This window comes from Delftia lacustris, assembly GCF_040267515.1.
Classification (GTDB): Bacteria; Pseudomonadota; Gammaproteobacteria; order Burkholderiales; family Burkholderiaceae_C; genus Comamonas; species Comamonas tsuruhatensis.
The window spans coordinates 2,652,252-2,763,948 of the sequence record NZ_CP141274.1; the positions used below are offsets into that span (position 1 = coordinate 2,652,252).

Consider the following 111,697-nt stretch of genomic DNA (forward strand, 5'->3'; position numbering starts at 1 on the left):
CCCTTGCCGTAGCGCGAGTAGCTGGCCAGTCGGCCATGCTGGGCGTAGTAGGCACTGGCCTTGGCGTGGCTGGCCAGCATTTCGTCGGTGTGCTCGCAGGCGTAGGCGTCTTTGGTGAACTGGCCGCCATGCTGCGGCGCGCGCTGGAAGAAGCCTTCGTTGCCCAGGAAGTGGTAGCGGTTGTCGGGCGTCAGTTCCAGCGCAAACCAGTTGGGGGCGGTGAAGGCGTTGTGGTGGGCTTCGGTCTCATCGCCTATGCAGCCCTCGAAGGGCTCGACGGGGCACAGCATGTGGACCACGGTGCCGGCCAGTTCGGGCCGCACCGGGCCCAGGTCGATGGAGATCAGCGGCAGCAGGTGCTCGGCCAGCCAGGGCTGGTCGGCCACGAAGATGTCGGCGGCGGCGGGGAAGGGGGTGAGGCCCGGCTTCAGTTCGCGGACTTCGGTTGGCTGGGTCAAGAGGGACTCCTGGGTGAGGGGATGGTGGTGCCGGGGGTGATCTCGAAGATGTCCTGGTCCGATGCGGCTGCGCTCTCGTGATAGATGTCGTACAGGTACTGGGCCAGTTCGGCGTGGGTCACGTCGGCGGGGATGGCCAGCAGGGCAGGGGCACGCTTGCCGTCCTCGCCCACGTTGAAGCAGCGCCAGTGGGCGTCTGCCCGTTCGATGGCGATGATGCGGCCAAAGACATTGAAGCGGTATTTTTCCAAGCGGGTGTCTCCTGGTGAGCGGGCATCGTAACGGGAGCCGGTGGCATATCCGTGTTCTCCCCATGTCCGTGGTGGCGGTTTGTCCATATATTTCAAACCTAAACTATTCAGGCCTAAAGTGATTGGGCACTGTTGCTGAACCTGGGGCGCCTGCCGCCCGTCGAGAAAAGGGTTTGCGGTATGAAGATCGTCTGTATCGGTGGAGGTCCCGCCGGCCTGTACTTCGGCCTGCTGATGAAGCTGCAGGACCCCGCCAACGAGGTCACGGTGGTGGAGCGCAACCGGCCCTACGACACCTTTGGCTGGGGCGTGGTGTTCTCGGACGCCACCATGGACAACCTGCGCGAGGCCGATCCGGTGTCGGCCCGCACGATTGGTGACGCCTTCAACCACTGGGACGATATCGACATCCACTTCAAGGGACGGAGCCTGCGCAGCAGCGGCCATGGCTTCATCGGCATAGGCCGCAAGAAGCTGCTCAACATCCTGCAGGCGCGCTGCGAGGACGTGGGCGTGAAGCTGGTGTTCGAGAACTTCGTGCAGGACGACCAGGCGATGGCGCGCGAGTACGACGCCGACCTGGTCATCGCCTCGGACGGCATCAACAGCCAGGTGCGCACGCGCTATGCCGATACCTTTCGGCCCGATATCGACCAGCGCCGCTGCCGCTTCGTGTGGCTGGGCACGACCAAGGTGTTCGGTGCCTTCACCTTCGCCTTCGTGCAGACCGAGCACGGCTGGTTCCAGGCCCATGCCTACCGCTATGAAGACGGCATGTCCACCTTCATCGTGGAGACGCCCGAGGAGACCTGGCAGGCCGCCGGCATAGAGCAGATGAGCCAGGAAGAGGGCATTGCCTATTGCGAAAAACTGTTCGCCCCCTGGCTGGACGGCCATGCCCTGGTCAGCAATGCCACGCACCTGCGCGGCTCGGCCATCTGGATCCGCTTTCCGCGCGTGATCTGCAATACCTGGGTGCACTGGAATGCGCTGGACACGCTGCGCGGCCCGCGCAGCGTGCCCGTGGTGCTGATGGGCGATGCGGCGCACACGGCGCATTTCTCGATTGGCTCGGGCACCAAGCTGGCGCTGGAGGATGCGATCGAGCTGGCGCGCAGCCTGCGGTCTGCGGGGGGCATCGAGGCCGGCCTGCGCCACTACGAGGAGGTGCGCAGCGTGGAGGTGCTCAAGATCCAGAACGCGGCGCGCAATTCCACGGAATGGTTCGAGAACGTGGAGCGCTATGCGGGCCTGGAGCCGGAGCAGTTCGCCTATTCGCTGCTGACGCGCTCGCAGCGCATCTCGCACGAGAACCTGCGCCTGCGCGATGCCGCCTGGCTGCAGGGCTTCGAGCGCTGGATTGCCGAGCATGCGGGCGAGACCGTGCCCGAAGGCCGCCGCCCGCCCATGCCCATGCTCACGCCCTACCAGGCGCGCGGCCTGCGGCTGAAGAACCGCATCGTGGTCTCGCCCATGGCCATGTATTCCTGCACCGACGGCGTGCCTGGCGACTTCCACCTGGTGCACCTGGGCGCGCGCGCCATGGGCGGCGCGGGCCTGGTGATGGTGGAGATGACCTGCACCTCGCCTGATGCACGCATCACGCCCGGCTGCCCCGGGCTGTGGAACGACGAGCAGGCGCAGGCCTTTGCGCGCATCGTTGATTTTGTGCACGCGCAGGGCGGGGCGCACATTGGTATGCAGCTGGGGCATGCGGGCCGCAAGGGTTCCACCCAACTGGGCTGGCAGCAGATCGACCATCCGCTGGAGCAGGGCAACTGGCCGCTGCTGTCGGCGTCGGCACTGCCGTACTTGGAGGGGCTCTCGCAAGTGCCCCGCGCCATGACCCGCGCCGACATGGACCGCGTGCGCGAGGACTTCGTGGCCGCCACGCGGCGCGCTGCGGCAGCGGGCTTTGACTGGCTGGAGCTGCACTGCGCGCACGGCTATCTGCTGTCCAGCTTCATCTCGCCGCTGACCAACCGGCGCGATGACGAATATGGCGGCAGCCTGGACAACCGCCTGCGCTTTCCGCTGGAGGTGTTCAAGGCGGTGCGTGCAGCCTGGCCGCAGGACCGGCCCATGTCAGTGCGCATCTCGGCCCATGACTGGGTGGAGGGCGGCATCACGCCCGACGATGCGGTGGAGATCGCACGCCGCTTCAAGGCGGCGGGCGCCGACATGATCGACTGCTCCTCGGGCCAGGTCAGCCCCGACCAGAAGCCGGTGTACGGCCGCATGTACCAGACGCCGTTTGCCGACCGTGTCCGCAACGAGGCCGGCATACCGACCATTGCCGTGGGCGCCATCTTCGAGGCCGACCATGCCAACGCCATCATCGCCTCGGGCCGGGCCGACCTGTGCGCGCTGGCGCGTCCTCATCTGGCCGATGCCGCCTGGACGCTGCGCGAGGCCGCACGTCTGGGCGCCCACGATGTGGACTGGCCGAACCAGTACCAGCCCGGCAAGCGCCAGTTGGAAACCAACTTCGAACGCGCCGCCGCCATGGCGCAGTTGGACGCGAAATGAAACTACACCCCCTGAGTCGCTTCGCGCCTTCCCCCTCTCTCGCTTCGCGGGAGGGGGACGACACCGTCGGTGCGGGGCGGCCCTTCCTCGGCGTCCCTCGCTGTGTGGCGCGCCGGTTTCATAGGTTGCGGGTGGCTCGCATCGCCACGGGTGATTGAAATGACCATATCTTTGAATCTTCTTGAAGGGCGCCATGCCCTGGTGACGGGCGGGGCGCGCGGCATAGGCCTGGCCTGCGCGCGGGCGCTGCTGGCGCGCGGCGCGCGGGTCACGCTGCTGGGACGCGATGGTACTGCGCTGGAGGCTGCCGTGCGCGAGCTGGGCGGCACGGCACCGGCAGCACAGATGGTGCAGTCCGTGCAGGCGGATATTGCCGACGAGGCCTCGGTGCGACAGGCCTTCGCACAGGCCGAGGCGGCCTTCGGCTCCGTGCAGGTGCTGGTCAACAACGCAGGCCAGGCCAGCAGCCAGAAGTTCGAGCGCACCGATGCCGCACTGTGGCAGGCGATGCTGGCCGTCAACCTCACAGGCACCTTCCACTGCATGCAGGCCGCGCTGCCGGGCATGCTGGCTGCGCGCTGGGGCCGCATCATCAATGTGGCCAGCACGGCAGGGCTGATCGGCTATGCCTATGTCAGCGCCTATTGCGCGGCCAAGCATGGCGTGATCGGCCTCACGCGCTCGCTGGCGCTGGAGACCGCAGGCAAGGGCGTGACGGTGAACGCCGTCTGCCCCGGCTACACCGAGACCGACATCGTGCGCGGCGCCGTGGCCAACATCGTGGACAAGACCGGCATGACTGCGGATGAGGCCCGCGCCAGGCTGGCCGAACGCAACCCGCAGGGCCGCCTGGTCCAGCCCGAGGAAGTGGCCGAGACCGTGGCCTGGCTGGCCCTGCCGGCGTCCGCCTCGGTCAACGGCCAGTCCATTGCCGTCGATGGCGGCGAGGTGATGACCGGCTGAACCCGGTCCACCCCCGTTTTCTGAATTCTTGATGGAGACACCATGAGCACCCAGCCCGAAGAACACAGCATGAAGCACCACAAGCGCCCCCTGGCCGGCTACGAGGCCAGGACCTTTGTGTGGCAGGTATCGGCCGACGGCAAGATCGGCACCATCACCCTGAACCGGCCCGAGCGCAAGAACCCGCTGACCTTCGGCTCCTATGCCGAGCTGCGAGACCTGTTCCGCGCCCTGGTCTATGCTACCGACATCAAGGCCGTGGTGGTCACGGGCGCGGGCGGCAATTTCTGCTCGGGCGGCGATGTGCACGAGATCATCGGCCCGCTCACCAAGATGAGCATGCCCGAGCTGCTGGACTTCACGCGCATGACGGGCGACCTGATCAAGGCCATGCGCGCCTGCCCGCAGCCCATCGTGGCGGCCGTGGACGGCATCTGCGCGGGCGCGGGCGCCATGGTCGCGCTGGCGGCCGACATGCGCCTGGGCACGCCCGCGGCGCGCACGGCGTTTCTCTTCACCCGCGTAGGCCTGGCCGGTGCCGACATGGGCGCCTGCACGCTGCTGCCGCGCATGATCGGCCAGGGCCGCGCCTCCGAGCTGCTGTACACGGGCCGCGCCATGACGGCCGAGGAGGGCGCTGCCTGGGGCTTCTTCAATGCATTGCACAGCCCCGAGCAGATCGGCGAAGCCGCCCATGCGCTGGCCGCCCAGCTGGCCGCCGGCCCCACCTTTGCCCATGGCGTGACCAAGAAGCTGCTGCACCAGGAATGGAACATGGGTGTGGACGAGGCCATCGAGGCCGAAGCCGAGGCCCAGGCCATCTGCATGCAGACGCGCGATTTCCACCGCGCCTACGAGGCCTTCGTGGCCAAGCAAAAGCCCGTCTTCGAAGGAAACTGAAAATGCGTGATTCCTCCTGGCTGGACTGGCCTTTCTTCGATGACGACCACCGCACGCTGGCGCATGAGGCCGATGCCTGGTGCGCCCAATCCCTGGGCGATGTGGACCACCACGATGCCGATGCAGCCTGCCGCCAACTGGTGAAGGCCCTGGGCCAGGCCGGCTGGCTGCGCTATGCCGTGCCGTCCGGCCCCGGCGGCGCCTGGGGCGGGGCCTTGCCCGAGGTGGACTCGCGCGCGGTCTGCATCCTGCGCGAGACCCTGGCCCGCCATGAAGGCCTGGCCGACTTCGCCTTTGCCATGCAGGGGCTGGGCAGCGGTGCGATATCGCTCATGGGGTCGGAAGCGCTGCGCCAGCGCTACCTGCCGCGCGTGGCGCGTGGCGAAGCCATTGCGGCCTTTGCGCTGTCCGAGCCCGATGCGGGCTCCGACGTGGCCGCCATGGCCTGCGAGGCGCGGCTCGAAGGCGACCACTATGTGCTCAACGGTGCCAAGACCTGGATCTCCAACGGCGGCATCGCCGACTTCTACTGCGTGTTCGCCCGCACGGGCGAGGCGCCGGGGGCGCGCGGCATCAGCGCCTTCGTGGTCGATGCGGTCACGCCGGGCTTCTCCATTGGCGAGCGCATCGAGCTGATCGCGCCGCACCCGCTGGCCACCATCCGTTTCGACAACTGCCGCATACCCGTGTCGCAGCGCCTGGGCGAGCCGGGGCAGGGCTTCAAGCTGGCCATGATGACGCTGGACATCTTCCGCGCCTCGGTGGCCGCCGCCGCACTGGGCTTTGCGCGCCGCGCGCTGGACGAAGGCCTGGCACGCGCCAAGTCACGCCGCATGTTCGGCCAGACCCTGGGCGACCTGCAGCTGACCCAGGCCGCGCTGGGCGACATGGACACGGCCATCGACGCATCGGCCCTGCTGACCTACCGGGCCGCCTGGATGCGCGATGTGAAGAAGACGCGCACCACGCGCGAGGCGGCCATGGCCAAGATGACGGCCACTGAATCGGCCCAGGCCGTGATCGACCGTGCGCTGCAGATGTTCGGCGGGGCGGGCGTGGTCTCGGGCATGCCGGTGGAGACGCTGTACCGCGAAATCCGCGCGCTGCGCATCTACGAGGGCGCGACCGAGGTGCAGAAACTCATCATCGCGCGCGAGCTGCTCAAGGCCTGAGCGGCAGGCTGCCCATTCAACGCAAAGCCAGGGAACATCGCATGCAAGCCTCCGCCCACATCGATACTTTCGCCCGGGACAACCTGCCGCCGCCCGACCAATGGCCCGAGTTCCTGCTCGACGGGCCGGACGTGGCCTATCCCGAACGCCTGAACTGCGCGGCCGAACTGGTCGATGCCATGGTGGCACGCGGCCAGGGCGGGCGCGTTGCCCTGCGCTGGAGGCAGGGCGCGGACCAGGCCGCCATGACCTATGCCGAACTGCAGGCGCTGACCAACCGCATCGCCCATGTGCTGGTGGAAGACCTGCAACTGGTGCCCGGCAACCGGCTGCTGCTGCGCGGCCCCAACAACGCCATGATGGCCGCGTCCTGGCTGGCCGCCATCAAGGCCGGGCTGGTGACGGTGCCCACCATGCCGCTGCTGCGTGCCAAGGAGCTGCAGCAGATCATCGCCAAGGCCCAGGTGCAGGCCGTGCTGTGCGATGTACGCCTCAAGGACGAGGTGCAGCTGTGCCTGCAGCCCGGCCATGAACACCATTGCCCGGACCTTTCGCGCGTGCTGTATTTCAACGATGGCGCAGCCGATGCGCTGGACGCCCTGGCCGCAGCCAAGCCCGACACCTTCGACTGCTGCGACACGGCGGCAGACGATGTCTGCCTGATCGCCTTCACCAGCGGCACCACGGGCGCGCCCAAGGGCTGCATGCATTTCCACCGCGACGTGCTGGCCATGTGCGACCTGTTCCCGCGCCATGTGATCCGGCCGGGCCCGGACGACATCTTCTGCGGCACGCCGCCACTGGCCTTCACCTTTGGCCTGGGCGGGCTGCTGTGCTTTCCGCTGCGCGTGGGCGCCAGCACCGTGCTGGCCGAAAAGCTCACGCCCGAAGGGCTGCTGCAGCTGGTGCAGGATTTCCGCGCCACCATCGTCTTCACCGCACCCACCTTCTACCGGCAGATGGCGGCGCAGGCAGTGCGCTTCGACCTGTCGTCACTCAGGAAAAGCGTCTCGGCCGGCGAGGCCCTGCCCGACGCCACGCGCCAGCTGTGGAAGCAGGCCACGGGCATCGAGATGATCGACGGCATCGGCGGCACCGAGCTCATCCACGTCTTCGTGTCCAGCCCGCCCGAGGAGGTGCGTGCGGGCGCCATCGGCAAGGTCGTGCCCGGCTATGTGGCCCAGGTGGTGGATGACGACATGCAGCCCGTGCCCGACGGCACGCCCGGCCGCCTGGCCATCAAGGGACCGACCGGCTGCCGGTATCTTGCCGACGAGCGCCAGAAGCGCTTTGTGCAAAACGGCTGGAACCTGCCCGGCGACACCTTTGTGCGCGACGCCGACGGCTATCTGTTCTACCAGGCGCGCAATGACGACATGATCATCTCGGCCGGCTACAACATCGCCGGCCCCGAGGTGGAGGACGCACTGCTGCGCCACGAGGCCGTGGCCGAATGCGGCGTGATCGGCGCACCCGACGACGAGCGCGGCCAGGTGGTCAAGGCCTTTGTGGTGCTCAAGCCCGGCTTTGCGGCCGGCGACGATATGGCCGCCACGCTGCAGGCCTTCGTCAAGGCCAGCATTGCGCCCTACAAGTACCCGCGCGCCATTGTCTTCGTGCCGGCCCTGCCGCGCACCGAGACCGGCAAGCTGCAGCGCTTCGTGCTGCGCAAGATGCCGTGAGCGCGCGCCATGGCCTCCGCCTTCGTCAGCCAGGTGCAGGTGCTGTTTCGCCATTGCGATCCGGCCGGCATCGTCTTTTACCCGCGCTATTTCGAAATGGTCAACGACCTGGTCGAGGAATGGTTCGACAGGGGAATGGGCCTGCCATTCCACACCCTGCATGTACAGCGCCAGGTGGGCACGCCCACGGTGTCGGTGCAATGCGATTTCACGGCGCCCAGCCGCTGGCACGACACGCTGCGCCAGGTATTGGAGGTGCGCCGCATCGGCGGGGCGTCGTTCCAGTTCGATGTGCGTTTCGAGGGGCCGGACGGCCAGCGACGGCTGTCTGCGCGCATGACCATCGTCACCATGGATTTGCGCAGCATGAAGGCCACGCCACTGCCGGCCGATCTGCGCGAGCGCCTGCAGGCCTATCTGGTGCCGCAGGACGGTTTTACGGATTCAACGAGAACAGGATGAAGCAATGAAGACTCTGCAACCCCCGGACTGGCTGGCGCCACGAGGCTATGCCAATGGCATCCTCACCGAAATGACGGTCGGCTCCCGGCTGGTGTTTGTCGGCGGGCAGATTGGCTGGAACGGCCAGCAGCAATTCGAGACGGACGACTTTGCCGGACAGGTGCGGCAGGCGCTGGCCAATATCGTCGCCATCCTCGCCGAAGGCGGCGCCAGGCCCGAGCACATCGTGCGCATGACCTGGTATGTGACCGACAAGCAGGAATACGTGGCGGCCTATCCGGCCATTGGAAAGCACTACCGCGAACTGATCGGGCGGCATTTCCCCGCCATGACGGCGGTGGAGGTGGCGGATCTGGTGGAAGACCGGGCCAAGGTGGAGATCGAGGTCACGGCGGTGGTGCCTGCATGACGCACCTCTGAGCATGTGCCCGCGCATGTGCGCCGCCGTGCGGGCGGGCCCACGCGCGGCAGGGACTCACTTGATTTCGAACAGGGTGCGGTCCTTGCCCAGGATCCAGTTCGGCGGCTTGCCGCGGCCGGTCCAGGTCTTGCCGGACTCGGGGTCCTGGTACTTGGCGGGGGCGCTCTTCTTGCCATCGGGCTTCCAGGGGAAGACCTGCTGTGCCGTGAAGCCAAACTCCCGGACCAGTTCCTGCACCGATGCCAGAGCCGCTTTGGACTCCAGCTTGCGGGCCTCGTCGATTTGCTGGTCGAGCAGTTTTTTCTGGGCAATCAGCTCTTGGTATGTAGTCATCTTGATAGAAGAATTTCTAAGTGCGGCTATTTGTCGAAAACTGCGCAGCAAGAACAACGACCCGGAACTCTTTACGCAATGGTCAAGGTTGGTGCATGTGCAGTGGGGGATGAAGATATCACCGTAAGTATAAATACTGATGATGTGAGCGTTCTATGGGGTGTAGACAGCTTCTTCTCATGCCTGGGCATATTCCGAGGCGATCCGCATTATATCCAGCAGCATCTTGATAACCGCCACTTTACAAAAGCTGTTGCGTCTTTGTTACATTTGCAGAGCATTGTGGTTGGCGCTTCCTCCTCTGGAGAGGGCGTGCTGGCATGCTTTTCCTGGGCAGCCGCGACGAGGTGATCGTACAAGTTCCCATTTCAGAACCGGTTGCGGGTGTTGATTTTGTTTCATCAATCGATTTTATTTATCGATTTATAAAATAAATTACATGTGATTCGATTCTGCTATTTAATCTTGCGATTAACACGCGTTGTTTCATTTGTCTTGTCGATTGGCTGGATAGATTTTTTGTATTGCGAGGATTGAATTCCTGGCCGTGGTTTGAAATATCTTCCGCCGATATCGCGTAAATTCATGAGCCGTTGATTGCCAGGCCATTGCAGTCCCGGGAATGCCTTTGGGGCTGATTCTTCAGGCGCAGTTTCGCGGCCCGGCCATGCCCGCCAGGCAGCGGGCGCGTACCGAACGCTTGATTGGCGTGCCACCAACAGCCTGTTAGCATCGCCGCACTACAACGATCCACACCCTGGCAGACATGGCAAGAAGGCAGACCAGCGCCCACGACGGCAACGAGACCCGCGAGACCCTTCTCAAGCTGGCCGCCCGCACCTTCGGTGAGCAGGGCTACTCTGCCACCACCATGCGCAACATTGCCGAGCAGTCCGGGATCGAGGCCGCCAGCATCTACTACCACTTCGCCTCCAAGGAGGAGCTGGTGGACGAGGTCATGGAGCAGGGCGGCAACCGCATCATCAGCCAGCAGCAGGAGCGCCTTGCCGCGCTGGGCGCCGACGCCACGGCCGAGCAGCGTTTCCGCGCAGCCGTGCTGGGCCAGATGGCGGGCCTGATCAAGCATGGGGACTTCGCCCTGGCCCACGGCCGCCTGCTGGGCCAGTTGCCCGACAAGGTGCGCGAACGCCAGATCAAGCGCCGCGAGCGCCACCAGAAATTCTGGAGCGGCCTGCTCGAAGACCTGCGCGCCGAAGGCCGCCTGCGGGCCGATGCCGACATCCACCTGGCGCGCATCATGATCCTGGGCAGCATCAACTCCATACAGTCCTGGTTCAACCCCCGCAAGGGCTCGCTGGAGAAGGTGGCGGACCAGATCTGCGACATGTTCTTCCGGGGCGTGGGGCCCGCAGATCAATAGGCACAATGCGGGAAATCGCCAGTCGGCTGTCACATGCCTGTGCCATATTGCCGCGCTGTCTCCGGGGCCCGTGCTGAAAATGCCGGCGGATAGTTAACGATATTGAATTGTCAATAGTAAGATCGCCGTCTTATGCGTCTGCTTGTTTTGCGCCTGCTATTGCTGGCCGTGTTCTTCAACACGGCCATTGGCATGCCCCTGCATGGCGCAACGCATATCCGGCAGGCGGCGGCAGCGCCCGGCCAGGCGTTTGCCGGCCTGAACGGCTGCGAGGACAAGGCGCCGGCCGGTGAAAAGGCGGAAGCCGCGGAAGCCGTCTGCGTCTGGTGCATGGGCCATGCACCGCATGCGGCGGCTTGGCTGCCGCACTTCGGCCTGCCGCTGGCCGTGGCCGCGCCGCCTGAGAGGGTGCCGCCGCGCACCGTGGGCGGCGCCATCCCCTCGCAGAACCGCTGGGCCTTTGCATCGCGCGACCCGCCGCGCTGAATCCGCAAGCACTTTTCTCCTTCTCTGCCGCCAGCACCCGTTGGTGCTGGCGGCATGTCCGTGTTTGCGCGCGCCGGCTTCTGATGCCGGCGGCATGCGCCCGTGCCCGTTTTCATCATGACTGCCTTCTCCATCCTCGCGAAGCCGCTCCCCGGCCTTCGCCCGCTGCCGCTTGCCCTGAGCGCTGCCGCTTTCTTCTCCACGCCCGTGCTGGCCCAGGGCCAGGAACAAACTGCGGCATCCGTGCCGTCAGCGCCGTCGCCCCAGGAGCAGACCCTGCTGCCTGCCGTGGAAGTCGTGGGCCGCACGGCCTCGGGCGCCTATCACACCGATGAGGCGGCAGGCGCCAAGACCGACCTGCCGCTGCGCGAGCTGCCGCAGTCGGTGCGCGTGATCACGCGCCAGGCCATGGACGACCTGGGAGCCACCAAGCTCGACGATGTGCTGGACTATGTGGGCGGCGTCTCGCGCCAGAACAACTTTGGCGGCCTGTGGGACAACATCGTCATTCGCGGCCTGCCCGGCGATCAGAACGTGGGCATGGCCACCTTGTTCAACGGCTTTTCCTCGGGGCGCGGCTTCAACGCGCCGCGTGATCTGGCCGGCGTGGAGCGCATCGAGTTCCTCAAGGGCACGGCCGCTGCGCTCTACGGCAGCAGCGAGCCGGGCGGCACGCTGAACGTCGTCTCCAAGCGTCCGCTGTGGACGCCTTCGCATTCCGTGGAAGCCTATGCGGGCAGCTACGGGCTGCGGCGCGGCGCGCTCGACAGCACGGGGCCGATTGGCGAGAACTTTGCCTACCGGCTCAACATCGCCGTGGAGGACCGCGACAGCTTCCGCGACTTCGTGGGCGCCAGCCGCCAGGTGATTGCGCCGGCCTTCACCTGGAAGCTGGGGCGCGATACGGTGCTGGAGTACTCGGGCGAGCTGCTGCGCCACAAGACGCCGCTGGACCGTGGCGTGGTGGCCGTGGGCGACCGCCTGGGCGCCATCTCGCGCAGCCGCTTCCTGGGCGACCCGCGCGATGGCGATGTGACGGTGGAAAACCGCACGCACCAGTTCATCCTCTCGCATGAGTGGAGCGCGCAGTGGCGCAGCCGCCTGGGCCTGTCCTACCGCGAGACCTCGATCAACGGCTTTTCCACCGAACCCCATGCGCTGCTGGCCAATGGCGACCTGACGCGCCAGCGGCGTTTTCGCGACTACCAGTCCGACGATATCGCCGTGCAGGCCGAGCTGCAGGGCACGGTGAAAACGGGCACCGTCGAACACGAGCTGCTGCTGGGCCTGGAGAGCTTTCGCTTCGACATGGATACGGTGATGCTGCGCGCCAACCCCACGGCGGCCAATCCCTATGCCATCAATATCTACAACCCCGTCTACGGAGGCACGCAGCCCGTGCCCACGGCCAATACCGATACCTTCGAGCGCCAGCGCAACACGGCCTTCTACCTGCAGGACGCCATCAAGCTCTCTCCCCAGTGGCGCGTGGTGGCCGGCCTGCGCATGGACCGCTATGACCAGTCGCTGCACAACCGCCGCACGGGCGCGACCACGCAGCAGGACCCGACCTCGACCTCTCCGCGCCTGGGCCTGAGCTGGCTGCCGCTGCCGCAATGGACCTTCTATGCCAACGTGGGCCGCTCGTTCCGGCCCAACGTGGGCGTCGATGTGGCCGGCGCGGGCTTCAGTCCCGAATCCGGCCGCTCCATGGAGCTGGGCGCCAAGTGGGAAAGCGCCGACCGGCGCATGGGCGCCACGGCCGCGCTGTTCGACATCCGCAAGCGCAACGTGCTGACGGCCGACCCGGGCAACGCCGGCTACTCGGTCTCGGCCGGCGAGATCCGCAGCCGGGGGCTGGAGTTCGACTTTGCCGGCCAGGTCACGCAGCGTTGGCGCCTGAATGCGAGCCTGGTGCTCAACGACGTGGAGATCTCGCGCGACAACACGCTGGAAGTGGGCGGGCGCCTGCTCAACGTGCCCAAGGTCAACGGCAGCGTGCTGGCGGTCTACGAAAACGCCTTCTCCAACGGCCAGCGCTACGGCATTGGCGGCGGCGTCACCCGCGTGGGCAAGCGCCTGGGCCAGGCCCGCACGCAGGCCGAGGCCGACGCTGGCAAGGCGGCCTTCGATCTGCCCGGCTACACCACCGCCAAGCTGGTGGCCTACTGGCGCATCAGCCCCACGCTGCGCCTGACGCTGGACGTGGACAACCTCTTTGACAAGACCTACTACACCAGCTCGTACAGCCGGCTGTGGGTGACGCCGGGCACCGCCCGCACCGTCACCGTAGGCCTTCAAGCCAAGTTCTGAGCCCCGCCATGCATCCATCCCTTCCTGTTTCTTCCAACCCCACTTCTGCCTCCTCGCCCGTGCTCCAAGCACTGGGCGCCGTGGTGGACTATGGCGAGCGCACCATCCTCCAGGGCCTGGACCTGGCCGTGCATGCCGGCGAGATCTATGCGCTGCTGGGCGCCAACGGCGCGGGCAAGACCACCACGCTGAGCCTGTTCCTGGGCTTTGTGCGGCCGCGCAGCGGCCAGGTGCGCGTGCAGGGCGTGGACCCGGTGACGGCTGCCGCGCAGGCGCGCGGCCTGATCGCCTATATCCCCGAGAACGTGGCGCTGTACGAGCACCTGAGCGCGCGCGAGAACGTGGCCTATCTGCTGGACCTGGCGGGCCAGCCCGCCAGCAGGGATGCCATCGGCCAGGCCTTGTCCGCTGCAGGGCTGGATGCGGCCGCGCATGACCGGCGCGTCTCGGGCTTTTCCAAGGGCATGCGGCAGAAGGTGGCCATTGCGCTGGCGCTGGCACGCAAGGTGCCGGCACTGCTGCTGGACGAACCCACTTCGGGCCTGGACCCGCAGGCCACGGCCGAATTCAGCCGGCTGATCACGCAGCTGCGCGGCCAGGGCGTGGCCATTCTCATGGTCACGCACGACCTGCTGGGGGCGGCCGATGTGGCCGACCGCATGGGCTTCATCGCGGGCGGCAGGCTGGTGGAGGAGGTGGCGGCCCGTGGGGAAGAGCGCTTTGACGTGCGGGCACTGCACCGCCACTACGCGGGTACAGGTACGGGTGCGAGTGCAGACGCAAACGCACACGCACACGCACACGCAGACGCAGACGCAGGCGCAGGCGCAGGCGCAGGCGTGCAGGGGGCCGCGGCATGAGCACGGCCTGGACCATTGCACGCGAGGAATGGCGCCTGCTGCTGCGCGACCGCGTGGCCGTGCTGGGCATGGTGCTGTGGCTGCTGCTCGGTGCTACTGCCGCCTTCACCGCCTGGGACCAGCGCAGCGCGGCCCAGGCCCAGCGCGAACGCCACCAGTCGCAGGTGGACCACGAGTTCGAGGCCCAGCCCGACCGCCATCCGCACCGCATGGTGCACTACGGCCATTTCGTGTTCCGCCCGCTCAATCCGCTGGCGGCCTTCGATGCGGGCATAGACGCCTACACCGGCCACACGCTGTTTCTCGAAGGCCACCGCCAGAACAGCGCCAACTTCGGCGATGTGCGCCAGTCGTCGCTGCTGCTGCGCTTCGGCCAGCTCACGCCGGCCTTTGTGCTGCAGGTGCTGGCACCGCTGCTGCTGATCTTCGTGGGCCATGCCTGCATCGCGCGAGAGCGCGAGGCCGGCACCTTGCGCGTGCTGCTGGCCCAGGGCGTGGGCATGCGGCAGTTCGTGGCCGGCAAGCTGCTGGCGCTCACGGGCGTGGCGGCCCTGGTGCTGCTGCCCGCCTTGCTGGCCCTGGCCTGGATGGCGGTGGCCACGCCCGTGCCCATCAGCCTGGTGGCCGCGCTGGCGGCTGGCCATGTGCTGTGGCTGCTGCTGTGGGCCGTGGGCATCACCGCGGTCTCGGCCCTCATGCGGCGCGGGCGCGATGCCTTGCTGGCCCTGCTGGCCGCCTGGGCCATTGGCGTGGTGCTGGTGCCCCGGCTGGCGCCGGAGCTGGTGGGCGCGGCCCTGGCATTGCCCACGCGCTTCGAGACCGATATCGCCACGGCGCGCGAGCTGGCGGCGCTGGGCGACAGCCACAATCCCGACGATCCCTACTTCGCCGCCTTTCGCGCCAAAGTGCTTGCACAGTACGGCGTGTCGCGTGTGGAGGATCTGCCCGTCAACTACAAGGGCCTGGTCGGCATGGAGGGCGAGCGGCTGACCAGCGAGCTCTTCAGGCGCCATGCCGAGGCCAGCTTCGATCTGCAGGCCCGGCAACTGCGCAGCGCCGACGGCTTTGCCCTGGTCAGCCCCTTGATTGCGCTGCGCCGCCTGTCCATGGCCGTGGCCGGCACCGACCTGCAAGGCTATCGGCGCTTTCTGGAGCAGGCCGAGCAGCATCGCTACCGCATGGTGCAGGCGCTCAACCAGCTGCAGGTGGACAAGCTCAGCTACGCGGGTGACCGTTCCAGCCGAGACAACCGCATCAGCCACGAGCACTGGCGCGGCGTCTCCGACTTCCATCACGAGCCCGATCCGCCGCTGGCGGCCTTGCGCCGCGCGGCACCCGCAGCCTGCGTGCTGCTGGGATGGCTGGCGGCGCTGGCGGCCGCCTTGCTGGTGGCCACGCAACGTCTGGGGAGGGTGGTGCGATGAGCTGGCTACGACATGAATGGCGTCTTCTGACGCGCTCGCGCCTGGCGCTGTGCGCCCTGGCCCTGCTGCTGTTGCTGTCCACGCTGGCAGTGCTGTCGGGCCTGCGCGAGATCTCGTCGCAGCGCCAGACCCTGGACCGTCTGGCCCAAATGCAGCAGCAGGAAATGGCGGCCCAGGCAGGTCGGCATGCACAGCCCGGCGATGCGGGCTCGGTGGCCTACTACGGCTTTCACAGCACCTGGGATGCACCGTCGTCCACGGCCTTCCTCGCCCTGGGCCTGCGCGATGCCGCGCCCTATGTGCTGCGCGTGCGTGCCCTGGCGCTGCAGGCGCAGCTGCATGAAGGCGAGAGCTTCAACCCCGAACTGGCGCTGGCGGGCCGCTTCGACTTCGCCTTTGTGCTGGTCTACCTGGCGCCGCTGTTCCTGATTGCACTGCTCTACGACCTGGTCTCGGGCGAGCGCGAATCGGGACGCCTGGGCACGCTTCAGGCCATGCCCGGCAGCGGGCGCCGGCTGTGGCTGCGCCGTGCGGGCCTGCGTTCGGTGCTGTTGCTGGCATGCCTGGCGCTGCCGGCCCTGGCAGGGGCATTGGCCAGCGGTGCGCAGGCGGGTGCCATCGCCTCCGTGCTGCTGAGCGCCACGGCCTATGTGGCCTTCTGGAGCGGGCTGTGCCTGGTGGTCGCCACGCTGGGCGGCAGTTCGGTGGCCAACGCCATGGCCCTCATGGGCTGCTGGGCCGTGCTGACCCTGGTGCTGCCCACGCTGGCCAATGCCGCGCTGTCGCGCGCCGTGCCCGTGAGCCAGGGCGTGGAGCTGATGCTGGCCCAGCGCCAGACCGTGCATGGTGCCTGGGACCTGCCGCGCGAGCAGACCATGGAGCGCTTCTTCCGCAACCACCTCGAATGGCGCAACACCGCGCCGCTGCCTGCGGGCTTTCACTGGAAGTGGTACTACGCCTTCCAGCAGCTCGGTGATGAAAGCGTCGCCCCCCAGTTCGCCGCCTATCGGGAAGGCCTGCAGGCGCGCCAGGCCTGGACCGGGCGCCTGGGCTGGCTGCTGCCCGGCGTGGGCGTGCAGGCCGCATTGCACCGCCAGGCCGGCACCGACCTGCTGGCGCAGCTGGCCTACCAGGACGACATTGCCGCCTTCCATGCGCGGCTGCGGACTTTCTTCTATCCCTATCTGTTCGAGGACCGTCCATTCGGCGCGAAGGACTTTGCAGCGCAGCCGGTCTTCACGGCCAGTCCGCGCCATGCGCCGCAGACCTGGGGTCAGGTGGCGATGCTCTGGGCGGTGGCTGCGCTGGCCTTGCTGGCCGGGGGCGTTGCCGCAGGCCGCGTGCGGCCGGGCAGGCGCTGAGGCAGCGGACCGGGGAAAAAGAAACAGCCATGGCGCAGGGAAGGCCTGCGCCATGGCTGTCGGCTTGCCGATGCCCGGGCCTGAGGCCCGGGGCCCGCCGCTACTGCACGTTCTGGTGGCAGTCGCTGCAGATGCCGTACATCGTCATCTCATGGCGCTCCACCACAAAGCCTTCGGGCACGATGCGCTGCATGTCGCCAAGGCAACCGGGCACGTTGAACACGCGGTTGCAGCTCATGCAGCGGAAATGGTGGTGATGGGCGCGGCCGCTGAGTTCGTAGCGCGTGGCCTCGCCGGGCAGGTCCACGGCCTGCACCTCACCGGCTTCCATCAATTGCTTGATGTTGCGGTACACCGTGGCCAGACCGATGGCCGGCACCTCGCGCTGCGCTGCGCCCAGGATTTCAGCGGGGAGCAGGGGGCGCCCAGCCTCTTCCATGACCGTGCGTATCGAACTGCGCTGGCGGGTCGAGCGTTCCATTGGCCTGAACAAGCGCTCCACGATGGGCTGAGTGTGTCTAGTCATGGTAGTTCCGTTATTTACTATAACAATCTCGACGCGATTAATCAGTGTTCACGAACGCTCACAGCCGAAATGGAACTGTGCCTGCCTGTAGCTCCTGCAAGCATGGGGATGCAATCCCTGCAACGATTCTTTTCTTCAAAGAGAAAAAATCACATCGGACGGACAACAGGTATTCCATTCTTGCGGTTTTGCGCGAGTATATGTCGTGAGCATTCGATGGACCTTGTGCAAAGGTTAAATACCATAGCCGTCCACAATGCTGTAATGGGATGTAATTGATCTATTGTCTGAAGAATGCTTGAAACAAGGGTTGTGCGGGACTTCGCGCAGGTCCTGAATCCGACGGTAATTGCTGGAGACGCGATGCAATGGATTGCATGGGCAGTGTATTACCGATTCAAGCAGATTGCCTCAATGCACCTCGTTTGTCCATCATCCATTCCCTGGAAGAAAGGTGTGGCCATCCCGTAATGGTTCATGTCACCACATGTCGATTCAGCATCCGGGCACCATTTGCCGAGCAGTTGCTTCGTCGTGAATTGCGTGGTCAGAAAACATCAGCCAGCTCCTTGGCCACGATGCGGGAATGAACAGCGAAGGCACAAGCATCGTTTCCAGGGGAATTATTGGGGCAGGAATGCCACTTTCAAAACTCCCCTAATAACGCCGCCGCAGGCGACCGGAAGATCCGAGCGGGCCGCCATTGCCGCGACGGCTTTGGCGGGGCTCTGCTTCAAGTCCGTTGGATGGACACACCGCCATCGACCACCATGGCCGTTCCCGTGACGAAGCTGGATGCATCCGACGCCAGGAACAGCGCTGCCGCTGCAATCTCCGCCGGTGTAGCCAGGCGCTTGAGGGCGTGCAGGTTTTCGACAAAGGCGCGTGCCTCGGGCGTGGGGGTGCTGGCGCGGCCCATGGGCGTGTCGGTGCCGCCGGGCAGCAGGGCGTTGGCCCGCAGGCCGCGGGGGCCGTATTCAGCCGCGATGACCTGGGTGAGGCCGACGAGGCCGGCCTTGCTGGCGGCATAGGCACCCATGCCGGGCAGGCCCGCCGTGTAGCCCACGAAGGTGGAGGTGAAGATCAGCGAGCCGCCTCCGCGTGCCAGCAGGGCTGGTATCTGGTGCTTGGCGCCCAGAAAGGCGCTGGTGAGATTGGTGGCGATGGCCTCCTGCCAGGCCTGCAGCGACAGGTCGGGCAGGGCGCAGGGATCGCCCGTCATGCCGGCATTGTTGAAGGCGATGTCCAGGCCGCCAAAGCGCGCCGTGGCGGTTTCGACCAGGGCCCGGGCCAGCGGCTCGTCCCGCACGTCGCCGGCCAGCGCGATGGCCTGGCCGCCGTCCTGCTCTATCTCCGCCACCAGGGCCTGCAGTTCCGGCTGGCGGCGGGCCGTGAGCACCAGCCTGGCGCCGTGGCGTGCGAACAGCCTGGCGGCTTCGCGGCCTATGCCTGAGCTGGCGCCCGTGATGAGGGCGACTTTTCCGTGGAGTTGCTGTGACGATGGCTGCATCTGGCACCTTTTCTTTCCGTGAATGAGGGAAAGCGGTTTGTAGTGCGGCGCAGGCGCGGGCGCATCCCGTTTCTTGCACCGGTGCGGCGCCAATGCGGGCCGCACTCAGTCTTTGCCCAGGTCCAGGTGTGCGAACAGGTCGGCCAGCGTGGGCGTGGAGCGTGCGGGCCAGATGGCGCTGAGGTCCAGGCTGGGCAGGGACCGGCCATCGCGCACTTCGCAAAATCGCACGCCGCGAAAGTCCATGGAGCGTATCCAGCTGGGCAGCAGTGCCACGCCGCAGCCGCCGGCCACGCAGGCCAGCACGGTGAGGGTGCGGTTGGCCTCCTGCGCCACATGGGCTTCGTGGCCGGCCTTGCGCAGCGCGTCGAGGATGCCGGCATGCAGCACGGGCAGCTGGGCCTGTGGGTACATGACCAGCCCGGCCTCGGCGATCTGCGCCAGGCTGACCTGGCCGTCCTCGCCGATCTGGAATTCGTCGGGCACGGCGGCCACCAGGCGCTCGCGCAGCAGCTGGCGCTCGCGCATGCGCCCGCCCACGGCCACGGGTGTGTGCATGAGGCCGATGTCGATGGCGCCGGTCTGCAGGGCCTCGGCCTGCTCGGCATTGCTCATCTCGCGCAGGATGACGCGCACGCCGGGCGCCTGCTGCCGCAGCGCGCGCAGGGCGCGGGGCAGGGTGCCGAACAGCGCCGAAGACACCAGGCCCACGGTGAGCTGGCCTGCACTGCCCCTGGCGATCTCGCGCGCGCGGCTGGCGGCGGCATCTATGCGGGCCACGCTGGTGCGCACGTCATCCAGCATGGCCAGGGCGGCCGGCGTGGGCAGGGCTCCCTGGCGCGAGCGCTGGAACAGCTGCACGCCCAGGTCTTTCTCCATGCGGGCCAGGGTCTGGCTCAGCGCGGGCTGGGCAATGCCCAGCCAGTCGGCTGCGCGGCTGACGCTGCCCTGGTCCACCACCGCCAGAAAGTAGCGCAGATGCCGGGTTTCCATATCGATCCAGTATGAATAAATCCATTTTGAAGAATGGAAATATATATCCCCCCTTCCTAGAATCCGGCCGCATACCCCCTGCGCCGCATCCTGTGCCGCGCCACCCGCAAGGAGTTTTTCCCCGTGTCTGCCCTGCCCAGGTTCGCCATTGCGTCCAGCGTCGATACCCATGCCCATGTCTTCGAGCGCGGCCTGCCCATGCCCGATGTGCGCCGCTACGCGCCCGACGCAGATGCGGCCCTGGCCACGTATCTGCAGCACCTGGACACGCACGGCCTGGCCTATGGCGTGCTCGTGCAGCCCAGCTTCCTGGGCACGGACAACCGCTACATGCTCCAGGCCCTGCGCGCCGGGCCGCAGCGCCTGCGCGGCGTGGCCGTGGTCGATGACAACACGGGCGAGGACCACCTGCAGGCCCTGGCCGATGCCGGCGTGGTGGGCATGCGCCTGAACCTGATCGGCCTGCCTTTGCCTGATCTGAATGCGCCCGGTTGGCGCCGCGTGCTGGAGCAGGCCAACACCCTGGGCTGGCATGTGGAGCTGCACCTGCAGGCCGGGCGCTTGCCTGACCTGCTGCCCACCCTGCTGGCGGCCGGCTGCCGCGTGGTGGTCGATCACTTCGGGCGTCCTGACCCGGCCCTGGGCGTGCGCGACCCTGGCTTTGGCTATCTGCTGCAACAGGCCGGCAGCGGCCGTGTGTGGGTCAAGCTGTCCGCGCCCTACCGCATCTGGCCCGCCGCCGACTGCGCCGCCTCGGGGCGGCAGGCCACCGCGCAGTTGCTGCAGGCCTTTGCGGCCGAGCGATTGCTCTGGGGCAGCGACTGGCCGCACACCCAGCACGCGGGCCAGGCCAGCTATCCGGCGGCCGTGCGCTGGATGCACGACTGGCTGGACCCGCTGGACGATGCCGCCTCGCTGCAGGCCGTGCTGGGCCGCAGCGCCGTCGAGCTGTTCCGATTTCCGAGCCCGATTCAAACCCAAGGAGACACACCATGAAATCCCTGTCCAGACGCACCGCCGGCCTGTGGGCGGCCGCAGGCCTGATCTCGGCCGTTGCCGGCATGGCCGCGCCAGCCGCTGCGGCTGCAGCGGCCAACTACCCCGAGCGCCCCGTCACCCTGGTCGTGACCTATCCGCCGGGCGGCACCGTCGATGTGGTGGCGCGCCTGATCGGCCCCCGTCTGTCTGCCGAGCTGGGCCAGCCCGTGGTGATCGAGAACCGGGGCGGGGCAGGTGGCATGATCGGCGGCGCCCAGGTGGCCAAGGCCCAGCCCGACGGCTACACCCTGATGCTCGATGCCTCCAACCACGCGCAGAATCCCGCCATCCACGCGCGCATGCAGTTCGATACGCTCAAGGCCTTCGCGCCGGTCTCACTGCTGCTGCGCGTGCCCAATGTGCTGGTGGTGGCGCCTTCGTCGCCCATCAAGAGCGTGCAGGACCTGATCCAGGCCGGCCGCTCCGAAGCGGGCGGGCATCTGTACTTTGCGTCGGCAGGCCCGGGCTCGGCCCAGCACCTGGCGGGCGAGCTGTTCAACCTGCTGGCCAGGACGCAGCTGCACCATGTGGCCTACAAGGGCGGCGGCCCGGCCATGATGGACGTGATGTCGGGCCAGGTGCCGCTGATGTTTGCCAGCATGGGCTCGGCCTGGCAGCACGTGAAGACCGGCAAGCTGCGCGCGGTGGCCGTGGGCGGGCTGGAGCGCTCCAAGGCCGCGCCCGAGCTGCCGACCATTGCCGAGTCGGGCGTGCCCGGCTACGAGACCTACGAGTGGAACGCCATCTTTGCGCCGGCCGGCACGCCGCCCGCCATCGTGAACCGGCTGTCCACGGTGCTGGCCAAGGTGCTGCGCGAGCCTGCCATCGTGGAGCGGCTCGCTGGCATAGGTGCCGAGCCCATAGGCTCCACGCCGGCCGAGCTGGAGACATTCCGCCGCGCCGAGATCGCCAAATGGCAGAAGGTGGTGAAGGACTCGCGGCTCAAGCTGGACTGAGCGCGTGCAGGCCAGAAAGCGGACCATTGCGGTCTGCTGTACACCGCAGGCAGCCCTGGCGCGTTGAGCAGGAACGGGCGCTGGCTTGAACGGGTTCTTACACCTTTTCAGGCGCAACGGCCCATGCGGCCCCAGGCGCTTGGTAGAAACGGGGCCTTTCCTGTTTCACCCCTTCAAAAGAACATGGCCATGCTTACCTTGCGATCCACCTTGCGCGCCGCGGCCGCCTTTGCGCTGGCCTGCTCGGCCCTTGCGGCCCAGGCGCAGACCTATATCAGCGGCTCGGTCTCGGGCCAGCTGGCTCCGGGTGTCTACGGCACCGTGGACATAGGCAATGCCCCGCCTCCGCCGCTGCTGTACCAGCGGCCCGTCATCATCGCGCCGGCGCCCATGGCCCCGCCGCCGGTCTACATGTGGGTGCCGCCCGGCCATGCCAAGCACTGGGGCAAGCACTGCGCACGCTACGGTGCCTGCGGCCGCCCGGTGTACTTCCTGCGCAATCCGCCGCCGCACTGGCGCGCCGGGCCGCCGCGCCACGATCCTCGCTGGCGCGAGGAGCGCCGCCACCGCGAATGGGAGCACCGCCGCGATGACCGCCGCTGGGACCGCCACGACCGCCACGATCGGCATGACCGCCACGACGACCACCGCGGCCGCGGGCATGGCCATGATCGCGGCCGGGGCCATGACCGCGATTGAGCGTCACTGCGCCCCAATAAGTTGTATCAAGCAGTTGCGGCGCCTCGGCGTCGCAGCCTGCGGCCCAGGCTTGGCGTTGAGCTATGCCGGTTTGCTATAGCTGCTAGCGGGCTTGCCCAGTAGTGCCTGGCCCGCGCCATGCTCACAATAGCTGTCATACCCATACTGATAGAGACAGCCATGCAAACGGCCATTCCCTGCCTGCTGATGCGGGGCGGTACTTCCAAGGGCCCTTTCTTCCGGGCCAGCGATCTTCCCTCCGACCTGCCCACGCGCGACCGCGTGCTGCTCGCGGCCATGGGATCGCCCGACAGGCGCCAGATCGACGGCGTGGGTGGCGCGCATCCGCTGACCAGCAAGGTCGGCATCGTCAGCCTCTCCGACAAGGAGGGCATAGACCTCGAATTCCTCTTCGCCCAGCTGCAGCCCGACAAGGACACGGTGGACACCACGCCCAACTGCGGCAACATGCTGGCCGGCGTGGTTCCCTTTGCGCTGGAGACCGGCATGGTGCAGCCGCGTGGCCAGACCAGCACCTTCCGCGTGCTGACACTCAACACAGGCATGGCGGCCGACATCACGGTGCAGACGCCCGGCGGCCAGGTGGAGTACGAAGGCTCGGCCCGCATCGACGGCGCGCCCGGCAGCTCGGCACCCATCGAAATCAGTTTCCTGGACACGGCCGGCTCGGTCTGCTCTGGCCTGCTGCCCACGGGCAAGCCCCGGGACACGGTCACGGTGACAGGCGAGGGGTTCGAGCCCTTCACGCTTGACGTCACCTGCATAGACAACGGCATGCCGCTGGTGATCTTCAAGGCGTCCGATGTGGGCGCCACCGGGCAGGAGACCGTGGCCGAGCTCAACGCCGACACCGACCTCAAGCGCCGCATCGAGGCGCTGCGCCTGCAGATCTCGCAGGCCATGGGCCTGGGCGATGTCTCGGCCAAGAACTACCCCAAGATGACGCTGATCGCGCCGCCCCAGCATGGCGGCGCGCTGACCACGCGCAGCTTCATCCCCCATGTCTGCCATGACGCCATCGGCGTGCTGGCGGCCGTCACCGTGGGCACGGCGGTGAAGATGCCGGGCACCGTGTGCGAGGGCGTGGCACAGCTGCAGCAGGGCACGGGTCCGCTCACCGTCTCGGTGGAGCATCCCACGGGCGAGTTCAGCGTCACGCTGGACAGCGACCCGGCCCATCCCGACGTGGTGACCAAGGCGGCCCTGCTGCGCACGGCGCGCCTGCTGATGCGTGGCGAGGTCATGGTGCCGCGCTCGGTCTGGGACGGCCGCAGGCAGGACTGAAGAAACAGCGCAGGGGCTTGCCGGCCTCTGCGGTGCAAGGGGCGGGCCGCGCGCGCAGATGCGGTATCCGCCAGGCTGAGAGACAGTGGAAGAGACAAGTCATGACATCCGTCCAGAAGGACGCCGCAGCAACCGGCGTCAATGTGCAGACCCTGCTCAACGAGCACCCGTTTTCGGGATTCCAGTGGGTGATCTTTGCGCTGTGTTTCCTGATCGTTCTGCTCGATGGCTTTGATACGGCGGCCATCGGCTATATCGCGCCCTCGCTGATCACCGAATGGGGCGTGAGCAAGCCCGCGCTGGCGCCCGTGCTCAGCGCTGCGCTGTTCGGCCTGGCCGCAGGCGCGATCTTCTCGGGCCCGCTGGCCGACCGCCTGGGCCGCAAGACCGTGCTCGTGGGCTCGGTCGCGGTGTTTGCCGTGGCCTGCCTGGGTTCCGGCTTTTCCCCCGACATCTGGACCCTGGCCGTGCTGCGCTTCGTCACCGGCCTGGGCCTGGGCGCCGCCATGCCCAATGCCGTCACGCTGATGAGCGAGTACTGCCCTGATTCGCGCCGTGCCACGCTGACCAACGCCATGTTCTGCGGATTTCCGCTGGGCGCGGCCTTCGGCGGCTTTCTGGCGGCCTGGATGATCCCGCATTTCGGTTGGCGCAGCGTGCTCATCCTGGGCGGTGCCGCGCCGCTGCTGCTGCTGGTGGCCCTGGTCGTGCTGCTGCCTGAATCCGTGCGCCACATGGTGGCCAACAACTACCCGGCCGATCGCATCCGCAAGGTGCTGGCGCGCATTGCCGGTGATGCCGTGCAGGGCGTGCAGCGTTTCGTGCTGACCGAGGCCAGGCCCGAGGCCCAGGCCGGCAGCGGCATGGGCGTGGTGCTCTCGCGCCAGTACCGCGTGGGCTCGGTGATGCTGTGGATCGCCTACTTCATGGGCCTGGTCATCTTCTACGCTCTGATGAACTGGATGCCCGTGCTGTTCAAGGAAGCGGGCCTGGACCCCAAGACCGGCACCCTGGTGGCGGCGCTGTTCCCGCTGGGCGGCGTGGGCGCCGTGCTGTTCGGCTGGCTCATGGACCGCTTCAATGCCAACCGCATCATCGCCATCGGCTATGCGCTGACGGCGGCCTCCATCTGGTGGATAGGCCAGACGGCCGGCCACCTGGGCTGGCTGGTGGTGGCCGTTTTCCTGGCCGGCACCATCATGAACACCGCCCAGTCGTCCATGCCGGCGCTGGCCGCCGCCTTCTATCCGACACGCGGCCGCGCCACGGGCGTGGCCTGGATGCTGGGCATCGGGCGCTTCGGCGGCATCGCGGGCTCTTTCCTGGTGGCCGAGCTGTCGGCGCGCCACATGGCCTTCAGCGAGATCTTTGCCGTGGTGGCCATTCCTGGCGTGATCGCCATGGCCGCCCTCATCATCAAGCAGTACAGCAGTCCCGAGCCGCAGGGCGGCGCGGTGCCTGCCACGCCCCTTCATTGACACATTTCCACCTCATAAAGACGCAGGAGACCCTCCGATGATCATCGACGTACACGGCCACTACACCACCGCGCCCGCGGCCCTGGGCGCCTGGCGCGACCTGCAGATCGCGGGACTCAAGGACCCGTCCAAGGCCCCGCGGGCCAGCGAGCTGAAGATCAGCGACGACGAGATCCGCGAGACCATCGAGACCAACCAGCTCAAGCTGATGAAGCAGCGCGGCTCCGATCTCACCATCTTCAGCCCGCGCGCCAGCTTCATGGCGCACCACATCGGCGACTTCGAGACATCGAGCACCTGGGCCGCCATCTGCAACGAGCTGTGCTACCGCGTCAGCCAGCTGTTCCCCGATCACTTCATCCCGGCCGCCATGCTGCCGCAGTCGCCCGGGGTGGACCCCAAGACCTGCATTCCCGAGCTGGTCAAGTGCGTGGAGCAGTACGGCAACGTGGGCATCAACCTGAACCCCGATCCGTCAGGCGGCCACTGGACGTCGCCCCCGCTGTCGGACCGCTCCTGGTATCCCATCTACGAAAAGATGGTGGAGTACGACATCCCCGCGATGGTCCACGTCTCCACCAGCTGCAACGCGTGCTTCCACACCACGGGCGCCCACTACCTGAATGCCGACACCACGGCCTTCATGCAGTGCCTGACCAGCGACCTGTTCAAGGACTTCCCCACGCTCAAGTTCCTGATCCCCCATGGCGGCGGCGCCGTGCCCTACCACTGGGGCCGTTTCCGCGGCCTGGCGCAGGAACTCAAGAAGCCGCTGCTGGACGAGCACCTGCTCAACAACATCTTCTTCGACACCTGCGTCTACCACCAGCCGGGCATCGACCTGCTGACCAAGGTGATCCCGGTCAAGAACATCCTGTTCGCCAGCGAGATGATCGGTGCCGTGCGCGGCATCGATCCGACCACGGGCCACTACTACGACGACACCAAGCGCTACATCGAGGCCACGGCCAACCTCACCGAAGAGGAGCGCTACCAGGTCTACGAAGGCAACGCGCGCCGCGTGTTCCCGCGCCTGGACGCCGCCCTCAAGCAAAAGGGCCTGTAAGCAGGCCGCCACCACAGATCAAGGAGAACACCATGTACGAACTCGGTGTGGTTTACCGCAACATCCAGCGCGCCGACCGCGCGGCCGCCGACGGCCTGGCCGCCCTGGGCTCGGCCACCGTCCACGAGGCCATGGGCCGCGTGGGCCTGCTCAAGCCCTATATGCGTCCCATCTACGCGGGCCAGCAGGTCTCGGGCACGGCCGTCACCGTGCTGCTGCAGCCCGGCGACAACTGGATGATGCATGTGGCCGCAGAGCAGATCCAGCCCGGCGACATCGTGGTCGCGGCCGTGACCTCGGAATGCACGGACGGCTACTTCGGCGACCTGCTGGCCACCAGCTTCCAGGCGCGCGGCGCGCGTGCGCTGATCATCGACGCCGGCGTGCGCGACGTGAAGACGCTGCAGGAAATGAACTTCCCCGTGTGGAGCCGCGCCATCTCCTCCAAGGGCACGATCAAGGCCACGCTGGGCTCGGTCAACATCCCCGTGGTCTGCGCAGGCATGTGGGTCACGCCCGGCGATGTGATCGTGGCCGACGATGACGGCGTGGTCTGCGTGCCCGCCGCCAAGGCCGCCGAAACCCTGGCTGCCGCGCAAAAGCGCGAGAGCTTCGAGGGCGAGAAGCGCGCCAAGCTGGCTTCCGGCGTGCTGGGCCTGGACATGTACAAGATGCGCGAGCCGCTCGAAAAGGCCGGCCTTCGTTACATCGATTGAAGGAGGGAATATGAGCGCTTTTGAAAAGACCCCCGGCTGGCTGGACTGGTACGCCGGCCCCTCCAAGCCCAAGTTCCAGGTGCCCGCAGGCGCTGTCGATGCCCACTGCCACGTCTTCGGCCCTGGCGATGAATTCCCGTTCGCGCCCGAGCGCAAGTACACGCCCTGCGATGCCAGCAAGCAGCAGCTGTTCGCGCTGCGCGACCACCTGGGCTTTGCGCGCAACGTCATCGTGCAGGCCACCTGCCACGGCGCCGACAACCGCGCCATGGTCGATGCCTGCAAGGCCGCCGGCGGCAAGGCGCGCGGCGTGGCCACGGTGCGCCGCAGCGTGACCGACGAGGAACTGCAGGAACTGCACGCCGCCGGCGTGCGCGGCGTGCGCTTCAACTTCGTCAAGCGCCTGGTGGACTTCACGCCCAAGGACGAGCTGATGGAGATCGCGGGCCGCATCGCCAAGCTCGGCTGGCATGTGGTCATCTACTTCGAGGCCGTGGACCTGCCCGAGCTGTGGGATTTCTTCACCAGCCTGCCCACCACCGTGGTCGTGGACCACATGGGCCGCCCCGACGTGAGCAAGCCCGTGGACGGGCCCGAGTTCGAGCTGTTCCTCAAGTTCATGCGCGAGCACCAGAACGTCTGGAGCAAGGTCAGCTGCCCCGAGCGCCTGTCCGTCACCGGCCCCAAGGCGCTGGACGGCGAGCAAAATGCCTACCGTGACGTGGTGCCCTTCGCCCGCCGCGTGGTCGAGGAATTCCCCGACCGCGTGCTGTGGGGAACCGACTGGCCCCACCCCAATCTGAAGGACCACATGCCCGACGACGGCCTGCTGGTCGATTTCATCCCGCACATTGCACCGACTGCCGAGCTGCAGAAGAAGCTGCTGGTCGACAACCCCATGCGTCTGTACTGGCCCGAAGAAGCCTGAAGGCGACCATGTCCGGCCTGGGTGCCGGACATATTCAAGGAGATATCCATGGCATTGGACAAACCCTATCTGGACGTGCCCGGCACCATCATTTTCGATGCCGAGCAGTCCCGCAAAGGCTACTGGCTCAACCAGTTCTGCATGTCGCTGATGAAGGCCGAGAACCGCGAGCGCTTCAAGGCCGACGAGCGTGCCTACCTGGACGAATGGGCCATGAGCGAGGAGCAGAAGCAGGCCGTGCTGGCCCGCGATCTGAACTGGTGCATGCGCACGGGCGGCAACATCTACTTCCTGGCCAAGATCGGCGCCACGGATGGCAAGAGCTTCCAGCAAATGGCCGGCTCCATGACCGGCATGTCGGAAGAGGAATACCGCAACATGATGGTGAGCGGAGGCCGTTCGGCCGAAGGCAACCGCCGCGTGGGCGAGGAGGGCGATGCCCAGGCCCACCGCCAGCCGCAGGGCAAGGCCGGCAGCGTGGACAAGAACAACCAGGAAGGCAACTGAAATGGCGCGCATCACCGCATCCGTCTACACCTCGCATGTGCCCGCCATCGGCGCGGCCATGGACCTGGGCAAGGTGGGCGACCCCTATTGGCAGCCGCTGTTCAAGGGCTTCGAGCACTCGCGCCAATGGCTCAAGGACAACAAGCCCGACGTGATCTTCCTGGTCTACAACGACCACGCGACCGCGTTCAGCCTGGACTTCATCCCGACGTTTGCCATCGGCACGGCCGCGGAATACCAGCCCGCCGACGAAGGCTGGGGCCCGCGCCCCGTGCCCAAGGTCATCGGCCATCCGGAACTGGCCAGCCACATTGCGCAGTCGGTGATCCAGCAGGACTTCGACCTGACCATCGTCAACAAGATGGACGTGGACCACGGCCTGACCGTGCCGCTGTCGCTGATGTGCGGCGAGCAGGACGCGCGCACGGGCGCCTGGCCCTGCCCGGTGATTCCGTTTGCCGTCAACGTGGTGCAGTACCCCGTGCCGTCGGGCCAGCGCTGCTTCAACCTGGGCCGCGCCATCCGCCGCGCCGTGGAAAGCTTCGACGAAGACCTGAACGTGCAGATCTGGGGCACGGGCGGCATGAGCCACCAGCTGCAGGGCGCGCGTGCGGGCCTGATCAACAAGGAGTGGGACAACCGCTTCCTGGACCTGCTGATCGAGAACCCTGCCGGCCTGGCCAAGATGCCGCATATCGACTACGTGCGCGAGGCCGGCTCCGAAGGCATCGAGCTGGTGATGTGGCTGATCGCGCGCGGCGCCATGGCCGATGTGGACGGCCCCGCGCCGCTGCCCAAGGTCAACCACCGCTTCTACCATGTGCCGGCATCGAACACCGCTGTCGGACATCTCATCCTGGAGAACGGCTGAGGCCCCCACGTTCATCACTGCGTGTATTCACTGCCCCCCGAGGGGGCCTTCGCCTCCTTGAGGCGGCTCTACGGAGACTCATATGAGCAACAAGACCATCAAAGTCGCCCTGGCGGGCGCCGGTGCCTTCGGCATCAAGCATCTGGACGGCATCAAGAACATCGACGGCGTTGAAGTCGTCTCCCTGGTGGGCCGCGAGCTGGCCAAGACCCAGGAAGTGGCCGACAAGTACGGCATCCAACATGTGACCACCGAGCTGGCCGACAGCCTGGCCCTGCCCGAGGTGGACGCCGTCATCCTGTGCACGCCCACGCAGATGCATGCCGCCCAGGCCATCGAATGCCTGAAGGCCGGCAAGCATGTGCAGGTGGAGATCCCGCTGGCCGACAGCCTCAAGGACGCGCAGGCCGTGGCCGATCTGCAAAAGCAGACCGGCCTGGTGGCCATGTGTGGCCATACGCGCCGCTTCAACCCCAGCCACCAGTGGGTGCACAAGAAGATCGCGGCCGGCGAGTTCAACATCCAGCAGATGGATGTGCAGACCTACTTCTTCCGCCGCACCAACATGAACGCGCTGGGCCAGGCCCGCAGCTGGACCGACCACCTGCTGTGGCACCACGCCGCCCACACCGTGGACCTGTTCGCCTACCAGGCCGGCAGCCCCATCGTGAAGGCCAACGCCGTGCAAGGCCCCATCCACCCGGAACTGGGCATTGCCATGGACATGAGCATCCAGCTCAAGGCCGCCAATGGCGCCATCTGCACGCTGAGCCTGTCGTTCAACAACGACGGCCCGCTGGGCACCTTCTTCCGCTACATCGGTGACACCGGTACCTATATCGCGCGCTATGACGACCTCGTCAACGGCAAGGAAGAGAAGATCGACGTTTCCAAGGTCGACGTGTCCATGAACGGCATCGAGCTGCAGGACCGCGAGTTCTTCGCCGCCATCCGCGAAGGCCGCGAGCCCAATTCCAGCGTGGCCCAGGTGCTGCCCTGCTATCAGGTCCTGCACGATCTGGAAAAACAGCTCACCCCCTGAGCCGCTTCGCGTCTTCCCCCTGAAAGGGGGACGACACCCTCGGTGCGGGGCGGCCCTTCCTCGGTGTCTCTGAGTTGGGCCGCGCCAGTTTTACGCGTATTTGATCGTAGGAGAGCGATGCCACTTGGGCGTGGCACGACGATCATGTTTCCACCCGGAGTACCGCAATGACCGATTCCTCCTCCAGCAGCCGGGAAGACGTGCCCGAGGCGTCCAATCGCCTCGGGATCGACGGCATAGAGTTCATCGAGTACACGACCAGCCAGCCCCAGGCCCTGGGCCAGGTGCTGGAGGGGCTGGGTTTTCGCCCCGTGGCGCGGCACCGCTCGCGCGAGGTGACGCTGTACCGGCAGGGGGACATGAACCTGGTGGTCAATGCGGGCGCCGCCGATGTGCTGGCCCATGCCGCGTCCGACGGGCAGCCCGTCATCTCGGCCGTGGCGCTGCGCGTGCAGGATGCCCTGCAGGCGCATACGCGCTGCATCGAGCTGGGAGCCTGGGCGGCGCCCAGCCAGGCCCAGGCGATGGAGCTGCACATCCCGGCCATCCACGGCCCGGGTGGCAGCCGCTTCTACTTTGTTGATCGATGGCAGGAGTTCTCCATCTATGACATCGACTTCAAGCCCGTTGCCGGGGCCGATCCCCATCCGCCGGCGCTGGCCGGCCTGGGCTATTTCGGCGTGGTCCAGTACATAGGGCGTGGCCGCAGCGCCGACTGGATCACCTACTTCGAACGCATGTTCGACTTCCACCTGCTGCCCGATGCGCAGCGCTTCGGCATCCTGCCCAAGGGCAAGCTCATGCGCAGCCCCTGCAAGCGCTTCCTGTGGCAGCTCATCGAGCCCGATCCGGGCCTGGAGTGGGACGACATGCCCGAGCGCCTGCAGCGCATCGGCCTGGGCACCACCGACGTGCCTGCTGCCGTGCAGGCCTTGCGCCAGCGCGGCGTGGAGTTCGTGGAATCGAGCCGCCTGCACCCCGATGACCGCGGCGCACTCACGCGCAACGCCATGGGCACCGTGGTGTTCGAGCTGGTGCACCGCGACGCCTAGCGCAAAGCCTGGCGCGCCGCCGTCCGATTCAACCGCCGATACACACAACGATCCTGGAGGGCAACATGGGCTTGCTGGACAGCTATGGCATGGACACCATCACTCTGAATGGCTCGCTGGAGGCCAAGCTCGACGCCATTCGGCGCGCGGGCTTCACCCAGGTCATGCTCAGCGCGCGCGACCTGGCCGGCCACCCGGGCGGCGTCAAGGCGGCTGCGGCGGCGGTGCGCGCCAGCGGCCTGCGGCCCACGGGCTTTCAGGTGCTGCGCGACTTCGAGGGCCTGTCCGACCACCTGCACCACTACAAGGTGGACATCGCCAAATCCATGCTGGAGATGTGCGCCGAGATCGGCAGCCCCGTGCTGCTGGCCTGCTCGTCCACCTCGCGCCATGCCACGGGCGATCTCGACGTGATTGCGCGCGACCTGCGCAAGCTGGCCATGCTCGGCATTCCGCTGGGCGTGAAGATCGCCTACGAGGGCCTGTCCTGGGGCCGCAACGTCAACGAATTCACCACCAGCTGGGACGTGGTCTGCCGCGCCGACATGTCCAACCTGGGCATCGGCCTGGACTCCTTCCACATCCTGGCTGCCAAGACGCCGCTGGATGCGCTGGAGCTGATCGACCGCGACAAGATCTTCCTGGTGCAGCTGTCCGACTTCATGTGGCATGACGCGCCCACCTTCGAAGAGCGCATGGCCACGGCGCGCACCTTCCGCGTGTTTCCGGGCGAGGGCGTGCACAGCGAGCGCCTGGCCGACCTGGTGCTGCGCCTGGACCGCCTGGGCTACCGTGGCGACTACAGCTTCGAGGTCTTCAACGACGACTACCAGCAACTGCCGCTGGACACCGTGGCCGAGCGCGCGCGCCGCAGCGCGCAGTGGCTCAACGACGACGTGCTGCACCGGTCCGTGCCGCTGCCGGCCTGGGCGCGCACGGGCGTGCGGGGCGCTGCGGTTTGACGGCAAAATCGTTGTGCGAATGCACTGCAAGGGAGCGCCGGCCGCTCCCTTTCTTCTTTTCCCTGTGAGCCACCATGACCAACCTGTCCACACGAAACCTGGGTCCCTTCTCCGTCAGCGCCGTCGGCCTGGGCTGCATGAACCTCAGCCACGCCTATGGCCATCCGCCGTCGCCCGAGCAGGGCAAGGCCGTGCTGCATGCGGCGCTGGACGCCGGTGTCACGCTGTTCGACACGGCGGCGCTGTATGGCTTCGGCGCCAATGAATCCCTGGTCGGCCCCGTGCTCAAGTCCCACCGCAACCACATCACCCTGGCCAGCAAATGCGGCATGGCCGGCGTGCGCGGCGACGACGGCGTGGTGCGCCGCGTGATCGATGGCCACCCCAGGACCCTGCGCCGCAATTGCGAAGACAGCCTGCAGCGCCTGGGCACCGATGTCATCGACCTCTACTACCTGCACCGCTGGGACCGCCGCGTGCCCATCGAGGAATCGGTGGGCGAGATGTCGCGCCTGGTGGAAGAGGGCAAGGTGCGCGCCCTGGGCCTGTCCGAGATCGGCGCCGACGCGCTGCGCCGCGCCCATGCCACCTTCCCCATCGCCGCGCTGCAAAGCGAGTATTCGCTGTGGTCGCGCAATGCCGAGCTGGGCACGCTGCAGGCCTGCAAGGAACTGGGCATTGCCTACGTGGCCTTCAGCCCGCTGGGCCGCGCCTTCCTCACCGGCAAGCTCCAGGAGGTCCAGGGCCTGGTCAAGGGCGATATCCGCGCCGCCATGCCGCGCTTTGCGCCCGAGGCCTATGCGAAGAACCTGCAGCTGCTCGCGCCCATGCAGTCCATTGCCGAGCGCGCCGACTGCACGCTGGCCGAGCTGGCCATCGCCTGGGTGCTGCATCAGGGCGAGCATGTGATTGCCCTGCCGGGCACCACCAGCGTGGACCACCTGCACGAAGACCTGCGCGGCGGCGCCGTGCGCCTGGATGCGGCCCTGCTGGCCGAACTGGACGACCTCTTCAAGCCCGAGCGCATCCAGGGCGACCGCTATGCCGTGGCCTCGCAGCGCGAGGTGGATACGGAAAAGTACGCGTTCGAGACCGTCTGAACACGCCGCAGGCCGCTCATGGCATGGATGCGGCCAGGTCGAATGGCGCCGTGGGCGTGCCCTGGTGGAAGCGCATCTGCCAGCCCCGCGCCGTGCGCAGCCAGACCGAGGAGCGCAGCGTATGCCGGCCGGCCGTTCCATCCTCGGCCACGCTGGCCGAGCGGTAGGTCAGCAGCGCGCTGTCCGGTCCCAGGCGCGCCAGCGCAAAGCCGCCTGACACCAGCCGGGCAGGGGCCTGTGCTGGCAAGGCGGCCGCCAGGCTGTCCACGGTGGCGGCCCGGTCGTGCACTCCGCCTGATCGGCCGAATTCCAGGAAGTCTTCATGCAGCAGCGCCTGCAGCTGGCCTGCGTCCGATCGCACCTGCGGATCGTGCAGCCGCACTTCCAGTGCCTGCAGATGCTGCAGCAGATGGTCGTTACCGCCATGCATGTCCAGGTCAGGAAGTTGCGCCATGGCCATGTCGTTCACCATCAGATCAGATCCCGCATGGCCTGCGCCGTCTCGCGCAGCATGGGCAGCACGCGCGCCACGGCGTCCTTGCCGGTTTCGCGGCCCATGGGCATGGTGATGTTGAGGGCGCCGGCCAGCGCGCCGTGGCGGTCGCGTAGCGGCACGGCAATGCCGCGCGAGTCCAGGTTCAGCTGCTGCTCGCACAGGGCCCAGTCCTGGGTGCGGATCAAGGCCAGCTCGCGGCGCATTTCGGCGGGGCAGGTGATGGTGTGCGAGGTGAAGACCGTCAGCGCGCGGTTGTCCAGCCAGTGCTCCAGCTCGGCGTCGCTGCGCATGGACAGCATCAGCATGCCGGCCGCCGTGACCTGGGCCGGCACGCGCGCGCCCAGCACATAGCCGGTGTTCATGTTGCGGTTGGGTCCGTTGCGCGCGATGTAGACCACCTCGTCGTCGTCCAGCACAGCCAGGTAGGCGGTTTCATGGGTGCCGGCGGCCACGCGCTGCAGGAACGGCTGGACGATGCGCGGCAGCCGCGCCGACTCCAGGTACGACTGCCCCAGCCGCAGCACGCGCGGCGTGAGCCAGAACAGCTTGCCGTCCCCCGCCACGTAGCCCATGTGCTGCAGCGTCAGCAGGTAGCGCCGCGCGGCGGTGCGCGTCATGCCCGTGCGCTGGCCGGCCTCGGCGGCCGTCATGCGCGGGTGGGCGTCGTCAAAGGCTTCGATGATCGATACGCCGCGTTCCAGTCCGGCAATCCAGTCGCGCTGGGCGAGGGTGGAAGGTGTTGTCATGACGGTTTTGATTTTTCCGGATTAACCCTGGGTGCGTGCGATTATCGAACAGCGCCGTGCGATCAGCGCACATGCCTTTCGAAATTGGCTTGGGCGCATCCATAGGCGGGAACTACATTTTTTACATCCCGCCGGCCTGGCCGCAAGCATCGGGCAGGGGCCTTTTCTACATGGAGGAGACAACACATGAGCGCAACCCCGATACACACACAGCCCACCGGGCACCAGCCGCGCAAGGCCGCCACCAGCGGCTGGATAGGCTCGGCCCTGGAGTACTACGACTTCTTCATCTACGCCACGGCGGCTGCGCTGATCTTTCCGCAGATCTTCTTTCCGCAGGGTGATCCGGCGATTGCCATCATCGCCTCGCTGGCCACCTATGGCGTGGGCTATGTGGCGCGGCCCATCGGCGCCTTCGTGCTGGGCCACCTGGGCGACACGCACGGGCGCAAGCAGGTGCTGGTGTGGTGCATGTTCCTGATGGGCTTTTCCACCATCGCCGTGGGCCTGCTGCCCACCTATGACCAGGTCGGCCTGTGGGCGCCCGCGCTGCTGGTGCTGATGCGGCTGATCCAGGGCTTCGCGGTGGCCGGCGAGATCTCGGGCGCCAGCTCCATGATCCTGGAGCATGCCCCGTTCGGGCGGCGCGGCTTCTTCGCCAGCTTCACGCTGCAGGGCGTGCAGGCCGGCCAGATCCTGGCAGCGGCCGTGTTCCTGCCGCTGGCGCACTACATGCCTCCCGAGCAGTTCAACAGCTGGGGCTGGCGCATTCCCTTCATCCTGAGCTTCGTCGTCATCATCGCGGGCTGGATCATCCGCCGCGAGGTCAACGAGACCCCGGCCTTCACGGCAGCAGGCCGCAGCGAGGCGCGTCCGCGTTCGCCCGTGGTCGAGGCCTTCCGCCACCATTCGCCCGACATGCTGCGCGTGGTCTGCATGGCGCTGATGAACGTGATCCCGGTGGTGGCCACCATCTTCGGCGCGGCCTATGCGGTGCAGCCCGCCTACGGCATCGGCTTCGCCAAGGACATGTACCTGTGGATTCCCGTGGTGGGCAACATCGTCGCGGTGCTGGTGATCCCCATGGTGGGCAACCTGTCCGACCGCATCGGCCGGCGCCCGCCCATCATCTTCGGCGCGCTGCTGTCGGGCCTGCTGGCCATCGGCTACCTCTACGCCATCAGCGAACGCAACATGCCGCTGGCCTTCGCCATGTCCATCCTGATGTGGGGCGTGGTCTACCAGGGCTACAACGCGGTGTTCCCCAGCTTCTATCCCGAGCTGTTCCCCACCCGCACCCGCGTCTCGGCCATGGCCATCTCGCAGAACGTGGGCACGGCCATCACCGCCATGCTGCCCGCGCTGTTCACGGCCGTGGCGCCTCCGGGTGCGCACAACATCTGGCTGACCGTGGGCCTGATCGCCTTCGGCATCACCGTGGTGGCCGCCCTGGCCGCGTGGAGCGCCCGCGAGACCTACCGCGTGCGCATGGAAGACCTGGGCGAGGCCGGTGCGCAGCCCGTGGCAGCTGCCGAGTACGACCGCCTGCGCAACCAGGCCCTGGCCCAGTCCGGCCGCTGAATCCTGCAACCCAAGGCATCCGAAGGCCCCAGGAAATGATTTCCGGAAAAACCACCCTCATCGCCCACATCGGCGACCCGACCGAGACCTTCAAGTCGCCCATGATCTACAACCCGTGGTTCGACAGCCGGGGCATTGATGCCTGCGTCGTGCCCATGGGCGTGAAGGCGGCGCATTTCGCCGGCGACTTTGCCGCCATCATGCGTTTCACCAACCTGCGCGGCGCGCTGATCACCATGCCGCACAAGGTGTCCGTGGTGGACCTGGTGCACGAGGTCACGCCGGCCGTGCACATTGCAGGCGCCTGCAATGCCGTGCTGCGGCGCGAGGACGGCACGCTGCTGGGCGACCAGTTCGACGGCGCGGGCTTTGTGCGCGGCGTGCTGCGCAAGGGGCGGCAGTTGCAGGGCGCGCGGGTGCTGATCTCCGGGGCGGGTGGCGTAGGGTCGGCGATTGCCGCCTCGCTGGCGGCGGCCGGCGTGGGCGAGCTGATGCTGTTCGACACGCGGGACGAGAGCGCGCAGGCCCTGGCCGGGCGGCTCGCTGCCTACTACCCGAGGATGAAGGTGGGCACGGGCTCCAGGGACCCGCAGGGCTTTGACGTGGTCGTCAACGCCACGCCGCTGGGCATGAAGGACGATGACCCGCTGCCGTTCGATGTGCAGCGCATCGCGCCCACCACCTTTGTGGGCGAGGTGGTGATGAAGTCCGAGTTCACGCCGCTGCTGCGCGCCGTGCGCGACAAGGGCTGCGACTTCCAGGTAGGCACGGACATGCTGTTCGAGATGATTCCCGCCTACCTCGAATTCTTCGGCTTCGGCAGCGCCACGCCTGACCAGCTGCGCGCCACCGCCCACATCTCCTACTGATCCAGCCGACAGACAACCGGCCCTGGATGCGTCCGGGGCAGGGCGCAGCCACGCCCGAAAAAGCATTTTTCACAGAGAAGGAGACAAGACCATGCAACAGCAAATGCACCAGACACCGCGAGTGCCGCAGCGCGGGGCCCTTCGCATCCTGGCCCTGGCCACCGTGCTGGGCGCCTGGGGCGCGGGCGCCCAGGCCCAGTCCTCCGTCACCATCTACGGCAGCGTGGACCAGTACATCAACCACATGCGCAGCAGCTCGGGCGCATCCATGACCACGCTGGAGGACGGTGCCCTGCTGCGCAGCCGCCTGGGCTTTCGCGGTCAGGAAGACCTGGGTGGTGGCCTGTACGCGAAGTTCCAGCTGGAGATGGGCATCAACGCCGACAACGGCACGCAGGCCGACAGCACGCGCGGCTTCGACCGCCAAAGCTGGGTGGGCCTGGGCGGCGGCTGGGGCGAGGTGCGGCTGGGCCGGCAGAACACCGTGATCTTCGGGCGCGGCGACTACATCGACTTCACCTCGCGCACGTTGGGATCGATGGTCAACAACTTCGGTGTGCCCTCGCGCTTCGACAACGACATCTCCTACACCTCGCCGCGCATGGCCGGCTTCCTGTTCGAGGCCCACTACGCCATGGCCGAGACCGGTGCTCCAGCGCGCCAGGCCATCTACCAGCTGGGCCTGGACTACCTGAACGGCCCCTACCGCGTGGGATATGCCGGGCTGTATGCGCGTGCGCCGCAGAGCGCGGCCTATACCGACGCGGTCCGCTACGACAACCTCTACGCCAACTACGACTACGGCAAGGGCAAGGTCCAGCTGGCCTTTGTGCGGTCCAACAACAGCACGGCGGGCTCGGCGGGCAACAACACGGGCACGGTGCTGGGCAATGTGGGCGGGCTGGTGGCGGGCACGAATGCCGATGTGCGCCGCTTCTACCGCGTCTGGCAGCTGTCGGCCGACTACCGCGTGACGCCGCAGCTGCGCGTGGGCGCACTGTGGGGCCGCATACAGGATGGCTCGGACAGCGGGCGCGGCGCATCGGGCGGGGCCATCGCGGCCTACTACGATCTGTCCAGGCGCACCATGCTCTACGCGGTGGCCGAGCAGTTGAAGAACGACCGCAATGCGGGCTTTAGGCTGGCGGCCTCGGGCGGCATGAAGCCCAACTTCACATCGGCCGACGACGTCAACGGCCGCACCATCAAGGGCGTGCAGCTGGGCGTGCTGCACCGCTTCTGAGGGGGCATGCCATGGCACAGCTGCACCCGCTTCGCATTGCCGTGGCCGGCGCCGGCGCGATCGGCCAGGCCCATATCGCCGCCATCGGGGCCCAGGCGGATTGCCGCCTGTCCGCCATCGTGGACCCGGCGCCCGCAGCCCGGGAGCTTGCCCAAAGGGCCGGGGTGCCGCTGTGGCGCGACCTGGGCGAGCTGATCGCCCATGACAGGCCCGACGCCGTGGTGCTGGCCACGCCCAACCGCCTGCATGCCCCGCAGGCGGCCCAGTGCATGCATGCGCGCCTGCCCATACTGCTGGAAAAACCCGTGACCGCCACCGTGGCCGAGGCCCAGCGGCTGGCCGCGCTGGCCGATCGCTGCGGCGCCCGGCTGCTGGTGGGCCACCACCGCGCCCACAGCCCGATCATGGCGCGGGCCGCAGCCCTCATCGCCCAGGGGCGGCTGGGCCGCCTGGTGGCCGTGACCGGTGCGGCCCTGTTCTACAAGCCGGACGCCTACTTCGAGGAAGGCTCCTGGCGTCGCGAGGCCGGTGGCGGCCCCATCCTGCTCAACATGATCCACGAGGTCCACAACCTGCGCATGCTGTGCGGCGACATCGTGGCCGTGCAGGCCTTCGCCTCGCATGCCACGCGCGGTTTTGCCGTGGAAGACACGGTGGCCATCAACCTGCGCTTTGCCAGCGGTGCGCTGGGCAGCTTTGTGCTTTCGGACACGGCCGCCAGCGCGCGCAGCTGGGAGCAGACCTCGCAGGAGAACAAGGCCTATGCCAGCTATGAGGACGAAGACTGCTACCTGGTGGCGGGCACCTTCGGCTCGCTGGCCATACCGAGCATGCGGCTGAAGACCTATGCATCGGCCGGCCAGCGCTCCTGGAATGAGCCCTTCGACCTGGATGTGGCCGCCGTGGAGCGCGAAGACCCGCTGGTGCGCCAGATGGCGCATTTCGCGCAGGTGGCGCGCGGCCTGGCGCAGCCCCTGGTCAGCGTGCACGACGGCCTGCGCAACCTGCAGATCACCGAGGCCATTGCAGAGGCGGCGCGTACCGGTGCCGCCGTCGAGACCCCGGTGGCATGAACGAATCCCTGAATCGAGGACACCCCATGAAGACCATCCTGATGCTGCACGGCATCAACCACAACATGTTCGGCCAGCGCGACCCTGCCCAATACGGCACGGTCACGCTGGCCGAGATCGACGCCTCGCTGCGCAGCCTGGGCAGCCAGCTGGGCTGCGAGGTGGACAGCTTCCAGACCAATTGCGAAGGCGCCATGTGTGATCGCATCCACCAGGGCTTTCGGGACGGCGTCGATGGCGTGCTCATCAACGCCGGCGCCTGGACGCACTACAGCTACGGCATCCGCGACGCGCTGGCCATGCTCACCGTGCCCGTGGTGGAGATCCACATGAGCAACATCCATGCGCGCGAGCCCTTTCGCCACCACTCGGTGTTTGCCGACATCGTCCGGGGCCAGATCTGCGGCTTCGGCGCGGACAGCTACCTGCTGGGCCTGCGGGCCGTGCTGTCCGCCGTCGCATAGGATGCCTGGCGCGCAACTGGCCATGTATCTCCCTTGGAACTGCCTCGCTCGACGCGCGGCATGCCGTGACCAGGCTTCATTGAGATGAACTTCGCTGATCCCGGCCCGCGCCGCACCGCTTCCTTCCTCCTGCTGCTGCCGCTGCTGCTGGCCGCGCAGCCGGTCGCCACCGATGGCTATCTGCCGGCGTTGCCCGAGATCGCGCGCGACCTGGGCTCGGCCAGCAGCAGCCTGACCGTGTTCATGCTGGCCTTCGGTGTCGCCCAGCTGGTGTGCGGGCCGCTGGCAGACCGCTTCGGGCGCCGGCCCGTTCTGCTGACGGGGCTGGCCTGCTACACGGCGGCGGCGGCCGGCTGTGCGCTGGCGGGCAGCGCGGACGCACTGGTGGCCTGGCGCGCCGTGCAGGGCGCGGCCATGGCGGCCATCCTGGTGTGCGCCCGGGCTGCGGTGCGCGACCTGTATCCGGCCCACGAAGGGCCGCGCATCATGGCCCGCGGCCTGATGGGCCTGGGGCTGGTGGCCCTGGTGGCGCCGATTGCCGGTGCATGGGCAGTCCAGGCCGCCGGCTGGCGCTGGGTGCTGGGGGCGATGGGTGTCTACTCGCTGGCTTTGCTGGCACTGTGCTGGCGCACTTTCAGCGAGACGCGGCAAGCGCCGGCGGAGTCTGCCCCGGTCCTCGCATCCGTACCCGTATCCGTATCCGCTGGCGGTGTGCGCCAGGTGTTCGCCGACCCCGGCTTTTGCGCCTGGACGGCGCTGGCCGCAACCACCTACGGCGGCATCTTCTGCTTTTTGCTGCTGTCGCCGATGGTGTACGTCGACCTGTTCGGCCTGTCGCCCGTGCTCTACGGCTGGATTCCAGCAGGCGGCTCGCTGGTCTACATCTTCAGCATCACATGGTGCCGGCGCCTGCTGTCGCGCTACGGGCCGGTGCGCACGGTACAGCTGGGCGCTTCGCTCAGTCTGCTGGGGCCGTGCATCCAGATCGCCGGCTGCGTGCTGGCGCCGGCCTCGCCTTTTCCACTGCTGCTGGGGCACGCGGTGTATGCGCTGGGCCATGGCCTGCACCAGCCTTGCGGCCAGGCGGGCGCGGTGGGTGGCCTGCCGCCGCAGCTGGCCGGGCGGGCCGTGTCGTGTTCGGGCTTCGCGATCATGTGCGTGGCCTTCTGCGCCGGCCAGCTGGCGGCGCAATTTGTCGATCCGACCATGCGCCACGGTGCCTGGCCGATGGTGCTGCCCATGGCGCTGGCGGGCGTTGTGCTGGTCCTCATCGCCTTTGTCTGGCTGCCGCGGCTGTACCGGGTGCGGTCAGCGCAAAGGGTTCAGCCCCGGTCATGACACCGCTCATGCATCCGCGCGGTATTCACCCCGATGCTTCATGAACCGGTGGTAGGACATGCGCAGGTGCAGCTGCATCACCTGGCGTGCCAGCTCCCCATCCCTGGCACGTATGGCGATCACCAGGTCGCAGTGGTGGTGCAGGCTTTGCACCAGCTCTTCGGGCGTGTAGATGTAGAACGACCGCTTGATGATCGGCATGTCGATCATCGTCGCCAGCATGGTCTTGAGGCGCGGCGAGCCCGATGCCTCGATCAGCGCGTGGTGAAAATCCCGGTTGGCTGACTGCACCTCGCCAATGCCGTCGTGGCCAGCGGCAATGCCGGCCTCCATGCGCTGGTTGCTGGCCTCCAGCTCATCGGCCAGCCCCTCGCCGCCGCGCGTGGCCGCGAGGAACGAGGCGTACGGCTCCAGCAGCATGCGCAGCTGGAAGGTCTCCTCCACATCCCAGTCGCTCCACTCCGACACGCGGATACCCTGGCCCGCGCCATCGGTGGCCAGGCCATCTTCCACCAGGCGGTGCAGCGCATTGCGCACCGGCGTGCGGCTCAGTCCCAGGTCGCGGGCAATGGGTTCCTCCTTGAGCTGTTCGCCGGGTCGGTAGTGGCCGCCGATGAGCCGCTGCCGCAGAACCTCGTACGCCTTGTCTTTCACGTTTTGCACTGTGTTTGCACCAAGTGGATGGGAGTGGTGCGCCGATTCTAGGTGACGGCGGAAGGGCTCGCTGCGGTGCGCTTCATCCAGAAAAGTACAAAACAAGTACAAATATCCGCAGTTCTACGGGAAATCTCTATGAGTGGATCTGGGATGCACTCCATAGACTGCGCTCAATGTTTTAAATTTGTACTTTTATGAAGTTCGCAATACTGGGTGGTGGAATGGTCGGCGCCTGCTACATGCAGGCCTTTTTGGAGCAGGGGCACAGCCTGGTGGGCCTGTGCGAGCTGCAGCCCAACGCTGCGGTGGCCGACGCCGTGCAGGCCGCTGGCGCGCAGGTGCATGCCGCGCCCGGCGCCTGGCTGGCCGAGGCCGACGTGGTGGTGAGCGCCGTGTTCGGCACCGTGTCGCGCAGCCTGTTCGAGGCCTGCCTGCCCCATCTGCGCGATGGCGTGGTCTACGTGGACATGACCACGGCCGACCCGCAGGAGATGCGCGAATGCGGCGAGCTGGCCCGGCGCGTCGCCCAGGGCAGGGCGGTGCACTTCGTGGACGTGGCCATCACCGGCGCGGTCAACCTGGGCGGCAGCAAGACGCCGCTGCTCGTGGCCGGTGGCAAGGCCGGTTTTGTACAGGAATTGTTCTTGCCCCTTGGCGGCTCGGTTCGCGTGGTGGGCGGACAGCCGGGCGATGCCGCCGCGCTCAAGCTCCTGCGCAGCATCTACACCAAGGGGACCGAGGCGCTGGCCGTGGAGTGCCTGGTGACGGCCCAGCAGATGGGCCTGCGCGAGCAGCTGCATGTCGTGCTGCAGGACATCGACGAGACACCGCTGCGCACGCTGATGGAGTCCATGGTGCGCACGCACATCCCGCACTCCGCACGCCGCCGCAACGAGGTGGCCGAGGCCCGGCAGCAGATGGCCCGCAACGGCCTGGCGCCCATCGCCTCGCCCGCCGTCGAGGCGCTGTTCGCCGCCACGGCCCGGGCGCATGCGGCCCAACCGTTCACCGGCACCTCCACCGACGAGGCCATCGATTGGCTGGGCAGCCACGTGCTCGCCAGCCAAGCCTGATCAACGTACCCCTGCGCCAACCGACACCACCAAAGGAGACATCCGCAATGACGACCCCGACCCGACGCCGCCTGGCCCTCGCCGGCCTGCTGGCACTGACCGCTGCCGCCATGGCTCCGGCCCATGCCCAGGGCACCTATCCGCAGCGACCCATCAGGTTCATCGTGCCCTTTCCGGCCGGTGGCGGCACCGACAACCTCACGCGGCTGGTCGGCACCAAGCTCACCGAGGCCCATGGGTGGGCCATAGTGGTGGAGAACAAGCCCGGTGCCGGTGGCAACCTGGCTCTGGACCAGGTGGCCAAGGCCCCCGCCGACGGCCTGACCCTGGTGATGGCGCAGACCGACAACGTGGTGCTCAACCCGCTGCTGTACTCCAAGCTCACCTACAACCCCGACAAGGACCTGCGCGCCGTGGCCCTGGTCGCAGCCGGCCCGGCCGTGCTCGTGGTGAATGCCGATTCCCCGTACAAGTCCCTGGACGACATCATTCAGGCGGCGAAGAAGGAACCCGGGCGCCTGAGCTTTGCCACGCCGGGCACCGGCACCATTTCGCACCTCATCAGCGAGGCCTGGCAGAAAAGCTCGAATGTGAAGTTCACCCACGTGCCGTTTCGCGGCATGGCGCAGGCCATGCCCGACCTGCTGGGCGGGCGCATCGACATGTACATGGGCTCCATCCCCACGCTGCTGTCGCACATCCAGTCGGGCAAGGTGCGCGCCATCGGCGTGACCACCGCGAGCCGCTCCAAGCTGCTGCCCGACGTGCCGACCTACACCGAATCCGGCATCAAGGGCGTGGAGCTGGCCAGCGTGTGGGGCGTGATGGCCCCGGCCGGCACCTCCGACGCCATCGTCAGGCAGCTCAACGAAGCCATCAACAAGGTGGTGAACGCACCCGACACGGCCAGGAAGATCGCCGACTCCGGCGCCGAACTCATCACCGGCACACCGCAGGACATGGCCAGGCTCTACGCCAGCGACCGCGCACGCCTGGCACCCATCGTCAAGAGCTCTGGCACCACGCTCGATTGAGCGGCACGGCTTTCATTCCATCCACTCTGAGTACCACACCATGATCGGTCTTCAAATTCTGAAGCGGCAACGCGCTGTCAGCCTTGATATTGCCAGGCGCTATCTCGACGTGCCTGTTGCCAACGTCAGCGACTGCATGGCCCGCATGACGGCTGGCGGCGCGCGGCTGCGCCCCATGCACGGCGGCGGGCGCATGGCCGGCCCCGCGTTGACCATCAAGACCCGCCCGGGCGACAACCTCATGCTCCACAAGGCACTTCAACTGGCCAGCCCAGGTGACGTGATCGTGGTGGATGCCGGTGGCGACCTCACCAACGCACTCATCGGAGAAATCATGGTCGGAGACGCCATGCGTCGCCAGCTGGGCGGCATCGTGATCAACGGCGCGATCCGGGACGCGGCATGGATTCGTGCTGGCAGCTTCCCGGTATTCGCCGCGGGCGTCACGCACCGCGGACCCTACAAGGACGGCCCGGGCGAAATCAATGTGCCTATCGCCATCGATGGCATGGTGATCGAGCCCGGCGACCTCATGATTGGCGATGACGATGGCTTGCTGTGCGTACCCTATGCGCAGGCGCAGGCCTTGCTGGATGCAGCACATGGAAAGCAGATGGTTGAGGCCAAGATGGTGGCCGACATCGCTGCCGGTACCTACAGCGCGCCATGGATCGACGAGACGCTCAAGCGTCTGGGCTGCCCGATTCAGCCGTAGCGCCGGCGCTGCAGCATCCATCCTGCACCCATCCATCACCCATCGCCCGTCCGCCTCAGGCCTCGGCCAGCGCCTACAGATGGCTTTCCAGGCCACCGGTGCCGCTGGCCGCGTTCACATGGTCGAAGTAGCCGTACCAGCCGCTGGCCTTGATGCCCGCCAGCAGGGCATCGCGCGCGGCGGTATCGGGAAAGCGCCAGATGCCCAGGAAGCGGTGCGGGCTGGCCTGGTCCAGGCCGCGCTCGGTCTCGGCCAGGGCCAGCACCTGCACGCCCATGGCAGCCAGGCTGCCCATGGCGCTGGCAACCCCTTCCAGAAACTGCTGGCGCTGCGCGGCGGGCAGGGCCAGCCAGGCGGGGTTGGGGGAATAGAGCTCGACCAGATAGTGGGACATGGTGTTTCCGTGTTCAGGCTTTTCGCATATGTTGATTACGGCTTATTATATGGTGGCTAATCAGTTGAGTTTTTCTCTTTACTGAGACAGGCCAGGCGATCGCCGTCCGGAATTCCGCTCCAGGCTCCCGCCAGCCCCACACTGGCACATGCCGCAGTCCCTGGAGGCCCGGCTGCTGGTGCTGTGCCTGGGCACGCCGATGCGCGCCAGCGAGGGCGTTATCCGCTTCGAACTGCAGGCAGGGCTGCTGAGCGAGGTCTGGACCCGCCACTTTCCTGTGCAGACCATGCGCTTCAGCCTGCATCTGCAGGACGGGCAGATCATCGAATCCCTGGGTGCAGCGCAGTCGAGCTTCGGGCTGGAGGCCGACGGTGACCGGTTGGTGATGCTCCTGCGCAAGCTGCGCTTTTTGGGCATAGCCTGCCCGGCCTGGCTTGGGCAGCGCTTCGTGGCCGAGGAACGGGGCGAGGGCGGGCGCCTGCATTTCCGCATCGAGGCCGCCTGCGCTTTGCCTCCATACAGGGTGCGGCAGGCGCCTGAATGCTGGCCGATGCGGGTCTGTAGGTCCAGAGGGCTGGAGACCCTATGGCTGGTGGATGACGATTGCACCGGGCAGCCACGGATGCCATCCTGCGCGTGCTCCATGGCTCGGACTGGCCGAGGCGTCTGGCCTGGGTGGCGTGGCTGACCTCCGGCCCCTGCGCGATGGCCTGTACCGCTGGGTGGCGCGCAACCGCTACTGCTGGTTTGGCCGCAGCCAGCATTGCATTGTGCCCAACCCGCCGGTGGTGGCGCGCTTTCTGGATTGAGCGGCTGCGGCGCCATGCGGTGGTGATCTCCACCGTGACATTGACCGGCTTCTCTTGCACGCAGAGAAACTGCCTGCGTATCGTCTTAGAGTGGCTAACACCACCGATCCACGAAGCGTGCACAGATGATCGCCGCTGCCAGTTTTAGCAGCGCTTCGTGGATATCCAGCCGTCGTTCAAAGCGGATTCGCAACTTGCCAAAGCCTGCAAACCATCCATGGGTCCGCTCCACCACCCAGCGATGCCTGCCCAGTCGCTCGCTACTCTCAACGCCTCGCCTGGCAATTTGGCTGGCGATACCCCGTTGTCTCAAGTGCGCACGGCAACGCTTGTAGTCATAGCCCTTGTCGGCGTGCAACTTCGATGGTCTTTTGCGGGGGCGCCCTCCCAAGCCTGAAATCGCAGGAATCGCGTCCACGCACCTCTCGAACATCTTGGAGTCGTGCCGGTTCGCGCCGCTGACCAAGATCACCAGCGGGATGCCTCTGGCATCTACGACGATGTGCCGCTTGGAGCCGAGCTTGCCTCTGTCCGTGGGGTTTGGACCCGTTTCCTGCCCCCCCGGGGGCTTGGTACCGAGGAGCCATCAATGCTGGTCCGGCTCCAATCGATTTGGTCATGTTCACGCAAGCGAGTCCGCATGGCCTGGTGCAACTGTTCCCACACACCAGCGGCATTCCAGTCGCGCAGGCGCCGCCAGCAAGTCATGCCGCTGCCGTAGCCCAGGGATTGGGGAAGGTCTTCCCATGGAATGCCTGTTTGCAGCACGAACAGGATGCCGTTGAGAGCGGCTTCATCGCTGACTGCGAGTTTGCGCGCACCGCCTTTGGCAGAAGGCACGAAGGCTGGGATCAGGGGTTGTAGCTGTCGCCACAGTTCTTTGCTAACGGGTCGTCTTGCCATGAGGGCAGCGAGCATAACTGCTCTGCGGGGGCCTGTGACCAAGTGGTGTTAGCCACTCTTAGAAGGTGTGGATATAGTTTAAAATGGCTCGGATCTTTTCCATGTCTTGAAAATTCCTCGGGATGGTGTCTTCCATCTTGGCGCCTTCAAGTGCTTGGGAAGGGTTGCAAAACACTTGTTTTCAGGCGTGCCTGATGCCACTGCGAACATAGGTCAGCCAATTCCATCGCAAGCGGCACACCGCCACCTGTTGCACTTCGCCTGCTGGCCCGCATGCTTGCCTCTCGGACTTCTCCGGCAGTTTGTGAAGCTCTCGCTTTGGACCGAGCTTTGCGCTTGCCCGGGCGCATGCTACGTGCCACTTTGCTTTTCACCCTTGCATCTCCTGGTGCTGCTCGCGCCTTGGTAGCCTGCAAGCCTGCTGACTGCGTCACGCTATTGATGTTGGCTGCTGCACCGACGACCTTGTGCACCAGTCCCGACTAGGCATCCACTCCGATATGCGTCTTCATTCCGAGGGTCGTGACCTGCATGCCACGCGTTGACTGCTGCTCAGGCTGGGGAGCTTTTGCAGACCTTCCCTGGTTGAAGTTCTGCGCGGATACGCGGCGTCGTGCGAGCGCTGCCAGGCGGGCGAATTGTTATCGTGCTTTCTTCTGTTCCAAGCTGAAGAATGCACCATGACTTTCTGTGTCTATACACCGGTTGACCTCCACCGTGACGTGGACCAGTTCCTCGTGCACGCCAAGCAACCGGCGCACGGCATCGGGGTCCACGCCTGCGGGCGCGTCCAGTGCCTCGATGCAGGTGTAGCGCGCCTTGCCCACGCGCCAGACATGCAAGTTGGAGATCTGCGCGGCAAACGGCGCCCGGACAACGGCATGATCTTCGAGGTGCTCGAAGGCCATGTGCGCACCCATCTGGGTGAGGGCACGGCCGGCGGTCAGGCCCGTGAGGCCCGTGAGGCCCGTGAGGCCCATGAGACCCGGGACGCCGATGTGGACCTGGTGCTGTCGGTAATGCGCTCGTACATGAAGTGACGGCCGGCCCTGCCGCGGGGCCGCGCATTCATGAGCGCGATTGCGCAATCGCCGCACAGGTCTCAGCAATGCCTGCAGCCATCGCTCCTACGCTTGCACCCTTGTCAATGCAGGAGTGCAGGCGGATATGGACTGGATGGTGTTGGGGCTGCTGGCCGGCCTGGTGTTGGGGGCATATGACTTTCTGACCAAGCTGGCGCTGGGGGAAAAGTCCGTGCTGGAGGTGGTGTTCTGGTGCTCGGCGCTGGGCGCGCTGCTGTGGCTGCCTTTCGTGGCGATGGGCGATTCCTCGTCTGCCGCGCTGGACCTGCGCCAGTAGATGCTGCTGCTGCCCAAGTCGCTGATGATGGTGGCCACCTGGGTGCTGTCGTACTACTCGGTGAAGGCCTTGCCGCTGTCCATCTCTGCGGGCGTGCGTGCCAGCGGGCCGCTGTGGACGGCGCTGGGCGCGGTGCTCCTGCTGTCCGAGCACCTGGGCTGGTGGCAATGGCTGGGTCTGGCGGTGTCCATGGCCTCGTACTACCTGTTCTCCCTGGTCGGCCAGAAGGAGGGCATAGGCTTTGGCCGCAATCTCTGGGTGCTGTGCATGCTGGCGGCCACGCTGCTGTCCTCAGCCAATGCCCTGTACGACAAGCACATTCTGGCCACGCTGCGCATGGACCTGGTTGCCGTCCAGGCCTGGTCTGCGCTGCAGCGCGGCGCCCTGGCCTTGCTGCTGTTGCCCTGGATCTGGCGCGGGCTGGAGCTGCGCAGCCTGCTGGGGCGCAACTGTGCCGTGCCCGCCATTGCGCTGGCCTATGTGCTGGCCGAGTCCATCTACCTGGCCGCCGTGCAGATGGAGGGCGCGCAGATTGCCGTGATCTCGGTGCTGCGCCGCGCCAATCTGGTCATGGTGTTTGCGCTGTCGGCACGGTTCTTTGCCGAACGCCATCTGCGGCCCAAGGCGGCGGCCATGGCGGGCGTGCTGCTGGGTATTGCGCTGACCATGGCGCGCTGAGGATGTGAGGGCGTGAACGTGTGAGCGTGCGAAGCGTGAACGCAGGTGGCGGGTGGCGGGCGGCGGTGCCCGGCTATCCGGCCTCGGCCGCCACCGCACGAATCCAGTCCATGACGGCTGCGCCATGGCGCGAGACCATGGCGCGCTCGGAAGCCAGCAGGAAATAGCTCTGGCTGCAGGGGATGGCTGTGTCCGAGACGCGCACCAGGCTGCGCTCGGCCAGCAGGCGCTGGACCAGGGAGCGGCGGCCCAGCGCAATGCCTTGCAGGTTCAGCGCCGCGTCCAGCATGAAGCCCGTGTCCGAATAGCTGAGCTGGCGCTGGGCTGACGAGATGCGCAGGCCCGCGGCCTGCAGCCAGGGCTCCCAGGGTTGGCGGCTGTGCGAGAGCAGGTTGGCCCGCCGGAACAGCCCCGCCAGATCCAGGCCCTCGAACTGCTCCAGGTAGCGTGGCGCGGCCACGGCAAACCATTCGTCGTCCAGCAGGCGCTCGCAGTGGAATGCCAGAGGTGCCTGAGGCGCCTGGTGTGCAAAGCGGATGGCGATGTCCGCCTCGCCCTGCTGGAGATTGACGGTGCGCGTGGTCGGATCGATGGCGATGGAAACGTCCGGGTGGCTGCGCTGAAAGGCCGTGAGCGACGGCACCAGCCGCAGCCGTGCGAACGAGGGCAGGGCGCTGATGCGCACCACGTCGCGCCCCTGCACCAGGCTGCCGAAGGTGGTCTCCAGCGCCTGCAGCGGGGCGCGGGTCTGCTGGTGCAGCCAGGCCCCCTCGGCGCTGAGCGTGACCACGCGCGTGGTGCGGTGGAACAGCGGGGTGCCCAGCAGCTTTTCCAATTCGCGGATGCGGTGGCTGACGGCGCTGTCCGAAAGGTTCAGTTCTTCGGCCGCCTGCTTGAAGCTCTGGCTTCGCGCCACGGCATCGAAGGCGGCGATGAGGTGAAGGGGCGGGATGTTGCGCATGGCTGGCCGGCATCGTACTGGAGCCGGGCGCGCTGGTGGCCGGCGCCTTCATCCGTGCTCTCATTTTTTGCAAACAGTGACCCCTGAAAACCGCCCATCTCGGACACGGCGCCTCATTCGCAGCGGACAATCGTCGGGCCAGGAATATGACGGGATTTCGACAGTTCCCGCCGCCTGCTGGCCAGCCAAGGACTACCGCGCATGACAGAAGACCCCCGCCGAGATTCCCCCGCAGATGCCGCCCCCGCCGCCGCCCAGGCGCCGCAAACGGCCATACAGCTGCGCATCGGCACCGTCGCCAAGCTCAATCTCGCCGACTTCCAGAACGCCGTGCCCGCGCTGCTGGAGCTGGCCATCGTCAACGAGGGCGATCTGCCGCTGCAGGCGCTGAGCCTGCACCTGGCCTCGGAGCCTGCCTTCATCAAGCCGCGCACCTGGCGCCTGGAGTCGGTGGCCGCGCACAGCACCTATGCGCTGACCGACCTGGATGTGGCGCTGGACGGCGCCTTGCTCTCGCGCCTGACCGAGGCCGAGCCCGCCGTGCTGCGGCTGGAGCTGCGCAGCGGCCAGCCGGCACAGACGGTGCTGGCCCGGCACGAACACCCGCTGGAACTGCTGGCCCGCAACCAGTGGGGCGGCCTGGGGCATTTGCCCGAGATGGTGGCGGCCTTCGTGCAACCCAACGATCCGGCCGTGGACCGCATCCTCAAGGGCGCGGCGCAGGCGCTGGAGGCGGCGGGCAAGTCCGGCGCCATCAACGGCTATGAGCAGGGGCCGCAGCGCGCCTGGGAACTGGCCTCGGCCATCTGGACCTCCGTGCTCCAGAAGAAACTCAACTACGCGCTGCCGCCGGCCAGCTTCGAGCATGCGGGCCAGAAGATACGCGGCGCGACCCAGGTGCTGGATGCGGGCCTGGCCACCTGCCTGGACCTGACGCTGCTGTTCGCCTCCTGCCTGGAGCAGGCGCACCTGAACCCGCTGCTGGTCTTCACGCGCGGCCATGCCTTCGTGGGCCTGTGGCTGGGCAGGCAGGAATTCTCGACCGCCGTGGTCGATGACATCACGGCCGTGCGCAAGCGGCTCAAGCTGCAGGAGCTGGTGGTCTTCGAGACCACGCTGGCCGCGCAAGGCCAGGCCGTGGCCTTCAGCCAGGCCATTGCCCAGGGCGCGCGCCAGCTGGCCGAAGAGCATGAGGACCAGTTCGAGCTGCTGGTGGATGTGCGGCGCGCGCGCATGCAGCGCATCCGCCCGCTGGCGCTGGCCCAGCCGCAGGACGCCGCGCCCGAGGCCGGCGAAGGACAGGCCGAGCCACGGCTCACCGTGGAGCCGCCGCCCGAACTCCTGGCGCAGGCGCAGACACGCGAAGTGCCCACCTCCCAGCTCGATCCCAAGGACAGGCTGGCGCGCTGGCAGCGCCGGCTGCTGGACCTGTCGCTGCGCAATGCGCTGCTCAACTTCAAGCCTGGCAAGAAATCGCTGCTGCTGCAGGTGGCCGCGCCCGCGCTGGAGGACACGCTGGCCCGGGGCCAGGTGCTCAAGCTGCTGCCCAGCCCCGAGCTCATGCAGGGCAAGGACCCGCGCAGCCAGCCATTGCACGAGGCGCGCAGCCTGGAAGACCTGCGCGGCGCGCACGCCGAAGAGGCGCTGCAGCGCCGCGAGGTCTTCATCGACCTGGAGCCGCTGGAGCTGGACAGCCGCTTTGTGGAGCTGTTTCGCGGCGCGCGCAACGCGCTGCAGGAAGGCGGCGCCAACACCTTGTTCGTGGCCCTGGGCTTTCTGGTCTGGAGCCGGCCCGACAAGCCCGATGTGCGCGTGCGCGCGCCGCTGATCCTGCTGCCCGTCACGCTGGAGCGCAAGAGCGCGCGCTCGGGCTTCACGCTGCAGGCGCATGAGGACGAGCCGCGCTTCAACCCCACGCTGGTCGAGATGCTACGCCAGGACTTCCAGCTGGAGCTGGGCGTGCCCGCAGGCGACCTGCCGCGCGACGAGGCCGGGCTGGACATCACCGGCATCTGGGCCCGCGTGCGCGAGGCGATCAAGGACGTGCGCGGCTGGGAGGTCAGCGAGGACGTGGTGCTGTCCATGTTCTCCTTCGCCAAATACCTGATGTGGAAGGACCTGGCCGAGCGCGCCGACCAGCTGCGCAGCTCGCCCGTGGTCGCCCACCTGATCGACACGCCGCGCGAGCCCTATCGCTCGGAGATCGCCTTTCCCGACACGCGGCGGCTGGACCAGGAGTTCGCGCCGCAGCAGGTCTTCAGCCCGCTGCCGGCCGATTCATCGCAGCTGTCGGCCGTGATGGCCGCTGCGCGCGGCAAGGACTTCGTGCTCATCGGCCCGCCGGGCACGGGCAAGAGCCAGACCATTGCCAACCTGATCGCGCAGTGCCTGGCCGAGGACAAGCGCGTGCTCTTCGTGGCCGAGAAAATCGCCGCGCTGGACGTGGTCTACCGCCGCCTGCGCGAAGTGGGCCTGGGCGAGTTCTGCCTGGAGCTGCACTCCAACAAGAGCCGCAAGCTCGACGTGCTGGGCCAGCTGCAGAAATCCTGGGACTCGCATGGCCAGGTGGATGCCGAGGCCTGGGCCGCCAAGGCCAGCCAGCTCGGCCGCCTGCGCGAGCAGCTGTCGGCCTATGTGGAGCGCCTGCACCGGCGCCACGCCAACGGCTGGACCATCTACCGCGCCATTGGCGCCGTGGCCGGTGGCCAGGCGCTGCCGCGCCTGGGATTTCACTGGCCCACGCCCCAGGCCCATGACGAAGCGGGCCTGGCCCTTTTGCGCGAGACTGCGGGCCGCCTGCAGGCCAATGCCCAGGCCGTGGGCGCGCAGCATCTGAAGGACGGGCCGCTGGCCACGGTGCAGGCCAGCGACTGGTCCGTACGCTGGCAGCAGCAGATGGTGGATGCCGCCCAGGCCCTGCACGATGCAGGCCAGGGCTTTGCCGAGGCGGCGCAGCAACTGGGCCGGCTGCTGCGCATCGAGTGGCCTGCGCTGGGGCGCCAGGCGCGCTCGGCGCTGGGCGTGATCGCGCGCGCGCTGCCTGCGGCCGCAGGCCGCAACCTGGCTTTCTGCGTGCTGCCTGACGGCGCGCGCATTGGCGAATCCCTGCAATCGGGCCTGCAGCTGCTGGCGCAGCACGGTGATCTGTCCGCACAGATTCCGGCGCCCTGGCCGGCCGAGCTGCAGGCGCGCCTGGCCCAGGCGCTGGACCTGCTGGCGCAGCGCCGGCGCCTGCAGGCCGGGCTGGGCACGCCCTGGCCCGTGGCCCTGGGCGACGAGCTGGAGCGCGGCCTGCAGTGCATCGACGAGATCGCGGCGCTGCGCCAGGGCCTGTCCGTCAAGTACGGCGCGGGCGTGGGCCAGCTCAATGTCTCGCAGCTGCAGCGCGAATGGGCCAGGGCCGGCAAGTCCTTGTGGCCGCTGTCCTGGCTGGTCCGGCGCAAGGTGCGCGCGGCGCTGGAGGCCACCATCGAAGGCGCGGGCGAGCCGCGCGTGGCCGATGACCTGGCCGCCCTGGTGCGCATCCGGGGCCTGCGCGAGGAACTGGACCAGATCCAGCCCGGCGCCGCAGCCGACGGCCTGTGGGCCGGACACCGCACGCGCACCGACCATGCGCGCAGCGCCTTGAAAGCCAATGCGGCCCTGCTGGCCGCGCGTGCGCAGAAGTCCTTCTCGCTCGACGGCCTGGAGGCCGTGGCCGAAGGCCACGGCGGCGAGCGCTGGGCGGCCGAAGTGCAGCGCCTGCAGGCCCTGTACCAGATCGACCGCCAGCTCGATGGCTACCTGCCGCTGGCCGATGCCAGCCACGGCCTGTGGCGCGGCCTGGAAACCGATGCCCAGGCCTTGCAGGACGCGCTGGCCTTCGAGCGCGAGCGCCTGCAACTGACGCGGCGCGGCGGCCTGATGGCATCGCACGCCGCCGTGGCCCAGGGCCGCTGTGGCGCGGCGCTGCAGCAGGCCCATGCGCAGCTGGCGGCCCGCAGCGCCATCGAGGAACAGCTGCTGGCGCTGGACGAGCTGCGCTTGCGCTGCCCCGGCGTCTGGGACGGCCTGGACACGCGCCCGCAAGCCGTGGAGCATGCGCTGCGCCTGCAGGGATCGCTGCAGGCAGGGCTGACCGGGATGGGCTGGCAGGAGGCCGAGCTGGCCCAGGCACGCCAGGCGCTGCACCAGGTGCTGGCCTTGCGCAGCACCGAGCTGGGCGAGGGTGCCGCGGTCGGCATGGCCTGCCAGCAGTTGCTGGACAGCCTGGCCGGCCTGCACGCGGCCATAGACCCCTTCGGCGCGGCGGCAGCCCATGGCGAGCCGCAGCAGCGTGACCTGGCCCAGCGCACGGCCGAGCAGCTGGCGGCCACGGCGGGCGGCGTGCTGGCCGGGCAGGGCGGCCTGCATGCCTGGTGCGCCTGGCGCAATGCCCAGGCCGCGGCCCGCGCGGGCGGGCTGGGTGCGCTGGCCGACGCCATCGAGTCCGGCACCCTGGAGCCGGCCCAGGCACCCAAGGCCTTCGAGGTCAACTACGCGCGCTGGTGGCTGGCGCTGGCCGTGGACGAGGACGAGGTGCTCAAGCGCTTCGTCTCTGCCGAGCATGAGCGGCGCATTGCCGACTTCCGCGCGCTGGACGATGAATTCACCTCGGTCACGCGCCAGTGGATACGTGCGCGGCTGTGCGCGGGCCTGCCGTCGGCCGACAGCATCCAGCGCAACAGCGAGTGGGGCATCCTGCGGCGCGAGATCACCAAGAAGCGCCAGCACCTGCCGCTGCGCCAGCTGCTGGAGCAGATCCCCTCGGCCGTGCTGCGCCTGACGCCCTGCCTGCTGATGAGCCCGCTGTCCATTGCCCAGTACCTGAGCGCCGAGACCAGCAACTTCGACATCGTCATCTTCGACGAGGCCTCGCAGATCCCCGTCTGGGACGCCATCGGCGCCATGGCGCGTGCCAGGCAGGTGGTCATGGTGGGCGACCCCAAGCAACTGCCGCCCACCAGCTTCTTCGGCCGCGCCGACACCTCCGACACCTTCGACGACGACACGCAGGGCGTGGAAAGCGACATGGAAAGCATCCTGGACGAATGCCTGGGCGCCAGCCTGCCCACGCGCAACCTGTCGTGGCACTACCGCTCGCGCCATGAAAGCCTGATCGCCTTCAGCAACCACCGCTACTACGGCGGCGGGCTGGTGACCTTTCCCTCGCCCGTCACCGATGACCGCGCCGTCAGCTTCCACGCCGTGCAGGGCCGCTATGAAAAAGGTGGCGCCCGCATCAACCAGCCCGAGGCCAAGGCCCTGGTGGCCGACCTGGTGGCGCGGCTGAAGTCGCCGGGGTTTGCGCAGTCGGGTGCCACCATCGGCGTGGTCACCTTCAACTCCGAGCAGCAAAGCCTGATCGAGGACCTGCTGGACGAAGAGCGGCGCAAGGACCCGGGGCTGGAGCCGTTTTTCTCCGATGCGCTGCTGGAGCCCGTCTTCGTCAAGAACCTGGAAAGCGTGCAGGGCGACGAGCGGGACATCATGTACTTTTCCATCACCTACGGGCCCGATATCTCGGGCGCGGTGTCCATGAACTTCGGCCCGCTCAACCGCGACGGCGGCGAGCGGCGGCTGAACGTGGCGGTGACGCGCGCGCGGCAGGAGCTGCGCATCTTCTCCAGCCTGCGCGGCGAGCAGATGGACCTGTCGCGCACCCAGGCGGCGGGCGTGCGCGATCTCAAGCACTTCCTGGAATTTGCCGAGCGCGGCCCGCGCGCGCTGGCCGAGTCGCACCATGGCAGCCAGGGCGATTTCGACAGCCCCTTCGAGGCCAGCGTGGCCCAGGCGCTGGAGCGCAAGGGCTGGCGCGTGCACACGCAGATCGGCGCATCCTCGTTCCGCGTGGACCTGGGCGTGGTGCACCCGGACCATGCGGGCAGCTACCTGGCGGGCGTGGAGTGCGACGGCGCCACCTACCACCGCTCGGCCACGGCGCGCGACCGCGACAAGCTGCGCGAGCAGGTGTTGCGCGGCCTGGGCTGGCAGATTCTGCGCATCTGGTCCACGGACTGGTGGGTCAACCCGGGCGGAACGCTGGAGCGCATCCACGCGGCGCTGACCGCGCTGCTGGAGCAGGACCGGCGCAAGCGTGCGGCCGAGGTTGTAGAGGTTGCCGAGGTGCCGCAGGCGGCTGCAGTCGCCAAGGCAGAGCCAGCGCCAGAGACGCCTGAGTCGTCCGAGTCCTCCGAGCCCTCCGCGTCCTCTGAGTGGCCCGAGGCATCCGTGGAGGACGGCGAGGCACATAAGGTCTGAAAGTCGGCCGTGCGCATGAAATGGGCACTTGCTGAAGCCAGAGACACCAAGGAAGGGCCGCCCCCGCACCGAGGGTGTCGTCCCCCTCCCCCGCAAAGCGGGTAGAGAGGGGGAAGGCGCGAAGCGCCTCAGGGGGTGTCAGTACTTGTCCGGAACGTACATGTGCTGGGGAACCGGGTTGCGCGTGTACTCCGGGTTGCGCGTGCGCTCGGGCAGCACGATGGCCGGGTGCTCTATCTCCTCGTAGGGCAGCTGCGTCAGCAGGTGGGAGATGCAGTTGAGCCGGGCCTTCTTCTTGTCCACGGCCTGCACCAGCCACCAGGGCGCCTCGGCGATGTGGGTGCGCTCCAGCATGGCTTCCTTGGCCTTGGTGTAGTCCTCCCAGCGGCGGCGGCTCTCGAAGTCCATGGGACTGAGCTTCCACTGCTTGAGCGGGTCGTGCACGCGGCCCAGAAAGCGCAGGTGCTGCTCCTCGTCGGTGATGGAGAACCAGTACTTCACCAGCGTGATGCCCGAGCGCACCAGCATCTTCTCGAACTCGGGCACGGAGCGGAAGAACTCCTCGTACTCCTCGTCGGAGCAAAAGCCCATCACGCGCTCCACGCCGGCGCGGTTGTACCAGCTGCGGTCAAAGAGAACGATCTCGCCGCCCGCAGGCAGGTGGGAGACATAGCGCTGGAAGTACCACTGCGTGCGCTCGCGGTCGTTGGGCGCGGGCAGGGCGGCCACGCGGCACACGCGCGGATTCAGGCGCTGGGTGATGCGCTTGATCACGCCGCCCTTGCCGGCCGCATCGCGGCCCTCGAAGAGAATGACCACCTTCTTCTTGTGGTGCTGCACCCAGTCCTGCAGCTTGACCAGCTCGCCCTGCAGGCGCAGCAGCTCGCGGAAGTAGGTCTGGCGGCTCACGGTGTCGGCACCGTCCAGATCGTCGCCACCGCTGCCCAGGCGGGCGTCGTCTATCTCCATCTCCAGTTCTTCGTCGTAGCTGTCGAGCAGATCGCGTTCGATGCGCTGCATCAGCGAATCATGGTGGTCGGGCAGAAGTTCGTCGTACATGGTGGGGAATCCGGGCGTCCAGGAGTTGGCGCCTGGGATGGTGGCGTGGATGTGTGACGCGGCTGTGACGGTGCGGCTGGGTGAATACCCTGGCACCGCTCGCCTTCCCGCCGCCTACAGCCACCCCGCCTTGCGGAACTTGTAGTAGAGCAGGCCGCAAACACCCAGCACGAACAGCAGCGCGGCCGGATAGCCGTATTGCCACTTCAGTTCGGGCATGTTCTCGAAGTTCATGCCCCAGACGCCGAAGAAGGCCGTGCAGATGGCGAAGATACTGGCCCAGGCTGCCAGCCGCTTGGTGACTTCGTTTTCCTCGATGGACACCATGGACAGGTTCACCTGGATGGCCGTGCCCACGGTGTCGCGCATGGTGTCGATCTGGGCGTTGATGCGGCCCAGGTGATCCATCACATCGCGGAAGTAGTCCCTGGAGCCCACGCAGATCTGGGGGACGCGCCCGCCGTTGAGCTTGCCCACGGCTTCCAGCAGGGGGGCCACGGCGTGCTTGAGGTCCATGGCGCGGCCCTTGAGTTCATACAGCTGCTTGATGTTGTCGCGCGCCGCGCCCTTGGTGAAGATCTGCTGCTCGATCTGCTCCAGCTCCACCTCCAGCGCGTCGATGATGGGAAAGTAGCGGTCCACCACCGCATCCATCAGCGCATACAGCACAAAGCCCGAGCCATGGCGCAGCAGCTCGGGCTCGCTCTCGCAGCGCTCGCGCACGCCCAGGAAACCGCGCTTGCTGCGGTTGCGCACCGACAGCACGTAGTTGGAGCCTACGAAGACATCGACCTCGCCGTGGTTGAAGTGGCCGGGCCGCTCGGGCTCGGGCTCCAGCAGGTGCATCACGGCAAACAGCGAGCTGCCGTACTCCTCCAGCTTGGGCCGCTGGTGGCCGTGCAGCGCATCCTCCACGGCCAGGGCGTGCAGGCCGAACTCCTGGCGCATCTCCTCCAGTTCGGCCGGCGTGGCGTCCGCCAGCGCCACCCAGACGAAGCAGCCGGGCCGCTCTATGTAGTTGCTGATGTCGGCGACAGGAATGTCCGCCAGCTTGGCCCCGTTTTCGTAGGCAACGCAGTTGATCAGCATGGGAGTTCCCTCGGTAATTCTGGTGCTGGTGATCCTGCCATAACGGGGGAGGGGGAAAAGCCAGTGCCCAAGCTGCCACCGAAACCGCCAGCAGCCCAGGTTTGCGCACCTGGTAACAATACGTGTATAACCTGTCACAACCTGCTGGGCGCCGCCCGGCGCTTGCGAGTCAAGGACTCAGATGATCTTTCGCCAGTGGGGAATCGCGTTGGGTGCGTTGGGCCTGTGGGCCTTGAGCGGTGTATCTGCAGCCGGTGTGCTGGACAAGATCCAGGCCGGTGGCGCGCTGGTGATTGCGCACCGGGAATCGTCGGTCCCCTTCTCCTACATCGACACCCGCAGCGGCAAGCCCGTCGGTTATGCGCTGGATCTGTGCCTTCGCCTGGCCGAGGCGGTGCGCAAGCAGACAGGCAGGAAGGACATGAAGGTGGAGTTCCTGATGGTCACGCCCGCCAATCGCATGGCCGTGATCGAGCAGGGCAAGGCCGACATGGAGTGCGGCTCGACCACGAACAACGCGCAGCGGCGCCAGACCGTGGCGTTCACGGTTCCCCATTTCATCACCGGCGCCCGGATGCTAGTGAAGGCCGACAGCACCATCAACGCGATGGAGGATCTCAAGGGCAAAAAGCTGGTTTCCACCAAGGGCACCAGCCCGATGGCCCTGGTGACGCAGGCCAACAGGCAGCGCCTGATGGGCATCACCATTGTGGAGGCCCCCGATCACGCGAGGGCCCTGGAGATGGTGGAGAACGGCGAAGCCGACGCGTTCGTGATGGATGACGTGCTTCTCAACGGGCTGGCCGCTGCACGGCCCGATCCACGCGCCTTGAAGGTGGTGGGCAAGTTCCTGTCCACCGAACCCCTGGCGATCATGCTGCCGAAGGCCGATACCGCGTTCAAGAAACTGGTCGATGAAGAGATGAAGCGGATCATCACCAGCCGCGAAATCCACCCCATCTACGAGAAGTGGTTCCTGCAGCCGATTCCACCCAGCTCCACGAATCTGAACCTGCCGATCAGCTATTTGCTGCGCGACTTCTGGAAGTACCCCACGGCGGACATTCTGCTGTAGGCCCGTCTGTGCAGCCGCAGCGCCGCATCGGTCAAGCCGCCAGCGCTTGCTCCCTTGGGCGGGCGGCTGGGGCACCACCCGCCCCCGTCCCCGCCAGCTCCCCCAGCCCGAAATGCCCGCGCAGCGTGCGGCTTTCGTATTCCTCGCGGAACAGGCCGCGCTTGCGCAGCAGGGGGACGACTTCGCTGGTGAACAGCTCGAACTGCTGGTTGAGTATGGGCGGCATGACGTTGAAGCCATCGGCTGCGCCGTGCCTGAACCAGTCTTCGATGATGTCGGCCACCTGTTCGGGCGTGCCGGCCACGGCCAGGTGGCCGCGGGCGCCGGCCAGGCGCTTGAGCAGGCCGCGCAGGGTGAGGCCGTCGCGCAGGCTGGTTTCCACGTAGCCCACGGCGCGGCTGCGCGAGGCTTCGACCTTGTCGGGATCGGGGAAGTCGTCGCGCGTGAGCAGGCGGTCCAGCGGCACGGCCGAGAAGTCGTGGCCGCCAAAGCGTGCGGACAGGCGGGCCAGGCCGACCTCGATGCTGGTCAGGCTGTCGAGCTCTTCCCAGACCTGGCGCGCCTCGTATTCGGTGGAGCCGATGGCGGCGCTGATGCCGGGCAGGATCACGATGTCCTGCGGGCGGCGGCCCAGCCGCTGCGCCTGTCCCTTGATGTCGGCATAGAAGGCCTGGGCCGATTCCCGCGAGCCATGGGCCGTGAAGATGGCCTCGGCCCATTGCGCGGCAAAGGCACGGCCCGATTCGGACTGGCCGGCCTGCACGAAGACGGGCCGGCCCTGCGGGCTGCCGGGCACGTTGAGCGGGCCGCGCGTGCGGATGTATTTGCCCTCGAAGTGGATGGGCCGGATCTGCGATGCGTCGAGGAACTGGCCGGCCGCCGTGTCGTCCAGCAGGGCGCTGGCCGGAAAGCTGCGCCACAGCGCATCGACGGCGGACACGAATTCCTCGGCGATGCGGTAGCGGTCGCCGTGGTCCACGCTGTCGGCCAGGCCGTAGTTCAGGCCCGCATTGGGCGCCCAGGAGGTGACGATGTTCCAGCCCGCCCGCCCCTTGGACAGATGGTCCAGCGAGGCGAACTGGCGCGCCAGCGTGTAGGCATGGCTGTAGGTGGTGGAGGCGGTGCCGATCAGGCCGATGCGCTCGGTGCGCAGTGCCAGTGCCGTCAGCAGCACCAGCGGGTCCAGCAGGCCCGAGGTGATCTGCTGGCCGTTCTCGGGCCCGACCAGGCTGTCGGCCAGGAAGACGGCGTCGAATTTGGCGGCCTCGGCGATGCGTGCGGCATCGACGTACAGCTCCAGGTCGGTGAGCGCCTTGCGGTTGGCGCCGGGATGGCGCCAGGCGCCTTCGTGGTGGCCGCGCGTCATGAGGAACAGGTTCAGGTGCAGTTGCCGAGACATGGGAGCAGTCCTTTGTTGTGTGGGTTGTTTCGCGGGCGGAGCCGGCGTCAGGCGATCTCTGTCTCGACGCCCAGGCTGCGCAGCAAGGTGGCGCGCAGCTGCATGAAGGCAGGATGGTCGGGGCGGCGGGGATGGGGCAGGTCCACGGCGTGGTCCTCGGCGATGCGGCCGTCCCTGAGCACCAGGATGCGGTCGGCCAGCAGCAGGGATTCGTCCACGTCGTGCGTGACGAGGATGACCGTGGGCCGTATGCGCTCGACCAGGCGCAGCAGCAGGCCGTGCATGCGCATTCGCGTGAGCGCGTCCAGCGCGCCGAAGGGCTCGTCGGCCAGCAGCACGTGCGGGTCGCGCAGCAGGCTGCGGGCCAGCGAGGCGCGCTGCTTCTGGCCGCCCGACAGCGTGGCGGGCCAGGCGCCAGCCTTGTCCTGCAGGCCCACGTCGTGCAGGATTTGCCGTGCTGCGGGCAGCACGGCGCGGGCGTCCAGCCCCAGCGTGAGGTTGTCCAGCACCGACAGCCAGGGCAGCAGGCGCGCGTCCTGGAACAGCACGGAGACATTGCCCTGCGCACTGGCCGCGCCGCTGGACTGCGCATGGCCGTCCAGCCCGGCGAGCGCGCGCAGCAAGGTGGTCTTGCCCGAGCCGGACTCGCCCAGCAGGGCCACGAACTGGCCCGGGGCAATGTCCAGGTCGATGGCGTCCAGCACGTTCTTGCCGCCAAAGCTGCGCGTGAAGCGCTGCAGCCGCACGGCGCCCGGGGTGGGGTGATGGCTCATGATCCCAGCGACCTCCGGTAGGACAGCACATGCGCCTCGACGCGGCGCACCACGGCGTCGGACAGCAGGCCCAGCAGGGCGTAGATGAGGATGCCCACCACGATCACATCGGTCTGCCCCCAGTCGCGGGCGCGGTTCATGAGGTAGCCGATGCCGGTCTGCGTGTTGATCAGCTCCAGCACCACCAGCGCCGTCCAGCACAGCGACACGGCAATGCGCAAGCCCACGAAGAAGCCCGGCAGCGCGCCCGGCAGCGCCACCTTGCGGATGAATTCGGCGCGCGAAAGGCCCAGGGTCTGGGCCAGCTCCACATGGCCGATGTCGATGCCGCGCAGGGCCGCGTGGGTATTGATGTAGACGGGCACCAGCACGGCCGTGAAGATCAGAAAGATCTTCATGGACTCGCCAATGCCCAGCCAGATGATGGCCAGGGGAATCAGCGCCAGCGTGGGCACGGCGCGCTTGATCTGCACCAAGCCGTCGAGCAGGGCCTCGCCCGTGCGCGTCAGGCCCGAGGCCAGGGCCAGCAGCACGCCAGCCACCACGCCCAGCAGCAACCCGCTGTAGGCACGGCCTGCCGATGCCAGCAGGTGGGGCAGCAGGCTGCCGTCGGCCACCATGCCGTAGCCGGCGACCAGGGCCTGCGAGGGCGCGGTCAGTGTCTCGGGCGACAGCCAGCCCAGGCGCGAGGCCGCCTCCCACAGCACCAGCAGCAGGCCGGGGCCCACCAGCAGCGCGCCCTGCGACAGGCGCGCGGGCACCAGTTGCACGGCGGCCCGGGTGGCGGGCTCGGATTGAGCGGTGGCTGCGGTGGCCGGTGCCAGACCGGCCGCGTTGATATCCAGTTGCGCTTGCGTCATCGTGTGTTTTCTGGCCGGTTCATCGGTTGGCCACGATCACGCGGTCGTAGGTGGACACGAAGGAGCCGGCCGCATCCAGCCGCTGCGGCAGGCTGCCGGCGGCGTGCAGGATGTCGATCAGCTTCTGGTGGTGGGGTTGCGCCTCGGCGGCCGTCTGGAACAGCAGGTCGGACTGCGATGCCAGGATGGCCGCCGTGCTCTCCGCATCGATGCGCTGGAACTGCGTGTAGTAGTGGCGGCCCCATTCCTGCTCGTGGCCATTGCTCCACTTGCCTGCGCGCACGAAGGCGCCAAGGAAATCGACGATGGCCTGGGACTTGGCCGGGTCGGCCAGCACCTCGGGCCGGGCATAGAGGTACGAGGTGGCGGGCAGCAGCGTGCGCTCCTGCGGATCGGGCACGGGCCGCGCGCCGATCTGCTTGCCCAGGCGCGTGACATGGGGCTCCATGAGCACGGCCACGTCCACGGCCTTGGCGCGCAGCGCGTCGTTGAGTTCGGCCACGCGCAGGTTGACCAGCTTCACGTCGGCCAGCGTCAGGCCCGCGCGTGTCAATGCCTCGATCAGGAAGACCTGGCGGCCCGAGCCTTCCACATAGCTCAGGCGCTTGCCGCGCAGGTCGGCCAGGCGCTCTATGCCTGCATCGGCACGCTGCACCAGCCGGTACTGGGCGCGCTCGCGCGTGAAGGTGGCGATGATGGGCAGCTGCACACCGGCGGCGCGCGCCTGGATGGGCGGCGTGTCGCCCACATAGGCAATGTCCAGCGCGCCTGCGCGTATGGCCTCGAAGATGGCCGGGCCGCCCGCGAAGTTGGGCAGCTCCAGCTGAAAGCCCAGGCGCTTGCGCTCGCCGCTGGCATCCAGCAGGTGGCGCAGCAGCTCGCTCTGGTCGGCGACGACCAATCGGGTCCTGGGGTCGGCCGCAGCCCGCGCGGCGGTGGTGGAAGCCAGGGCGGCAGCGGCCAGCAGAGAAGGGCCGGCCAGCAGGAAACGACGCTTGTTCACGCGCTCCATCCTCAAAAGATTGCAATGGGATGGATGCTAGTTAGCGTGCTTCAGTTGTGAAAATACCGATTCCGTATTTGCAAACGCGCGCCACGCACATGGGCGTGGCGCGGGGGAGGTTCAGCCGAACACCGGGCGCATGAAGCTGCGCTCGTAGCTCAGGATGCAGCGCGTGTCCTCCGCGTAGCGGAAGGCGGCCTGGCACTCGGGGTCCTGCATGGACTTGATGCGGTACTCCTCGTACAGCGCCATGCTGGGGAAGCTGAACATGGCCAGCGCCACATTGTTGGCGCCTTCGGACGGCAGGAAGTAGCCGTGGTGCTTGCCGCCGAATTTCTCGACCAGAGGAATCCAGGTCTTGCCGTACTCCTCGAATTCCTTGGCCTTGAACGGGTCGATGATGTAGCGCAGGTAGCAGGTGATCATGGGGATGGAAGAAGGGGAGGAAAGGAAAGGGGAGGCAGGGAGGGCAGAGCCGGCTCTAGAGTTTGAACGAAGCCGTCAGGCGCGACAGCTTCTCCGATTCTTCCTGCAGCACCTGGGTGGCAGCCGAGGACTGCTCGACCAGGGCGGCGTTTTGCTGGGTCACGCGGTCCATGTCGGTCACGGCATGGCCCACCTGCTCGATGCCGCTGCTTTGCTCGCGGCTGGCCGAGGCGATTTCGGTCACGATGCCCGTGATGTTGCGCACCGTGGTGACCACCTCGCGCATGGTCTGGCCGGCCTGGTCCACCAGGGTGGCGCCGGCGTCCACGCTTTCCACCGAGGTCTGGATCAGCGTCTTGATCTCGCGCGCGGCCGAGGCGCTGCGCTGTGCCAGCGTGCGCACCTCGCCCGCCACCACGGCAAAGCCGCGCCCGTGCTCGCCCGCGCGCGCCGCTTCCACGGCCGCATTCAGCGCGAGGATATTGGTCTGGAAGGCAATGCCGTCGATCACGCCGATGATGTCCACCACGCGGCGCGAGGAGCTGTTGATCTCGCCCATGGTGGCCACCACCTGGTCCACCACGGAGCCGCCGCGCTCGGCCACGGAACAGGCGCCCGAGGCGATCTGGCTGGCGTGCTGGGCGTTCTCGGCGTTCTGGTGCACGGTGGCCGTGAGCTGCTCCATGGAGGCGGCGGTTTCTTCCAGCGAACTGGCCTGGCGCTCCGTGCGCTGCGACAGGTCCACGCTGCCCGTGGCGATCTCGCCGGCCGAGCGGTGGATGACGCCGGCCGTGTCATGGATGCGTGTCACCAGCTGGCGCAGCTGCTCGCTCATGCGCTGCACGGCGGCGATCACGCTGCCTTCGGGGGCCTGGGCTGCGCCCGCCAGCCCCGACTGCGACAGGTCGCCCGAGGCGATGCGGTTGGCAATCTCGGCCGCCACCGCCGGCTCGCCGCCAATGGCATTGAGCACGCTGCGCGTGGCCAGCCACGCAATCAGGGACAGCAGTGCGCCCAGCACGGCCAGCGCCGCCACCGACTTGGTGATGGTGGCGACAAAGGCCTGCTGGATGTCGTCCACATAGTCGCCAGCGATCAGGTCCCAGTTCCAGGCCGTGGAGCGCCTGGCATAGGCCAGCTTCTCGCTGGGCTCCTTGGCGCCGGGGCGGGGCCACCAGTACGTGAGGTAGCCGCTGCCCTGGGCCGACGCGCCCACGGCGGCAATGTTGCGGTACAGGTAGTTGCCCTTGGCATCCTGGAAGCCGCCCATGTTCTTGCCGTTGATGCCCGGGCTTGCGGGATTGTTCAGCACCACGGAATCCGTGGTGATGCTGGTGATGTAGCCTGCGCCGCCTGCATAGCGCAACTGGCCCACGCGGGCAATGGCGGTGGCCTTGGCTTCTTCCTCTGTCAGCTTGCCGGCCTTGGCCTCGGCGGCAATCGCCGCAATCAGGCTGTCGCCCGCATCGACGAAGTCGCGCAGCGCCTGCTGCCGGGCCTCGTAGGCCTTGTCGCGTGCCTGGTAGGCGTTGAAGAGGGTGAGCGCAAGCAGCGCGAGAAGGCAGAAAACCAGCGGTGCCAGCAGTTTCTGGCGAAGGGACAGGGCGGGCATGGTCGGGGAGCGCAGCAGAAGGCCAGGAACGCCACAATGCTACAGAAACTTACGGCATGGTTGCATGTAATTACAAATAAAGCTGCGGTCCGCAGCACTGCAAAGGCGGGCGAAAATCGCGCCATGCAAGAAACCCCGCCTCCCGCCGCCCAGCCCCGCAATCCGCTGCACGGCGTCACGCTCGAAGCCATCGTCCTTGCCCTGGAGGCCCGCTACGGCTGGGCCGGGCTTGCGCGGCAGGTTCCGGTGCGCTGCTTTGCGCTGGACCCCAGCGTCAGCTCCAGCCTGAAGTTCCTGCGCAAGACGCCCTGGGCGCGCGAGAAGGTGGAGGCGCTCTATCTGGAGATGCTGCGCAAGGACAGGCACAGGCCTGCTTTCCAAGACTGAAGGCGCAGCCGGTGGCCACCGGGCAGCCTGTCCGGTGCGCTGGCGCAGGTTCTGCCGATCATCGGCTCCCGCTGCATGCCTGCATGCCTGCATCCCTGCCGCCGTGATTGCCGCCGCCCTGGACAAGCTCGGCATCACGCAGGCTCCGCGCCCAGCGCCTGGGCCAGGAACTCGGCCGTGACGCGCACCCGGGCCGTGCGCTGCAGGTCGGGGTGCATGACCTGCCAGACCTCGTAGTCGTCCGAGCGCTGGCGCTGCGGCCAGATGCGCAGCAGGCCTTCGCGCTCGCCCATGCTCACGGGCATTTCGCCCAGGCCTATGCCGGCCGCCACGGCCTTGCGCACCAGCAGGCTGGAGTTGGCGGCCATGGCGATCCTGGCCTGGCGTGCGGGCACGTCCACCATGGTGGGAACGGGCCGCTGCTCCAGGAAGGGACCGTAGACCACGAGGTGGTGGCCGCGCAGTTCGTCCTCGGCCACGGGCTCGCCAAAGCGCGCCACATAGGCGGCACTCGCAAACAGTCCTACCGGCCATGCCGCCACGCGGCGCACCACCAGCTCGGGCGCCTCGGGGCGGACGTTGCGAAACGCGATGTCGGCCTGGCGGCGGCCCAGGTTGAGCATCTGGGTGGACACCTCCAGGTCCACGCGGATGCCGGGCCAGCGCTGCTGCAGGCGCTCGATGGCGGGCAGCAGGAATTCGGTGGCAATCGAGTCGGTGCTGGTCACGCGCACCAGGCCGGCCGGGCTGTCGTCCAGGCCTTCGATGCGCGTGCGCAGGTCCAGCGCCGCGCCCTCCATGCGTCGCGCCGCGCCCAGCGCTGCCTCGCCAGCGGCCGTGAGCAGGTAGCCATCCCTGGCGCGCAAAAACAGCTTGCTGCCCAGCTCGGCCTCCAGCGCGTTCAGGCGGCGGCCCACGGTGGCCTGGTCCACGCCCAGGATGCGTGCGGCCGCGCGCAGGGAAGGGGCGCGTGTCAGGGCGAGAAAGATGCGCGTGTCATCCCAGTTCATGGCGGTTGGCGTGATGCAGATTTGCAGCACTTTAGAGCGAAATCGCTGCGTTCGAGCGGCTGGCGGCAGTCGTAAGCTCGGGGCATTCGTTTCTTCAACCTGTTTTTGGACACTCTTTCGCCATGAATGACGACGCCCGCATGCAAGCCATTGTTTTCGACGATTTCGGCGGCCCCGAAGTGCTCGTGGCCCGCGACGTGGCCCGGCCCGAAGTCCGGCCCCATGACCTTCTGGTGCGCAATGCCTCCATCGGCGTGAACCGTGCCGATGTCTCGCACCGCAAGGGCGCCTATGGCCGCGCCCACTTTGGCGAATCCGACCTCATGGGCCTGGAGATCGCCGGCACGGTGGTGCAAGTGGGCGCCGAGGTGCAGGGCTTCGCCGTGGGCGACCGCGTCATGGGCATCGTGGGCGGCGGCGCCTATGCCGAGCTGTCGCGCATCGACCACCGCATGGCCATGCATGTGCCCGAGGGCCTTTCGCTGACGGATGCCGGCGCGGTGGCCGAAGTCTTCGTGACGGCGCATGAGGCGCTGTTCCACCTGGCCCAACTGCAGCCTGGCGAAGCCGTGCTCATCCACGCGGCCGGCAGCGGCGTGGGCTCGGCGGCGGTGCAACTGGCGCATGCGGCCGGGGCGCGCGTGTTCGCCACGGCCAGCGGCGACAAGCGGGCGGCTGTCTTGGGCCTTGGCGCCGACGTGTTCATCGACTACCGCAGCGAAGACTTCCAGGCCGTGGTGGCCGAGCAGACCGGCGGCCAGGGTGTGGATGTGGTGGTGGACTTCATCGGCGCCCCGTATCTGGAGCGCAACCTGCGCTCGATGGCCATGGGCGGGCGCATGGTCTGCGTGGGCCTGCTGGGCGGCGCGCTGGCGGCGGCCGTGCCCATGGACGTGCTGCTGTACAGGCACCTGAGGATCTTCGGCACGGTGATGAAGTCGCGCCCGCCCGAAGTCAAGCAGGCCATGGTCCGGCGCTTTGCCCAGCGCTGGCTGCCCGCACTGGCGGCCGGCACCATCCGCCCCGTGATCGACAGCACCTGGCCGCTGGCCGAGGCCGCGCAGGCGCACCGGCGCATGGAGTCGGGCCAGAGCGTGGGCAAGCTGCTGCTGATTCCCGGGCAGGGCGGTCAATAGGGCACTCAATAGGGCGTTCAATAGGGCGGCCAGGCCCCATCCCCCGCGTCCACGGTCGCGAACATGGTGCGCACGGTGTGCGTGAAATGCGGCCGCGTGATGTCGCTCCAGGCCGTGGCGCGCACCTGCAGCCAGGCCGGGCAGCCCAGCACGCCGGGGTTTTGCAGGTCATAGCAGGCCAGGGACAGCGGGCCGCCGTCGTGGTTCAGGTAGCGGCGTGAATGGATGTTGCCCTGCACGGCGGCCAGGCCCGGCATGTGTTCTTCGTCGTACCAGCGAAAGATCTCGGGCGCCCAGCCTTCGGCCGGGTCCATCTCCACCGTGTAGTGGGCATGGCGCTGCTGCCCGTGCGAGGCGCCGGGCCGGTCGAAGGCCAGCGTCAGCCTGGACGCCGCAAGGTTTGATGCGGCCGGCAGCATGGCCTGCGCCGCCGCCTGCACGGCAAGCACTGCGGGCCGCGAGACGCCGATGCGGCCCGGCAGCTCCACATAGACGTAGATGCGCCCCGTGCTGGCCGACCAGGCGAATCGCTGGACGGTCAGGCGCACGCCCAGGCCTGCCGCCTGGGTGAGGGCGTCGCCAAACGCAGGACCGTAGGCGCTTCTTGCGAGTGCCTTGGCGCTCGCCAGGCAGGGCGCTGCCATCGTCCATTGCAGCAGCAGGCAGTCGGCAGGTATGCGGGAATCAGCCATGCCTTCAGTGCCCGATATGGAATGCGGTGAGAAAGCGCGAGACCATGTTGTAGGCCGCGATGGTGGCCACCAGGTCCACCTGCTCCTGCGCGCTGAAGCGGGTCTGCACCTGGGCGAACAGCGCGTCGGCGACGGTGATGTCGCGCGTCATGGCATCGGTCAGGCGGATGGCAAGGTGCTCTTGCTCGGTCCACGGCGCATCCGCGGCGCAGGGGATGCTGCGGGTCGCCTCGATGGCCGCATCGCTCTTGCCCGCCTTGTGGGCATGGGGCACATGGGCATTGAATTCATAGGGCGCGCCGTTGAGCACGGCCACGCGCAGGATGACCAGCTCGCGCAGCCCTGCATCCAGGCTGCTGCGATTGCGCACGGCCGACAGCATCTGCTCCCATCCGTGGGCGATGGGTGGGCTGTTGAGCAGCACCTGGTAAAGCTCGGAAATGCGGCCGCGTTCGGCCAGGATGCGCGATTCCACAGCCGCCAGTTCGGGGCGGGTTCCGGGGAGTACGGGTTGGATTCTCATGGGGGCTCGCTTCAGTCGGGGGTGATGCCGTTGGCGCGTACCACGCGGCTCCATTTGAGGGTGTCGGCCTGCAGCGCCCTGGCCAGCTCGGCCGGCGTGCTGCCCACGACTTCGGTGCCAGAGGCTTCCAGGCGGCTTTTGACCGAGGGCGTGTTCAGCGCCCGCTGCACGGCCTGGCTCATTTTTTCGGTCTCGGCCGCTGGCGTGCCCTTGGGGGCGAACAGGGCGTACCAGTTGTCCGAATCCACGCCGGTGATGCCGATCTCGGCAAAGGTCCTGACCTCGGGAAAGCGCGGGTGGCGCCGGCTGGCGGCAATGGCAACGGGCTTGAGCTTGCCGGCGGAGATCTGTCCGATCAGCCCGGGAATGTCGCCAAAGAAACCATCGACATGGCCCGCCACCACATCCGTGATGGCGGGCGCGGCGCCCTTGTAGGGAATGTGGGCGAGCTGGATGCCCGCGTGCTCTTTGAGCAATTCCATGGCCAGGTGCGGCACGCTGCCCGTGCCGGACGAGGCCATGGTCAGCGGTGTACGGGCCTGGCGTGCGGCTGCCACGAACTGCGCGCCGTTGCCGTAGGGTGCCTTGGCGTTGACCACCAGCATCTCCACGTTGCTGACCACCAGCGACACCGGTGCGAGGTCGGTGGCCGGCTTGTAGCCGAGCTTGGGGTACAGCGCCGGGTTGATGGCCACGGCGCCCACGCTGGTGAGCCACAGCGTGCGCGTGTCCGGCTGTGCGCGCGATACGTATTCGGCCGCAATGGCGCCGTTGGCACCGGCCTTGTTCTCGACCACGACGATGCTGCCCAGCTCCTTGCCCAACTGCTCGGCCAGCGTGCGCGCCACGAAGTCCACCGGGCCGCCCGGCGGAAAGGCCACGACGATGCGCGTCATCTGCGGCTGCGCGGGCGCAAGCGCGGGCCATGCGGCGCAAACCAGGGCAGCGAGCGGCGCCAGGGCCGCCAGCGCCATGGACAGGCAGCGCCTGCGGCGGGTGGAAGGGATGCTTGTCATGGATGTCTCCTTTTATGGGTATCTGTGGGCAGGGCGACGGGCGATGAGCCACAGGCGACAGGCGCCGTCTGCGGTCCTCAGAACCGGTACAGCCGCTGCGGGTTGTCCACCAGCAGGGCCTGCCGCAGCGCTGGCGTGGGCGCGATGTCGGCCAGCGCATCGACCAGCAGGCCGTCGTCGGGCACGTGCGTGTGGTTGGGGTGGGGCCAGTCCGTGCCCCACAGGCACTGCGTGGGAAAGCGCTCCACCAGCAGGCGCGCCAGCGGCTTGCCCTGGGCATAGGGCGGCTGGCTGTCGATGCGGTCCACGCCGCTGACCTTGACGTGGAACTGCGGCTGGTCGGCCAGCAGCTGCATCAGCGCCTGGAAATCTGCATGCCCTGCGCCCAGGCGCGCATCCACGCGCCCCATGTGGTCGATCACCACGGGCACGGCACTGGCCTGCAACTGCCGGCCCACCGTATGCACCAGGCTGCTTTCGAAATGCACCTGCAGATGCAGGCCTGCCGCGGCCAGGCGCGGGGTCAGCGCCAGAACGTCTTCAATGCGGGCGCCGGCCAGGTGCCGCATGAAGTTGAAGCGCACGCCCCGGAACCCCGCACCCGCCAGCCGCGCCAGCTCGCCATCGGACACATCGGCGGCCACCAGCGCCACGCCCAGGTAGTTGCCGCCACCGGCGGCAATCGCGTCCTGCACCGCACTGTTGTCCAGGCCGTGGCAGGCGGACTGCACGATCACGCAGCGCGACACGCCCAGGTGGCGGTGCAGTGCAAACAGCGTGTGCTTGCCCGCGTCCGCCGGGGTGAAGCTGCGCCCGGCCGCATAGGGAAACTGGGTGCCGGGACCGAACACATGCACATGGGTATCGCAGGCGCCCGCAGGCAGCTGCAGCGCGGGCTTGGAGGGGGACAGGGCGTAGGTGAGTTCAGGCATGGGGCTTTGCAACAAGGCAGCGACAGCGAAGGCTTGTGGCGATTGTGGGCGGGCTTGCCGCGAATGAGGCATAGACTTGGCTGATACCTGCTATCAGCCAAAAGCATGCTGAAAGCCCTTGCCAAGGAGAACCATGGACCTGACGCGCCTGAGCTATTTCGCTGCGGTGGCCGAGGCCGGCAGCTTCAGCCGCGCCGCCGCCGCCCTGCATTTGTCGCAACCGGCCCTCAGCCGACAGGTGCTGTTGCTGGAGGGGGAGCTGGGACAGCGGCTGCTGGAGCGCACCGGGCGCGGCGTGGTGCTGACCGAGCCGGGCCAGGCGCTGCTGCAGCATGCGGCCGGCATCTTTGCGCTGGCCGCGCAGGCCGAATCGGACATGCAGGACCGGCTGCGCAGCCCGCGCGGGCGCATCAGCATCGGCCTGCCGCCCTGGGTGGCGCGCTCCATCGCCGCAGACCTGGTGCAGGGCTTTTTGCAGCAGTACCCCGACGTCACCATCTCCATCGAGGAGAACCTGAGCATCAGCCTGCGCGAATGGCTGATCGCCGGGCGCGTGGACATGGCCCTGCTGTTCGATCCCCCGCACTCGCCGCAGATCACCACGGAGACCCTGCTGCGCGAGCCACTGGTGCTGGTCAGCAGGCATGCGCTGCCCGCCAAGGTCCGCATGGCGGCGCTGTCCCAGCGCAAGCTCGTCATGGCGCGCGGTCCCAACGCGCTGCGCAAGCTGCTGGAGAGCTACACCGTGCCGCGCGGCGTGCCGCTGCACATGCTGGCCGAGGTCGATTCCGTGCACACCGTGCTCTCGCTGGTGGCCCGGGGCATGGGCGACTCCGTGCTGCCGCTGAGCGCCATCCAGGGCACGGCCTCGCCGTCGCAGCTGTCGATCGCGCAGATCATCTCGCCCGTCGTGCGCAACCGCCTGGTGCTGGCCATTCCGCGCGCACGCCCGTCCACCCGCGTCACGCGCTTTGCAGAGCAGCTGATCAAGCGGGTGGTGAGCGAGCGGCTGGGCTTGCCGGGTTGATCCGACAGCTGTTGAACGGCCAGTGCGAAGCCCTGGCCCGCACTCAGCCCAGCTTGTGCCGCGTCCTGAGCAATCCCAGGCCCAGCGCGATGAAGGTGCCGCCCACGATGCGGTTGAACAGCCTGGCGTGCGCCAGCACGTGGCCCTTGATCATGGAGATCAGCAGCACATAGCAGGCGTGCGAGATCAGGGCGCAGACCGCGAACGTGGTGGTCAGCACCAGGTACTGCGTGAGCAGCGGCTCGCCCGGGATGACGAATTGCGGGAACAGCGCGGAGAAGAACAGGATGGCCTTGGGATTGGTCAGCGACACGCCCAGGCCCTGCGCCACCAGCTGCCAGTTCCCGCGTTCACGCCGGTGGGCAGGCGCCAGGCCGGCGTCGCTGCCCAGCAGCGCGTCCTTGCTGCGCCAGCGCTTGACGCCCAGCCAGATCAGGTACATGGCGCCTGCCACCTTCATGACCAGAAATGCGTGGGCCGACATGCTGAGAATGGTGCCCATGCCGATCATGGCCAGCCCGGAGACCACGAAGATGCCCACCGAGCTGCCCAGCGAACTCAGGGCCGTTCGCCTGGCGCCCACGTCCACCGAGTTGGAGATGGCCAGCAGCACTGCCGGGCCGGGAGTGAAGCACATCAGCAGCGAGACGCCGCAGAAAACAAGCCAGTGGGCGATGGTCATGGTCGGTGCGAGGAGGCCGTGGGAAGACAGCCGGTATTCTCGTTCAATAACGCCCCCTGCGTGGCCCCGGGGTTGCCGGCCACCCCGGCCCGTGCAAACAGATGCATGGCCCAGCCCGCGCAGGCCGCCGCGCAGGCCCAGACCAGCCCCCAGCCCTGGGCCGACAGCAAGTGCGGAATGGCCAGCGGCACCAGGAAGCACACCGCGAACACCGAGGTATTGGCCATGCCCAGCGCCGTGCCCGCGCGGGCCGCGCCGGCCAGCCCGGCCAGCTGCGTGTAGGCAACGCCGTGCCAGGCGGACACGCAGATACCGCACACGCCCAGCATCACCATCAGCACCAGGCCCATGGCGGGCGACACTGCCGATGCGCCCGGATGGCTGCTCCAGCTCAGGGCCGCCATGCCTGCGAACAACGCCAGGGTGAGCTGGCAGCAGGCCCGCAGAAAGGCCGGGCGGTTCTGGCGCCTGTCGGTCCAGCGGCCGCTGCAGATGCGCAGGGCCATGGAGGCGAGCTGCACGGCCGACATGACAGCCGCCGCCACGCCCAGCCCCAGGTGGGCATGGTCATGCAGAAACACCGTTCCGAACGAGAGCACGGCGAACTGCGGGGCGCACAGGATGCCGATGCCGGCGGCCATGCGCCAGGCTTGCCGATCGCGCAGGGGCCCTGGCGCGGATGGCCCGGCCCGGCCTGGCGCAGCGGCCTTGCCTGAGGCCGGTGCATGCGCTGGCTCCTGAATCCACAGCGCTGCAAACACCGCCGCCGCCAGGCACAGCGCCGCCAGCACGCCATAGACGGCGGCAAAGCCTGCATGCGTGGCCAGGCCGGTCAGCAAGGGGGCGCCAATGGCGCCGCCCAAGGGCACGGCGGTCTGGCGGATGCTCATGGCCAGGCCGCGCTCGCCTTCGGCAAACCAGCCCATGACGGCCCGGCCACTGGCACCGTTGACGCTGCCGCCCAGCAGCCCCACCAGCACCAGCCCGCCGGCCAGCAGGCCGAACGAAGGGATATGGTCCGGCGATGGCGAGGCCCACAGCGCCATCGCCGCCAGGGCCAAAGCCGTGCCGCACAGGCCCAGCAGCAGCACCGGCCGGTCGCCCCAGCGGTCCGTCAGCAGGCCCCAGGGCAGTTCGCTGAGCGCAATGCCCAGGCCCATCAGCCCCAGCGCCAGGCCCAGCGTCTGCGTGTCCAGCTGGTAGCCCGAACGCATGAGGATGGCCGTCATGGGGATGCCGCTGAAAGCCACGGAAAACGCGGCGTTGGCGATGACGCCAGCGGCCAGCACCTTCCATCGGTGGCGGGGCGGGCGGGGGGAAGCCAAGGGGCTGGGATTGGCGCTGCGGCCGGCAGGAGAAGAGGTCATGGCCGGCAGTATGGTCAGCCCCAACCATCCTGAAAATCACATAATTTCGTATCTACAATCCAGTTTTTCAGCACGATGAAGGCTTGGCAATGACACGTGTGCTCTATGACCTGGATGTGCTGCGCACGTTTTGCACCGGCGTCGAACTGGGCAGTTTCGCCCGCGCCGCGGACAAGCTCGGCCGCTCCACCTCGGCCGTCAGCGCCCAGCTCAAGAAGCTGGAATCCCAATGCGGCACGCCCTTGCTGCGCAAGTCCGGCCGGGGGCTGGTGCTGACGGAGGCCGGAGAAACCCTGCGCGGCTACGCGCTGCGCCTGCTCGAACTCAACGACCGCGCCGTGGCGGCCGTGCGCGGCAGCGAACTGCGCGGCCTGGTGCGCCTGGGCCTGCAGGAAGACCTGGGCGAAAGCGTGCTGCCCCATGTGCTGGGGCAGTTCGCGCGCGCCCATCCCCATGTGCGCATCGAAGCCAGCGTGGCCCGCAGCGATGAACTGCGCGAGCGCATCGCCCTCGGGCAATTCGACCTGGCCCTGCTATGGGATGCGGGCGTGAACCACGCGTGCGTGCATGGGGAGCACATCATGCGGCTGCCGCTCCAGTGGATTGGCCCGGCATCCATGGACGCGGCCGACGCCGGCTGGGCACGCTGGCGCAGTGGTGCAGCGCAGGACGACGACGTGCTGCCCCTGGCCATGCTCGATGCGCCTTGCCCCTTGCGGGACATCGTGACGGCTGCGCTGGACAAGAAGGGCATGGCCTGGCGCCATGCCTTCAACAGTGCCAGCCTGTCCGCCGTCTGGGCCGCCACGGCTGCAGGCCTGGGCCTGTCCGTGCGCACGCCGTTCGGCCTGCCCGCGCACGTCAAGCCGCTGGATGCGCAGGCCCTGGGCCTGCCGGCCCTGCCGTCCATGGATCTGATCCTGGGCCGTGCCACGCTCGATGCGCCAGCGCCCGTGGACCGGCTGGCCAGCATCCTGGTCGATGCGGTGCGCGAGCATATGCGCGCGCAGAAACTCGATATATAGGGCTACTTCTTCGCAACCAGGCCACTGAACAGGTAGAGCTGCTTTCCATTGCTGTTGTCTGCAAGGCAGGGCAATGCCTGAATGCACAGCGATATTCCCAAGGATACGGCGACGATTGTTTTCATTGACTCGCGGATATTTTTTGGTATGAATCTGATCCGCCGCGATCATATGGTCCTGCACGGCCGCCCACGAAAAAGCCCTGCAACGCAGGGCTTGTCAAAGAAGCAGGGCGCGCGCCCGGCTTACTTCTTGGCGTACTCGAATTTGGGCAGCGCCTTCAGCGCGTCCTTGGTGGCGCCGGGCAGCGTGATCTTGTTGTTTTCCACGCGGAACTGGTTCACCGGAATGGCCACGTCATGCTTGCCCATGCCCAGGAAGCCGCCGGCGCCGACGATGGCGTAGGAGACCGCCTTGTCGGGTGCGACGATCACGTCGTCGATCTTGCCCACGGCCTTGCCTTCCTCGTTGTAGACGCTCTTGCCCAGCACGGACTTCTTCAGGCTCCAGCCCGTGGCCACGGCCTGGACTTCGGTGGCCGCCACGCCCAAGGTGGTGGTGCCCGCCACGGGCTGTGCCCAGCTGGTCGAGGCCGTGGCTGCGATCAGCGCGGTTGCGATCAAACCCATCTTCAGCGTCTTGAGACCTGTCATAGAGAACTCCTGGAAAACAAAATTTGAAGCCCTCATTAGGAGTGCAGCCCGGCAGCGGCGAGATCGGAAAACCAAGCAAAGCCATGTCAGCCGATCCAGCGCCACGGTGAGGAGACTGCCTACAGTCGTCCCGCCAATTGCCTGCGCCTGCGCCCGGCATGCCATGGGCAAGGCCCTTCATTTTCCCTGTGCGTATCGATTGCGCTCTTCGACGAATTTCCTGATTTCCGATGCCTCCATGGGCCTGCTGAAATAGTAGCCCTGTATCTCATCGAACCCCAGCGAAACCAGCAGATCGAAGACTTCGGCGCTGTCAACGCCTTCTGCCACAAGGCGGTAGCCAAGGTCCGAGGCCATGGTCATGATGGATTTGAGCACGGCCAGCGCCCGCTCATTGGTATCGACGTCGCAGACCATGGAGCGGTCTATCTTCAATATCTCGGCAGGCAGATTCTTGAGTGACGCAAGATTGGAGTAGGCGGCACCAAAATCATCCAGTGCGACCTGGATTCCGAGTTTTCTGATGTGCTGAAGCGCCTGGACCGTGCCATGGCCTGTCAGCACATCGCTTTCGGTGCACTCGATCACGATATTTTCCAGGGCAACGCCATATTGACTGCACATGGCGTTGAGGTAGTCCGGAAAATCGACCTCGTCCAGATTGCGCGGCGAGACATTGATGGAGACCTGGAGGTCGAGACTTTCCGCTTTCCAGGCCGCAACCTGCGCCAGCGCCGTTTTGATCACGAACCGCGTCAGGCCATGGATCAACGGCGTGGCTTCCACCAGGGGGATGAATTCGCTGGGCGGAATTTCCCCCATTTCCGGGTGCTTCCAGCGGATGAGCGCCTCCAGCCCCTTGCAGCTGAAACTGCGGTTGTCGAATTTGGGCTGGTACACCAGCCGCAGCTGCCCCTTGTCCAGCGCATGCCCAAAGTCCCGCAATAGCCGATAGGATCTTCGCTGGCGGCTGTCCTCGTTCTCCTCATAGCGGTGAAGTGACCGATGGTTGTGGCCAGCCTGCTGCACGGACACCATGGCCTTGCGAATGACATCATCGACCTCGGCCTGGGCCAGGCGGAACCGCACCACGCCTGCCCGGGGCTGAAGTTCGAACCGGAGATCGGCACTGGTGATGGGCTTTTGCAGGTGTTTCAGCAATTGCCTGACCAGGGCCTCTTCATCTTCTTGCCTGCCCGCGCTGATGATCCAGGCAAACCTGGCCAAGCCCACGTGGTACACGGTTGCGTGCGGCCCCGTCATGTCCGTGACGGCCTTCGCAATGTCACGCAGGAGCTGCTCGACATAGTTCAAGCCCAGCGCATTGCTCATTTCCAGCAGGCTGCAATGGTTGATCGCTTCCATCAATACCAGGCTGCGTGCCTCCTGCGGGGCCACAATGCAAAGGCTGTTCAGGTCGGACTGGAGCTGCGAGCGATTGTGCAAGCCCGTGACCTCGTCTACTTTTCCAATGCTGTGATGGTATTGGATCTGAGCCTGCACTATCGCAGCCATGGCGGCCAGTTGCCGGCCTTGCTCTTCAGAGAAGGTTCTGGGTCGGGTATCGATGATGCACAGGCTGCCGATGGCATGGCCGGAATTCATGATCAGGGGAACGCCGGCATAGAACCTGATGTTCGGTTGGCCGGTTACCAGCGCATTGCCTGAGAACCTGCGGTCAAGGTGCGTGTCAGGAATCACCATGATTCCTTCGTTTCTGATGGTGTGGTCGCAGAAGGCGTCCGTGCGCAGGCTGCCGTCCATGTCCACACCTACGGGCGCCTTGAACCATTGCCTGTGCTCGTCCAGAACCGTGATGATGGCAATCGGCACCATGAACATCTGGCTGGTCAGCTGGGTGATGCGCTGAAATTCCCGTCTGGCGGTCATGTCCAGGATTTCAGCGGTCTGAAGTCCGAGCAGTTGCTCTTTCTCGGATTCGGTAGTCCAACGGGTGAGCATCGATTTCCTGCCTCAGTGAACCCACATCATGAAAATCCCGCTCCGCTTTGGCCCAAGGAATTACTGAACATCCAGAAGCGGCAACAGCTCCTGCAATTTCGCCAGCGCACCAGGGCCTTCAAGCTTGGAAATCGTGCCCAGATGTTCTGTATCTTCCACAATCACATAGGCCATGGACCACTTGGCGAAACGTCTTTGATCAATGCGCGTTTGCGGGAACATCGGCGTGAAGTTGATATGTCTTTCGTCGCGCGAGATGGACTCCACCAGCAAACCCAATTGCCGTGCCGGCCCTTCGACATACTGAAAGAAACGTTCCCCGTCGAAAACCAGCATGCCCGTGATCCCGGCCGACCCGTTGAAGGAGCGTGCGGTCTTGATGATGCCCGCGATGCAGGTGGTGTCGGCCCCTGGTGCCAACTGACTGTGATAGAGGAAGCACTCCAGAGAACTCTCCTGCATAACCTCGCGCCTTTCTGTGTTGTAGGCCGGCGATGGTATGGCCTGCGCGGGACGGTTCACGTAGGTGTGCAACCCGTTGTTGCATATGTAACCATCCCGGCCTCCAGCGCCTGCTGCATCTGGCGCTGGTCAGCCTTGGTCTGCTGATGGGCTGGCCCATCTGCATGGGTATCTGCATGGGTGCATGGGTGCATGGGAGCGGCGATGGCAGCCCGCTGGCTGCGGGCGCTCATGGCGAATCAGCCTTTGCGCAAATCTCCCGTACGCACCCGCGCAGCCAGCGGTGCGCAGGATCGGCATGCAGCCTGGGATGCCAGAGCAATGAAACCGTGATCTGCGGCATGGAGACCGGAAGGGGGAAGCTGTGCATTTGCGCGCGCAGGTTGCCGGTGTGCCGTTCGGGAACGCTGGCGATCAGGTCGCTGGCGCGGGCCAGGGCCAGCGCGCTGGAAAAGCCGTTGACGGTCGCAACGATCTGCCGCTGCAGGCCGAGCGCATTCAAGGCTTCATCAATGGGCCCCTTTTCCTGCCCCCGCCGGGACACCAGGATATGCCTGCCGCTCGCATAGCGCGCGGGTGTGATCTCGCCCTGGCTCAGCGGATGGCCCTGGCGCACGACGCCGATGAAACGGTCTCGGAACAGCGCCTGCGCGCGCACCTCCGGACCTATCGTGCTTGCGACAACGCCGGTCTCCAGGTCGACCGTCCCGTCACGAAGCGGGCCGCTGTCCTTGTTGGTCTTTTGCACGAAGCAAAGCCGTACGCCGGGCGCTTGCTGGCCCACGCGGGCAATGAGGTCCGGTCCGAAATTCTCCACGAAGCCTTCGCTGGTGCGCAGCGTGAACGTGCGCACCAGTTGTCCGAGGTCGGGCTGCCCGGCAGGGCGCAGAACAGCTTCCGTGTCCTGCACCAGCTGGCTGACCCGCTCGCGCAGCTCAAGCGCTCGCGGTGTGGGAACGAGACCCCGCCCGGCCCTGACCAGCAGCGGATCGCCGGTGGTCTCACGCAGCCGCGCCAGCGCCCGGCTCATTGCCGACGGGCTCAGCCGCAACCGCTGGGCCGCGCGCGCAACGTTTCCCTCCGCAAGGAGCACATCCAGGGTGACAAGCAGGTTGAGATCGGGCTTCGGCATGGATTGACCGTAGCACAGCGGGTAGCGACATGGCGTCAAACGCATGAATAAAGTGAGAACAGTGCGCCTTCCGCCATGCCAGGCACGGCACTAGGCTCCTGAGAACTTGAATATGGGAGTCGCCAAAGATGAAGTCCACGTCGAAACCGATCGGTGCCGGAACAGGTGGGGCAGGGGCCGGCGGTGCGCAACAGGGGCCGCCGGTCCGGTGGGTGCTGGCCAGCCTTTCGCTGTCCATGCTGCTGTCCTCCCTGGGCACCAGCATCGCCAACGTGGGATTGCCCACCTTCGCGCAGGCGTTCAACGCGTCCTTCCAGCAGGTCCAGTGGATCGTCCTGGCCTATCTGCTGGCCATCACCGCCCTGACGGTCAGCGCCGGCCGGCTTGGCGATGTCCTGGGCCGCCGACGGCTGCTGCTGGCCGGCATCGTTCTGTTCACGCTGGCCTCGGTCCTTTGCGGCCTGGCCCCCAATCTCTGGCTGCTGATTGCCGCCCGGGCGGTGCAGGGCCTGGGCGCGGCCATCATGATGGCCCTCTCCATGGCGCTGGTCGCCGAGACGGTTCCGAAGGCAAGGACCGGTAGCGCGATGGGCCTGCTCGGAACGATGTCCGCGATGGGCACCACCCTCGGTCCAGCACTCGGCGGATATCTGATCGCCGGACCCGGCTGGCGGGCCAGCTTCCTCATCAACCTGCCGCTGGGCGTCCTGACATTCCTTCTCGCGCATCGATACCTGCCCGTGCATCGCCAAGGGGCGCAGGCGGATCGGGCGCGCTTCGACCACCTGGGCACCTTGCTGCTCGCTCTGACGCTTGTGGCCTATGCACTCGCCATGACGCTGGGGCGCGCAAGCTTCGGTTCGCTCAACGGGGCTTTGCTGTCGGCCGCGGCCTTCGGCGTCGTGCTCTTCGCGAGGGCCCAGGCGGCAGCCGCATCGCCATTGATCCGATTGGAGCGGTTCCGCGATCCGGGCTTCAGCGCGAGCCTGGCCATGAATGCGCTCGTCTCGACGGTGATGATGGCGACGCTGGTGGTCGGGCCGTTCTATCTGTCTCGCGGGCTCGGGCTTGACGAAACCACGGTAGGGTTCGTGATGTCGGTGGGCCCATTCATCGCCATCCTGAGCGGTGTCCCGGCCGGCCGTGTCGTCGATCGCCTGGGCGCTGCCCCCATGGTCATCGCCGGACTCATCGCCATGGCGGCGGGCGCATTCGCCCTGTCCGTGCTTGCGGCGATGTTCGGTGTTGCGGGCTACGTTGCCGCCATCGCCGTCCTGACCCCTGGCTACCAGCTGTTCCAGGCCGCCAACAACACGGCCGTCATGGCCGATGTCGCTGCGGACCAGCGTGGCGTGATGTCGGGCATGCTCGGGCTGTCGCGCAACCTCGGGCTCGTCACCGGGGCATCCGTGATGGGGATGGTGTTCGCGTTCGCGTCAGGGACGGCCGACATCGTCGCGGCGCATCCCGGGGCCATTGCCCACGCGATGCGGATCACGTTCGCAGTCGCGGCAGTGCTGGTCGTGGCTGCGCTCGTGATTGCGATTGCGGCTGCGGCTGCGGCTGCGGCCGCGGCCGCAAGCCGTGCTCCCGCGACCGGCGCGGCTACACCACGGCAGCGCTGAACGACTCCGGCAGCCGTGCAAGCAGATGGGACAGCCGTTGAAGACCGGCGTGCAGGCGTCCACGGTCCTTGATGCTGCCCAGGGAGATGCGGATGGCATTCACGGATTCGCTGCCGGTGGCGAATGCCTGCGCGGGCGTGACGGCGATGCCCTCGCTGTCGGCGGCACGTGCCAGCTGGGCGCTAGTCCAGTACCCCGGCAGCTCCAGCCATACATGCAGGCCGTCTCCGGCGCCGCTGTACCGCCCCGCCAGGATGTCCCTGGCCATCCGGTGGCGCAGGCGCGCCTCCTTGCGCACGCCGTCCATCAATTGCCCGGCCGAACCATCGAGGATCCACTGCGTGGCCAGCGCGGCCGTCACGGGGGTGGCCATCAGCGCAAAGGACCTGAGCGCCACCAGGAAGCGCTGGCGTTCATGCGGGTCGCGCATGAGCACGAAGGCCACGCGCAGGCCGGGCGTCAGGCATTTGGACAGGGTCGAGATGTAGTACACCTGCTGCGGGGCGAATGCGGCAATGGGCGGCGGCGGGACGTCGGCCAGCAGCCAGTAGGGGTCGTCCTCGACGATGCGCACCTGGCAGCGCCTGGCCACGCTGGCCAGCTGCTTGCGCCGGCCTTCCGACATGGTGATGGCGGTCGGGTTCTGCAGTGTCGGATTGAGGTAGACCAGCGCCGGCCTGTGCTCGCGGCAGGCCTGCTCCAGCATCTCCGGCACCATCCCCTGCCTGTCCGCCTGCACCGCCAGGATGCGCCGGCCGAACTGGGCCGCTGCGGCACGCAGGCCGGGATAGCTGGCGGGCTCCGCCAGGATCACGTCGCCCGGCGCGGTCAGCGCAAGAATCAGGGCGGCGATCGCCGCCTGCGCCCCGGGGCAGACAACGATCTGCCTGTCATCCAGACTTCCAAACATCGGCTCCAGCCATTGGGCTGCGGCCTTGCGGTCGGAGTCGCTGCCCCCGCCCAGGTGGTAGGTCATCAGCAGCTGGGCATCGGCCCTCATCAATACCTGCGACAAGCCCTGTTTGAGCATGTCGTCGAAGTCCACGCCCTCGGGCGGCGGCGGGGTGTTCATGCTCAGGTCGAGCACCGAGCTCCATTCGACCTTCGGCGCCGCGACATAGGTGCCTCGCGCGCCGCGTCCCTCCAGCAGGTGGCGCCGCCGGGCCTCGTCGTAGGCGCGGGTGATGGTCGTCAGGTCCACATCCAGCTGTGCTGCCAGCAGGCGCTGCGGAGGCAGGCGGTCACCCGGTTTCAGCGATCCGTCCGCCACCGCTGCCTGCAAGGCATCCGCAATCTGCAGAAAACGGGGGCCGCGCTGCACGGCGAGGCGCGGCAGCCAGCTTGGCAAAGAGTCATCTTGCATGGTTTTCAGCAGCGATGTTGGGGTCCATGTATGGAAATTGCTTTTGGGTAGTATGCGCCACAAGGTGTGGCAGCACCGTGCTTGCATGGCCGTCGCTGACGCTCTGCCTCTCATGTCCGGGAGGGGGGCTCCCCACCGTGGACAGTGCCAAGTCATTGGCTGGAAGTTCTCAAAATGATCGATTGGATCCCCGTAGTCTTCGTCACGTTCAAGGCGCTCGTGTTCGGCACGGCCATGTTCTTCGCCATCAAGTGGCATTACGACCAAGGCAAGAAGAAGGGGGCGGACAGGCGCGAGCTGCTCATTGCGGGCGGCAAGATCGCTGCCGTCTTCACGCTGCTGCTGCTGTGCGTGCTGGCCTTCACCTTCGGCCTTGCCAGGATGCTCGGCATGGATCTGAGCCTTCCCTGAAGGCAGGCACTGGCGGGCCTCAGTGCACGGGCCGGTTCAGCCGCCTGCTCGCCCTGGATATCGCGTAGTTCACAAGGCAGTAGAGCACCGCCACCACCAAGTACACGGGCACCAGCGCGTGGTAGTTGGCAATGAGCACCTTGGCGTTCTGCATGAGCTCGCCGTAGGTGACGATGTAGCCGAAGGTGGTGTCCTTGACCACGATGACCAGTTGCGCGACCAGCGCCGGCACGATGAAGCGCACCGCCTGGGGGAAGACGACGAGCCGGAAGACCTGTACCTCGGTCAGTCCCAGGCTTCGCGCGGCATCGGTCTGGCCGCGTGGCACGGCAAGCACGCCCGCGCGGTAGACCTCGGCCACCACGGCGGCGGTGCTCAGGCCTATGGGCAGGGTCAGCATCCAGTAGGTGCTCAGCTTGATGTCGGCGGCGGGCAGCACCAGAAAGCACACATAGATCAGCAGCAGCGTGGGCGTGCCGCGCAGGAATTCGATGACGGCGACGCTGGGCCAGCGCACGATGCGGGGCCGCGCAAGGCGCCCCGCCAGCAGCACCAGCCCCAGGGCCAGCGCAATCACGGCGGCCATGGCCGACGATGCCAGCGTGCCGAGCAGGCCCTTGGCCAGAAAGGCCCAGGTGGTGGGCCAGGCGAAGAATTCCCAGAACCGGGCCTCGAGCTGGCCTGCCGAATGAAAGCGCAGCGCGATGCCCGCGGCCAGCGCCAGCAGCAGGGCCGCCGCGATCAGGCTGGCCACCTGCGTGACCCGCCGGGCCTGCGGGCTGGGTGCGCCAAACAGAATGTCTTCCAGAGAACGGCTCATCGCAGTATCCGCAGCTTCTTTTCCAGGATGGAGCCCGCCCAGGCGATCAGCAATCCGGTGGCCACGTACATCGCGGCGGCCACGGCGAAGGCGGCCATGCCGGCAGCGGAGTCGTTGGCGATCTTGGACACAAGCGAGGTGAGTTCCCGGCCCGCCAGCGGCACCTGGGATGCCAGCGAGGTGGACAGCATCAGCGCAATGAGCAGCGACGTCATCGGCTGCACCACCGAGCGCAGCGCCTGCGGCAGCACCACGGCCGAGATGATCTGCATGGGCCGCATGCCCAGGCTGAGCGCGGCCTCGATCTGGCTGCCGGCAATGGTGTTGATGCCCGCGCGCAGATAGTCCGCCGTGAACGCGGAACACACCAGCGCCAGGGCCAGGACCACGCTGGGCTCATAGTCGATCACGACGTTGAGATCGGGCAGCGCGAACACGATGAAGATCAGCAGCGCCACGCTGGGGATGTTGCGGAAGATCTCGACGTAGCCCGTCAGCACGAAGCGCAGCGGCGGCAGCGGAAGCAGCCTGAGCACCGTGACGATCACGCCCAGCAGGAAGCCGGGCAGGAACGAGAACGCGGTGAGCTTCCAGGTCAGCAAGAGGGCCTGCCAGAAGGCAGGCCCGTGGTCGGCGAGGAGTCTGGAGACGTCACCCATCGCTCAGGGCAGGGCGGGTGGCGTGGGAACGGCCGTGCTGCCGGTGCGCTGGCCGATGGAGATGGTCCACAGCTTGGCCCAGGTGCCGTCGGCTTCGATTTTCTTCAGGAAGGCATTGATGAAGGCCACGCCGTCCGAGCCCTTGGGCAGGCCGATGCCATAGGAATCCTGCGTGCCGAAGGGCGCGCCCGCCAGCCGCGCGTCGCCGGTGCCCAGGCTCAGGGTGTTGAGCAGCAGGGTGTAGTCGGTCACATAGGCGTCCACGCGGCCCTGGCGCAGGGAGTCCAGCGCTTCCTGGTGCGTCTGGAACTCCTGCACGACCGCCTTGGGCGCGTGCTGCGCCAGGATGGCAGGCCCCGTGGAGCCGGCCTGCGTGGCGACCTTCTTGCCGCCCAGATCGCTGTACGACTGCACGGTCTTGTTGCTTGCCTTGACCAGCACCCCGGCCTGCGAGGTGTAGTAGGGGCCGGCAAACGAGATCTTCTCAGCACGGGCAGGGGTGATGGAGTAGGTGGCAATCACCATGTCCGCCTGGTTGTTGATCAGCACCTGCTCGCGCGTGGACGAGGTGACCTGCGCGAACTGGTACTTGGAGGCATCGCCCAGGATGTAGCGCGTGAGCAGCTGGGCCAGGCCTGCGTCGAAGCCGCGTATCTTGCCGTCCTTCTCGTTGAGCAGGGAAAACAGATTGGAGGTCTGGGTGCTGCCCAGGCGCAGCGTGCCGGCCTGCTTGATCTTGCTGGCCCAGGTGCTCGATGCGATGGTCGCGGCGTCGGCGACGGGGCCTTGCGCAATCAGGGCGTCGAACGCCGCTGTGTTCAGGGGCGCGCCCTGCGCAAAGAGCGAACCGCTGCCCACGATCGCCAGTGCCACCACGGTGGATTTCAGAATGGATTGGATCGGCATGGGGTCTTCCTGCTGGGTCTGTGATGTAAATCTGGGGATGGCTGCCAGGGGCAAGGGCCGATTATGGCGACTCGCGGCCCTTGCCGCCGCACAAGGGCTCAGGCCCCGGCCACGCGCTGCCCTGGCGCAATGGTGGGGGGCGCGGCGTTGAGCGTCTCGATCGCAAAGCCGGCAGCGGCCTTGTACCGGGCCATGAAGCCCTCGCGCTCCTCGCGTGGCAGCACCTCGTCGATGTCGTCGAAGACGCCGCCGCAGCGCTCGTCCACCAGCCCCAGCAGGCCGAAGGGGCCGGCCCCCCGGTTGCGCAGCACCAGCGCCGAGAGGTCCTTGCACAGCTTGTCGTCATAGGCGCGCAGCGCCTGCGGGCCCACGCCGTGGGCAAGGAACTGTGCACCCAGAACGCGCGCGTCCACGATGGCCTGGCTGGCGCCATTGGAGCCCACCGGGTACATCACATGCGCCGCATCGCCCAGCAAGGCCACGCGGCCGTCCACCCAGATGGGCACGGGGTCGCGGTCGATCATGGGGTACTCGAAGACATCCGTGGCGCCGCGCAGCATGGCCGGCACGTCCAGCCAGCCGTAGTCCCAGCCGTCGAAGTGGTGGATGAATTCCTCCAGCGCCACGCGCCGGTTCCAGTCGCCCTGCCGCCAGCCGCCCTGGTTGTCCACCGTGATCTCGGCGATCCAGTTGATGGTGGCCAGGCCCGTGACGGGGTCCGGCGGCGTGATGGGGTACAGCACCACGCGATGGCGCAGCGAGCCCACGCCCACGAAGGATGCGCCGGTGCGCACCGGCACCCCGGGCGTGGTGCCGCGCCACATGATGGCGCCGCCCCACTGTATGGGCGGCTGCGTGGGGTGCATCTGCGCGCGCACGGCCGAGTGCAGGCCATCGGCCGCCACCAGCAGCGAGCCCTGCACCTCCAGCCGCTGGCCATCGCGGGTGTCGATGAGGGCGGTCACGCCCTCGGCATCCTGCCGGTAGCCCACCACGCGCCGGCCCAGCTGCACGGCGTCGTCGCCCAGGCGCTGCCTGACGGCGTTGAACAGCATCATCTGCAGCTGCCCCCGGTGCACCGCGTACTGCGGCCAGCGGTAGCCGGCCTGCAGCCCGCGCGGCTCGGCATACACCTCGTTGCCGTTGCGGCCCACCAGCGCCCATTCCCGCGCCTGCAGGCCGATGGTGTCCAGCACATCGTTGCCGAAACCCAGGTCATGCAGTTCCCGCACGGCGTTCGGCTGCAGGTTGATGCCCACGCCCAGCGGCTGCAGCTGCGCCACCGACTCGAATACGATGCAGGGCACGCCGATCTGGTGCAGCGTGAGGGCAGTGGCCATGCCACCGATGCCGCCGCCGGCAATGAGCACGGGGCGGGATGGATTGTGGTGTGAAGCAGCAGCAGACATGCCGGGATTGTCCATGCAATGGCTGCGGGCGGATGTCCCATCTGCGGCGCGTGCATGGCGCAAACAATGTATGATGACCATCATGCGAAACACAAATTCCAGCGCCCGGGCTTCCGCCAAGGAGGCCACGCATGAGCGCATCGTCTCCGTGGCGGCGCGTGCCATCCGCCGCAGCGGCTATGGCGGCACCGGGGTGGCGGACATCATGAAGGAGGCGGGCCTGACGCATGGCGCCTTCTACGCCCATTTCGCCTCGCGCGATGCCATGCTGGCCGAAGCGGCGGGCAAGGCCTGCGCGGAGTCCTGCGCCGCCGTCGCCGACGTGGTGGCCAAGGCGCCGCCCGGCATGGCACTGCATGCCATGCTGGCCGCCTATCTTTCCAAGGAACATGTCCAGCGCGCCGAGGTGGGCTGCCCCCTGGCGGCCCTGGGTTCCGAGACCTCGCGCCAGGCGCCGGAGGTGCGCCGCGTGGCCACGGGCCACATCAAGGAAATGGTCGATCTCATCGCCCGCCAATCACCGGACTGGGGACTGCCCGGTGTCCACGAGCGCGCGCTCGTCACCTTGTCCACCATGGTCGGCAGCCTGCTGCTGGCACGGGCGGTGGACGATCCGGCCCTGTCCGACAGCCTGCGCGAGGCAGCACTCAAGCACCTGGCGCCGGCCAGCCAGTGATGGCGCATGCCCTGTGCATGTGCCTGGATTTTTTTCGTCTTTACATATGATGATCATCATATAAAGGAGAGCCATGAAGGCATTCATTCTGGAAAGCTATGGAGCGAACCGCGCCTTGCAGCTGGCAGACGTACCCGAGCCGCAGCTGCGTGACGACGAAGTCCTGGTCCAGGTCCATGCCGCAGGCGTGAACCAGCTGGACTCCAAGATCAAGGACGGGCAATTCAAGCTCATCCTGCCCTATCGCCTGCCCCTGATCCTGGGCCACGACGTGGCCGGCGTGGTGGTCAAGGCCGGCCCGCGCGTGCGGCAGTTCAAGCCCGGCGACGAGGTCTATGCACGCACGGACGATTTCCGGATCGGCACGTTCGCGGAGTTCGTGCCGGTCAGGGAATCATCGCTGGCGCCCAAGCCCAAGGGGCTCACGATGGAAGAGGCCGCCTCCATTCCCCTGGTGGGCCTGACGGCCTGGCAGGTCCTGGTCGAGACGGCCCGGCTGGCCAGGGGGCAGAAGGTCTTCATCCAGGCCGGCTCCGGCGGCGTGGGCACGTTCGCCATCCAGCTGGCCCGGCACCTGGGCGCCACTGTGGCCACCACGACGAGCGCGGCCAACTTCGATCTGGTCAGGGGCCTGGGCGCGGATGTCGTCATCGACTACCGCACGCAGGACTTCGAGGATGTCCTGCACGACTACGACGTGGTGCTCAACAGCCAGGACGGCAAGGCGCTTGGCAAATCCCTGCGCGTGCTCAAGGGCGGCGCCAAACTGGTCTCCATCTCCGGCCCGCCCGATCCCGCATTTGGCAGGGCAATCGCGGCGCCCGCATTCGTGCGCCTGGTGATGCGGCTGCTCAGCTCCGGCATCAGGCGCCGGGCGCGAAGCCGTGGCATCGACTACTCCTTTGTCTTCATGAAGGCCGACGGTGGCCAGCTGCGCGAGATCACCCGCCTCATCGAGGCGGGCGCCATCCGCCCGGTCGTGGACAAGGTCTTCGCATTCGAGTCCACCAACGAGGCCCTTGCCTATGCCGAAGCCGGCCACGCAAAGGGCAAGGTCGTCATCAAGATCCGTTGAATCTGTTTCCCCCCACCCCTGGAGTGCTCCATGAAAATTGAAAACGCTGTTGTTCTCGTCACCGGTGCCAATCGCGGCATCGGCCTGGCCTTCGCACGCGAGCTGCTTGCCCGTGGCGCCCGCAAGGTCTACGCCGGCGCGCGCGACCCCGCCACCGTCACCCAGCCCGGCGTGCATGCCCTGCAGCTGGACGTGAACCGCCCGCAGGACGTGGCCGCCGCCGCAGCGCAGGCGCCGGACGTCACGCTGGTGATCAACAACGCCGGCATCGCGCAGCCCGGCGGCTTTCTGGCGCCCGACAGCGAAGAGGTCGCCAGGCGCATCTTCGAGACCAACTTCTTCGCCGTGCTGCGCATGAGCCAGGCCTTTGCGCCGGTTCTCAAGGCCAACGGCGGCGGGGCCTTGCTCAATGTGTTGTCGGTGGCCTCCTGGGTCAATGGCGGCGAACTGGCCGCCTACTCGGCCAGCAAGTCGGCCGCCTGGTCGCTCACCAACGCCCTGCGCAGCGAGCTTGCAGGTCAGAAGACACAGGTGCTGGGCCTGCACATGGCCTATGTCGATACCGACCTCACGCGCGGGCTTGACGCACCGAAGTCCAGCCCCGAGGACATCGTCAGCCGCGCGCTGGACGGACTGGAGGCCGGGCTCGATGAAGTGCTGGCCGACGAGCTCACCCAGCAGGTCAAGCGCGGCATGACGGCGGCCCGGCCAAGCTATCTGCCGCAGGGCGCCTGAGCCTGGATGACCGCCGCAGCCCGTGGCCGGACCATCAACACAGGCCGGGCCATGAAGTGCGCGCCATGGCAGATCGCCGTGCTCTCCCCGGGCGTGTGCCTGGGAATCTGCGGCCAGTGCAACGCAGGGCTGACTGTGGCGCTGAGTGTGGGCTGAACGCAGGCTGACTGGCGCGCTGGCGCATCAGCTGCTGCCGTCCAGCCCGGGAACCGGCCGGCGCTCAAGCAGTTGCGCCATGGCCCGGGCAGCCGCCTCGGCCGCTTCGGCGCGGCGCATCTCGGCCGCGTCTTCGAACCCGCAGCCCATGGCCTGGGCCTCGGTGCCGGCGTAGTCGGCCAGCGTGTCGGCGCTGTCGCGGATGCTTTGCAGGGCACGGGCCACCACGTCCAGGTGGCGATGGCCCTTGGGGGTCTCCAGCCATGCCAGGGCGAGCTGGGCGATGGCGGAGATTTCTGCACAGCCTTGCTGCACGAGATGGTCCACCTGGGTGAGGGCGTTGGACAGCTGCCGGGTGCTGTGGCTGTCCGTGGTGGGGGAGGGCTGGGCGGGGTTCATGCCATGTCCCTCCGCAGTTGGCCAAGCACAAAGGCCTGGCATGAGGGAGGGGTTGCGCCAAAAGACGGCGCGCAGGCGAGAGAAACGGCGTTCATTGTTCCGTGCTCCATTGCGGATCGAATCCACAGGCCATCGCATCTGCGTTGACTGATGGATTCGGTGTACCAAGCCTCGCTTTCGGAGAGGCTGTGCCGCTATACGACGGATGTTTTGAAGCATCAGCCCCGGGACAGGGGGCCGGGGCGGATGATAGCGCGGGAGGGGAGGGGAACGCCCCTTTTTTTGGGGGGGTGAGGCTTGCGAAACGTCCAGTCAAGCGCGGCACGAACGCACAGTCAAGCCGCCAGGGCTGCGCGCCCGCAAGATGGCCGGCAGTGCGCATCCACCCGTGCCACACGCTTGCATCAACATGGCTTTCAGCGCTTGATACATAAGCGCTGAAAGCATTTTTCATGGCTGATCGCGGCTGGGTGGAACACCGCTCCACCCACCCACCCCATCGCCATGAAAACCCTTGCCCTTCGAATTGCCATGCTGCTGCTGACGGTGGCGGCTTCAGTGTCTGCTGGTGCAGTCACGGTATTCGACAACCTGGCAGCCGCCAATGACCCGTGGCTCATCCAGCACAACTCCAGCTACCACACCAAACTGTGGGTGGCCAACCGCATCCCGATTGGCAGCCAGTCGCTGCGCATCACGCAGGTGAAGATGAATCTCACCCAGATCGACCAGTTCGAGCTGCAAGTGTGCGCAACCGACGCCAGCGCCGCCACGCCGTTCGTGGACATGACGGCCTGTGCCCCCTTCACCGCCGATGCGGCCACGCCGGGCTTGCGCGTGTTCACGGGCGACCGCATCGTGGCGGCGGGCGACTTTGCCTGGGTGGTGGTGCGCAGCATCGGCCAGACCATGATCCGCCGCCAGATCACCACGGCCACCAACGACGGGCTGACCTGGTATTCAGGCGCGAGCCACAAGCCGGCCTGGGTGGCCGAGCCGCAGACCTCCATCGGGATGACGGTCGAGGCCGGCTCCGTGCAGCTCGATGGCGTGTGCGGCAGTGCCAGCAGCACCACGCCTCGCCGTTATCCGCCAGACGCCTTGCTGTGCAGCGTGGGCACGACCAGCGGCGTGATGGGTGAAACCTACTCCTTCTCCTGGGTGTGCCAGAGCAGCTACGGCGGCAACCCTTCGCCGCAATGCTCCGTGCCTCGCGCCTACCTCGTTACCTCCCAGGCCACGGGCGGCGGCAGCATCGAGGCGGGGCGCGATGTAGCGGCGGGGCAGCAGGCCAGCTTCACGCTCACCACGCCACCGGGCTATACGGTGCAGGTCAGCGGCTGCGGCGGATCGCTTGCGGGCAACACCTACACCACTGCGACCATTACCGGCAATTGCACCATCAGCGCCACCTTCGCCCCGCCGCCCACCAATGGCGCGTGTGGCAGCACTGCGCCTTCGCTCACCTTGCCAACCCTCTTGTGCAGCGCCGGTTCGGCCACCAACCAGTCTGCCGCGTCCGATGCCTTCCGCTGGAATTGCGCGGGCATCAGCGGCGGCACCACGGCCGCTTGCCTGGCACCGCGCCAGTACATGGTGACAGTCAACACGGATGCGGGCATCGCCAGCGCACAGTGCACCCCGAACCCCGTGACCCATGGCTCCAGCGCCACCTGCACGGCCACGGTGCACGACCCTGTCGCCCGCCCCTTCAGCGGTTGGGGCGGCGCCTGCAGCGGCACGGGGGCTTGCCAGCCCGTGGTTCTCGGGGCCACCACCGTCTCTGCCAACACGACGCTCATCACCTACGCCATCACTACCACTGCCACCACGGGCGGGAGCATGTCTTGCACGCCCAACCCCGTGCCCCACGGCCAGGCCGCTGGCTGCACTGCCACGCCGCAAATGGGCTTTCAGTTCACCGGCTGGACGGGCGATTGCGCGGGCACGGGTGCATGCCAGTTCACCAACGTGACCAGCGCGCACAGCGTGGGAGCCACCTTCGCGCCGATTACCTACGCCATCGCCACCCCTGCCGTCACCGGCGGCAGCGTGAACTGCACGGCCAACCCCGTGTCCCATGGGCAAGACACCATCTGCGTCGCCTCGCCCGCGATGGGCTACCACTTCACCCATTGGTCGGGCGATTGCGCGGGCACTGCCAGCGCGTGCATTCTCTACAACGTGACCAGCCCGCGCAGCGTGGGTGCCACATTTGTACTCAACACCTATTCCATCGGCATCGTCCCCGCCCCGGCCAACGGCACAGTCACCTGCACGCCCAACCCCGTCACCCACGGCCAGGATGCAAGCTGCACCGCCGCGCCCGATGCGGGCTACCACTTCACCAGTTGGTCGGGCGATTGCACGGGCACGGGTGCATGCCAGTTCACCAGCGTGACCGCGTCGCGCACCGTCTCGGCCACCTTCACGCCCAACACCCACTCCATCGCCACCCCCGCCGCCGTCAACGGCACGGTCACCTGCACGCCCAACCCCGTGACCCACGGCCAGGTCGCAAGCTGCACCGCCACGCCCGATACGGGCTATCACTTCACCAGTTGGTCAGGCGATTGCGCGGGGGCGGGTGCATGCCAGCTCACCAACGTGACCAGCCCGCGCAGCGTGAGTGCCACCTTCGCGCTCAACACCTATTCCATCGGCATCATCCCGGCCCCGGCCAACGGCACGGTCACCTGCACACCCAACCCCGTCACCCACGGCCAGGACGCAGGCTGCATTGCCACGCCTGGTACGGGCTATCACTTCACCAGTTGGTCGGGCGATTGCGCGGGCACGGGAGCATGCCAGCTCACCAACGTGACCAGTCCGCGCAGCGTTTCGGCCACGTTCACCCACGACCCGGTCGATGCGACCTGCGGCTCAGCGGCCAACGGCGCTGTGGCCTTCAAGCCCAGCGCGAATCTGTGCGCCACGGGTACGCCAGGGACCGTGCTATCCGCCGGCGGCCAACACAAATGGCAGTGCAGCGGTGAATATGGCGGCGCAGCGCAGCAGTGCAGCGCACCGTGGCAGGGTGCGGGCGGCAACGGCAATCTGGGGGCGGTGGAGGTGGATGGAGCGAACGGCTGGGAGATCAGCAGCGCCGCCTTTGCCTCCACCTTGCCCGCGCCCTTGCCGTCCCATGTGCGTGCGGTGCACGCGCCGCTGGGCCTGGTGCTGGGGCGTGTCGCTGGCAATGCAGATGCACAGGTGACCGTGCACTTCACCACACCAGTGCCGCAGGGGGCCGTTTATTACAAATACGGCCCCAGCCCCGATGGGCTGGGCTGCACCGGCGCTGCCTGCGCGCAGCCGCACTGGTATGCGCTGCCCGGCGCGCAGTTTGCGCCCGACGGCCTGAGCGTGACCTTCACCCTGGCCGATGGCGGCGTGGGTGACAGCGATTCCGTGCCCAACCAGATCACCGACCCCGGCCTGCCCGTGCTGCTGGCCCCGCAGGCCATACCCGCGCTCGGCCCCTGGGCGCTGGCGTTGCTTTCGCTGCTGGCAGCGGGTCTGGTGGCGGTGCGTTGCCGAGCGTCGAGCAGTGGTTGCGCACCGCCGATCAGAAAGTGAAGCCTTGGCTTGCAGCGGCAGCAACCCCGCACTGTGGACTGCTGCCCCTTGGTTGACGCTCAAATAGACGGTCGGCAACCACCGTTTTGGTAGGCTTTGAATTTGATGGATAGACAACCAGATACAGGCATGAATTTGAAATTTAAGCGGCTCACTGAAGTTGATCCGGCTCACATTGTTTCGCTGAACAACAATCCAGATGTGCTGCGACAAATGCCGCTTGGAAGTGCGAATTTCGACCTGGCGAAAGCAAATGAATGGGCTCGGCAAAAGGATGCCCAGTGGCAGCAATACGGCTATGGGCCATGGGCGTTTGAAATTGACCAGCAATTTGCCGGCTGGGGCGGTTTGCAGTACGAGGAAGGTGATGCCGACCTCGCTTTGGTGCTTCACCCCAAATTCTGGGGAAGTGGCAAAGCCATCTATCAAGAGATAGTGAAACGTGCATTCACTGGCTTGGGGCTGAGCTCCATCACGATTTTGCTGCCACCTTCAAGAACCAGAATAAAAGGGATTCTCAAGCTGGGATTTCGGCCAGATGGCGCATTGGATATTCAGGGGACTCGCTTTTTGCGCTATCGCCTGCATGCACCCGGCAAACCCGCTTGACCAGATCTTTGGGCAGCGCGTCTTGATCCCGCGCGTTCATACCTTGGCGAGGAAGGCCGCCGCATCACCCGCTTCACACTTCCAGTCTGCGAAGACCCCAACCAGATTGCATTCCACGCAGCGGCAAGCGATGTAGTACCAGCGCACGTCGTGTGTGCCTTCGTACACGGAGACGCCGGACATCAGTTCGAACGTCTCGTTCTCGCACACGCACTCGTGTGCCTCGGGGGTGGCCTCTTCAACATATTCCGCGCTGTCGCCCATCAGGTGTTCCTGCCCGCAGTCGGTGCAGGTGCGGATGGCCACGCCGGCTTCTTCATCCGTCTGCAGCGCAAAAGTCCGGCACCCGCAATCGCATTTGGACGAGGCAAACCGGACGGCCTCATGGCGATTCGCAACGCTGTAGCTGCGCAGCTCGGCTTGGGTGTCGCCGGACGTTGTCCCGTACCAGAACTCGCCCTTCTTCGTCAGTGCCATTGATACTGTTCCATTCTTCAAGTTGGGCTTCCCGGCAGACCTGACGCCAAGCTTTCCCGATCGTCTGGATTTTGCCTGAAGGCACGGAGAATCTTCGTCAAGGGGCCGGGCAGCTCTCAGCCTCAAGCAGCCGCACCGAATACCGGCTCTACAGCGATGGCAGATCCTGACCGGGCGCACCGCAATCCGTGCGGGGATGTGCGTGTCAGCGTTCCCTGCGCAGCTGTCTGGCACTGGCCAACAGGAATGCGCGCGTGCCCGGCGCGCCCAGCCCATCGAGTGCGCCACCATCTTGCGCGCCCATGGCCAGCCAGGCTTGCATTGCGGCCTGCGCCACCTCCAGATGAAATTCTTTCAGCAGCAGGCGGACAAGCGGTGCCCCCGCCGCAGGGTCTGCGATCTGCCCCAGCGCCATGGCCGCTGCCTGGCGGCGGCGCGCGTTGGGGCTGCTCAGTTGATCGATCAGTGCAGGCACAACCGCCTGGTCGCCCAGACTGCCCAGACGGCCCAAGGCTTCCAATATCTCTTCGGTGGCGAGGTCGGCCTGCAGCGCCCGTATCAGGTCGGGAATCGCCTCGCGCGTGGCTGCCTTCGCCAGCGTTTCGGTGATCAGCCGGGCATCAGCCGGCGATTCGGCTTGCAGCAATGCCGCAGCCAGCGCCGCGCTGGCCTCGGCGCTGGGCGTGGCTGACAGCGACAGCATGGCGGCGTCCCGCAACGGGTTGCGGCGGACCATCAGAGGCGCCAGCAAACCGGCCCCCTGGGGGTCGCGGAATTCGGCAAGCGCCATCACGTAGCGGTATCGCAAGCTGTCGCCGGCTGCCTGGGCTGCAGCGATCAGCGCAGGCAATACGTCAGCCCCTTGCGCTGCCAGCGCTTTGCAGACGTGGTGGACGTATTCGTTGCGGATGCCGGGCATCAGCCCCAGGAGCAGGGCCTGCACCTGGGGGCCGCGAAGATTCTGGCAGGCGTACGCCACGGCGCTGGCATTCCAGTGGTGGGGGTCGTCCGCCAATGCCTTCGCGAAGCCTTCGAAACCCTCTGCTGAGCCCATCAAGGCCAGCGCTTCGGCCACGCCCACGGCGTCGCCGCCGCACAGCTGGGGCAGCATGGCGCGCAGATGCTGGGCCGCTTCCTGGGGCGCGGTGCGCGCCAGCTGCAGTGCGGCGGCTCGCCGTACCTGCAGCGACGCCGTGCGCAACCCTGCGCGGGGCCACTGCGACTCGCCGGGCCCTTGCAGCTGGGCCAACACCTCGGCCAGCTCGTCGGCATCGCGCGGTGTCCTTGCCTGTTCCAGCGCGGCCATCAGTTCAGGCACGGCTTCCTGCGCCTTCAGCGGGCCCAGCGCCGGTGCTGCAACGGTCACTCCGGCACGCAGCAGTGGCGCGATCGCACGCGCGTCGCCCAACTCGCCAAGCACCTTGACCAGTGCCGTCCTCAGCTCCCGCGGCATCCCGCGGCGCGGGTGTTCAAGCGTCTCGATCAGCGGGACCACGGCTGCCGTATCGCCCAGGCGCCCCAGTGCGCTGATGCAGGTCCCGCGGACTCTGGCGTCCGCATCGTGGAGTCCTTCCATCAGCAGGTCCAGGCAGGCGTGTGTGGATTTCTGGACCACCGCGCTGCACAGCGTGCTGATCACCTCGCCAAAGTCTTTCTTTTTGTCGGTCTCCTCACGCCGCAGCGTGCGGATGGCCTCCAGCAGGTCGGCGATCCAGTGTTCGTCGGCGTGGCTGTGAATGGATGTCGCCGCATACTCGCGCACCGCTGCGCTGCGGTGACCCAAGGCCTTGAACAAAGGCGCCCGGGCCTGTGGCGAGGAGATACGGCCCAGGTACATGCAGCCCGAGCAGGCTTCGTCAACGCTCTTGGACTTGGCCATGCGCAGGTACAGGGGCAGTGCCTCATTGGAGGGACGGATCAACAAGGCCTGCCTGGCCGCGTCAGCCACCTTTGCGTCTTCGTCCAGCGTCGCGCTCACCAGGAGCGCGGGAGCGCGGTCCACCAGCTCCAGCAGTGCATTTCGGGCCAGGGGCAGCTGATTTGCCGGCGCGGACCTCATGAATGTCGTGATGGCCTCGAAAGCCACTGCGGGGGCAGCGCAGGACAGCGCTTGCAGCGCCAAGAACACATCGACGTTTTTTGTGGAGCTCTGCAGCTGCTCTGCGAGTGCCTGGCTTGGGTTGTCGTTCATAAGTACTGGAAGGGCCGGTCCGGATTGCCCTGGTTCTGCTTGTCCGAGAAGACCACCAGCACAGGCTCGTCTGGCGCGCCCTGCATCATAGGTGCCGCCCCAGGGCCGCCACTGGACAAGTCGTCCACCGGTCGACCGGCCGGGCAGGCCTTGGCATCCGGCCGCTTTTGGCCGACCCCATCCGCCCGATCACCTTGTCCCACCATCCACCCACGCCATCCCCGCCCCCCGGTTCACATGCCGCTGCCTACCCACGACAAACTCCGAATCCAGCGTGGCCAGTGCGACGGAGATCCATGCGCCTTCTTCGTAATGCTGGCTGTGCCATGACAGCGATGAGCCGCATTGCTGGCAAAAGCAGCGCGTGATGCCGGGCGATGAGGCAAAGGAGCGCAATTGCTCCTGGCCCCGGGTGAAGACAAGGTCCTTTGCCGGCACGCTGCCGTAGGTGGCGAATGCGGCACCGTGGGCCTTCTGGCAGATGCGGCAGTGGCAGTGCGAGACGGCCTGGGGCGTGGAGCGCAGTGCATAGGCGATGGCGCCGCACAGGCAGCTGCCGGTCAGGGCAAGAGGGGGGCTATCCGGGGCGTTGCTCATGGTCGGGCGGGCACGAAAAAAGGCGCATGCCATTGTGCATGCGCCCCAATGCCGCGACAGGGATGCGCGGCAACCCCAGGAGTCATCCGTTTCGTCAGTCGCCGATGACCTGCAGCCCGCTGCCGTCCCCATGCGCCTGCAGGCACATTCTTCCGAGGTCGTTGAGAAAACGCAGCACCGGCATCTCGCCCACGCAGGCGGGGATGGCGGCCATGATGTCGTTGTGCAGTTCCAGCAGCTGGTCCGAGGCCACGAACATGGCGGCGGATTCGCCGTAGTAGTGCCGCCAGAAGTCCTGCAGCAGGCCGTGGCGGGCCTTGCCGACGACCAGGGGATAGCCGTTTTCCCAGACCTGTGCGTCCATGGAAAGGCTGGCCAGGCCAGGGTCAACGGGCCGCGCGCTGGCGGGGATCAACAGTACACGTCGCATGTCCATGCTCATTTGCGGTTTCCAGGTGCGCCAGTGGACTCGGGCAACCCGGTCCGGGAGGAGGGTGAGAGGTCCTTGCCGCAGGCGGCAGGAACCGGTTCCCACTTTATTGACGTGTGCACAACAAGAAAATTACACCTGATTACATACGGCGAGTGATGCGCCGTGTGCCTGCCGTTCTCCGTTGCAGTTCGCCGTTCAGGCGCTGCGCGCGCCGCCCTCGATCTCGAACGCAAAGTCCCCGAAGCGCAGGCTGCCGCGCCGCCGCTCCACCAGGGCCGGCAAGGCCGCGCATTCGGGCAGGGCGCTGAGGATCTGGTGCTTGGCGCGGAAGATCTGGATGTTCACGTACGACGAATCCACGCCCAGCATGCGCGAGAGCGCATCGAGCTCTATCCAGCCCTGGCTTGCGGGGGCCAGGCCCTTGTGGGCGTCCTGCTGGCGCACGCGGGCCAGGGTGACCAGGGTGTAGTGGTGTATGCGTTCACCCAGCGCGATGGGCTTGCCGTCGCTCATGACGGTCAGGCTGGCGTGCTCCTCGTTCTGGCTGACGTGGAAGCGAAAGGACACGTCCGGCGGCTTGGGCGCATGCGGGTCGAAGCTGCTTTCCCGCGTGGATTCCAGGTCGTCGCATTGCACGAATTCCCAGCTGCCTGCCGAGGTGTGGACCATGGCGCCGTCCACCAGGGGCTCGGTGCCGTCGCCGGACTCCAGCAGCCAGCGGCCGTCTTCGAAGAAGACGTTGGCTTCGGGCTCCTGGGCGTCGGGCAGCAGGGTGCCGCGCGGGTTCAGGGCCAGGGGGGCGTCCTGGGGCAGGCCCGGGCCGGGGCTCAGGCAGGTGACGGGCGGCCCCAGGTCTTGCACGGTCCAGGCCGCTTCTGCGCCTTCGCCCATGCTGAGCCTGGCGCCCACGGTCAGTACGGTCCAGCGGCCGGCGACCAGGCGCACGCCGTTGAGCATGGTGCCGTTGCGGCTCTGGTCCACGATTTCCCAGGTCTGCCGGTTCCAGCGGAACAGGGCGTGGACCTGGGAGACGTCGGGCGCCTTCATGACGGTCTGGCAGACCGAGGGGTGGCGGCCGAAGGTATGCAGGGGCCGCAGCACGACGATGCTGCCGTCGAGTTGGTTACGAAAGAGGGCCATCGCCTCGAATTCTCCTTGGGGCTTGTGTGAACAGGGGGTGGGCTGGGGGCGCATTGGCCCGGAGCCGGCAGCCTGTTGCCAAGCCGAGAGAGTACATGCCCGCTGCGCGTTTCAGTTTGTCAAACGTACAGCGCCTGCGGATTGAACTCGGATTCCTGCAGCGGCCGGCTGCGCCAGCCCAGGGCCACGGGCACGTCGCGCAGCCGTGGATTGCCCAGTTCCGGCCAGATATGGCACAGGCCCGGAACCACGACCTTGACGGTGTACAGAGGGATGTCGGGGCGCGAGTGGTCGTAGACGATGGTTTCCAGGCCCAGGCCCCGTGCGATGTCCACGCAGTGCGCAATGGCCCGGGCAATGTCCGGCGGCGCGGTGTCCGCCTGCTGCGCAGGCTGTTGCGGCGGCGCATCGGTGCCGTCCAGCGGATGCAGAAAGGCCTGCACCTGCTGCGGCACGGCAAAGCCCTTGCCCGCCGCGATCAGCTGGCTGATTTCGGTGAGGGCGCGTTCGCAGGCCAGGGCGCGGTCCAGGCTGCAGCCAAAGCCCACGGCCCAATGGCCGGTATCCGCGTGGCGGCCCACGCAGACCACGACCGGTATGCCGAAGTCATGGGTGATGTCCAGCAGCCAGTACGACCATTGCGGGCCGCAGCTGCGCGCCAGGCGCTGGCGCGTGGCTGCGGCGATGCCGTCCAGCGCGATGGCGGGCCTGCGGATCTGGCCGTACCACCAGATGGCCGCGGCGTCGCGCTCCACCAGTTCCATGAAGCCTTGGAGGATGGCTTCTTCCCGCGTGTTGCCGGCCGCGCAGCCGTTGGAGGTCCAGCCCACGTGGTGCTGGCTTTGCGCGGGCGCATGGGCCAGGCAAAAGCCCAGCGGCAGGTAGCGGCGCGCATCGGCGGTCAGGGACCAGGCGGGCGCCCACCACAGGGGTTCGCCCTGGCCGGCGCCGGGGGCCACGGCATGCGGCGGCCTGTCGGTGGCAAAGCGGGCGGTCTGCCGGTCGCTGAAGCGGGCCAGCGCTGTGGGAGGAATGCAGGGCGCATCCAGCTGCGCGGCGGGGGCGACGACCACGGCTTCATCGCCCTGGTGGAAGGCGGCGTAGCGCTCCACGGCTTCGCACATGGCGCTGGCGCGGGCCTGCATGGCCGACAGGCCCTTGCCCAGGCACAGCTGTGTCGGGGGGCCTGCCAGGAAGCCGCTGCCAGGCGCGGGCGTTCTGAAGATTTCGCTGCGGTAGACGGTGAGCGCTTCGTCGGTCTCGGCCGTCAGCGGCGTGACCCGGGCAATCACGCCGGTCAGCGGGCTGACGTGCCGGGACAGGCGCTGCACCGTGGTCTCGGCCGGCACGCTGCGCCAGCCGCCGTCGGCGCGCGCGGCATGCGTGCCGGGAACTGGCGCAATGGGTTCGCGTTGGCGCAGTGCCATCAGCCCCGGTGTGCCGCAGTGCGGGCATTGCGGGTGGGCGGCCACGGGGTGGGCCTGGGAGGGCTCCAGCGTCCACACGGTTTGCGCTGCATCGGTGTGCGCCAGCAGGCGCTGCACCGTGGGCAGCAGGGCCTGCAGCCGCGTGGCGATGAGGTCGGCGCCGGCGCGCACGGGCGGGCAGCGGCCGCTGTCGTGCGGCGGGCCGCCTTGCGCGGCGCGTGCGGGATGGTTGCGTTGCCAGCGGTGCGCCAGGCAATGCCAGCAGGCCGATGCGGTGCCGGCATGGGGCGTGAACAAGGGCCCGGCCATGGCCTGCTCGCCCGCGGGCCGGACCGGCAGCCAGGGCCGGCCTGCGGCACGCTGGCCGGCGTCGATGGCGCCCAGGCGCGGGTCCAGGTAGTCGTCGCAGAAAACGATGGTGAGCGGGGTGGGGGCTGGTGCCTGCGTGGCCACGGCCGCAGCCCAGTGGCAGGCGGCTGTGCTGTCCAGCGCTGCAGTCAGCAGGACGATGTCGATCTGCTCCGATGCCTGCAGGCGCACGGGCGGGGCCGAGAAATCCGGTTGCAGATAACCGTGGCCGTTCAAGCCGCTGTGCAGCACCGGCTGGACCAGGCCTTGGCGCAGCAGGGCGCCCAGGGCGTGCAGCATCTGCGCAAGCGGCGCATCGGGCGCTGTGGCGCAGTGCTGCATGAGGCTGGTGCCGGCCTGCAGCGGGGCGTTGAGCGCCAGCACGGCGGCGGAGCCCAGGGCCAGGGTGTCGCGTTCGCTGGCCAGCAAAAGGCGGTCGCCCTGCTGCACGGGAGGCAGGAATTTCTCGTGCCAGCGGAAGGCGTCGGCAAACAGGTCCGGGGCCGCAGGCTCAGGCAAGGGACGGGGCTCCCAGTTCAAGGCGGACGACGGCATACGGGTGCTGGCCGGTGGTGGCGTGGAAGGCGGTCTCGAACAGTTGGTGCTGCTGCGAGAACCGGGCATACAGGTGCTCCTGCAGGCTGATGCGGATGGCGGGGTGGATGCGCTCCATCTGGGCGCCGTCCGCAAAGCCGGAGACGACGGGCAGCCGCATGCCGCCCACCTGCATGGGCAGCCGTGCAAGGGCCGGGTGCACATGGTCGAGCACCACGGTGCACGGCGGGCTGCCGGGCGCGGCAAAACGCTGGGCCAGCTGCTGCAGCATGGCCTCCAGCGGCGCCTGGGGAAGGTAGGGGCAGACGCCTTCGAGCAGCACCAGAACGGGCTGGCTGCCGGGCAGGGCGGCGGCGTCCAGCCAGGAGGTGTCGAGGATGGAGCAGGCAAGGCGGGTTTCGTCGCCGTCCATGTATTGATCGCGCAGCGCAATGGCGTCGGGCAGGTCCACGTTCAGCCAGCGTGCGGTGCCGGCCAGGGCCGCCAGGCGGCTGCGCCGCGTGCACAGGCCCGCGCCCAGCGCAATGCACAGGCCGGACGGATGCGCGCTCAGGAATTGCGTGGTGAGCCGGTCGAACAGCTGCGTGCGCAGCACCACGCTGCGCACAAAGGCGGGGTCGGCGGCGTGCGCCTCGCTGGCCTGGGGCAGCGCCGCCACGATGCGGCACGCCTCGGGGTCGGCAAAGGGCGGCAGGTCGTGCAGCTCCGGGGGAGCTGCCGCACCTGCAGCGCGGGCACGTGCCGCCAGCGTCAGCAGCAAGGTGGCCGTGGCCCCTTGCAGCTGCGCCGGTGCCGTATCAGCAGGTGAAGGGATAGGCGTCACCGGTGTTGTTGTAGGAGGTGAGGGCGATGGCCCACAGGTCCTGCTCGGCGGGTGCCACCGGGTAGTTCAGCACGATGCCGTTCTTGATGGCCGTGCCGTCTGCGCGCTGCAGGTTCCACTCGCCGCGCGCGGCGTCCCAGGTGAAGGCCTGTTCGGTCTCGAAGCGGACCTGGAAGTTGAACGGGTTGTTGTAGCCCAGCCATTGGCTCAGCACGGGGGCCTTGTCCTTGCCGTCGTCGCGCGTCAGCTCCGCGTGGAACTCGGGCGACTGCCAGGCCAGGGCGATGGCGCGCAGCACCACGCCGCCGAAGGCCAGCAGCGAGTCCGGGCCGCCGCCGGGGATGCCCAGGCCCGTGGGCAGGGCAGCCCTGAGCATGCCGTTGTTCGGCTCCTCGAACGAGGTGCTCACGCCCATGAAGTTGGGGAACAGCTGGTAGTAGGCGGCCAGGGCCTCGGAGGCATGGGTCTGGGGCGCCTGGGGCAGGACGATGACGAATTCATCGTCGGGACCGATCCAGCCGGCCGTGAGCACGGGCTTCCATTCGGCGCGCTGGGTGGGGTCGTCGCTCAGGCGCAGCGACACATCGACCTGGGGCCACTGGGTCGGCAGGTTGAAGTCGCGGTGCAGCATGGGCTGGATGTCGCGCTGCCCCAGCAGGTCACGGCGGTAGGCGTCATCCTGCCAGGAGCGGGCGATGGCCCGCAGGTAGGCAAGGCGGAATGCGAGCAACGGTTCAGTATTCTGCAGCTGGGTGGTCATGTGACTTCATCCTCGGTTCAAGAAAAATGCACCTGGCCGGGCAGGGGCCCGGACAGGTGCACGGACAGTTCAGGCCGCAGCGCGGCCAGCTCACTCAGGCGCGCGGCCACGTCCGGCCTGGCGGGTGCCAGGGCCTGTGACAGGGCCAGTGCCTCGGTTTCGGTGCGGTACTTGCCGGCAGTGCGCGCAGTCCCGGCCGCCTGGGCCAGGCTGTCCTGCACGGCCGCGTGGTCGGCGCCCATGGCCAGCAGGAAGCGGGCCTTCTTCAGGTGCAGCTCGCTGCTGTGCAGCCGTTCGTCCAGCACGTCGGCCAGGCGCAGGCATTCGTCGATCTTGTCCAGGGCCTCGGTCCAGCGCCCGCTGGCCGCCAGCATTTCGGCGACGAAGGAGCGGTAGTAGGTCTGGCAGTAGCGGCAGCCCATGTCCCAGAGCAGCTGCGCCGTGCCGCTGGCGCGCTCAATGCCCTCGGCGCTGGCGCTGCCTGCGCCGTCACCCAGCGCCCAGCAGCGGATGATGTCCGCATAGCCCGAGAACGCGGGCAGGCCGTAGCGGGCCGTGATGTCCAGCAGCTCGCCCGTGGTGGCCAAGGCGCTTTCCTTGTCGCCACGCGCCTGGTGGACCAGGGCCTGGTAGAGCAGGGCCATGCTCAGGGAGGGAATGTGCGAGACCTCGTGCGCCAGGCGCACGGCGTCGTTCGCATCGGCCAGCGCGGCCTGCCCGAAGCCTGCGAACCAGCGCACCAGGGCGCGCCCGCAGGTGGCCCAGACACGGGTGTCGAAGCCGAACTCGGCCGCATGGTGGGCATGGGCCACGGGGTCGTAGCGGGTGATGGCGTCGGTCAGCGCTTCTTCGGCCTGCTCGAATCGGCCGTCGGAGTAGTGGGCCAGTCCCAGGTAGGTTTGGGCGGCCACCAGCACGCCCGTGTCCTGCTGGCGCACGGCCTGCTCCAGCAGCCGGTGGCTGAGCTGGCGCACTTCCTCGCGGTTGCTGGCCACGTGGTGGTAGGTGATCAGCATCCACAGGTGCTGCACCTGCTTGTAGTCGGCCACGGCGTTGGCGCCCGGGCCGGCCAGCAGCTCCTGCGACAGCGCGATGCTTTCCACCACCTGGGCATGGGCCCAGCCGTGCTTGTTCATCAGCGCCTGGGTCACGTAGCTGTTGACGTCCAGCCGCGCCTCGCGCTGGGCCACGCCCTGGAGCTGTTGCAGCCAGTCGTCGATGTGGCGCGCGTAGGCAATGGTTTCATCGTTGAGCGAGCGCAGCTGGGTGATGCGCAACTGCCGCACCGCAAGCGCCACGGCCTGGGCGTAGTCTCCGGCGTCCGCCCAGTGCTGGGCCACGCCTGCGGGTTCCGCCGCAACGCGCTGCGGCTGGTGCTGCATCAGGGCCAGGGCCACGTCGCGGTGCAGCAGCCGGCGCTGCGATACCAGCATGCATTCGTAGGCCGTGTCCCGGATCAGCGCGTGGCGGAACATGTAGGCGCCCGGGCCCGCGCGTTCGTCGGCAATCACCAGGCCGGCCTGGCCCAGGGCGGCCAGTTCCTGCCCGACTTCGCCCTGCGGGCGTTCCAGGCAGGCGCACAGCAGGTCGAAGTCGAAGTGCCGGCCCATGGTGGCGGCCAGCTGCAGCAGGGGCTTGAGCGGGCCGATGCGGTCAAAGCGGCTGACCAGCGAGTCGCGCAGCGTGAGCGGAATGGCGGCCGGCAGCTCGGCATGGCGAAAGTCCCAGACGCCGTCCTGCTCCACCAGGTGGGCATCCAGCAGCATGCGCGCCATTTCCTGGATGAACAGCGGCACGCCGTCCGTGCGTTCCACCACGTGGCGGATCACGGCAGGGCTGAGCCGGCGCGGTGCCAGCGTCTGGCGGGCCAGTTCGGTGGCCTGGGCGTCTTCCAGGCGCCGCACGTCCACGCAGTCGGCCTGCAGGCCTTCGGGCGGTTGCCACTGCGGACGCGCCGTGAGCACCAGCAGCACGCGCCGCCCGGGCAGGCGCGCTACCAGTTGCTCCAGCAGTTCGATGCTGGTGGGGTCGGCCCAGTGCACGTCCTCGACGACCAGCAGCAAGGGCTCGGCTTCGGACATGTGCAGCAGCCATTGCGCGGTGGACTGCAGCAGCAGCGCCCTTTGCATGACGGCCGAGATGCGGCTGGGCTCGCAGTCGCCCAGGGGCAGCGAGAGCCAGGCGCACAGAATGGGCAGGGCGGCCTCGGCATCGCAGCCTGCGGCGCGCAGGGCTTCGCGCATCTGCTCGCGGTGGTCCTGCGGGGGATCGGCCGTCTCCAGCCGCTGCCGTATCAGGCCCAGGAAAGGGGTCAGCGCGGTGTTGCGATGCTCGGGCTGGCATTGCAGCACCACGGTGTTCGCGCCCTGTGTCCTGGCGTGGACGAGCAGCATGTCGGCCAGGCAGGATTTGCCGATGCCCGGCTCGCCGCGAATCCACAGCGCATTGCCCCCGGCTTCGCGGGCCCGCGCCCATGCGTCGTGCAGGCGCTGCAGTTCGGGTTCGCGGCCTATGCACTGCAAGGCTGCATCGGACACAGGTCCCTGCAGTAGCTCGGCTGGCTGCTCCAGCTCCAGGCGATAGGTCTGCATGCCCGTGGGCTGGCCGGGCAGGCGCAGGCTGCCGGCCTTCTCGAAGCGCGCATGACGCGACAGCAGGCGGTGGCTGCTTTCGCTGGCCAGCAGGGTGCCCGCATCGGCGATGGCCTCCAGCCGCATGGCCACGTTGACGGCATGGCCCGAGGGCGCTTCGCCGCCGACCACCACGGCCATGCCGGTGTGCAGGCCCATGCGGATTCCCAGGTGCAGTCCGTGGACCTGCTCGATGGCGGCTGCGCGGCTGCGGCTGAGCGTCAGCAGCTCCTGGGCCGTCATGCCGGCCTGGCGGGCATCGGTGTCGCTGGTGTGCGGGTAGCCGAAGAGCACCAGCATGCGGTCGCCCAGCGTGCCCGCCAGCATGCCTCCGCGCCGGGTGGCAACGTCGGAGAACAGCGTGAGTTCCTCGCGCTGCAGCAGTTCGATGTCCTCGATGTTCAGCCCCTGCGAGGGCTGGCCTGCGGTGCGTGCCGCGCTGTCCATGCCGTGGATGTCGCTGCCCGGCCACAGGGAGACGCTGCAGCACAGCACGGTGAGCTGGCGCACTTCGGAGAACACGCGTGTGGTGGCCACGGTGCGTGTCAGGTCCGCCTGCTGCACCTGGGCGGCGGCGGGCAACTGGCCCACCAGATCGTCCAGCCGCACGCGCATGAGGTCCCTGAGCAGGGCCGCCGCCGAGTCGCTGCGCTCCGCAGGCCGCTTCTTGAGCGCCTTGCGCAGCAGGGCGGCGATGGGGTGGGTGGAGATGGCCGGCGGCAGCTGCACTTCCTGCGGGCTGAGCTGGCGGTGCACGATCTCGGCCACCGAGGCGCCCTGCACGGCGGGCGTGCCCGTCAGGCATTCGAGGAACATCAGCCCCCAGGCATACAGGTCGGTGCGGGCGCTGGGCGGCTCGCCGCGCAGCTGCTCGGGCGCGCTGTAGGCCGGCGTGCCCAGGCACTCGTCGCCCATGGTGAGCTGCGAGACCTGCGGGCCGGCAAACTGCGGGATCACGGTGCCAATGCCGAAGTCCAGCACCATGGCGTGGCGCACCGCGCCCGTGGAGGTGACCATCACGTTGTCGGGCTTGAGGTCGCGGTGCACGATGCCGGCGGCATGCGCGCAGTCCAGCGCATCGAGCACCTCGGCCATGAGGCGGCCGGCCTCGGCGGCAGTCAGCACGCCCTGGCGGCGGATCAGGCTCTTGAGGGTCTCGCCGGGCACATATTCGAAGACGCCGTAGACGCAGTCGCCTTGCTCGCCCTTGTCCAGCAACTGGACGATGTGCGGATGGTGCAGGGACGCGCACAGCATGGTCTCGCGGTGGAAGCGCTCCACCTGGCGGCCGCCTTCCTGCAGCCTGACGACCTTGATGGCCACCGATGCACCCGTGCGCCGGTGTCGCGCACGGTAGACGGTGCCGTAGCCACCCGATCCCAAGGTTTCCAGCAGTTCGTAATCGGGTATTTCCAGGGGGGCTGGCGCCACCGGGGTCACCGCAGCTTGCGTGGGGTTGGTGATGGCATCGTGCATTTCAGCCTCGGTTGGGTATCCTCCTGGAGGGTATCCAGTCGTCCATTTGTCATACGGCAGACCGTGCTTTTGATACCGTTCGTTACTATAGCGTACGTCCGAATGCAATTGCCTGTTTTTGCCTACGTGCTTGCCCATGGTTGCCGTCGCCGCCGCCATCGCTGTGGCGTCCGGTGCTCAGGCCCAGCTGGCCGCATTGCGCAGCCGTATGCCGCTGGCATGCAGCGAGCTGTCCCAGACGCCGCGCAGCGGCTGCAGGGAATCGACGATGCGCAGCTCGGTGCCGCATTCCGCTATTGCTTGCGGCAGATCGACCAGCAGGTCCCGGCGCAGGGGCTGCACGGTCTGCCGGCTCACGTACATGCCGGCATCCTCCAGGCTTTCGAACGGCTCGACTGGAAGCTCATACCGGTGTATCCGGGCTGCATGCAGGCGCGCGGCCCAGGCGGTCTCCACATAGGCCACGGCCTGTGCTGCGGCGGGCAGGTCGTTCAGCCATTGCGCCCTGTCTTCGCTCGTGCTGTGCTCGTGCGGCCATATGACGATGCGCGGGCATTCGCGCGGAAACAGGTACAGCCGCTGATGCGTCTGTGCGATGGCCCACACCAGGGGGCCGTTGAGCCACTCCTGTCCCTGGCGGCGGGGGGCCGCCTTCAGGACCGGGCGGGGTTGGAACTGCCGGATGTCCCCGTCTTCGCTGAAATGAAAAAGTCGCATGGCGCGCAGTGTAGGGCGCGGCGATTTGCAGGCGGCCCGCCATCCCCTATGATGCGCGACACCTGTGAATAATCCCAGGTACTCGCAACCCACGGAAAGGTCCATGCACCATGAACGGTCACTGTCTCTGCGGCGCTGTCAGCTTTGTCTCTCCCCAGGCCCGGGAAATCGGGGCCTGCCACTGTGGGTACTGCCGGCGCTGGGGCGGTGGCCCCATGCTGGCGGTGCATTGCGGGCCCGATGTGAAGTTCGAGGGCGGCGAGCACATAGGCACCTATGCCTCCTCCGAATGGGCCGAGCGCGCCTTCTGCAGGCAGTGCGGCACGCACCTGTACTACCGGCTGCACGCCACGGGCGAGTACTTCGTGCCGGCCGGCGCCTTCGAGTCGCAGGACTTCGAGCTGGCCACGCAGATCTACATCGACAGAAAGCCCGGCTACTACGACTTCGCCAACCAGACGCCGACCATGACCGAGGCCGAGGTCATCGCCCAGTACGCGCCCCCGCAGGAATGAGGCACAGCACCATGCCCTTGCACGATGACGCCAGCGGCCTGGCAATGGAGCCTGCCGCACGGCCCGGCGATCCGCTCGATCGCATCGACACACCCAGCCTGGCGCTGGACCTGACGGCCTTCGATGCCAACCTGCGCGCCATGCAGGACTGGGCCGACCGCCATGGCGTGGCGCTGCGCCCGCATGCCAAGGCGCACAAGTGCCCCCAGATCGCGCTGCGCCAGCTGGCGCTGGGCGCGCGTGGCATCTGCTGCCAGAAGGTGAGCGAGGCCGTGCCCTTTGTGGCGGCCGGCGTGCGCGACATCCTGATCAGCAACGAGGTCGTGGGGCCGGCCAAGCACGCGCTGCTGGCCCGGCTGGCGCGCACGGCGCGCATGGCCGTGTGCGTGGACAACGCGGCCAACCTGGTGCAGCTGTCCGAGGCCATGTCGCAGGCGGGCGTGGAGATCGACGTGCTGGTCGAGGTGGACGTGGGCCAGGGCCGCTGCGGCGTCACGGGCCCCGAGGCCGTGCTGGCCCTGGCGCGGCAGGCGCGTGACCTGCCGGGCCTGAATTTCGCGGGCCTGCAGGCCTACCACGGCGCGGCGCAGCACCGGCGCAGCCGCGAAGAGCGTGCGCAGGCCTGCCAGGAGGCTGCGAGCCGGGCGGCGGCCTGCGCGCAGCTGCTGCGCGACAACGGCCTGGCCTGCCACACCATCACGGGCGGCGGCACGGGCAGCGTGGAGTTCGATGCGGCCAGCGGCGTCTACACCGAGCTGCAGCCGGGCTCCTATGCCTTCATGGATGGCGACTACGGCGCCAACGAATGGGGCGGGGCGCTGGCCTTTCGCCGCAGCCTGTTCCTGCTGTCCACGGTGATGAGCACGCCCGCGCCGGACCGCGTCATCCTCGATGCGGGCCTGAAATCCACCTCGGCCGAATGCGGCCCGCCCGCCGTCTACGGCACGCCGGGCCTGCGCTGCGTGGCCATCAATGACGAGCACAGCGTGGTATGCGTGGAGCCTGGCGCCCAGGCGCCCGCCCTGGGCAGCGTGCTGCAGCTGCTGCCCTCGCACGTGGACCCGACATTCAACCTGCACGACGAGCTGGTGCTGCTGCAGGGCGGCACGGTGCACGCGCTGTGGCCGATTGCGGCGCGCGGGCTGTCGCGCTGAAGACGGCATGAAAGAAGCCGCCGGCCTTGCGGCGCGGCGGCTTTTTTGCGTCTGCGCCTGCTGTGGCCTGTGGCTTACAGCTCGATCTTGGCGCGGCGGATCACGTCGCCAAAGCGCTTGTTCTCTTCGACGATGAAGGCCTTGAACTCTTCGGGCGTGGGGAAGTAGTTCTCGTAGCCGAAGGTCTGGAACTTGGGCTGGATGTCGGGCTCGCGCAGGGCCTTCATGGTGTCCTGGCGGATCTTCTCGACCACGGCCGGCGGCGTGGACTTGGAGACGGCAAAGGCATTCCAGCCGGTGACCACGGCATCGGCCGGGCCGCCGGACTCGGCCACGGTGGGCACGTCTTCATAGCCCTTGAGGCGGTGGGGCGCCAGCACGGCCAGAAAGCGCAGCTTGCCCGAGCGCATCAGCGGGCCGGCCGTGCCCGAGGAGCCCAGCGCAAAGGCCAGCTCGCCCGTGGCCACGCTGGTGTACAGCTGGCTGGTTTCCTTGTAGATGACGTGTTCCATCTTGGTGCCCGTCAGCGACTCCAGCAGGGCCGAGCCCAGGTGCACCGGGTTGCCCACGGACCACGAGCCGTAGTTGAGCTTGCCGGGGCGCGCCTTGGCGTCGGCAATCAGGTCGGCCACGGTCTTGTAGGGGCTGTTGACCGGCACGCAGACGAAGAAGAAGGTGCGAAACAGCGGCAGGACGACTTCGAAGTCCTTGTCGATGCTGTAGGGCAGCTTCTTGAACAGGTGGGGATAGGCGGCCAGGTGGACGTTGTCCAGCTGGATGATGTCCGTGCCGTCGGTGGCGCCGCGCTTGAAGGCCTCGATGGCGATGAAGCCGTTGCCGCCGGGGCGGTTTTCCACGATGACGGGCTGGTTCCACAGGCGCGCCAGCTTGTCGGCCACCAGGCGCGAGGTGCCGTCCGGCCCGCCGCCCACGGGGAAGGGGTTGATGATGCGCACCTGCTTGGTGGGCCAGTTGGCGGCGGCACCCGACTGGGCACGCGCGGGTGCCAGGGCGCCCATGGCCAGGGCGCCAAGGGCGAGGCCCGCCTGGCGGCGATTGATGCGGAAGGCGCTGTCTTTCATGGTTTGTCTCCGAGTCGCTGTTGGGCTTGCTGGGTGGCTTGGTCCTATGCCGGCAAGGCACAGGCTGCTCTTGTTTTTACGCTCTCTTGCGGGAGCGGCTGGATCATCCAGTCGCCGCATTGTGTCAGTTCGTTGCAAAGCACCTAGCCGTGGCTGGCGCTAGCAGCTATAGCAAAATGGCATAAGTGAGGAGGCGAGAGAACATGAATTTGCAGCAGATAGAGACGTTCGTGCATGTGGCCGAGACCGGCAGCTTCAGCAAGGCGGCCGTGCTGCTGGAGACGGCCCAGCCCGCACTGAGCCGCCAGGTGCGGGCGCTGGAGACCGAGCTGCGCGAAACCCTGCTGATCCGCACCGGCCGCGGCGTGACCCTGACCGACGCCGGCCGCCGCCTGCTGGAGCACGGCCACGCCATCATGCAGCGCGTGGCGCTGGCCAAGGAGGATCTGGGCAGCCAGCGCGACGAGCCCGTGGGCCGCATCGTGGTGGGCCTGCCGCCCAGCCTGGCGCGGCGCCTGACGCTGCCGCTGATCGATCTGTTCAGCAAGGACATGCCCAAGGCCCGGCTGGCCGTGGTCGAGGGCTTTTCCATGAATATCGCCGAATGGCTGACCTCGGGCCGCATGGACCTGGGCCTGGTCTATACGCCCGAGCCGCATCCGCACATCGAGGTCACGCCCGTGCTGGAAGAGCGCCTGTGCCTGATCGGCCCGGCGCGCACGCTGGGCGGGCGCAGCAGCGTGCGCTTTGACGAGCTGTCGCAGTTTCCGTTGATCATGCCGCAGCACGGCCAGATCTTCCGCAAGCTGATGGAGGCCCAGGCCACGCTGTCCCAGGTCAAGCTCAACGTGGTCTGGGAAGTGTCCAGCGTGCCGGCCATCCTGGACCTGGTGCGCGGCGGCTACGGCTACGCCGCGCTGACCGACAGCGCCATGCGCAGCCACCTGACCGATGCCGAGCTGGTGGGCATTCCCATCGAATCGCCCCACGTGGTGAGCACGCTGTGCCTGGCGCAGTCGGCCAAGAAAAAGGCCACGCCGCTGATCCGCAAGACTTCTCTGGCCCTGCGCGAACTGAGCCGGCTGGTGTGCGCGCCGCTCTGAGCGGTTGCAGCGACGGCGGCAGTTCAGCCAGGCTTCAGAGCAACGGCCGCAGCTCCCGCGCCGCCTCCTGCAGCAGCGGCAGCAGCTCCGCCACCATGTCGGCCGGCGCCATGCGCTGGGGCGAGGTC

The 111,697-nt window shown here is 67.5% G+C and carries 107 protein-coding genes (2 of these 107 only partly in view); 57 read left to right on the forward strand and 50 right to left on the reverse strand.

Going from position 1 to position 111,697, the window contains the following annotated elements; genetic code table 11:
• On the reverse strand, positions 1–458 hold the 5' portion of the coding sequence (locus tag U6958_RS13475) for an enolase (RefSeq protein WP_074924118.1). The gene continues 289 nt to the left of window position 1, outside the view; 458 of the gene's 747 nt are visible here — the first part of the coding sequence; the start codon lies at positions 456–458; its stop codon lies off the left edge, out of view.
• A complete protein-coding gene (locus tag U6958_RS13480) occupies positions 455–709 on the reverse strand; it encodes a hypothetical protein (protein ID WP_074924115.1) in 255 nt (84 codons plus the stop codon). The genes U6958_RS13475 and U6958_RS13480 overlap by 4 nt, the downstream gene beginning before the upstream one ends.
• A gap of 180 nt (positions 710–889) precedes the next feature.
• On the opposite strand from U6958_RS13480, the gene U6958_RS13485 reads away from it, so the two are divergent.
• From U6958_RS13485 to U6958_RS13515, 7 genes are all read left to right on the forward strand, one after another.
• On the forward strand, positions 890–3,238 hold the full coding sequence (locus tag U6958_RS13485; protein ID WP_074924113.1) for a bifunctional salicylyl-CoA 5-hydroxylase/oxidoreductase: 2,349 nt from the start codon (positions 890–892) through the stop codon (positions 3,236–3,238).
• A 159-nt stretch (positions 3,239–3,397) separates the two neighbouring features.
• On the forward strand, positions 3,398–4,201 hold the full coding sequence (locus U6958_RS13490) for an SDR family NAD(P)-dependent oxidoreductase (protein ID WP_074924111.1): 804 nt from the start codon (positions 3,398–3,400) through the stop codon (positions 4,199–4,201).
• 42 nt (positions 4,202–4,243) lie between these two features.
• Positions 4,244–5,101 carry an enoyl-CoA hydratase family protein gene (locus U6958_RS13495; RefSeq protein WP_016450632.1) on the forward strand — a complete coding sequence of 286 codons (858 nt, stop codon included), beginning with the start codon at positions 4,244–4,246 and terminating at the stop codon, positions 5,099–5,101.
• A 2-nt stretch (positions 5,102–5,103) separates the two neighbouring features.
• Positions 5,104–6,273, forward strand: a complete 1,170-nt coding sequence (locus tag U6958_RS13500) for an acyl-CoA dehydrogenase family protein (RefSeq protein WP_074924108.1) — start codon at positions 5,104–5,106, stop codon at positions 6,271–6,273.
• A gap of 41 nt (positions 6,274–6,314) precedes the next feature.
• The gene (locus U6958_RS13505) at positions 6,315–7,955 is read left to right on the forward strand and encodes an AMP-binding protein (RefSeq protein ID WP_074924106.1); all 1,641 of its coding nucleotides are present in this window, start codon (positions 6,315–6,317) and stop codon (positions 7,953–7,955) included.
• Between the two features lie 9 nt (positions 7,956–7,964).
• Positions 7,965–8,417, forward strand: a complete 453-nt coding sequence (locus tag U6958_RS13510) for a thioesterase family protein (RefSeq protein WP_016450635.1) — start codon at positions 7,965–7,967, stop codon at positions 8,415–8,417.
• Between the two features lie 4 nt (positions 8,418–8,421).
• Positions 8,422–8,826, forward strand: a complete 405-nt coding sequence (locus U6958_RS13515; protein WP_016450636.1) for a RidA family protein — start codon at positions 8,422–8,424, stop codon at positions 8,824–8,826.
• 66 nt (positions 8,827–8,892) lie between these two features.
• On the opposite strand, the gene U6958_RS13520 is transcribed toward U6958_RS13515, so the two are convergent.
• A complete protein-coding gene (locus U6958_RS13520) occupies positions 8,893–9,171 on the reverse strand; it encodes an H-NS family nucleoid-associated regulatory protein (protein WP_016450637.1) in 279 nt (92 codons plus the stop codon).
• A 766-nt stretch (positions 9,172–9,937) separates the two neighbouring features.
• On the opposite strand from U6958_RS13520, the gene U6958_RS13525 reads away from it, so the two are divergent.
• The 6 genes from U6958_RS13525 (at position 9,938) to U6958_RS13550 (ending at position 16,996) form a co-directional block, all read left to right on the forward strand.
• Positions 9,938–10,552, forward strand: coding sequence for a TetR/AcrR family transcriptional regulator (locus U6958_RS13525; RefSeq protein ID WP_016450638.1), 615 nt, complete (start codon positions 9,938–9,940; stop codon positions 10,550–10,552).
• 132 nt (positions 10,553–10,684) lie between these two features.
• A complete protein-coding gene (locus tag U6958_RS13530; protein WP_016450639.1) occupies positions 10,685–11,038 on the forward strand; it encodes a hypothetical protein in 354 nt (117 codons plus the stop codon).
• A 117-nt stretch (positions 11,039–11,155) separates the two neighbouring features.
• A complete protein-coding gene (locus U6958_RS13535; RefSeq protein ID WP_043792450.1) occupies positions 11,156–13,351 on the forward strand; it encodes a TonB-dependent siderophore receptor in 2,196 nt (731 codons plus the stop codon).
• 8 nt (positions 13,352–13,359) lie between these two features.
• Positions 13,360–14,211 carry an ABC transporter ATP-binding protein gene (locus U6958_RS13540; protein ID WP_074924103.1) on the forward strand — a complete coding sequence of 284 codons (852 nt, stop codon included), beginning with the start codon at positions 13,360–13,362 and terminating at the stop codon, positions 14,209–14,211.
• Complete coding sequence (locus tag U6958_RS13545; RefSeq protein WP_016454676.1) at positions 14,208–15,635, forward strand: DUF3526 domain-containing protein; 1,428 nt, start codon at positions 14,208–14,210, stop codon at positions 15,633–15,635. The genes U6958_RS13540 and U6958_RS13545 overlap by 4 nt, the downstream gene beginning before the upstream one ends.
• Positions 15,632–16,996, forward strand: a complete 1,365-nt coding sequence (locus U6958_RS13550; protein WP_074924100.1) for a DUF3526 domain-containing protein — start codon at positions 15,632–15,634, stop codon at positions 16,994–16,996. Before U6958_RS13545 ends, U6958_RS13550 begins: the two co-directional genes overlap by 4 nt.
• Before the next feature lie 100 nt (positions 16,997–17,096).
• Here U6958_RS13550 and U6958_RS13555 read toward each other — a convergent pair whose 3' ends face one another.
• The 3 genes from U6958_RS13555 to U6958_RS13565 all read right to left on the reverse strand — a co-directional run bounded on the left by U6958_RS13555 (position 17,097) and on the right by U6958_RS13565 (position 20,025).
• A complete protein-coding gene (locus U6958_RS13555) occupies positions 17,097–17,522 on the reverse strand; it encodes a transcriptional repressor (RefSeq protein WP_016450441.1) in 426 nt (141 codons plus the stop codon).
• 733 nt (positions 17,523–18,255) lie between these two features.
• A complete protein-coding gene (locus U6958_RS13560) occupies positions 18,256–19,032 on the reverse strand; it encodes an SDR family oxidoreductase (protein WP_016454678.1) in 777 nt (258 codons plus the stop codon).
• Positions 19,033–19,137: 105 nt separating this feature from the next.
• The gene (locus U6958_RS13565; protein WP_016450439.1) at positions 19,138–20,025 is read right to left on the reverse strand and encodes a LysR family transcriptional regulator; all 888 of its coding nucleotides are present in this window, start codon (positions 20,023–20,025) and stop codon (positions 19,138–19,140) included.
• Positions 20,026–20,148: 123 nt separating this feature from the next.
• Between U6958_RS13565 and U6958_RS13570 the strand changes: the two genes are divergently transcribed.
• The 14 genes from U6958_RS13570 to U6958_RS13635 all read left to right on the forward strand — a co-directional run bounded on the left by U6958_RS13570 (position 20,149) and on the right by U6958_RS13635 (position 33,745).
• On the forward strand, positions 20,149–21,021 hold the full coding sequence (locus U6958_RS13570) for an amidohydrolase (protein ID WP_074924098.1): 873 nt from the start codon (positions 20,149–20,151) through the stop codon (positions 21,019–21,021).
• Entirely contained in the window at positions 21,018–22,019 is a 1,002-nt protein-coding gene (locus U6958_RS13575; RefSeq protein WP_016450437.1) for a tripartite tricarboxylate transporter substrate binding protein, read from the forward strand. The genes U6958_RS13570 and U6958_RS13575 overlap by 4 nt, the downstream gene beginning before the upstream one ends.
• Before the next feature lie 183 nt (positions 22,020–22,202).
• Positions 22,203–22,718, forward strand: coding sequence for a hypothetical protein (locus tag U6958_RS13580; protein WP_074924096.1), 516 nt, complete (start codon positions 22,203–22,205; stop codon positions 22,716–22,718).
• 180 nt (positions 22,719–22,898) lie between these two features.
• Entirely contained in the window at positions 22,899–24,023 is a 1,125-nt protein-coding gene (locus U6958_RS13585) for a 4-oxalomesaconate tautomerase (protein ID WP_074924093.1), read from the forward strand.
• Between the two features lie 101 nt (positions 24,024–24,124).
• Positions 24,125–25,501 carry an aromatic acid/H+ symport family MFS transporter gene (locus U6958_RS13590; protein ID WP_016454680.1) on the forward strand — a complete coding sequence of 459 codons (1,377 nt, stop codon included), beginning with the start codon at positions 24,125–24,127 and terminating at the stop codon, positions 25,499–25,501.
• Positions 25,502–25,538: 37 nt separating this feature from the next.
• The gene (locus U6958_RS13595) at positions 25,539–26,567 is read left to right on the forward strand and encodes an amidohydrolase family protein (protein ID WP_016454681.1); all 1,029 of its coding nucleotides are present in this window, start codon (positions 25,539–25,541) and stop codon (positions 26,565–26,567) included.
• Positions 26,568–26,599: 32 nt separating this feature from the next.
• Entirely contained in the window at positions 26,600–27,283 is a 684-nt protein-coding gene (ligK, locus tag U6958_RS13600) for a 4-carboxy-4-hydroxy-2-oxoadipate aldolase/oxaloacetate decarboxylase (RefSeq protein WP_012206250.1), read from the forward strand.
• Between the two features lie 10 nt (positions 27,284–27,293).
• Entirely contained in the window at positions 27,294–28,211 is a 918-nt protein-coding gene (locus tag U6958_RS13605; protein WP_016454682.1) for an amidohydrolase family protein, read from the forward strand.
• 48 nt (positions 28,212–28,259) lie between these two features.
• The gene (gene ligA / locus U6958_RS13610; protein WP_074924091.1) at positions 28,260–28,718 is read left to right on the forward strand and encodes a protocatechuate 4,5-dioxygenase subunit alpha; all 459 of its coding nucleotides are present in this window, start codon (positions 28,260–28,262) and stop codon (positions 28,716–28,718) included.
• Position 28,719: 1 nt separating this feature from the next.
• Positions 28,720–29,589, forward strand: a complete 870-nt coding sequence (locus tag U6958_RS13615; RefSeq protein WP_047472058.1) for a class III extradiol dioxygenase subunit beta — start codon at positions 28,720–28,722, stop codon at positions 29,587–29,589.
• A gap of 82 nt (positions 29,590–29,671) precedes the next feature.
• Positions 29,672–30,631: a Gfo/Idh/MocA family oxidoreductase gene (locus U6958_RS13620; protein WP_016450429.1), complete on the forward strand. Its 960-nt coding sequence runs from the start codon at positions 29,672–29,674 to the stop codon at positions 30,629–30,631.
• A gap of 167 nt (positions 30,632–30,798) precedes the next feature.
• Positions 30,799–31,683, forward strand: a complete 885-nt coding sequence (locus U6958_RS13625) for a hypothetical protein (RefSeq protein ID WP_016451438.1) — start codon at positions 30,799–30,801, stop codon at positions 31,681–31,683.
• A gap of 65 nt (positions 31,684–31,748) precedes the next feature.
• Positions 31,749–32,645, forward strand: coding sequence for a sugar phosphate isomerase/epimerase (locus U6958_RS13630; protein ID WP_074924089.1), 897 nt, complete (start codon positions 31,749–31,751; stop codon positions 32,643–32,645).
• Positions 32,646–32,719: 74 nt separating this feature from the next.
• Entirely contained in the window at positions 32,720–33,745 is a 1,026-nt protein-coding gene (locus U6958_RS13635) for an aldo/keto reductase (protein ID WP_074924087.1), read from the forward strand.
• A 16-nt stretch (positions 33,746–33,761) separates the two neighbouring features.
• On the opposite strand, the gene U6958_RS13640 is transcribed toward U6958_RS13635, so the two are convergent.
• Complete coding sequence (locus U6958_RS13640; protein WP_244160584.1) at positions 33,762–34,199, reverse strand: DUF4440 domain-containing protein; 438 nt, start codon at positions 34,197–34,199, stop codon at positions 33,762–33,764.
• Between the two features lie 17 nt (positions 34,200–34,216).
• Positions 34,217–34,987, reverse strand: a complete 771-nt coding sequence (locus U6958_RS13645; protein WP_012206241.1) for an IclR family transcriptional regulator C-terminal domain-containing protein — start codon at positions 34,985–34,987, stop codon at positions 34,217–34,219.
• A 186-nt stretch (positions 34,988–35,173) separates the two neighbouring features.
• Between U6958_RS13645 and U6958_RS13650 the strand changes: the two genes are divergently transcribed.
• From U6958_RS13650 to U6958_RS13675, 6 genes are all read left to right on the forward strand, one after another.
• A complete protein-coding gene (locus tag U6958_RS13650; protein WP_016450424.1) occupies positions 35,174–36,568 on the forward strand; it encodes an MFS transporter in 1,395 nt (464 codons plus the stop codon).
• Between the two features lie 35 nt (positions 36,569–36,603).
• Positions 36,604–37,437 (forward strand): shikimate dehydrogenase, encoded by an 834-nt coding sequence (locus U6958_RS13655; RefSeq protein ID WP_074924083.1) that lies wholly within the window; start codon positions 36,604–36,606, stop codon positions 37,435–37,437.
• Between the two features lie 91 nt (positions 37,438–37,528).
• Complete coding sequence (locus U6958_RS13660) at positions 37,529–38,680, forward strand: porin (protein WP_074924080.1); 1,152 nt, start codon at positions 37,529–37,531, stop codon at positions 38,678–38,680.
• A gap of 11 nt (positions 38,681–38,691) precedes the next feature.
• The gene (locus U6958_RS13665; RefSeq protein WP_074924077.1) at positions 38,692–39,753 is read left to right on the forward strand and encodes a Gfo/Idh/MocA family protein; all 1,062 of its coding nucleotides are present in this window, start codon (positions 38,692–38,694) and stop codon (positions 39,751–39,753) included.
• A gap of 26 nt (positions 39,754–39,779) precedes the next feature.
• On the forward strand, positions 39,780–40,217 hold the full coding sequence (aroQ, locus tag U6958_RS13670; protein WP_074924075.1) for a type II 3-dehydroquinate dehydratase: 438 nt from the start codon (positions 39,780–39,782) through the stop codon (positions 40,215–40,217).
• An 84-nt stretch (positions 40,218–40,301) separates the two neighbouring features.
• The gene (locus U6958_RS13675) at positions 40,302–41,555 is read left to right on the forward strand and encodes an MFS transporter (RefSeq protein WP_074924072.1); all 1,254 of its coding nucleotides are present in this window, start codon (positions 40,302–40,304) and stop codon (positions 41,553–41,555) included.
• 6 nt (positions 41,556–41,561) lie between these two features.
• Here the strand turns inward: U6958_RS13675 and U6958_RS13680 are convergent, their stop codons facing one another.
• Positions 41,562–42,218, reverse strand: coding sequence for a GntR family transcriptional regulator (locus U6958_RS13680; RefSeq protein ID WP_012206234.1), 657 nt, complete (start codon positions 42,216–42,218; stop codon positions 41,562–41,564).
• A 188-nt stretch (positions 42,219–42,406) separates the two neighbouring features.
• On the opposite strand from U6958_RS13680, the gene U6958_RS13685 reads away from it, so the two are divergent.
• Genes U6958_RS13685 through U6958_RS13695 form a run of 3 tightly spaced genes read left to right on the forward strand, consistent with a single transcriptional unit; the run spans position 42,407 to position 45,034 of the window.
• Positions 42,407–43,285 carry an NAD(P)-dependent oxidoreductase gene (locus tag U6958_RS13685; protein WP_074924069.1) on the forward strand — a complete coding sequence of 293 codons (879 nt, stop codon included), beginning with the start codon at positions 42,407–42,409 and terminating at the stop codon, positions 43,283–43,285.
• 47 nt (positions 43,286–43,332) lie between these two features.
• Positions 43,333–44,319 (forward strand): tripartite tricarboxylate transporter substrate binding protein, encoded by a 987-nt coding sequence (locus U6958_RS13690; RefSeq protein ID WP_016450417.1) that lies wholly within the window; start codon positions 43,333–43,335, stop codon positions 44,317–44,319.
• Between the two features lie 40 nt (positions 44,320–44,359).
• Positions 44,360–45,034 (forward strand): RraA family protein, encoded by a 675-nt coding sequence (locus U6958_RS13695; protein WP_016451449.1) that lies wholly within the window; start codon positions 44,360–44,362, stop codon positions 45,032–45,034.
• A gap of 73 nt (positions 45,035–45,107) precedes the next feature.
• On the opposite strand, the gene U6958_RS13700 is transcribed toward U6958_RS13695, so the two are convergent.
• Positions 45,108–45,428: a DUF6616 family protein gene (locus U6958_RS13700; protein ID WP_074924066.1), complete on the reverse strand. Its 321-nt coding sequence runs from the start codon at positions 45,426–45,428 to the stop codon at positions 45,108–45,110.
• Positions 45,429–45,576: 148 nt separating this feature from the next.
• Between U6958_RS13700 and U6958_RS13705 the strand changes: the two genes are divergently transcribed.
• Together U6958_RS13705 and U6958_RS13710 are read left to right on the forward strand one after the other, a co-directional pair.
• A complete protein-coding gene (locus U6958_RS13705) occupies positions 45,577–46,116 on the forward strand; it encodes a DUF4166 domain-containing protein (protein ID WP_244160583.1) in 540 nt (179 codons plus the stop codon).
• The gene (locus tag U6958_RS13710; protein WP_279627050.1) at positions 46,109–46,237 is read left to right on the forward strand and encodes a hypothetical protein; all 129 of its coding nucleotides are present in this window, start codon (positions 46,109–46,111) and stop codon (positions 46,235–46,237) included. The genes U6958_RS13705 and U6958_RS13710 overlap by 8 nt, the downstream gene beginning before the upstream one ends.
• A gap of 94 nt (positions 46,238–46,331) precedes the next feature.
• Here U6958_RS13710 and U6958_RS13715 read toward each other — a convergent pair.
• Positions 46,332–47,140, reverse strand: a protein-coding gene (locus U6958_RS13715; RefSeq protein WP_350337320.1) for an IS5 family transposase whose coding sequence is annotated in 2 segments (ribosomal slippage) — positions 46,332–46,810 and positions 46,810–47,140 — 810 coding nt in all. Because the reading frame shifts where the segments join, the coding sequence is not laid out codon by codon here.
• Between the two features lie 641 nt (positions 47,141–47,781).
• Complete coding sequence (locus U6958_RS13725; RefSeq protein WP_404997203.1) at positions 47,782–47,982, reverse strand: hypothetical protein; 201 nt, start codon at positions 47,980–47,982, stop codon at positions 47,782–47,784.
• On the opposite strand from U6958_RS13725, the gene U6958_RS13730 reads away from it, so the two are divergent.
• The 3 genes from U6958_RS13730 (at position 47,977) to U6958_RS13740 (ending at position 49,177) form a co-directional block, all read left to right on the forward strand.
• Positions 47,977–48,180, forward strand: coding sequence for a hypothetical protein (locus U6958_RS13730; RefSeq protein ID WP_143044616.1), 204 nt, complete (start codon positions 47,977–47,979; stop codon positions 48,178–48,180). The two genes, U6958_RS13725 and U6958_RS13730, sit on opposite strands and share 6 nt — an antisense overlap.
• A 127-nt stretch (positions 48,181–48,307) precedes the next feature.
• On the forward strand, positions 48,308–48,499 hold the full coding sequence (locus U6958_RS13735) for a hypothetical protein (protein ID WP_074922892.1): 192 nt from the start codon (positions 48,308–48,310) through the stop codon (positions 48,497–48,499).
• On the forward strand, positions 48,500–49,177 hold the full coding sequence (locus U6958_RS13740; RefSeq protein WP_074922893.1) for a DMT family transporter: 678 nt from the start codon (positions 48,500–48,502) through the stop codon (positions 49,175–49,177).
• Positions 49,178–49,250: 73 nt separating this feature from the next.
• Here U6958_RS13740 and U6958_RS13745 read toward each other — a convergent pair whose 3' ends face one another.
• Complete coding sequence (locus U6958_RS13745) at positions 49,251–50,138, reverse strand: LysR substrate-binding domain-containing protein (protein WP_034395721.1); 888 nt, start codon at positions 50,136–50,138, stop codon at positions 49,251–49,253.
• Between the two features lie 201 nt (positions 50,139–50,339).
• On the opposite strand from U6958_RS13745, the gene U6958_RS13750 reads away from it, so the two are divergent.
• Positions 50,340–56,417: a DUF4011 domain-containing protein gene (locus U6958_RS13750; protein ID WP_074922894.1), complete on the forward strand. Its 6,078-nt coding sequence runs from the start codon at positions 50,340–50,342 to the stop codon at positions 56,415–56,417.
• 138 nt (positions 56,418–56,555) lie between these two features.
• Here the strand turns inward: U6958_RS13750 and ppk2 are convergent, their stop codons facing one another.
• Positions 56,556–57,476 carry a polyphosphate kinase 2 gene (ppk2, locus tag U6958_RS13755; protein ID WP_074922895.1) on the reverse strand — a complete coding sequence of 307 codons (921 nt, stop codon included), beginning with the start codon at positions 57,474–57,476 and terminating at the stop codon, positions 56,556–56,558.
• A 114-nt stretch (positions 57,477–57,590) separates the two neighbouring features.
• A complete protein-coding gene (corA, locus tag U6958_RS13760) occupies positions 57,591–58,565 on the reverse strand; it encodes a magnesium/cobalt transporter CorA (protein WP_012206223.1) in 975 nt (324 codons plus the stop codon).
• Between the two features lie 181 nt (positions 58,566–58,746).
• Between corA and U6958_RS13765 the strand changes: the two genes are divergently transcribed.
• Positions 58,747–59,640: an amino acid ABC transporter substrate-binding protein gene (locus U6958_RS13765; protein ID WP_074922896.1), complete on the forward strand. Its 894-nt coding sequence runs from the start codon at positions 58,747–58,749 to the stop codon at positions 59,638–59,640.
• 31 nt (positions 59,641–59,671) lie between these two features.
• Here U6958_RS13765 and U6958_RS13770 read toward each other — a convergent pair whose 3' ends face one another.
• From U6958_RS13770 to U6958_RS13795, 6 genes are all read right to left on the reverse strand, one after another.
• Positions 59,672–61,039: an LLM class flavin-dependent oxidoreductase gene (locus U6958_RS13770; RefSeq protein ID WP_034366798.1), complete on the reverse strand. Its 1,368-nt coding sequence runs from the start codon at positions 61,037–61,039 to the stop codon at positions 59,672–59,674.
• A gap of 47 nt (positions 61,040–61,086) precedes the next feature.
• Positions 61,087–61,812 (reverse strand): ABC transporter ATP-binding protein, encoded by a 726-nt coding sequence (locus U6958_RS13775; protein ID WP_013801847.1) that lies wholly within the window; start codon positions 61,810–61,812, stop codon positions 61,087–61,089.
• Entirely contained in the window at positions 61,809–62,672 is an 864-nt protein-coding gene (locus U6958_RS13780) for an ABC transporter permease (protein ID WP_034366761.1), read from the reverse strand. The genes U6958_RS13775 and U6958_RS13780 overlap by 4 nt, the downstream gene beginning before the upstream one ends.
• 19 nt (positions 62,673–62,691) lie before the next feature.
• Positions 62,692–63,684 carry an ABC transporter substrate-binding protein gene (locus tag U6958_RS13785; RefSeq protein ID WP_016446411.1) on the reverse strand — a complete coding sequence of 331 codons (993 nt, stop codon included), beginning with the start codon at positions 63,682–63,684 and terminating at the stop codon, positions 62,692–62,694.
• A gap of 111 nt (positions 63,685–63,795) precedes the next feature.
• A complete protein-coding gene (locus U6958_RS13790) occupies positions 63,796–64,101 on the reverse strand; it encodes an NIPSNAP family protein (RefSeq protein WP_012206218.1) in 306 nt (101 codons plus the stop codon).
• A gap of 55 nt (positions 64,102–64,156) precedes the next feature.
• A complete protein-coding gene (locus U6958_RS13795) occupies positions 64,157–65,713 on the reverse strand; it encodes a methyl-accepting chemotaxis protein (RefSeq protein ID WP_016446409.1) in 1,557 nt (518 codons plus the stop codon).
• A 123-nt stretch (positions 65,714–65,836) separates the two neighbouring features.
• Here U6958_RS13795 and U6958_RS13800 point away from each other — a divergent pair, with 123 nt between their 5' ends.
• The gene (locus U6958_RS13800) at positions 65,837–66,100 is read left to right on the forward strand and encodes a VF530 family DNA-binding protein (protein ID WP_208607068.1); all 264 of its coding nucleotides are present in this window, start codon (positions 65,837–65,839) and stop codon (positions 66,098–66,100) included.
• A gap of 134 nt (positions 66,101–66,234) precedes the next feature.
• On the opposite strand, the gene U6958_RS13805 is transcribed toward U6958_RS13800, so the two are convergent.
• Positions 66,235–67,110 (reverse strand): LysR family transcriptional regulator, encoded by an 876-nt coding sequence (locus U6958_RS13805; protein ID WP_016446407.1) that lies wholly within the window; start codon positions 67,108–67,110, stop codon positions 66,235–66,237.
• A gap of 122 nt (positions 67,111–67,232) precedes the next feature.
• Here U6958_RS13805 and U6958_RS13810 point away from each other — a divergent pair, with 122 nt between their 5' ends.
• Positions 67,233–68,246, forward strand: coding sequence for an NAD(P)H-quinone oxidoreductase (locus U6958_RS13810; RefSeq protein WP_034366753.1), 1,014 nt, complete (start codon positions 67,233–67,235; stop codon positions 68,244–68,246).
• 17 nt (positions 68,247–68,263) lie between these two features.
• Here U6958_RS13810 and U6958_RS13815 read toward each other — a convergent pair whose 3' ends face one another.
• The 4 genes from U6958_RS13815 to U6958_RS13830 all read right to left on the reverse strand — a co-directional run bounded on the left by U6958_RS13815 (position 68,264) and on the right by U6958_RS13830 (position 71,409).
• On the reverse strand, positions 68,264–68,938 hold the full coding sequence (locus tag U6958_RS13815) for a hypothetical protein (RefSeq protein ID WP_034366750.1): 675 nt from the start codon (positions 68,936–68,938) through the stop codon (positions 68,264–68,266).
• 4 nt (positions 68,939–68,942) lie between these two features.
• The gene (locus U6958_RS13820) at positions 68,943–69,461 is read right to left on the reverse strand and encodes a carboxymuconolactone decarboxylase family protein (protein WP_074922898.1); all 519 of its coding nucleotides are present in this window, start codon (positions 69,459–69,461) and stop codon (positions 68,943–68,945) included.
• A gap of 11 nt (positions 69,462–69,472) precedes the next feature.
• Positions 69,473–70,477: a tripartite tricarboxylate transporter substrate binding protein gene (locus U6958_RS13825; protein ID WP_046238354.1), complete on the reverse strand. Its 1,005-nt coding sequence runs from the start codon at positions 70,475–70,477 to the stop codon at positions 69,473–69,475.
• A gap of 77 nt (positions 70,478–70,554) precedes the next feature.
• Complete coding sequence (locus U6958_RS13830; RefSeq protein WP_061289477.1) at positions 70,555–71,409, reverse strand: amidohydrolase; 855 nt, start codon at positions 71,407–71,409, stop codon at positions 70,555–70,557.
• 133 nt (positions 71,410–71,542) lie between these two features.
• On the opposite strand from U6958_RS13830, the gene U6958_RS13835 reads away from it, so the two are divergent.
• Positions 71,543–72,436 carry a LysR family transcriptional regulator gene (locus U6958_RS13835; RefSeq protein WP_016446401.1) on the forward strand — a complete coding sequence of 298 codons (894 nt, stop codon included), beginning with the start codon at positions 71,543–71,545 and terminating at the stop codon, positions 72,434–72,436.
• Between the two features lie 43 nt (positions 72,437–72,479).
• Here the strand turns inward: U6958_RS13835 and U6958_RS13840 are convergent, their stop codons facing one another.
• Positions 72,480–73,118, reverse strand: coding sequence for a LysE family translocator (locus U6958_RS13840; protein ID WP_016451462.1), 639 nt, complete (start codon positions 73,116–73,118; stop codon positions 72,480–72,482).
• Positions 73,115–74,485: an MFS transporter gene (locus U6958_RS13845; RefSeq protein ID WP_074922958.1), complete on the reverse strand. Its 1,371-nt coding sequence runs from the start codon at positions 74,483–74,485 to the stop codon at positions 73,115–73,117. Before U6958_RS13845 ends, U6958_RS13840 begins: the two co-directional genes overlap by 4 nt.
• A gap of 89 nt (positions 74,486–74,574) precedes the next feature.
• On the opposite strand from U6958_RS13845, the gene U6958_RS13850 reads away from it, so the two are divergent.
• On the forward strand, positions 74,575–75,510 hold the full coding sequence (locus tag U6958_RS13850) for a LysR substrate-binding domain-containing protein (protein WP_016446398.1): 936 nt from the start codon (positions 74,575–74,577) through the stop codon (positions 75,508–75,510).
• A 245-nt stretch (positions 75,511–75,755) separates the two neighbouring features.
• On the opposite strand, the gene U6958_RS13855 is transcribed toward U6958_RS13850, so the two are convergent.
• The 4 genes from U6958_RS13855 to U6958_RS13870 all read right to left on the reverse strand — a co-directional run bounded on the left by U6958_RS13855 (position 75,756) and on the right by U6958_RS13870 (position 79,719).
• A complete protein-coding gene (locus tag U6958_RS13855) occupies positions 75,756–76,163 on the reverse strand; it encodes a PRC-barrel domain-containing protein (RefSeq protein WP_016446396.1) in 408 nt (135 codons plus the stop codon).
• Between the two features lie 177 nt (positions 76,164–76,340).
• A complete protein-coding gene (locus tag U6958_RS13860) occupies positions 76,341–78,125 on the reverse strand; it encodes a bifunctional diguanylate cyclase/phosphodiesterase (protein WP_074922899.1) in 1,785 nt (594 codons plus the stop codon).
• Positions 78,126–78,185: 60 nt separating this feature from the next.
• On the reverse strand, positions 78,186–78,647 hold the full coding sequence (locus tag U6958_RS13865) for a BLUF domain-containing protein (protein WP_244160508.1): 462 nt from the start codon (positions 78,645–78,647) through the stop codon (positions 78,186–78,188).
• Between the two features lie 169 nt (positions 78,648–78,816).
• The gene (locus U6958_RS13870) at positions 78,817–79,719 is read right to left on the reverse strand and encodes a LysR family transcriptional regulator (RefSeq protein ID WP_074922900.1); all 903 of its coding nucleotides are present in this window, start codon (positions 79,717–79,719) and stop codon (positions 78,817–78,819) included.
• Between the two features lie 128 nt (positions 79,720–79,847).
• Between U6958_RS13870 and U6958_RS13875 the strand changes: the two genes are divergently transcribed.
• The gene (locus U6958_RS13875; RefSeq protein ID WP_074922901.1) at positions 79,848–81,344 is read left to right on the forward strand and encodes an MFS transporter; all 1,497 of its coding nucleotides are present in this window, start codon (positions 79,848–79,850) and stop codon (positions 81,342–81,344) included.
• Here the strand turns inward: U6958_RS13875 and U6958_RS13880 are convergent.
• Positions 81,325–82,707, reverse strand: a complete 1,383-nt coding sequence (locus U6958_RS13880) for a PLP-dependent aminotransferase family protein (RefSeq protein ID WP_074922902.1) — start codon at positions 82,705–82,707, stop codon at positions 81,325–81,327. The genes U6958_RS13875 and U6958_RS13880 overlap by 20 nt on opposite strands.
• A 174-nt stretch (positions 82,708–82,881) precedes the next feature.
• Here U6958_RS13880 and U6958_RS13885 point away from each other — a divergent pair, with 174 nt between their 5' ends.
• Positions 82,882–83,118, forward strand: coding sequence for a hypothetical protein (locus U6958_RS13885; protein ID WP_016446390.1), 237 nt, complete (start codon positions 82,882–82,884; stop codon positions 83,116–83,118).
• 19 nt (positions 83,119–83,137) lie between these two features.
• Here the strand turns inward: U6958_RS13885 and U6958_RS13890 are convergent, their stop codons facing one another.
• From U6958_RS13890 to U6958_RS13905, 4 genes are all read right to left on the reverse strand, one after another.
• Positions 83,138–83,938, reverse strand: a complete 801-nt coding sequence (locus U6958_RS13890) for an amino acid ABC transporter permease (RefSeq protein ID WP_074922903.1) — start codon at positions 83,936–83,938, stop codon at positions 83,138–83,140.
• Positions 83,935–84,597, reverse strand: a complete 663-nt coding sequence (locus tag U6958_RS13895; protein WP_074922904.1) for an amino acid ABC transporter permease — start codon at positions 84,595–84,597, stop codon at positions 83,935–83,937. Before U6958_RS13895 ends, U6958_RS13890 begins: the two co-directional genes overlap by 4 nt.
• Positions 84,598–84,600: 3 nt before the next feature.
• On the reverse strand, positions 84,601–85,503 hold the full coding sequence (locus U6958_RS13900; protein WP_016446387.1) for a glutamate ABC transporter substrate-binding protein: 903 nt from the start codon (positions 85,501–85,503) through the stop codon (positions 84,601–84,603).
• A gap of 98 nt (positions 85,504–85,601) precedes the next feature.
• The gene (locus U6958_RS13905; protein WP_074922959.1) at positions 85,602–86,912 is read right to left on the reverse strand and encodes a flavin-dependent oxidoreductase; all 1,311 of its coding nucleotides are present in this window, start codon (positions 86,910–86,912) and stop codon (positions 85,602–85,604) included.
• A 70-nt stretch (positions 86,913–86,982) separates the two neighbouring features.
• On the opposite strand from U6958_RS13905, the gene U6958_RS13910 reads away from it, so the two are divergent.
• From U6958_RS13910 to U6958_RS13920, 3 genes are all read left to right on the forward strand, one after another.
• Entirely contained in the window at positions 86,983–87,588 is a 606-nt protein-coding gene (locus U6958_RS13910) for a TetR/AcrR family transcriptional regulator (RefSeq protein WP_074922905.1), read from the forward strand.
• A gap of 73 nt (positions 87,589–87,661) precedes the next feature.
• Positions 87,662–88,663, forward strand: coding sequence for an NADP-dependent oxidoreductase (locus U6958_RS13915; protein WP_074922906.1), 1,002 nt, complete (start codon positions 87,662–87,664; stop codon positions 88,661–88,663).
• Positions 88,664–88,693: 30 nt separating this feature from the next.
• The gene (locus tag U6958_RS13920) at positions 88,694–89,398 is read left to right on the forward strand and encodes an SDR family oxidoreductase (protein ID WP_074922907.1); all 705 of its coding nucleotides are present in this window, start codon (positions 88,694–88,696) and stop codon (positions 89,396–89,398) included.
• A 183-nt stretch (positions 89,399–89,581) separates the two neighbouring features.
• Here U6958_RS13920 and U6958_RS13925 read toward each other — a convergent pair whose 3' ends face one another.
• Entirely contained in the window at positions 89,582–89,953 is a 372-nt protein-coding gene (locus tag U6958_RS13925; RefSeq protein ID WP_083393633.1) for a hypothetical protein, read from the reverse strand.
• A gap of 504 nt (positions 89,954–90,457) precedes the next feature.
• Between U6958_RS13925 and U6958_RS13930 the strand changes: the two genes are divergently transcribed.
• Complete coding sequence (locus U6958_RS13930; protein ID WP_244160509.1) at positions 90,458–93,532, forward strand: IPTL-CTERM sorting domain-containing protein; 3,075 nt, start codon at positions 90,458–90,460, stop codon at positions 93,530–93,532.
• Positions 93,533–93,661: 129 nt separating this feature from the next.
• Complete coding sequence (locus U6958_RS13935) at positions 93,662–94,141, forward strand: GNAT family N-acetyltransferase (protein WP_074922909.1); 480 nt, start codon at positions 93,662–93,664, stop codon at positions 94,139–94,141.
• A 36-nt stretch (positions 94,142–94,177) separates the two neighbouring features.
• On the opposite strand, the gene U6958_RS13940 is transcribed toward U6958_RS13935, so the two are convergent.
• From U6958_RS13940 to U6958_RS13985, 10 genes are all read right to left on the reverse strand, one after another.
• Positions 94,178–94,618 (reverse strand): hypothetical protein, encoded by a 441-nt coding sequence (locus U6958_RS13940; protein ID WP_074922910.1) that lies wholly within the window; start codon positions 94,616–94,618, stop codon positions 94,178–94,180.
• A gap of 205 nt (positions 94,619–94,823) precedes the next feature.
• Positions 94,824–96,809: a HEAT repeat domain-containing protein gene (locus tag U6958_RS13945; protein WP_074922911.1), complete on the reverse strand. Its 1,986-nt coding sequence runs from the start codon at positions 96,807–96,809 to the stop codon at positions 94,824–94,826.
• Between the two features lie 189 nt (positions 96,810–96,998).
• On the reverse strand, positions 96,999–97,406 hold the full coding sequence (locus U6958_RS13950; protein WP_016446377.1) for a GFA family protein: 408 nt from the start codon (positions 97,404–97,406) through the stop codon (positions 96,999–97,001).
• A gap of 94 nt (positions 97,407–97,500) precedes the next feature.
• Positions 97,501–97,836, reverse strand: coding sequence for a hypothetical protein (locus U6958_RS13955; RefSeq protein ID WP_223275358.1), 336 nt, complete (start codon positions 97,834–97,836; stop codon positions 97,501–97,503).
• 198 nt (positions 97,837–98,034) lie between these two features.
• The gene (locus U6958_RS13960) at positions 98,035–98,979 is read right to left on the reverse strand and encodes an FHA domain-containing protein (protein WP_016446376.1); all 945 of its coding nucleotides are present in this window, start codon (positions 98,977–98,979) and stop codon (positions 98,035–98,037) included.
• A gap of 119 nt (positions 98,980–99,098) precedes the next feature.
• On the reverse strand, positions 99,099–101,309 hold the full coding sequence (locus U6958_RS13965; RefSeq protein ID WP_074922912.1) for a TOMM precursor leader peptide-binding protein: 2,211 nt from the start codon (positions 101,307–101,309) through the stop codon (positions 99,099–99,101).
• A complete protein-coding gene (locus U6958_RS13970) occupies positions 101,266–102,132 on the reverse strand; it encodes a class I SAM-dependent methyltransferase (protein ID WP_244160511.1) in 867 nt (288 codons plus the stop codon). The genes U6958_RS13965 and U6958_RS13970 overlap by 44 nt, the downstream gene beginning before the upstream one ends.
• Entirely contained in the window at positions 102,107–102,892 is a 786-nt protein-coding gene (locus tag U6958_RS13975) for a BMA_0021/BMA_0022 family TOMM bacteriocin (RefSeq protein ID WP_016446373.1), read from the reverse strand. The genes U6958_RS13970 and U6958_RS13975 overlap by 26 nt, the downstream gene beginning before the upstream one ends.
• A 17-nt stretch (positions 102,893–102,909) precedes the next feature.
• Positions 102,910–106,998 (reverse strand): TOMM system kinase/cyclase fusion protein, encoded by a 4,089-nt coding sequence (locus tag U6958_RS13980; protein ID WP_074922913.1) that lies wholly within the window; start codon positions 106,996–106,998, stop codon positions 102,910–102,912.
• 177 nt (positions 106,999–107,175) lie between these two features.
• Positions 107,176–107,715 carry a DUF6886 family protein gene (locus tag U6958_RS13985; protein ID WP_046985991.1) on the reverse strand — a complete coding sequence of 180 codons (540 nt, stop codon included), beginning with the start codon at positions 107,713–107,715 and terminating at the stop codon, positions 107,176–107,178.
• A 110-nt stretch (positions 107,716–107,825) separates the two neighbouring features.
• Here U6958_RS13985 and U6958_RS13990 point away from each other — a divergent pair, with 110 nt between their 5' ends.
• Both U6958_RS13990 and U6958_RS13995 read left to right on the forward strand, forming a co-directional pair.
• Positions 107,826–108,230: a GFA family protein gene (locus U6958_RS13990; RefSeq protein ID WP_016446370.1), complete on the forward strand. Its 405-nt coding sequence runs from the start codon at positions 107,826–107,828 to the stop codon at positions 108,228–108,230.
• An 11-nt stretch (positions 108,231–108,241) separates the two neighbouring features.
• A complete protein-coding gene (locus tag U6958_RS13995; protein WP_074922914.1) occupies positions 108,242–109,384 on the forward strand; it encodes a DSD1 family PLP-dependent enzyme in 1,143 nt (380 codons plus the stop codon).
• 74 nt (positions 109,385–109,458) lie between these two features.
• Here the strand turns inward: U6958_RS13995 and U6958_RS14000 are convergent, their stop codons facing one another.
• Positions 109,459–110,466, reverse strand: a complete 1,008-nt coding sequence (locus tag U6958_RS14000) for a tripartite tricarboxylate transporter substrate binding protein (RefSeq protein ID WP_047475041.1) — start codon at positions 110,464–110,466, stop codon at positions 109,459–109,461.
• 203 nt (positions 110,467–110,669) lie between these two features.
• Between U6958_RS14000 and U6958_RS14005 the strand changes: the two genes are divergently transcribed.
• Complete coding sequence (locus tag U6958_RS14005; RefSeq protein WP_046985988.1) at positions 110,670–111,569, forward strand: LysR family transcriptional regulator; 900 nt, start codon at positions 110,670–110,672, stop codon at positions 111,567–111,569.
• A gap of 34 nt (positions 111,570–111,603) precedes the next feature.
• Here U6958_RS14005 and U6958_RS14010 read toward each other — a convergent pair whose 3' ends face one another.
• On the reverse strand, positions 111,604–111,697 hold the 3' end of the coding sequence (locus U6958_RS14010) for an IclR family transcriptional regulator C-terminal domain-containing protein (RefSeq protein WP_016446366.1). The gene runs 689 nt beyond the window's last position; 94 of the gene's 783 nt are visible here — the last part of the coding sequence; its start codon lies beyond the right edge, outside the window; the stop codon is at positions 111,604–111,606.

Coding starts and splice junctions, on each gene's coding strand:
- U6958_RS13485 (WP_074924113.1), top strand. CDS start 890: ATGAAGATCGTCTGTATCGGTGGAGGTCCCGCCGGCCTGTACTTCGGC.
- U6958_RS13490 (WP_074924111.1), top strand. CDS start 3,398: ATGACCATATCTTTGAATCTTCTTGAAGGGCGCCATGCCCTGGTGACG.
- U6958_RS13495 (WP_016450632.1), top strand. CDS start 4,244: ATGAGCACCCAGCCCGAAGAACACAGCATGAAGCACCACAAGCGCCCC.
- U6958_RS13500 (WP_074924108.1), top strand. CDS start 5,104: ATGCGTGATTCCTCCTGGCTGGACTGGCCTTTCTTCGATGACGACCAC.
- U6958_RS13505 (WP_074924106.1), top strand. CDS start 6,315: ATGCAAGCCTCCGCCCACATCGATACTTTCGCCCGGGACAACCTGCCG.
- U6958_RS13510 (WP_016450635.1), top strand. CDS start 7,965: ATGGCCTCCGCCTTCGTCAGCCAGGTGCAGGTGCTGTTTCGCCATTGC.
- U6958_RS13515 (WP_016450636.1), top strand. CDS start 8,422: ATGAAGACTCTGCAACCCCCGGACTGGCTGGCGCCACGAGGCTATGCC.
- U6958_RS13520 (WP_016450637.1), bottom strand. CDS start 9,171: ATGACTACATACCAAGAGCTGATTGCCCAGAAAAAACTGCTCGACCAG.
- U6958_RS13525 (WP_016450638.1), top strand. CDS start 9,938: ATGGCAAGAAGGCAGACCAGCGCCCACGACGGCAACGAGACCCGCGAG.
- U6958_RS13530 (WP_016450639.1), top strand. CDS start 10,685: ATGCGTCTGCTTGTTTTGCGCCTGCTATTGCTGGCCGTGTTCTTCAAC.
- U6958_RS13535 (WP_043792450.1), top strand. CDS start 11,156: ATGACTGCCTTCTCCATCCTCGCGAAGCCGCTCCCCGGCCTTCGCCCG.
- U6958_RS13540 (WP_074924103.1), top strand. CDS start 13,360: ATGCATCCATCCCTTCCTGTTTCTTCCAACCCCACTTCTGCCTCCTCG.
- U6958_RS13545 (WP_016454676.1), top strand. CDS start 14,208: ATGAGCACGGCCTGGACCATTGCACGCGAGGAATGGCGCCTGCTGCTG.
- U6958_RS13550 (WP_074924100.1), top strand. CDS start 15,632: ATGAGCTGGCTACGACATGAATGGCGTCTTCTGACGCGCTCGCGCCTG.
- U6958_RS13555 (WP_016450441.1), bottom strand. CDS start 17,522: ATGACTAGACACACTCAGCCCATCGTGGAGCGCTTGTTCAGGCCAATG.
- U6958_RS13560 (WP_016454678.1), bottom strand. CDS start 19,032: ATGCAGCCATCGTCACAGCAACTCCACGGAAAAGTCGCCCTCATCACG.
- U6958_RS13565 (WP_016450439.1), bottom strand. CDS start 20,025: ATGGAAACCCGGCATCTGCGCTACTTTCTGGCGGTGGTGGACCAGGGC.
- U6958_RS13575 (WP_016450437.1), top strand. CDS start 21,018: ATGAAATCCCTGTCCAGACGCACCGCCGGCCTGTGGGCGGCCGCAGGC.
- U6958_RS13580 (WP_074924096.1), top strand. CDS start 22,203: ATGGCCATGCTTACCTTGCGATCCACCTTGCGCGCCGCGGCCGCCTTT.
- U6958_RS13585 (WP_074924093.1), top strand. CDS start 22,899: ATGCAAACGGCCATTCCCTGCCTGCTGATGCGGGGCGGTACTTCCAAG.
- U6958_RS13590 (WP_016454680.1), top strand. CDS start 24,125: ATGACATCCGTCCAGAAGGACGCCGCAGCAACCGGCGTCAATGTGCAG.
- U6958_RS13595 (WP_016454681.1), top strand. CDS start 25,539: ATGATCATCGACGTACACGGCCACTACACCACCGCGCCCGCGGCCCTG.
- ligK (WP_012206250.1), top strand. CDS start 26,600: ATGTACGAACTCGGTGTGGTTTACCGCAACATCCAGCGCGCCGACCGC.
- U6958_RS13605 (WP_016454682.1), top strand. CDS start 27,294: ATGAGCGCTTTTGAAAAGACCCCCGGCTGGCTGGACTGGTACGCCGGC.
- ligA (WP_074924091.1), top strand. CDS start 28,260: ATGGCATTGGACAAACCCTATCTGGACGTGCCCGGCACCATCATTTTC.
- U6958_RS13615 (WP_047472058.1), top strand. CDS start 28,720: ATGGCGCGCATCACCGCATCCGTCTACACCTCGCATGTGCCCGCCATC.
- U6958_RS13620 (WP_016450429.1), top strand. CDS start 29,672: ATGAGCAACAAGACCATCAAAGTCGCCCTGGCGGGCGCCGGTGCCTTC.
- U6958_RS13625 (WP_016451438.1), top strand. CDS start 30,799: ATGACCGATTCCTCCTCCAGCAGCCGGGAAGACGTGCCCGAGGCGTCC.
- U6958_RS13630 (WP_074924089.1), top strand. CDS start 31,749: ATGGGCTTGCTGGACAGCTATGGCATGGACACCATCACTCTGAATGGC.
- U6958_RS13635 (WP_074924087.1), top strand. CDS start 32,720: ATGACCAACCTGTCCACACGAAACCTGGGTCCCTTCTCCGTCAGCGCC.
- U6958_RS13640 (WP_244160584.1), bottom strand. CDS start 34,199: ATGGCGCAACTTCCTGACCTGGACATGCATGGCGGTAACGACCATCTG.
- U6958_RS13645 (WP_012206241.1), bottom strand. CDS start 34,987: ATGACAACACCTTCCACCCTCGCCCAGCGCGACTGGATTGCCGGACTG.
- U6958_RS13650 (WP_016450424.1), top strand. CDS start 35,174: ATGAGCGCAACCCCGATACACACACAGCCCACCGGGCACCAGCCGCGC.
- U6958_RS13655 (WP_074924083.1), top strand. CDS start 36,604: ATGATTTCCGGAAAAACCACCCTCATCGCCCACATCGGCGACCCGACC.
- U6958_RS13660 (WP_074924080.1), top strand. CDS start 37,529: ATGCAACAGCAAATGCACCAGACACCGCGAGTGCCGCAGCGCGGGGCC.
- U6958_RS13665 (WP_074924077.1), top strand. CDS start 38,692: ATGGCACAGCTGCACCCGCTTCGCATTGCCGTGGCCGGCGCCGGCGCG.
- aroQ (WP_074924075.1), top strand. CDS start 39,780: ATGAAGACCATCCTGATGCTGCACGGCATCAACCACAACATGTTCGGC.
- U6958_RS13675 (WP_074924072.1), top strand. CDS start 40,302: ATGAACTTCGCTGATCCCGGCCCGCGCCGCACCGCTTCCTTCCTCCTG.
- U6958_RS13685 (WP_074924069.1), top strand. CDS start 42,407: ATGAAGTTCGCAATACTGGGTGGTGGAATGGTCGGCGCCTGCTACATG.
- U6958_RS13690 (WP_016450417.1), top strand. CDS start 43,333: ATGACGACCCCGACCCGACGCCGCCTGGCCCTCGCCGGCCTGCTGGCA.
- U6958_RS13695 (WP_016451449.1), top strand. CDS start 44,360: ATGATCGGTCTTCAAATTCTGAAGCGGCAACGCGCTGTCAGCCTTGAT.
- U6958_RS13700 (WP_074924066.1), bottom strand. CDS start 45,428: ATGTCCCACTATCTGGTCGAGCTCTATTCCCCCAACCCCGCCTGGCTG.
- U6958_RS13705 (WP_244160583.1), top strand. CDS start 45,577: ATGCCGCAGTCCCTGGAGGCCCGGCTGCTGGTGCTGTGCCTGGGCACG.
- U6958_RS13730 (WP_143044616.1), top strand. CDS start 47,977: ATGCAAGTTGGAGATCTGCGCGGCAAACGGCGCCCGGACAACGGCATG.
- U6958_RS13735 (WP_074922892.1), top strand. CDS start 48,308: ATGGACTGGATGGTGTTGGGGCTGCTGGCCGGCCTGGTGTTGGGGGCA.
- U6958_RS13740 (WP_074922893.1), top strand. CDS start 48,500: ATGCTGCTGCTGCCCAAGTCGCTGATGATGGTGGCCACCTGGGTGCTG.
- U6958_RS13745 (WP_034395721.1), bottom strand. CDS start 50,138: ATGCGCAACATCCCGCCCCTTCACCTCATCGCCGCCTTCGATGCCGTG.
- U6958_RS13750 (WP_074922894.1), top strand. CDS start 50,340: ATGACAGAAGACCCCCGCCGAGATTCCCCCGCAGATGCCGCCCCCGCC.
- ppk2 (WP_074922895.1), bottom strand. CDS start 57,476: ATGTACGACGAACTTCTGCCCGACCACCATGATTCGCTGATGCAGCGC.
- corA (WP_012206223.1), bottom strand. CDS start 58,565: ATGCTGATCAACTGCGTTGCCTACGAAAACGGGGCCAAGCTGGCGGAC.
- U6958_RS13765 (WP_074922896.1), top strand. CDS start 58,747: ATGATCTTTCGCCAGTGGGGAATCGCGTTGGGTGCGTTGGGCCTGTGG.
- U6958_RS13770 (WP_034366798.1), bottom strand. CDS start 61,039: ATGTCTCGGCAACTGCACCTGAACCTGTTCCTCATGACGCGCGGCCAC.
- U6958_RS13775 (WP_013801847.1), bottom strand. CDS start 61,812: ATGAGCCATCACCCCACCCCGGGCGCCGTGCGGCTGCAGCGCTTCACG.
- U6958_RS13780 (WP_034366761.1), bottom strand. CDS start 62,672: ATGACGCAAGCGCAACTGGATATCAACGCGGCCGGTCTGGCACCGGCC.
- U6958_RS13785 (WP_016446411.1), bottom strand. CDS start 63,684: ATGGAGCGCGTGAACAAGCGTCGTTTCCTGCTGGCCGGCCCTTCTCTG.
- U6958_RS13790 (WP_012206218.1), bottom strand. CDS start 64,101: ATGATCACCTGCTACCTGCGCTACATCATCGACCCGTTCAAGGCCAAG.
- U6958_RS13795 (WP_016446409.1), bottom strand. CDS start 65,713: ATGCCCGCCCTGTCCCTTCGCCAGAAACTGCTGGCACCGCTGGTTTTC.
- U6958_RS13800 (WP_208607068.1), top strand. CDS start 65,837: ATGCAAGAAACCCCGCCTCCCGCCGCCCAGCCCCGCAATCCGCTGCAC.
- U6958_RS13805 (WP_016446407.1), bottom strand. CDS start 67,110: ATGAACTGGGATGACACGCGCATCTTTCTCGCCCTGACACGCGCCCCT.
- U6958_RS13810 (WP_034366753.1), top strand. CDS start 67,233: ATGAATGACGACGCCCGCATGCAAGCCATTGTTTTCGACGATTTCGGC.
- U6958_RS13815 (WP_034366750.1), bottom strand. CDS start 68,938: ATGGCTGATTCCCGCATACCTGCCGACTGCCTGCTGCTGCAATGGACG.
- U6958_RS13820 (WP_074922898.1), bottom strand. CDS start 69,461: ATGAGAATCCAACCCGTACTCCCCGGAACCCGCCCCGAACTGGCGGCT.
- U6958_RS13825 (WP_046238354.1), bottom strand. CDS start 70,477: ATGACAAGCATCCCTTCCACCCGCCGCAGGCGCTGCCTGTCCATGGCG.
- U6958_RS13830 (WP_061289477.1), bottom strand. CDS start 71,409: ATGCCTGAACTCACCTACGCCCTGTCCCCCTCCAAGCCCGCGCTGCAG.
- U6958_RS13835 (WP_016446401.1), top strand. CDS start 71,543: ATGGACCTGACGCGCCTGAGCTATTTCGCTGCGGTGGCCGAGGCCGGC.
- U6958_RS13840 (WP_016451462.1), bottom strand. CDS start 73,118: ATGACCATCGCCCACTGGCTTGTTTTCTGCGGCGTCTCGCTGCTGATG.
- U6958_RS13845 (WP_074922958.1), bottom strand. CDS start 74,485: ATGACCTCTTCTCCTGCCGGCCGCAGCGCCAATCCCAGCCCCTTGGCT.
- U6958_RS13850 (WP_016446398.1), top strand. CDS start 74,575: ATGACACGTGTGCTCTATGACCTGGATGTGCTGCGCACGTTTTGCACC.
- U6958_RS13855 (WP_016446396.1), bottom strand. CDS start 76,163: ATGACAGGTCTCAAGACGCTGAAGATGGGTTTGATCGCAACCGCGCTG.
- U6958_RS13860 (WP_074922899.1), bottom strand. CDS start 78,125: ATGCTCACCCGTTGGACTACCGAATCCGAGAAAGAGCAACTGCTCGGA.
- U6958_RS13870 (WP_074922900.1), bottom strand. CDS start 79,719: ATGCCGAAGCCCGATCTCAACCTGCTTGTCACCCTGGATGTGCTCCTT.
- U6958_RS13875 (WP_074922901.1), top strand. CDS start 79,848: ATGAAGTCCACGTCGAAACCGATCGGTGCCGGAACAGGTGGGGCAGGG.
- U6958_RS13880 (WP_074922902.1), bottom strand. CDS start 82,707: ATGCAAGATGACTCTTTGCCAAGCTGGCTGCCGCGCCTCGCCGTGCAG.
- U6958_RS13885 (WP_016446390.1), top strand. CDS start 82,882: ATGATCGATTGGATCCCCGTAGTCTTCGTCACGTTCAAGGCGCTCGTG.
- U6958_RS13890 (WP_074922903.1), bottom strand. CDS start 83,938: ATGAGCCGTTCTCTGGAAGACATTCTGTTTGGCGCACCCAGCCCGCAG.
- U6958_RS13895 (WP_074922904.1), bottom strand. CDS start 84,597: ATGGGTGACGTCTCCAGACTCCTCGCCGACCACGGGCCTGCCTTCTGG.
- U6958_RS13900 (WP_016446387.1), bottom strand. CDS start 85,503: ATGCCGATCCAATCCATTCTGAAATCCACCGTGGTGGCACTGGCGATC.
- U6958_RS13905 (WP_074922959.1), bottom strand. CDS start 86,912: ATGTCTGCTGCTGCTTCACACCACAATCCATCCCGCCCCGTGCTCATT.
- U6958_RS13910 (WP_074922905.1), top strand. CDS start 86,983: ATGATGACCATCATGCGAAACACAAATTCCAGCGCCCGGGCTTCCGCC.
- U6958_RS13915 (WP_074922906.1), top strand. CDS start 87,662: ATGAAGGCATTCATTCTGGAAAGCTATGGAGCGAACCGCGCCTTGCAG.
- U6958_RS13920 (WP_074922907.1), top strand. CDS start 88,694: ATGAAAATTGAAAACGCTGTTGTTCTCGTCACCGGTGCCAATCGCGGC.
- U6958_RS13925 (WP_083393633.1), bottom strand. CDS start 89,953: ATGAACCCCGCCCAGCCCTCCCCCACCACGGACAGCCACAGCACCCGG.
- U6958_RS13930 (WP_244160509.1), top strand. CDS start 90,458: ATGAAAACCCTTGCCCTTCGAATTGCCATGCTGCTGCTGACGGTGGCG.
- U6958_RS13935 (WP_074922909.1), top strand. CDS start 93,662: ATGAATTTGAAATTTAAGCGGCTCACTGAAGTTGATCCGGCTCACATT.
- U6958_RS13940 (WP_074922910.1), bottom strand. CDS start 94,618: ATGGCACTGACGAAGAAGGGCGAGTTCTGGTACGGGACAACGTCCGGC.
- U6958_RS13945 (WP_074922911.1), bottom strand. CDS start 96,809: ATGAACGACAACCCAAGCCAGGCACTCGCAGAGCAGCTGCAGAGCTCC.
- U6958_RS13950 (WP_016446377.1), bottom strand. CDS start 97,406: ATGAGCAACGCCCCGGATAGCCCCCCTCTTGCCCTGACCGGCAGCTGC.
- U6958_RS13955 (WP_223275358.1), bottom strand. CDS start 97,836: ATGCGACGTGTACTGTTGATCCCCGCCAGCGCGCGGCCCGTTGACCCT.
- U6958_RS13960 (WP_016446376.1), bottom strand. CDS start 98,979: ATGGCCCTCTTTCGTAACCAACTCGACGGCAGCATCGTCGTGCTGCGG.
- U6958_RS13965 (WP_074922912.1), bottom strand. CDS start 101,309: ATGCCGTCGTCCGCCTTGAACTGGGAGCCCCGTCCCTTGCCTGAGCCT.
- U6958_RS13975 (WP_016446373.1), bottom strand. CDS start 102,892: ATGACCACCCAGCTGCAGAATACTGAACCGTTGCTCGCATTCCGCCTT.
- U6958_RS13980 (WP_074922913.1), bottom strand. CDS start 106,998: ATGCACGATGCCATCACCAACCCCACGCAAGCTGCGGTGACCCCGGTG.
- U6958_RS13985 (WP_046985991.1), bottom strand. CDS start 107,715: ATGCGACTTTTTCATTTCAGCGAAGACGGGGACATCCGGCAGTTCCAA.
- U6958_RS13990 (WP_016446370.1), top strand. CDS start 107,826: ATGAACGGTCACTGTCTCTGCGGCGCTGTCAGCTTTGTCTCTCCCCAG.
- U6958_RS13995 (WP_074922914.1), top strand. CDS start 108,242: ATGCCCTTGCACGATGACGCCAGCGGCCTGGCAATGGAGCCTGCCGCA.
- U6958_RS14000 (WP_047475041.1), bottom strand. CDS start 110,466: ATGAAAGACAGCGCCTTCCGCATCAATCGCCGCCAGGCGGGCCTCGCC.
- U6958_RS14005 (WP_046985988.1), top strand. CDS start 110,670: ATGAATTTGCAGCAGATAGAGACGTTCGTGCATGTGGCCGAGACCGGC.